Here is a 115343-nt window from a genome sequence, read left to right as displayed (position 1 = left end):
TCCGGCTCCTCCCGGTGGATGCGTTAGGCATGTCGCTCACCTCGGCCAGGCAGCTGATCCCCGAGCAGTCGACGGCGGCGCTCATCGTGCACCATCCGGAGGCCAAGTACTACGCGGTGCGGGGAGAGTGACCGTCGTCACAATTGATGGGTGGCAGCTGGCGGGGGCCAGCGCGCCGACACCACCGTGCGTGCCAGGGCTGCTAGTGGCCCGCAGTGAATCGAGTATGATTCCTGCGCGTGAACAGCCAACCACACGGTGCGAGGAGGCGAGTTTGTTCGATGGCGTGCAGTACCGCTTGCTGCGGCGAATCGCTCCGAGCGAGCCGACATCCATGGACGGAAGTGCGTACGCGGGAAAGAGCAAGTTGCAAGTCCTGCTCGGCAGCGCGCTGCTCGAGGAGGTGCGGGGTCGCTCGGTCATCGACTTCGGATGTGGCGAGGGACATGAAGCGCTCGAACTGGCGAAAGTCGCCGCACACGTCGAGGGCGTCGACATCCAGACAGACCTTCTCGCTCGCGCGCGCGCCCAGGCCGAGGCCGAAGGGCTGTCCTCGAAGTGCCGATTCTCGATTCGAGCGAGTGCACCTGCCGAGTACGTGGTAAGCATCGACTCGTTCGAGCACTTCAACGACCCGAGCGCCGTCCTGGAGGAGATGCACAACTTGCTTGTGCCGAACGGAAAGATCATCGCCAGTTTCGGCCCCACCTGGTTCCACCCATACGGCGCGCACATGCTCTCCGTGTTCCCTTGGGCGCACCTGGTATTCAGTGAGAAGGCGTTGTTGCGCTGGCGCTCCGACCTCAGGTCGGATGGCGCCACGAGGTTTCGCGAGGTCACTGGAGGGCTGAACGGGATGACGATCGCGCGCTTCGAACGGATCGTGGCGCAGTCACGATTCTCGCTCGAGTGGATCGAGACGGTCCCCATCCGCAAACTTCGCTCCGTGCACCGGCGCTGGAACCGGGAGTTCACGACCGCCATCGTTCGGTGTCGCTTGGCAAGACGTAATTAGAAGCCATCTTCCAAATGGTCGCCGGCGCGCCGGCGCCCTGCGCCGACCACGAGCCGTCGACCGTGTGTGAGATGGCCTGTAGTCCGCCCGCTTTCCTGAGTGCCCTGGCATTGACAGCAACGCGCGTTGCTCCTTCCCCGCAGCCCACACCTCCCTTGCAGCGATATCTCGTGGTGGCCGCCTGTTTGCTGGTGGGGTTCTCGTGATCGAGGGCGCACGTTCCGACCGCGCCGCACTTCGCGAGCGCATCACCGACCCCGACGCGGTCCTCGTCTTCGATGGCGCCATGGGGACCATGCTCTACCAGCGTGGCGTCTTCATCAACCAGTGTTACGACGAGCTCTCGTTGCGCGCGCCCGACCTCGTGCGCGGCGTGCACGAGGAGTACGTAAAGGCCGGCGCCGAGGTGCTGGAGACCAACTCGTTCGGCGCCAACCGATTCAAGCTGGCCAACTTCGGGCTCGAGAAGGAGGTAGCGGCGATCAACCGCGCCGCGGCGACCATCGCGCGCGAGGCGGCGCTCGACGCCGTCCTGGTGGCAGGGGCCATTGGCCCGTTAGGCGTGCGGCTGGAGCCGTACGGTCCCACCTCGCTCGAGGAGGCGCGCGCCGCCTTCGAGGAGCAGGTCGCCGCGCTGCGCGATGGCGGAGTGGATTGCCTCATCCTCGAGACGTTCGCCGACCTCGACGAGATCTCGCAGGCGATCCTCGCCGCGCGCTCGGTGGCCCCCGAGCTCCCGCTCATCGCACAGATGACGGTCGACGTCGAGGGCGTCACGATCTTCGGGATGCGGCCCGAGGACATCGCCGAGTCGCTCGACGCCCTGGGCGCCGACGTCATCGGGCTCAATTGCTCCGTGGGGCCGCAGATCATCCTCGAGGCGATCGAGAAGATGGCGGCCAGCACACGTCGCAAGTTGAGCGCGATGCCTAACGCCGGCATGCCGCGCGAGGTGGGCGGGCGCAAGATGTACATGGCGAGCCCCGAGTACATGGCCACCTACGCGCGCCACCTGTTGCAGGCAGGCGCCAAGGTGATCGGCGGGTGCTGCGGGACCACGCCGGCGCACATCCGCGCCATGGTGGAGGGGATCCGTCCGCTGGTGCCGCGATCGCTGAAGCGAAAGGACGGGGGACGGGCGTCGGGGGACGGGAGTGTGCTCGCCGTCGGTGAGCGCGCGGTGAGCAAGCATGCGGGGGTGCATCCGGTGCCGCTGGGAGAGCGGAGCAACTGGGGGCACAAGCTCGCCACACAGCAGTTTGTCTCCTCCGTCGAGATCGTCCCGCCACGCGGGGTGGACGCCTCGCGCATGCTGGAGGACGTGCGCGCGCTGAAGACGGCGGGGGTCGATGCGGTCAACGTACCCGACGGGCCGCGCGCGCAGAGCCGGATGGGGGCGATGATGACGTCGCTCCTCATCGAGCAGCAGGTGGGCATCGAGGCGGTGTGCCACTACGCCTGCCGCGACCGCAACCTGCTGGGGATGCTCTCCGACTTGTTAGGCGGCGCAGCGATGGGACTGCACAACCTCCTCCTCATCACCGGCGACCCGCCCAAGATGGGGCCATACCCCGACGCCACCGCCGTCTTCGACATCGACTCGATCGGCCTCACGAACCTGGTGCGCAACCTCAATCGCGGACTGGACCCGGGCGGCAACCCGATCGGGGCGCCAACGCGCTACACGATCGGCGTGGGCGTCAACCCGGCCGCAATCGACCCCGCACTCGAGCGCCGGCGCTTCGACTACAAGGTGGATGCCGGCGCCGAGTTCGCCATTACGCAACCGGTCTTCGACTCGCGCCAGCTCGAGCGCTTCCTGCGCGAGCTCGGGTCGTCGCATGTCCCGATCGTTGCCGGCATCTGGCCGCTAGTCTCGCTGCGCAACGCGGAGTTCCTCGCCAACGAGGTGCCGGGCGTCGTCGTCCCCGAGGAGATCCTGCACCGCATGCGACGCGCCAACCAGCAGTCGGCCGAACACGCACTGCAGGAAGGAATCGCCATCGCGCGCGAGATGCTCTCGCTCGTGAGGAGCGACGTGCAAGGCGTCCAGGTCTCGGCGCCGTTCGGAAAGGTCTCGCTGGCGCTCGAGGTCCTGCGCTCGTAGTCCTCGCAGCGCTGCGCGACCCCTCCCGGCCGGCCAACGCCCGTTCACTCGTGCATGCGCACCCTTGATGCAGCACTCATCTTGGTTTCATGAAGCTCGGTTAGGATGAAGAGCACGGGTCACCTACTGCCCCGCAATGCACTCCATCGTCGCCGACCGGGGAACCTGAATGCGAGTCCTGTTCGTGGAAGATGATGCGCGTATCGCGGAGCTGGCCGTCGCTTATCTGCGCAAGACCGGCTTCGCCGTCGATCTCGCGCCCACGGGGGAAGACGCGCTTCGACTCGCCGCGATGAACGACTACGACGTCGCCGTGCTCGACATCCGCCTTCCCGGCATCGATGGGCTGGACGTCTGCCGGCGTTTGCGCGCCGCAGGATCGCCCGTCCGGATCCTCATGGCCACGGCCCGCGATACGGTGGAAGATCGCATTGCCGGGTTGGACCTCGGCGCCGACGACTACATCGTGAAGCCGTACGTGCTGGCGGAGCTGGAGGCCCGCGTGCGGGCGGTCCTGCGGCGCCCGGCGGTCTTCGTCCCCACCACGCTGCAGGTCGGTGAACTCTCGCTCGATACGGGGACGCGCGTTGCCGAACGCAACGGGCGCCAGATCTCGCTCACGAGCAAGGAGTTCGCGGTGCTGGAGTACCTCATGCGTCACGCCGGCGAGGTGGTGACGCGCGAGAAGATCAGCGCGCACGCCTGGGACGACAACTACGACCCGGCGAGCAACGTCATCGACGTCTACATCGCCCGGCTGCGCAAGAAGATCGACGAAAGCGACGAAGCGCCGTTGCTCCACACGATTCGCGGCGCCGGCTATCGCCTCGGCGATCCGAGGCAGGGAAGAACCCGTTAGGCATGGCGACGAAGGGAAACCCGCGCATTCGCCGTCGCATGACGGCGTGGTTTGCGGGGAGCGTCTTCGTCCTCCTCCTCGTGTCGATCGTCGCCATGCGCGGCATCGCGCGGCGCGCCCTCGCCGTCCAGCACGAGGACGGCGTGCTGCGCAACATCGAACTCGTGCGCTCGTTCTTCCGCGCCGAGCTGTCCGAGTACCAGCACGTCGAGGTCACGCTGCGCCACATTGCCGGCGAACTGGTCTTTGCCGGCATGGAGTTCGAGTTCCTGCGCCCCGACTCCACCATCTTCGCCTCGGCGCGCCTGCCTAACGCGCAGTCGGGGCCGCGCCCCCCCGTGCGCACGTACATCGTGCCGCTCGAGCGCGACCTGGCCATCGGGTGGAAGTTGCGCCTGCGGGTAAGCGTCGCCGACCTTGCCAACGCCCACCGCCGCATCGACCAGGCCACGCTCATCGCGCTCCCGCTCGCGGTCGCGCTGGCGGCGCTCGCCGGGTGGCTCGTCACCGGGCGTGCGCTGCGCCCAGTTGGGCAGATGGCCGAAGCCGCAGAGCGAATCGACGCGAGCGCACCGTCGGCGCGACTCCCGATCGCCGACGCCAACGACGAACTGGGACGTTTGGGACGGCGTTTCAACGCGCTGCTCGACCGATTGGATGGGGCGCTGGCACAACAGCGACGATTCCTCGCCGACGCGGCGCACGAACTCCGCACGCCCATGGCACGCATGCTCGGCGAAACCGAGACGCGTCTCGCCCAGCCACCCTCGGCAAGCGATGATCGGCAGTCGGTGGAGCGCATCCACGACGACCTGCGGCGTGCCTCGTCGCTCGTCGACGAACTGATGCAGCTGGCCCGCGCCGACGCCGGGAGCGCGCAGGCGGTCCTGCAGCCGGCATTTCTCGACGACGTGGTGAGCGACGCCCTGTCGCCGTGGCACGCGGAGGCCCGCCGCCGCGGCATCTCGCTCGAGATTCCCGTGCTGGACGAATGCCCCGTGTCGTGCGACGCGCGGCTCATCCATCGTCTCGTCGGCGTCCTTCTGCACAACGCCCTGCACTACACGCCGGCCGGTGGGCGAGTGGAGGTGCGGGTGTTGTGTCGCGCCGGCGACGGCGTGCTTGAAGTGGATGACTCGGGGATCGGCATATCGCCCGAGGAGCGCGACCGCATCTTCGAGCGCTTCTATCGTGGAGCGGCGGCGCGGCAACACGCGCCCGAGGGGAGCGGACTCGGACTGGCCATCGCCGCCTGGATCGTACAGAAGCACGGGGCGACGATTCGCGTGGATGAGGGGCACCTGGGAGGGTCGCGCTTCCGCATCCTCTTTCCCCCTCCCGAACGGGCGACGAAGCGACCAGACCCTTCGCCCTCGCCGGAGCCGGGCGCCGGTCAGCGTTAAGACGGAGCGGGGCGTTGTCCTCGCGGCGCTTGTGAAAGCTTAACATCGTTCATAATCGGTTCATTGCCGGGAGCTAGGATGCGAGCCATGAGACTCGCCATTTCGGTGTCCTGCGCTTTCGCTGCCCTCGTCTCGACCGCCCACGGGCAGTCGGCGCAGGGTGGGGGGGCGCTGACCCTTCAGCAAGCCGTCGTGATGGCGCGCGCGCGCGGTCCGTGGAGCGAGGCGGCGCACGCGCGGCGCCTCGTGGCGCAGGGGCGCGCCAGGACCGACGGCGCGTTTCCCAACCCGACGCTCGAGTGGCGGCGCGAGAACATGCAGAGCGTCTTGCAGCCGGACATCTTCGCCACGGTGCAGCTCCCCGTCGACATCACGGGACGACGACTGGCGATCCGCACGGCGGGGACGGCGCTCACCCAGCGCGGGCGCGCCGATTCGGCCGTGGCCGCGCGCGCGATCGACGCGGAGGTGATGCGCGCCTTCTGGCGGGCCGCGCTCGGCGGCGAGCTGCTGCACGTCGCGACCGAGGAGCGGGTGGCACGCGAGCAGATTGCGCAGTTCGACGAGCGGCGCTTTCGCGAGGGAGCGGTCGCCGAGGTGGTCGCCGTTCGCACCAAGCTGGAGGCCGATCGCGCGCGCATGACCGAAGCCACGGCGCGAACCGAGGCAGCGCGCGCACGCGGCGACCTGGCGCGACTCCTGGGAATGGCGGTGGAGTCGTTGCCGCCGCTGGCAGGCTTGGCGTCGGTGGCGTCGGCGCCGACGGTGCCTGACGAGGCGGCGGCGGTCGCGCGCGCGCTGGCGCAGCGCCCGGACCTCGCCGCCTTTCGGCATGCAGCCGACGAGGCATCGCATCGCGCCGCGGCGGAGCGACGCGGCGTCGTGAGCGACCTGCAAGTGGTGACGGGCTACAAGCAGACCGCGGGCTACAACACGAGCCTGCTGGGGATCATCGTCCCGCTGCCGTTGTTTAGCCGGAACGAGGGGCCGCGCGAGCGCACGCACGGCGAGGCGCTGATGGCGAGGGCCGAGTTGCGCGACGCCGAGCTGCGCGTGCGTGGCGAAGTGGCGGCGGCGTTGCAGGGAATGCAGGCGATGCGCGAGGCACTGGCGGCGGGGGCGGCGGGGGTCGATGCGCGCGCCGCTGAAGTGGCACAAATCGCCGAGGGGGCGTACCGCGAGGGCGCCATTTCGTTGATGGAACTGATCGAGGCCCAGCGGGCGCGCGCCGAGTCGCGCGCCGCGGCGCTGCGCTGGACGATGGACGTGAATCTCGCCCAGCTCGAGCTCAATCGCGCCCTTGGGGCGCCGCTCCTGGAGAATCCGTGATGCGTCCCCGTGTTGCCTGGTTGGCTCTCCTCGCGGCCGCGAGTGGCTGCTCCAAATCGAGCGAGGGAGCGAGCATTCCGGCCACGGTGGCCGCCACGCCACCAGCCGATACGGCGCTGCTGACGGCCGCGTCGGTGAAGATCGCTGGCTTCACGACCGCGAAGGTCGTGGGCACGCCATGGCGCGATGCGTGGCGCGCCCCGGGGCGCCTGTCGCTCGACCAGGGCGCGACGGAACCGATCGGTTCGATCGTCGAGGGACGCATCGTGAAGGTGTACGCGATGCCTGGCGATCGCGTGCGGAAGGGGGAGATCCTCGTGGCGATCCATTCGCACGAGATGATGGATGCGCGCGCCGCGCTGTCGCGCGCCAAGGCAGACGTGATGCGTGCCGAATCGGACCTGCGCGTCGCACAGAGCGCGGCCGAGCGCGGCGAGCGACTGTACGGGCTCAAGGCCGTGTCGATGGCCGAGCTGGAGAAGCTGCGGGGGCTGCACACGGATGCCCAGGCGACGCGGGAGAGCGCGACGGCGGAGCTGGTACGCGCCGAGGAGTTCCTCGAGCACCTGCTGGGCGACGGGCCGGAGCAGCCGGGGATGGATCCGCACTGGGTGCTGGTGCGCGCGCCGCTGGATGGCCTGGTCATCTCGCGCGACGTGCAGCCCGGCAACGTGGTGCTGGTGGGGGCGCCGCTGGTGACGGTGAGCCGCACCTCGGCGCTGACGCTGGTGTTGCAGGTGCCGGACGCGGCGGCGGCGGCGGCGCGTGTGGGGGCGCCGGTGAGCTTCACGGTCACGGCTGCCCCCGCGGCGCGCTTCGATGCGACGGTGACGCGCGTCTTCCCCTCGGTCGACACGCTCACGCGCACCATCGAGGTGCATGCGGCGGTGCGCGACACGCGCGGCATCCTCAAGCCGGAGATGTTCGCCAACGCGGAGCTCTCGGGCGCCGCGGGGAGGGTGGTCCCGACGGTTCCGTCAGGTGCCATCCAGGCCTTCGACGGCGACACGGTGGTGGTGGTGTCGGAGCCGCGTGGTGACGGGATGCACCTGACGGCGGTGCGCGTACGTATCGGCCGTCGCACGACGGTCAGCGCCGAGATCCTGGGCGGCGTGGACACCGGCACGGTGGTGATCGTGGGCGGCGCATCGGTGGCAAAGGCCGAGATCCTGAAGCGGCGCGGGGGCTGACGCATGCACCGGCTGATCGAGTTCTCGCTGCGCAACCGGCTGTTTGTCATCGGTGGCGTGCTGACGATCGTGGGGTTGGGGCTGTACGCGCTGATGCGGGTGCCGTTCGATGCGTTTCCCGACCTCACGGGAACGCGTGTCGAGGTGATCACCGTGGCGCCGGGAATGGCGCCCGAGGACGTGGAGCGTCTCGTCACCTATCCGCTGGAATCCTCGTTGATGGGAATCCAGGGAGCGGATGAGGTGCGCTCGGTGTCGAAGTTCGGGCTGTCGCTCATCACGGTCCCGTTCCCCGACAAGATGGACATCTACTTCGCGCGGACGCTGGTGCAGCAGCGGCTGAACGACGCGAAGGGGGCTTTGCCGGCCGGCGTCGAGCCCACGCTGGGCCCCGTCTCGACACCGATGGGCGAGCTGTATCAGTACATCCTCACCAGCGACTCGCTCTCGCTGACGGAGCTCAAGACGCTCCAGGAGTACACGGTCCGGCCGCGGTTGCGCACCGTGCCCGGGGTGTCGGAGGTCAACTCGTGGGGCGGCCTCACCGAGCAGGTGCAAGTCGAGGTCGATCCCACGCGACTCACGGCGCGCCGCCTGACAATCGACGACGTGCACCGCGCCTTGGCCGACAACAACATGTCGTTCGGCGGCTCGTACCTGGAGACGGGTGGCGAGCGCTACACGCTGCGCGGGCTGGGGCGCGTGGAGCGCGCGCGCGACGTCGAGCAGATCGTGATCACGTCGGTCAACGGGATGCCGGTGCGCATCACCGATGTCGGCGTCGTGAAGCTCGGCGCGCTCCCGCGACAGGGAGCGGTAACCAAGGACGGAACGCACGAAGTCGTCAGCGGGATGGTGCTCAAGCTCAAGGGGGCCGACTCGCGACGCGTGATCAAGGCGGTGCGCGAGCGGATGGACGAGATTCGCGCCGCGATTCCGTCCAGCGTCGAGATCATCCCGTTCTACGATCAGACCGACCTCGTGAGCCGGACGACGCATACGCTCACGAAGAACCTGATCGAGGGCGGGCTGCTGGTCATCGCGGTGCTCTTTCTCTTCCTGCGCAACGTGCGGGCCTCGCTGATCGTGGCCTCGGTCATCCCGCTCTCGATGCTCATCGCCTTTGGCGGAATGTATTTCTTCGGCTACTCGGCCAACTTGATGAGCCTCGGCGCCATGGACTTCGGCCTCATCGTCGATGCCTCCGTGGTGATGGTCGAGAACTTCGTGCGCCGGCTCGAGCACGGGCGGGAGAGCGAGCGCTTTTCGCTCTTTCGCTCGGCCGCCGTCGAGGTGGGGCGCCCGATCCTCTTCGGCATCGCCATCATCGTCGCCGTCTACATCCCGATCTTCACGCTGGACGGGATGGAGGGGCGGATGTTCAAGCCGATGGCCTTCGCCGTCGTGACGGCGGTGCTGGGCTCGCTCCTGCTGGCGCTCACTTACGTGCCGTCGATCAGCGGCTGGCTGCTGCACCATCACGTGGAGAAGCCGAGCCCGTTCTTCGAGGGATTGAACCGCCGGTACGAGCGGTCGCTGGAGTGGATCCTGGCGCGGGGCGTGAAGATCGTCGGCGTCTCGGTGGCGCTGGTGGCCATCGCGGTGGCGTCGTTAGGGTGGATCGGGACCGAGTTCATGCCCAAGCTCAACGAGGGGTCGATCCTCATCACCACGCGGCGCCTGCCGTCGGTGTCGCTGGCCGAGGCGACTAAGCTTTCGCTGCAGGCCGAACGGATCGTGAAGGGGTTTCCCGAGGTAGTGACGGTCGTGACCAAGGAGGGGCGTCCGGACCTCGCCACGGAGGCGATGGGGCTCTTCGAGGGCGACATGTACGTCATCCTCAAGCCGCAGGACGAGTGGGTCAATGGCGAGACGGCGGAGGAGCTCGTGGTGGCGCTGGACTCCGCGCTCGCCGTGATCCCCGGGCTCGAGATCTCCTTCACGCAGCCGCTGGCCATGCGACTCGACGAGGCCGAGAGCGGCATCAAGACCGACCTTGGCATCAAGGTCGTGTCCAACGACATCGAGCGGAACCAGGCCATTGCCGACCGGATCCTGCGCATCATCGGCACCGTGCCGGGCAACGCCGATGCGGCGATCGAGGTGAGTGAAGGTTCGGGACAGATCGCCATCCGCATCCGGCGAGACGCGCTGGCGCAGTACGGGCTCTCGGTGGCCGACGTGCAGCGCCCGCTGGAGCTGGCCATGGGTTCGCAGGTGGCGAGCGAACTCGTGGACGGACCGCGGCGTATCGGGCTGGTGGTGCGCTACCCCGATGCACAGCGCAACGACATCGCCGCGCTGGCGCAGCTGACGATCCGCACGCCGTCAGGAGCAATCGTCCCGCTCGACGCCGTGGCCGAGCTGGTCTCGACGACCGGGCCGGAACTCATCGGCCACGAGGACGGACAGCGCCGCGCGCTGGTGCTGAGCAACGTGCGCGGGCGTGACCTGGGCTCGTTCGTGCAGGAAGTGCGCGAGCGCATTGCCCGCGAGGTGCCGCTCCCGCCCGGGACGTTCCTCGAGTGGGGCGGACAATACGAGAACCAGCAGCGGGCCACGGGGCGCCTGGCCGTCGTTGTCCCCGTGGCGTTGCTCCTCATCTATCTCCTGCTCTTTGCCTCGTTCCGGTCAATCACGCAGTCACTGCTCGTCCTGACCAACGTCCCGTTCGCCCTGGTGGGCGGGATCGCGGTGCTGTGGCTGCGGGGACTCAACCTCAACCTGTCGGCGAGCATCGGCTTCATTGCGCTGTTCGGCATCGCGGTGCTCAATGGCGTCGTGCTCGTCACGCACATGAACGCGCTGCGCACGCAAGGGCTCGCGCTCGACCTGGCCGTGCGGCGTGGCGCTTCGGATCGTTTGCGTCCGGTGCTGATGACCGCGCTGGTGGCCTCGCTCGGCTTTGTCCCGATGGCGCTCTCGCACAGCCCGGGGAGCGAGGTGCAGCGCCCGCTGGCCAGCGTCGTGATCGGGGGGCTCATCACCAGCACGATCCTCACGCTCTTCGTCCTCCCCACGCTGTACCTCGCGCTGGAGAAGTGGCGCGCCCGCAACGTCGTCGTGGAAGCGGCGGAGTGGGAGGAGCCGGCCGGTGCCCAGCTCCCCGGCAGCGCCACCGGCGAGTTCAGCACGTAAGCGACGGGCGGCGGCCGCGCGCAGTACATTACGAGGCGTCTCGCCGGCCGCGCCCCCACGCGCGGCCGGCGCGACGGGCCCATTCCTCTCCACACGACCATGACCGCCCCGCTCACGACGCTCTCCGAGGACGAAGTCCTCTTTCGCGACGCCGTCGCCGCCTTCGCCAACGACGAGGTTCGCCCCCTCGTGAGCGAGATGGAGCGCAACGGCAAGGTCGACCCATCCATCGTTGCCAAGGTGTTCGAGCTCGGTCTCATGGGGATCGAGGTCGACGAAGCACATGGCGGCGCCGGTGGCTCGCTGATGATGGTCGCGCTCGCCGTGGAGGAACTCAGCAAGGTCGACGCGTCGGCCGCCATTCTCGTCGACGTGCAGAACACGCTCGTCGAGTACCCGCTGCGCACGTACGCCACCGACGCCCAGAAGGGCGAATACCTCACGGCGCTCACCGCCGCGACCGTCGGTTCGTACGCGCTCTCCGAAGCCGGCTCCGGCTCCGACGCCTTTGCCCTGGCCACGCGCGCCGAGCGTGACGGCGACGATTGGATCCTCAACGGGCGCAAGCTCTGGATCACCAACGGCGCCGAGGCCGGCGTCTACATCGTCTTTGCCAACGCGAACCCCACCGCCGGCTACAAGGGCATCACGGCCTTCATCGTCGAGCGCGACTTCCCGGGCTTCGCCGTGGGCAAGAAGGAGGACAAGCTGGGAATCCGCGCCTCCAGCACGGTGGAGCTGCTCCTGGACAACTGCCGCGTGCCGAACGCCAACGTGCTCGGCGCCGTGGGACAGGGGTACAAGATCGCCATCGATACGCTCAACGTGGGGCGCATCGGGATCGGGGCGCAGATGATCGGCGTTGCGCAGGGCGCGTTAGGCGCGGCCACCGCCTACCTCAAGGAGCGACGCCAGTTTGGCAAGGCGCTCGCCGAGTTCCAGGGGATCCAGTTCCAGGTGGCGCAGGCTGCCACCGAGGTCGAGGCCGCCCGCCTCATGGTGTACAACGCGGCACGCCTCAAGGACGCCGGGCAGGACATCGCCCGCGAGGGGGCCATGGCCAAGCTCTTCTCCTCGCAGGTGTGCGAACGTACGACCTCGCTCTGCGTCGAGCTGCTGGGCGGCTATGGCTACACCAAGGACTACCCGGTCGAGAAGTTCTACCGCGACGCAAAGATCGGGACGATCTACGAAGGGACCTCCAACATGCAGCTGCAGACCATCGCCAAGGCGGTTCTCAAGTAGGGGCGTCGCGTACGGCGCGACTGGCGCGACTGGCGCGACTGGCGCGACTGGCGCGAACGGCGCGACCGCTGAACCGGAGCGGCTATTCCGGTGTAGCTTGAATCGCGGTTTCTTCACGGGCGGCAGCGATTCGTTGCCGCCCGTTCGGCCCCCCCTCCCCCTCCCCCTCCCTTCCTCCCGGGTTCGGATGCTCCACGCCCACGCCCACGCCCTTCGCACGCGGGCCGCAACGCGCGCCATCGCTGCCGCCGCCCTTGTCGCGACCGCCGTCGCACCGCTCATCGCTGGGGCCACGCTCGGCGCGCAGATCCCGCTCGCCGAGTACGCGCAACGTCGCGCCGCGCTCGCTGGGAAGCTGGGAGACGGCGTCTTCGTGGCCAGGGGGGCGGTGTCGCCGGTGCAGGACTACATGTCGTTCTTCCAGTCGCCGGGCTTCCTGTACCTCACGGGGTACCGCGAGGCCGACGCCACGCTCCTCATGACGAAGAGGGGAGGGGAGGCGCGCTGGACGCTCTTCGTGCAGGGGAAGAACCCGGCGCAGGAGGTGTGGAGCGGCAGGCGCAACGGCACCGCCGCGGCCGCCGAGATGACGCAGGTCGCGACGCGCCTGTCGGGCGAGTTCGAGGCGGCGCTCGACTCGCTCCTCCAGGGCGAGGTGAAGCTCAGCCTCCTCGCCGACATCGCCGAGTCGGGCGACACGCTCAACGGCGACGACCGGTTCGTCGATCAACTGCGCCGTCGCTACCCCAAACTCTCGATTGCTGGGGCCAACCAGCAGGTGGCCCGACTGCGCGCCACCAAGAGCGAGGGGGAGCTTGAGATCCTCCGCAAGGCGATCGCCATCTCGATGGACGCGCACCGCGAGGCGATGCTGGCCATCGAGCCGGGGATGAACGAGTTCGAGATCCAGGCGCTGGTCGAGTACATGTTCCGGCGCAACGGCGCCGACCGACCGGCGTACGCATCAATCGTGGGCTCCGGCGAGAACTCGACGACACTGCACTACAACAGGGACGATCGCTTCGTGAAAGCCGGCGACATCGTCGTGATGGACGTCGCCGCCACGTACCAGGGCTACGCGGCCGACCTCACGCGCTCGTTCCCGGTGAGCGGCACCTTCACGCCGGAGCAGCGCGCAGTGTACCAGGTGGTGCGCGAGGCGCAGGCCTCCGCCGAACGCAACGCGCGCCCGGGAACGCCGGCACGCCAGATGAACGACTCGGCGCGCGCCGTCATCGCCAACGGGTTGGCGCGGCTTGGCCTCATCGAGTCGCCGAGCGCAACCTACGACTGCACCGACGGCGCAACGCCGCGGCAGTGCCCGCAGGTGCAACTGTACTACATGCACGGCCTGGGGCACGGGATCGGGCTGGAAGTGCACGATCCGGAGCAGTTCTACTACTCAGGCGTGATTGCCCCGGGAAGCGCCTTCACCATCGAACCGGGGATCTACGTGCGCGGTAACCTGCTGGACATCCTCCCTCGCACGCCGCGCAATGCGCAGTTGGCGGCACGGATCGGCGCGACCGTGAAGCAGTACGCCGACATCGGGGTGCGCATCGAGGACGACTACGTCGTCACCGAACAGGGCGTGGAGTGGGTGTCGTGCGGCCTCCCCCGCGAAATCGACGAGATCGAGGCGCTCATGCGCACGCCGGCACGCGGCGCGCCGCCGCGCGACGCCACGAAGGTGGAGTGGTACAAGTCGGACGGCTCCCGCCCCGCCCCCCGATACCAGAAGCCGACCTCCTGCATCAAGATGTAAGGTGCGGCCGCATAGGCGCCGGCTTCAGGGCGCCCTCCGCCGCGCACGCGTAGCATCCCCCGCAGCACCCCCCGCCCGGCGCGCGCGGTCCACGCGCCCCTGAACGAGCCAACACCATGCGCCCTCGAGTGCACACCCTCGTCCCAGCCATCGCGTTGTCCCTGCTCACGTCGCCGGTGGCGGCGGGGCACGCGCAACAACCGACGCCGGGGCGGCGCCCCATCACCTGGGACGATGTGGCATCGCTGCGCGCGGTTGCCGACCCGCAGCTCTCGCCCGATGGCGCGCACCTGCTCTACACCGTTCGCGTCACCGATGTCGAGGCCAACCGGCGCGTCCCCTCGACATGGATGGTCACGCTCGCCGGTGGTGCCACACGGCGCTGGCCCAACGATTCACTGCAGGTCACCGAGGCGCGCTGGTCGCCCGACGGCAACCAGGTGGCCTACATCGCGCAGGGACAGCTCTGGATTGCCGATGCCGACGGCTCGGCGCCGCGCCAGCTGACGACGCTCAATGGCGGCGCCAGCGGCCCGGTCTGGTCGCCCGCCGGTGACCACATCGCCTTCACGACGACGGTCTACCCCGAGTGTTCGGACAACGCGTGCAACGCGGCGCGCGACCGTGCCCAGGCGGACAGCAAGGTCAAGGCGCGGGTCACCGAGTCGCTGATGTACCGCCACTGGAGCGCCTGGGGCGACGGCACGCGCTCGCACCTGTTCATCGTGGCCACCGACGGCAGCGCAATGAAGGACCTCACCGCCGGCGCACGCTACGACGTACCGCTGCCGCCGTTTGGGGGGAGCGAGGGGTACGCCTTCTCGCCCGACGGACACGAGGTTGCCTACACGGCAAAGGACGCCGGGCGCGAAGAGGCGTGGTCGACCGACGTAAACGTCTACACCGTCCCCGCCGCCGGCGGCGCCCCCACGGTGATCACCGCCAGCAACAAGGGAGCCGACCAGAACCCGGTTTACTCGCCCGACGGACGCTTCATTGCCTTCGCGTCGCAGGCGCGTGCCGGCTTCGAGTCCGATCGCTGGCGCCTGATGCTCCACGATCGCGCGTCGCGCAGCACGCGCGAACTCGTCCCCGCCTGGGACCGCAACGCCGAGTCGTACTTCTTCGCCCCCGACAGTCGCACCCTCTTTGTCGGCACGGGCGACCGCGGGCGGGACAAGCTCTTCCGGATTGCGCTCACGGCGTCGGGGAGCGCGGCCATGCCGCCGACGGCCGAGATCACGGCGAACAACAACACAAGCTTCACCGCGTCGCGCGATGGGCGCACGCTGGCCTGGCTCCGCGACGCGGTGGACCACCCGGCCGAGGTCTGGGTGCGCCCCGACATCCCCACGAGGGAACCGGTGGGGCGCGAGCGGCAGCTCACGCACGAGAACGATGCCGCACTCACCGCGTTCTCGCTCAACCCCGCCGAGGACTTCTGGTTCGCCGGCGCACAGGGCGATTCGGTGCATGGCTTCATCGTCAAGCCGCCCAACTTCGACCCGGCCAGGCGATACCCCGTCGTCTTCCTCATTCACGGCGGGCCGCAAGGCGCGTGGCTCGACAACTGGGGCGGACGTTGGAGCTTCCAATTGTTTGCCTCCATCGGCGCCGCGGTGGTGGCCATCAACCCGCGCGGCTCCACCGGCTACGGGCAGGCCTTCACCGACGGCGTCACGAAGGACTGGGGCGGCAAGGTGTACGAGGACCTCATGCTGGGGCTCGATGCCGCGCTGGCGCGGAACCCGTGGATGGACGGGACTCGCGTTGCGGCTGCCGGCGGCTCGTTCGGCGGCTACATGGTCAACTGGATGGCCGGCCACACCGACCGCTTCAAGGCGCTTGTCTCGCACGCGGGGATCTTCAACCTGGAGAACATGTACGGAGCCACGGAGGAGATCTGGTTCACCGAGTGGGAGTTCGGCGCCCCGTTCTGGCAGCAGAAGGCCATGGACGAGCAGTATCGCCGCTGGTCGCCGCATCTCTCGGCCGGCAACATGAGGACGCCGATGCTCGTCCTGCACGGGGAACAGGACTTCCGCGTCCCGTACTACGAGGGCGTCTCGCTCTTCAGCGCGCTGCAGCGGCAGGGCGTGCCGTCGCGCTTCGTCATCTATCCCGATGAGGGGCACTGGATCCTCAAGCCCCAGAACTCGCGCCTCTGGTACCAGGAGGTGCTGGGCTGGATCAGAAAGTACGTCGGCGACAAGGTCACGTCGTAGCGCGGAGCGATGCGCCAGATGCAACGACGGGGCAGCCACTCGGCTGCCCCGTTTGGGTCATCGGGTCGACGGACGCGCAGGCGTCAGGGGTTCGGGGCCCCGTCCACCCTTCCCGTGAGGATGCCGCGGCGCACGCGGCGTGCCTTGGGCGATGCCGCGGGGTCGATGATGATGCGCTGCTGCACCTGGATCGACATCCGCACCACCATCGTCAGCGTCAGCTCCTTGCCGCCGCGACGCACCGTGAGCGCGATCGACTCGCCCTCGGCGCGCCCGTAGCGGGCGCGGAAGCGCGTCCCGAATCCCTCGCTCACCGGGATCTCGCCCACGCTGATCAATGCGTCGCCGCGCTTCACCCCTGCGGCGTCGGCGGCGCCCCCAGGCTCGACTTCGGTGACGATGACGGCCGTGCTGGTGGAGTCCATCGCCGTGAAGACACCGAGCCGCGGCTCGCGCAACGTGTCCGACTTGAGCTTGAGCCCCGCCAGCGGCAACGCTGCGCCCCACGGGAACGGCTCGCGCCCGTCGATGTACCTGGCGTTGAAGTCGGTGAACGACTTCCCCTTCGCCGCGCGCTGCACCGCCCCCCACCAGTCCTGCGACGTGAAGCCGCGCCCCGCGGCGTGGCTCCTCTGGTACACCTCGCGCATCACCGCATCCAGCCCCGCCGAGTTGTCGCTGGCATCGCGGATGTAGATGTCGAGGAGGAATCCCGCGAGCGATCCCTTGGGATAGTAGAGATAGCCGCTCCCATCGGTGGGGTGGATCCACGTCGACAGCGACGCATCCTCGAGCGCGACCGCGGGGGCCGAAGCGACCTCGTCGATCTTGGCCATCGTCATGCGCAGGAACTCACTCGAATCCACCACGCCGCCGCGCACGAGGGCGAGGTCGGCGTAGTAATCGGTGATCCCCTCGCTCACCCAGAGCCAGGTGGTGGGCTGCGCGCGGTCATAGCGGTACGGGACCATGTCCGCCGGGCGCATCCGCTTCACGTTCCACAGGTGGAAGATCTCGTGCGCGGTGATCGACGGCAGCGCGGTGTTGCCGATGATGAACGGCGTGTAGATCCCCACGTGCGAGTTGGCGTGCTCGAGCGCGCTCCCTCCCATCGACGACGAATCGAAGACCGCGAGGATGCTGTACGTGTCGTACGGGACATCGCCGATCACGTCGATCATCGGGGGAAAGGCGCGTTGCACCTGCTCCCAGAACGTGCGGCGCGCGTCGCCGGAGAGCCCGCCGGCGGGATACGTCGCCAGCCGCACCCACTTGTCGCGCACGAGTTGCGAGTCGACATCGAACGCGCCCACGAAGAAGGGCATGTCGACCAGGTCGTGGTAGTTGCGGGCGCTGTAGGTGCGCGCGCCGGTCGACGCCATCCCCGTCGTCACCTGCCAGTTGGCCTCGGTGGTGACGGTCACGCTGGCGCCGAACGATGCGTCGCGCCCCTCGGGATAGAGGAAGAGGTTGGTCCCGTTGAAGAAGGCGAAGTTGTCGCGCGACCAGGCCATGGCGTTGTCGAGCGAGTCGGCGCGGTAGTCGAACGTCACGGTCACCGCCTTCGCCCCGCCAGTTGCAATGCGCCAGGTGTCGTAGTCGAGCTTGTCCCAGGTGAGCGCCTTGCCGTCACCCGTCGCCGCGAAGTTGAGGACGTTGCGGGCAAAGAACGACAGCTCGTACGCCCCCGGGGTCCACGCCGGAAGCGAGAGCAGCACCGGATCGCGCCCACTCACCGAAAACCGCGTCGTCACCTTCAGCACGCGCTCGGCCGCGGTTGCTCCCGTGAACGACACCTCGTACCGCAGGTCGCTCACCGGCGCCGAGACATCGGAGGCCTTGGCGCCCCCGCGCTGGGCCGCCGCGGGAAGCGCGAAGGCGAGCGAGACGATCGGTACGACCAGCGAGGAAACGGCGCGGAGCGACAGGGAGTGCATGACGTCTGGGATGGAAGTGCGCGAAAGGTAATGGGCCCGGGGTAGGGCGGCCGGGCGGGAGGGATGAGCCGCCGCCGGGGCAGGGTGCGCGTGCTAAAGCGGAGGGGCAGCCCCGGTGTGCAACTTTCCCGACCGCGAACGTCTCCTCTTCCGAGCGACCAAACACCAACCGCTCTTCACTTCCAGCAACCCGGAGACGCACCATGTCCCGCCGCAGTCGCTTCCTTGCCCCGCTGTCGCTCGTCGTGGTCGCCGTCGTTGCAGCCTGCGGTAGCCGCGCCGACTCGGGGCCGCAGGCATCTCTACAGCGCGACGCGAACTACCCCGCCACGCCGCCGGTCGCCGACATCGCGGCCGCCCCCGTTGCCATCGCCCCGAGCGGCTTCGCCCAGGCCAAGGAGGCGGCACCTGGCGGAGCGCAGTCGGCGCTTGCCAGCGGGAGCGCCGCGGCCCAGGGCGCCGGCCGCACGAATACGTCGATGATCATCCGCACCGGGACCGCCTCGGTCCAGGTGGACTCGCTGGAGACCGCCATCGCGGCCGTGCAGCGCATCGCCACCTCGTTAGGGGGGTGGGTCGGCAACACGTCGCTCTCCGCCGGCGAGAACGAGGTGCGCAGCGCCACCATCGAGCTCAAGATCCCCGCGGCGCGCTACGACGAGGCCCTGGCGACCCTTCGCCCCATCGGCAAGGTCGAAAGCGTGACCTCCAATGCCGAAGACGTGGGGGAGGAGTTCGTGGACCTCACGGCGCGCACCGCCAACGCGCGCCGCCTCGAGGACCGCCTGGTAACGCTGCTCGCCACGCGCACCGGGAAGCTCGAGGACGTCCTCAACGTGGAGCGTGAACTGGCGCGGGTGCGCGAGGAGATCGAGCGCTTCGAGGGGCGGCTCAACTACCTCAAGTCGCGCGTGGCCACCAGCACGCTCACCGTGACGGTGCACGAGCGCCTTCCCCTCGTCTCCCCGGGGACCCCGGGCGAGAACGTGATCGGCGAGGCGTTCCTCGATGCCTGGCGCAACTTCGTGCACTTCGTCGCCGCCTTCATTGCCTCGTTAGGGATCGTCATCCCCCTCGCACTCCTGGCGGGACTGGCCGCGCTGGCCTGGCGCCGCTGGCGCCCGCTGCGCCGCACGGCGCGGCCGCAGCCCACCGAAGGGCGGTAGGTCGCGGGCCTGGTCGATGCGACAATGGGGAGGGTCGCGCCACTCGAACCGGGGGCGCGACCCTCCCCGCGTGCGTCGCGCCCCCACAGATTGCGCCATCGCTCCCGCCTCCCACGATCGGTCATGATCCCTCGCCATCGCTCCACCGCCACGCTCGCGCTCGTACGCACGCTCGCGAGCGCCTTCGTCCTCCCGCTCGCGGCCGCCGCGGCGCAGGCGCCCGACCTCATCGTCACCAACGCCCGCATCTACACGGTGGACCAGAACCGCCCCGTGGTCGACGCCATGGCGATTCGCGGCGGGCGCATCGTGGCCACCGGGCCGTCGCGCCTCATCACCGCGATGAAGGGGAGCGAAACGCAATTGGTCGACCTGGGCGGAAAGACGGTCATTCCCGGGATGATCGACGCCCATGTTCACATGATGGGGTTGGGGCAGGCGCTCGCCACGGTCGACCTGCGCGGGTCGACCTCATATGACGAGGTGATTGCACGCGTCGCCGAACGCGCCAAAACCACGCCCGCCGGGCGCTGGATACTCGGCGCGGCCTGGGACCAGAACGACTGGCCCGACACGCGATTCCCCACGCATGAGAAGTTGAGCGCCGCCGTCCCCAACCACCCGGTCTTCCTGCAACGCGTGGACGGGCACGCGGCGCTGCTCAACGCGGCGGCAATCAAGGCGGCCGCGCTCACCCCCGCCACGAAGGACCCGTTTGGCGGGCATATCGAGCGCGCCGCGAACGGCGTCCCCACCGGCGTCCTCGTCGACGCGGCCATGGCGATTGCCGAGAAGGTCATCCCGCCCCCGACGCACGACGAGTTGCGCGCCGCCGCCATCGCCGCCGCGCAGGAGATGAACCGTTGGGGGCTGACGAGCGTGGAGGATGCGGGGGTGGGGAAGGAATCGATCGATGTCTTCGAGGAGCTGGCGAAGGAGGGAAAGCTCTCGGTTCGCAACTACGTGATGGTCGCCGGCGACTCGGCCAACCTGGCGCACTACTTCGCGCGCGGGCCGCAGTCAGCGCTGTACGATGGCCACCTGTGGATCAAGTCGATCAAGATGGTGGCCGACGGTGCGTTAGGCTCGCGGGGGGCGTCGCTGCTCGAACCCTACAGCGATGATGCGCGGACGAGCGGGCTCACGCTCGTCCCGGCGGGCGCGGTGCGCCGTGTGGGCGCGGAGGCGCTGCGGCGCGGCTTCCAGCTCAACGTGCACGCCATCGGCGACCGCGCCAACCGCGTGGTGCTGGACGAGTTCGAGGCGGCGCTCAAGGACGCCCCGTCAAGCGATCATCGCTTCCGCGTCGAGCACGCGCAGATCATCCACCCGGAAGACATTCCGCGCTTCGCGCAGTTAGGCGTGATCCCGTCCATGCAGGCGTCGCACCAGACGAGCGACATGTACTGGGCGGGCAACCGCCTTGGCCCGCAGCGCCTCCTCGGCGCCTACGCCTGGCGCTCGCTCCTCAATTCCGGCGTCATCATTCCCAACGGGAGCGACCTCCCGGTGGAGAAAACCAACCCGCTCCTGTCGTTCCACGCCGCCATCTCGCGCCAGGACGACAACAACTGGCCGGCCGGCGGGTGGTATCCCGAGCAGCGCATGACGCGCGACGAGGCGCTCAAGTCGATGACGATGTGGGCCGCGTGGGCCGCCTTCATGGAACGGGAGGTGGGGTCGCTGGAACCCGGGAAGTACGCCGACTTCGTCGTGCTCGACCAGGACATCATGCAGGTCCCCGCCGAACTGGTGCTGAAGACCAACGTGTTATCGACGTGGGTGGCCGGCAAGGCGGTGTATCGCCGGGAGTCGGGAACGACCATCCACGACTGAGCGATGCCGAATCGCCCGTTCCGCATCCCCGTACGCCCCCCTTCCCTCACCCGCCAACCGCAATGCCGCCCAGGAGCCAGAGCATGAACCCGATGGTGATCATCCGCATTGCGATGCTGTCCGGCGTGCTGATGTTCGGCGCAGTGGTCTGGTTCATTCGCCGCAGCTCCACGCCGGACTTCGACCCGGCCGGCCTCAATACCCTCCTCTGGGGGGCGCGCGCCGTCTGGGGGGCGTCGATGGCGGCCTGCCTCGTGCTGTTCCTCGCCCTCCGCAACGCCCGCCGGGTGCAACAGGTGCGCACCCTGTCGCTCGTAGGCTGGGCCGCCGGCGAGGCGGTCCCGCTCATGGGTGGGGTGATCTGGCTGCTCACCGGCAACTCGCGCTGGTACCTGCTGGGCGTCGTCTACCTGGTCCTCACCCTCCTCGCGTTCCCGACGGCCGGTGAGTGACCAGCATTGGTCACTCCCCTGCGCGACGGCCCGTGCGTGACGGCCCATGCGTGACGGCCCGTGCGTGACGGCCCATGAATGACGACACGGACGGGGCGGCGACCGCAACGGCCGCCAGCCACAACGCCCCGATCGTCTCGCTCCTCCCCGCCGCCACCGAGATCCTCGCCGCACTCGGCGTGTGGGGGCGCGTGGCCGGCGTCACCCACGCCTGCGATGTTCCGGACGCCGCGTTGCGGCTGCCGCACGTCACCGCCAGCCGCATCGACGCCGCGCACGATGCGCTCGACATCGACCGGCAGGTGCATATCGCCGCCGGGAGCGGCCAGGCGCTGTTCACCCTCGACGAGGCCATGCTGCGCGCGCTCCACCCCGCGCTCATCGTCACCCAGGGACTCGGCGAGGTCTGCGCGATCGACGAGCGCGAGATGCACCGCATCGCGTCGACCCTCACCCCGCCGGCGCAGGTTCACACGATTGCCGCCCGTACGTTGGAGGGGGTCCTGGCGTCCATCGAGGGGCTGGCGCTCGTGGTCGGCGCCGAGGACGAGGGGCGCGAGCTGGTGGCCGGGCTGCGCGCACGCATGCGCCGGGTGCACGAGACGCTCAAGGCGGCCGGCGCCCCGCGCCCGCGTGTGGCCGTCATCGAGTGGACCGACCCGGTGTACGCTGCCGGTCATTGGGTCCCCGACATGGTGCGCCGCGCCGGCGGTGTCGACGCCCTGGCCACCGCCGGCGAGCACTCCCGCCCCTGCCCGGCCCCATCAGTCCGAGACGCCGCACCCGACGTGATCGTCTTTGCACCGTGCGGCTTCGCCCTGGAGCGCGCCGACAAGGAAGCGCGAGCCACCCTCGCACGCGACGAGTGGGCGTGGGCACGCTCGAAGCGCGTGGTCGTGATGGACGGCAACGCCTTCACCTCGCGCCCCGGACCACGACTGGTCGAGGGGATCGAGATCATGGCCCGGCTGTTCAACCCGGGATGCTTCACGCCACTGGACTTGGCGCGGGGAGCGATCCTGGTGCCGTAGGATGAGGTGAGAGGGCCCGGCCCGTTCGATCGGCCGCTCCCTTGCTGACCGCAGTAGCTTCCCGCAACTCCCGCCACCACCCGCCCGCCGATGCTCTCCCCCGAATCTGTCGCCTTCCTCAAGCGTCTCCTCGACACCCCGGGGCCATCGGGCTTCGAGGCGGCCCCCGCACGCGTCTGGCGCGAGGAGGCCGCTCCCTTCGCATCCACGTCGGCCGACGTCATGGGGAACAGCATGGCCGAGGTGGCGGGCGGCGGTGAGGTGACCGTGATGCTCGCCGGCCACATCGACGAGATCGGGGTGATCGCGACCTGGATCGACGACGGTGGGCTCGTCTATATCGCGCTGATTGGCGGGTGGGACACGCAGGTCCTCGTTGGGCAGCGCATCCGCTTTGCCGGGCGCAACGGCGATGTAGTGGGCGTGGTCGGGAAGAAGCCGATCCACCTCATGAAGCCCGACGAGCGGGAAAAGGCATCGCGCGTCTCCGATCTCTGGGTCGACATCGGCGCCGCGACCAAGGACGAGGCGCTGGCGCTCGTGGCAATCGGCGACGCTGGGGTGATCGACTCGCGGACGGTCGAACTCCCCAACAATCGCATTGCATCACGGTCGATCGACAACCGGATCGGAGCCTTCGTCGTCCTCGAGGCACTGCGTCGTTATGCGGCCAATCCGGGGCGTGCGCGGGTGGTCGCCGTCGCCACGGCGCAGGAGGAGATCGGGTTGCACGGTGGCGGCGCCCTGGTGGCAGCGGCCCGCATCAACCCGCAGATGGCCATCGCCGTCGACGTCACCTTCGCCACCGACCACCCCGGGCCCGAGAAGAAGGAAGTCGGGGAGCACAAGCTCGGCGGCGGGCCGGTCCTCACGCGCGGGTCGGTCAACTCGCCCGTCGTGTACCGCATCCTGCGCGAATCGGCCGAGCGCCTGACGATGTCCTACTCCGTGCACGCCGCCGGTCGCGACACGAGTACCGACGCCGACTTCATCCACCTCGCGCGCGAGGGAGTGGCGACCGCGCTGGTCTCGGTCCCCAACCGCTACATGCACTCCCCCAACGAGATGGTGTCGCTCGACGACCTGGATCGGACCGCCGACCTGCTGGCGGAGGCCTGCCGCAGCATCTCGGGCGCCACGGACTTCACGGCGCGGTAGCGCGGCGGAGGGACGGCTGCAGGGAGGGGGGCGGTGCTGCGGCGCCGCCCCTCGTGCGTTAGGCCGTGCCGGGCGAAACCGGGGGAGTGGCGGCGCCGTACGGAACGGGCGAGTTTTGTATACAAATCCGGTTGCCTCCCTCCCGTCCTCGGCCAATGCTCATCCACTCCTGCACCTCACGCCGGGCTCGGCGCGCCGCCATCCGGCTCGCCGGCATTGGTCTCGCCGCCGCGCTCCCGCTGGCATCCACGACAGCGTTCGCGCAGGCGCAAGGCGCGCGCCGTGTCGCGCTCACCAAGGCCATCGACTCCATTGCCGGCGCCTTCCTCAAGGAGGGCAAGGGGGCCGGACTTTCGGTGGCCGTGGTGAAGGGGCGCGACACGCTCGCCCTCAAGGGCTACGGCTCCGCCGACCTCGAACTCGGCACCCCCACGCCACCGCGCGCCGTCTACGAGATCGGTTCGGTGACCAAGCAGTTCACCTCCACTGCAATCCTGATGTTGCGCGACGAGGGGAAGCTCTCGCTCGACGACGACTTCACGAAGTACCTCCCCGACTTTCCCACGCAGGGGCACCGCATCACCATCCGTCAGCTGCTCAACCACACCTCGGGGATCAAGGGCTACACCGAGATGCCGCAGTTCGGCCCGATGATGGTGCGCGACCTCCCGAAGGACTCGCTTGTGGCCCTCTTCTCGAAGGAGCCATTCAACTTCGACACGGGCGAACGGGAGATCTACAACAACTCGGCGTTCTTCCTCGCCGGACTCATCATCGAGAAGCTCTCGGGCAAGTCGTACGCCGACTTCGTCAAGGAGCGCATCTTCGACAAGGTCGGGATGAGGGATTCGCACTACTGCTCCGAGTCGGCCATCATCAAGGGGAAGGTGAAGGGATTCGACATGGGCCCCAAGGGGCTGCAGAAGGCCGGCTTCCTGCGTCACACCTACCCATACGCAGCCGGCTCGCTCTGTTCCACGGCGGGCGACCTCCTGGCGTGGAACCGCGCGCTGCACGGCGGCAAGGTGCTCCCGGCCGCATCGTACCAGGAGATGATCACGCCGCAGTCGCTCAACGACGGCACCAGGCTGCGCTACGGGCTCGGCATCAGCATGCACGACGTGAACGGGCACCGCGTCATCGAGCACGGCGGCGGGATCAACGGCTTCCTCTCGGCCTCGGACTACTTCCCCGACGAGGACGCGGTCATCGTCGTCCTCTCGAACTCCACCGGACTCCCCCCCGACCCGGTCGTCGCCGCCATCGCCGATCGCGTGTTCGGGAAGAAGGCGCGCGCCACGCAGCCCTATGCCGGTTCGCTGGGCGACCTGGCGGGAACCTACGTCGGCGTGGGACGCGGCATGGATCTCACCATCAGGATTGCGCCTGACGGCAACAAGCTCATGGCCACCGTGGCGATGGGCCCCAACCCCAAGCCCGGCGAGTTGCACTACCTCGGCAACGACACCTGGGACCAGGACGGGCAGCGCCTCACCTTCGTGCGCACCGGCGACAAGGTGGCGAAGCTCAAGGTCGACATGGTCTACGGCTTCACCATCCTGGACCGCCAGCCCTAGGCGTCGCCCGCACGCGCCGCACACCCGGCGCCCACTTGCCGTGCGCCTGAAGGCGCCCGCATCGCGGGCGCCTTCAGGCACGCATCGCCTCAGCCGCGCGCCCCTCCGGCGGGGGCGAGCACCCCCTGCGCATGGGCCATCAGCGCCCGCGATACCGCCGCGCGCACCTCGCGATCCTTGTCGGCTTGCAGCCGACGGAGCACCGAGAGCGCGGTCAGCGTGGCCGCCTCGCCCAGCGCGTGCACGGCCGCCAGGCGATACGCGGTCGACTTGCGCGTCAGGAGCCCGCCCGGTTGCGCCGCCTGCGACAGGGCGCTCACCGACGCATCGGTGGGGTGCGCGCCTAACGCATGCAGCAGCGCATGCTGCAGCTCGGGGTCCGACTCCTGCTCCAGCGCCGCCAGCAGCGCGGGAACGGAGCGCGACACGCGCGCCGACGATAGCCCGTGCACCGCCTGCAGTCGCACGGCGGCGTTGCTGTCGCCCAACAGCCCCTGCACGGCGTGCACGCCGCGCGCGGTGCCGAGGCGAGCCAGCGCCCCCGCCACGGCCCGGCGAACGCGCGCATCGCTGTGCCTGAGCGCGGCAATGAGCGCCGCATCGGACTCCACCACCCCCATCTCGCCCAACAGCTCGGCAGCGTTGCGCACCACGTACCACCGCGCGTCCTGCAGCAGGTGACGCAGCTGCTCGGTCGCGTCCGGGCACCTGGCGAGCATCGACCGGAAGGCACGGCGCTCGGAGGTGACGTTCGAGGCAACCATCAGCTCGATGAGCACCTCGGCCCCCGTTTCGCCAGCGCGGTTGAAGACCGGCGCCATCTCCTCGCGCAACTCGCGTCGACGCGCGACAAACTGCGCCACGCCACGCAGGACCCCCGGCTTGAAGAGCCGCCGCAGATGGATGACGAAACTGCGCTTCACGTCGGCGTTCGTGACCTCGCCCTCACGCGCCACCATGCGCCGCAGGAGCAACCCCACCCCCTCCCACCGGCCGTCGCGCGCCAGGTCCTCCACGGTGCGCGAATACTCGTCCAGCACCACCGGGGCGCTGCTGGCGTCGAGCGGGGCGTCGAGATGCTGGAGCACCGCGTCGATCAGGCGCGGGCTCGCGTCGCGCGACATGGCCGAGGCCATCATCGCCTCCTCGTCGTCCTGCAATCGCTCGTCGCCGGCCGCGCCACCCGCCGCTCCCCGCGGCGCCCGCGCAACCTCCCGCACGACGCGCGGCGGGGTGCGCTTCCCGCCACCGTCCGCGACTGCGCCCGGCAGGGCGGGGACGGCCCCGATTCCCAGCGGCGGGGTCTGCGCCGGCGGCGTCACGGCAATGCGCCCCGACGATATCGGCGTCGCGCGCCGCAGGAAGCCGACGCGCCCCATGCGGATATCGATCGTCGTGAGTTGAAGCTCCCGGCACCGCGCGTCGAAGTTGGCGCCTTCGTCGCCAGCTACCGGCGGCGATGAGAGCACGCGAGCAACTCCCAGCAGGTCCGCCGCCTTCACCTCCGGGGCAATGTCGAACAGCATCACCGCGTGCCCGGCCATGCGCGCCGACAGCTCGGACAGCCACGGCACCTCGGCGGGGACCGGCTCGAGCTGCGTCGCCGCCGCCAGCGAACGATTCAGCTCGGCCAACGAGAGGACGAGCCCAGCCCCGCGAATGCCGCCGATCGCTTCGCGCAACGTCCGTTTCTGCTCCTCCACCGCCGTGGGGCGATTCGAGAGCAACCAGGTCAGGCGGGCAATGGCGCGGACGGACTCGAAGATTGACGACATGCGGGAGGGGCGTGACGAACGGGGTTCCCTGTGATGAATAGGACGCTCTCGCCCCCAGTGGCGAAACGCGTGCCCACGGTGCTTGCCCCACGCGCTGTCATCCCGTCTCCCGCTGTACCGGCCCGAGTGCCCCCGGTATCCTTGCCCGTACCCTCCCCTGTTCGGGTGCTCCATGTCTCGCGCCACACCCCTGTCCCTGCCTGGAGCGGCTGCGCACGAGCGCGGCTTCCGGCTGCCGGCGTCGCTGCTCGCCGCCCTCTCGTTGACCATTCAGGGCGCCTGCCATGGGGGCGGCGCCCCGTCAGCTGCCTCCCTTCCCGTCGCAACCCCCGACAGCGCGCGCCTCGCAGCGGATGTCGGCTACCTCGCCAGTGACGCCCTCGAAGGGCGGCGGACCGGGACCGCCGGCAACGACAGCGCTCGCGCCTTCATCGCGCGACGATTCGCCGCGCTCCGGTTGCGGGCGGTCGTGTCGCCTCCCACGTGCACCGTCCGCTGCACGCCGGGCTTTGTGCAGCCGTTCGTCGCCCGCTCGGCGGTCGCGCAGCGCGCCGGCCTTCCCCCGGAGATGCCGACCGCCAACGTGGTGGCGATGATCGAGGGGCGCGACCCGGCGCTTCGCCGGCAGGTGATCGTGCTCGGCGCGCACTTCGATCACCTGGGGCGCAGCGGCTTCAATGCACTCGACCCGGAGGCCGGCGACGCCATCCGCAACGGAGCAGACGACAATGCGTCCGGCGTGGCGACCGTGCTCGAACTCGCGCGCCTGCTCGCGGCGCGCCCCACGGCACGCTCCGTCGCGATCGTCGCGTTCAGCGGGGAGGAGCTTGGGCTCCTCGGCTCCGCATGGTTTGTCGATCACGCGCCGTTCCCGCTCGACTCGGTGCAGGCCATGCTCAACTTCGACATGGTGGGGCGCCTGCGCGAGGACAAGCTGATGGTGTACGGAACGGCGACGGCGAAGGAGCTGGCGGCGATCGTCAACGACGCCAACGTCGCCCCTGCGCTCACGCTCATCGCCATCGGCGACGGTGCGGGGCCATCCGACCACGCCTCGTTCTACCTGCGCAACCTTCCCGTCCTGCATTTCTTCACTGACCTGCACGACGACTATCATCGCGCCACCGACGACGCGGCGCGCATCAACGCCGCCGGGATGGCGCGCGTGGCGGCCTTCGCCGAGCGAATCGTGCGCACCCTGGGCAACCGCCCGTCGCGCCTCACGTTCGTGCGCGCGCCGGCGACGGCCACGCAGACCGGGATGCCGACGCGCTCCGGCCCCCAGCCCTACCTGGGCTCGATTCCCGACATGGCGGCCACCGACGTGCGCGGCGTGCGGCTGACGGGAGTGCGCCCGGGGTCGCCGGCCGAGGCGGCGGGACTTCGCGCCGGTGACGTCATCATCTCGATCGGGGGGAAGAGCGTGACCGACCTCTACACCTACACCGATGCACTCTACTCCCACGCACCGCGAGAGCAGGTGGAGCTGGTGGTGCTGCGCGACACCGCCCGACTCACCGTGACGGTGACGCTGACGCGCCGCGCGGGAGGCTGACGCGCGGCAGCGCGGCGCACGCTCAGTGCTTCACCCCAAACTCGGTAATGCGGACGTCCACGTCACGATCCACGTGCAGGCCGAAGATCCCGTCGATCGACTCCAGCTTCCCGGGCCCCAGCAGCAGCGTGCGGGGAAAGGTCGACACCGAGGTGCCGTTGATCACGCAGGCCACGTTGGTCTCGTCGACCAGCCACCCGATCGCGTTGCTCGCCTTGCCACTGGCGTCGGCGGGGCGGATGGCCCCGCTCACTCGGCGCTCGACCAGCGTGTGCAGCTCCCCGCCAAAGCGGTGCTTGATGGAGTACGCGCCGTTGCCATGTACAGCGCAGTAGAGGTAGTTGTACTCCTTCCCGTCCAGCGACGTCCCGCCGATGAACGGGCCGTATCCCCCGGGAGGGGTCGTGGCGCGCGTCTGCGTGAAACTCCCCCACACCATGAAGCGCCCCTCGGCGTGATACGCATTGTTCCACAGCGTAACCGCGGGGCCACCCGCCACGTGCAACGCGAGCGAGTCACCCTCGAGCGTCACCTCCGCCAGGGTCCGACCGCGCTTCTCCTCCTGGGGATCGAGGCGCGCCACCCACCCTTCAGGGAGCGTCGAGGCGGGGGGCGGTGAACTCTTGCGTGCGCGGCGGCCCTGCGCCTGCGCCGGGGGAACGAGCACAACCACCAGACATGCCGCTGCCATTCCCACGCGTAGCGATCGTCGCACGTGCCGGTACTGCTGCATCATCGCCTCCCGACTGCACTCGCGATCCGGGGTCATCGTGCCCTTCCTCTCCGCACGATAGCCGGTAGTCGTGGCGGCGGCCAGCAACCTCGAGGTGAGCCGGCGCTGCCCGAGGCGCGGCCACGGGACCGCCCGTAGCTTTCACCCATGCCGCTCCCCATCCCTGCACCGCGCGCCGAGGGCGCCACCGCGTCCACCGACGTTCCGCTCTACTGGTGCGCCTACGGTGCCGAGTCATCGCCCAGGCTGGTCGTGCTCCACGGCGGTCCCGGCGCCCACCACGAGTACCTGCTCCCGCAGATGCTCGCCCTCGCCGATCGACATGAGCTGCTGTTCTACGACCAGCGAGGCGGCGGCCGCTCGCGCACCGACGCATCGGCGCCGATCACCTGGCGCGTCCACGTGGACGACCTGGGAAAGGTGATCCACGAACTCGGCGCACATCCGCTCACCATCGTCGGCTACTCATGGGGGGCGATGCTCGCCCTCCTGTACTCGCTCGAAGCCACGCGTCGCGACGACCTCACCCCGCCGGCGCGACTCGTCCTCATCGACCCCGCCCCACTGTCACGCACCTGGCGTGAAGCCTTCGAGACCGAGTTCGCGCGCCGGCAATCGGGAGCGGAGATCGCGCGATTGCGCGCCGAGCTGGCGGCGAGCGGACTGCGCGAGCGCGACCCGGCCGCCTACCGGCAACGGACGTTCGAGCTGAGCGTCGCCGGCTACTTCGCGCACCCCGATCGCGCGCGCGACCTCACGCCGTTCCGCGTCACCGCGCGCGTGCAGCAGTCAGTTTGGGAGTCGCTGGGAGATTTCGACCTCATCCCCCTCCTCTCCGCGCTCCGCCTGCCGACACTCATGGTGCATGGCTGGGCCGATCCCATTCCGGCCGACTCGACGCTCGCCGCGGCGCGTGCGATGGGTGCGCGCTGCGTCGTCCTTGAGGGGAGCGGCCATGTACCGTACGTTGAGCGGCCCGATGCGCTCTTCAGCGCGATCGGACAATTCCTCGAGGATACATCCTCCCCGGGCAAGTGAGCACGCCGACCATGACTTCCCCCATCGAGCAGTTGCACGTGACGACCGTCGACATCGAGGGACGACGCTTCAACGTCTCCGTCGCCGTCGAGTTCGATGGCGTCGAACACGTGGGCCACCTCTGGTTCGAGGACGACGAATGGGATGATGACGGCTTTCGCGATCATGGGTCGATCCCGGGCAGCTCCCCCGACGAGGTACTCGCGCACGCCCGCCAGCTCAGCCAGCCCGAGTTGGTCCTGCGCTTCCAGCGCGCGCAGAGCGACAAGCGCCGCTTTCACGGGCTGCGCCGCGCCACCCAGGACGTGCTGAACAACATCCGCTACCTCAACAAGGTCGCGACCTCGATGCGCGCCGGGCTGCTCGACGTGGAGGAAGCGGCCGCCGAGATCGACGAGACGGAGCGAAAGCTGCATGCGATGGTCGGCCAGCTACGGCACTTTGCCGGCGTGACCGCCTGAATCACCGCACGCACGGCTGACGCCGCCGGGAACGGTGACGGTCGCGGGCGTATATTGGCGCCATGCTCTCACCGCGCGACGCCGCACACATCCTCGCCGAGATTGCCACCCTGCTGGAACTGAGGGGCGAGTCGCGCGCCAAGTCACGCAGCTTCGAGTCGGCATCTCGCGCACTGCACGCGCTGGCGATCGACGATCTCACGCCGCTCCTTTCCGCGAGCGGGGAACGGGCGGAGGGAGCGCTCCCCTGGCTCGACCAAACGGTCGTCGACGTCCTGCGCGACGCCGCCGCGCAAGGCGACTCGCAGTACCTCGAGCAGCTGCGCGAGAACACCCCCGAGGGGCTGCTGGAGATGCAACGCGTCCCTGGACTGGGGACGGCGAAGATCCACCGCCTGCACGAAGGACTCGGCATCGAGTCGCTGCACGGACTGGAACAGGCCGCCCGCGACGGACGGCTGGCGTCGCTGCCGGGCTTTGGACAGCGCACCGCCGACAAGGTGTTGCGCGGCATCGCGAACCTGCGAGGAAGCGGTGCGCGCCTCCTGTATCCGCACGCCGCACACGACGCCGAACGCCTCCTCGCCACGCTGCGCGCGCATCCCGACGTCGTGCGCGCCGAGGTGGCCGGGTCGCTGCGGCGTCACCTCGAGACCGTCGGTGACATCGACATCGTCGCCGCGGTTCGCGGCGCGCCGTCGCTCGTGGCGTCGGCCATCGCGCACGGACGCGGCGTGCGCCAGGTGCTGGGCGGCGGGGGGCCGATGGTCACGATTCGCTATGACGACGGCACCAGCCTCGACCTGCGATGCGTGAGTGAGGCGCGCTTTCCGCTCGCGCTCTGGTGGGCCACCGGAAGCGCGACGCACGCCGCCCACGTGGTTCGCGCCGCTGCGGCGCGCGGGATCACGATCGGTAGCGACGAGGTGCGCGACGCCGACGGTCGCCCCATCCGCATCGATGACGAAGCCGCGATCTACGTCGCCGCCGGACTTCCATACATCGCCCCCGAGTTGCGCGAGGGGCTGGGCGAGGTGTCGCACGCCGAGGCCATCCCGACGCTCGTGCAGCTGGCGGACATTCAGGGTGTGCTGCACTGCCACTCCCACCACTCCGATGGCGCGGGGACCATCGCCGAACTCGCCCAGGCGGCCTTTGCGCGCGGCTGGCGCTACCTCGGGGTCAGCGACCACTCGCAGTCGGCATCATACGCCGGCGGACTGTCGCGCGAAGCGATCCTGCGGCAGCACGAGGAGATCGACGGCGTGAATGCCTCCATGTCCGATTTCCGCGTGCTCAAGGGGATCGAGGCCGATATCCTCCCCTGCGGGCGCGTCGACTACGACGACGCGCTCCTCGATCGATTCGACTACGTGATCGCCTCGGTGCACTCACGCTTCGGGATGAACGAGACGCAGATGACAGACCGCGTCCTCAAGGCGATGGACGACCCCCACGTGACCATCGTCGGTCACCCGACCGGCCGCCTCCTCCTCACGCGCGAGCCGTACGCGATCAATGTGTCGGCGATGATCGAGAAGGCGGCCACATCGGGCGTCGCCGTCGAGCTCAACGCAGACCCGCACCGTCTCGACCTCGACTGGCGCTACCTGCGCGAGGCGCACGAGCGCGGGGCGCGAATCGAGATCGGGCCGGACGCGCACTCGATCGCCGGACTGGATCACGTCGCCCTCGGCGTCGGCATCGCGCGCAAGGGATGGCTGTCGCGCCACGACGTCCTGAACGCCGGCGACGTGGACGAGGTCCTCGCCTTCGCCGCGGCTCGGCGCAGCGCGCGCCTTCCCGCTCGCGCCGCCGCGCCTGCCACCGCACCGCGATCCCTTTCCGCCCAAGCTGCAGATGCCAGTTAGTCGAACGGCTCCGGCGGCGAAGGGAAAGGCGAAGGGAAAGGCGAAGGGAGAGGCGAAGGGGAAGGCGAAGGGGAGGGCGAAGGGAGAGGCGAAGCGTCGGCGTACGAGGAAAGCGACGCCCCCGAGGAACGCCACACCGGCCGCCGCCGCGGGGATCTATCGGGAACTGGCCGCGCTCTACCCCGACGCGCACTGCGAACTCAACTTCCAGTCGCCGTACCAACTCCTGGCCGCCACGATCCTCAGTGCGCAGTGCACCGACAAGCGCGTGAACATGGTGACGCCCGAGCTGTTCCGCCGCTTCCCGTCGCCGAGTGCGCTCGCGGCCGCCGAGCCCGCGGAGGTCGAGGCCATCATCCGGACGACGGGCTTCTTCCGCGCCAAGTCGAAATCGCTCATCGGCATGGCACGCGCGATCACCGAGCAGCACGGCGGCGAGGTGCCGTCGACCATGGAAGCGCTCGTCGTGCTTCCCGGCGTTGGGCGCAAGACGGCGAACGTCATCCTCGGCAACGCCTTCGGCATCGATGCCGGCGTGGTCGTGGATACCCACGTGCTGCGCCTGGCCCACAGGATCGGCCTAACGAGCGAGACCGACCCCATCAAGGTCGAGCAGGACCTGATGCGCCTCTTCCCCCGCGACCAGTGGACCATGCTCTCCCACCTCCTCATCTGGCATGGCCGGCGCACCTGCGATGCCCGGAAGCCGCGCTGCGGGGCGTGCGCCCTCGCCGGGAAGTGTCCGTCCGCCGTGATTCCCGCAGGAACAACTGTTACTTTGCAGCAGGCCGCGCGCTGACACGGCGCCTCACGATTCACGACATCTCGTCTTCCATTCATCTATCCATGAAGACTGCAACCATCGTCACCTCGAAGGGGACCTTGACCCTCGAGCTCTACGAGAAGGAAGCCCCCGCCACCGTCGCCAACTTCGAGAAGCTGGCCAACAGCGGCTTCTACGACGGGAGCCGGTTCCATCGCGTCATTCCCGAGTTCGTGGTCCAGGGCGGCGACCCCTATTCCAAGGGCGGGGAGCACGCCAAGGGGCCCGTCGGCACCGGAGGACCTGGCTGGCGCATCAAGTGCGAGACGGCCGGCAACCCGCACAAGCACGAGTTGGGCGCCCTCTCGATGGCGCATGCCGGGAAGGACACCGGCGGCTCGCAGTTCTTCATCGTGCTCAACCCGGACAACTGCGTCCATCTCAATGGCGTGCACACCGTCTTCGGCAAGATCACGGCTGGTCTCGACATCCTGCCGAGCATCAAGCAGAATGATGAGATGATCTCGGCACGCGTCGACTAACTCACTCCTACTCCTCTCCCTCAGATTTCCGCCATGTCCCACGAGCACACGAGCGACAAGGGAGCCGCATTCGCCGGCCTCATCGTTACTACTGTCGCCCTCTGCGTCCTGGTGTTGGGTCTCGTGATGTTCACGAACGCCAAGTACGCCGGCCACGAGGGCGGCAAGGCCGAGGCGACGCAGGCGCACTAGCCCCCACGCGCTAAAGCTTCGGAGGGCGGCGACTATCGTGCGGCGGCGATGGTGCGGCGGCTGGTGGCGCTGAGCTGCTGATGCGCCGGCGCGCTGGGTGGCTGATGCGCTGATCCGCCAGGACGCTGATGCGCTGAGGGTCGTACGAACTGAAGTGGTTGAGTGGCCGCTCCCGGGTGATGGGGCGGCCGCTCGTCGTTTTGGGGGGTGGGTGATGAGGGAGATTGGGGAGCGGTGGGGGAGCGGGAATGGGGGAGGGGTGTTGGGGGGGCGTTTGGGGGAGGGAGTTGCGGGGGGGGAGTTGGGGGAGGGTGTTGGCGAGGGGTTGGCGGGGTGTTGGCGGGGGGTTGGCGGGTGTTGGCGGGGTGTTGGAGGGTTGGGGAGGGCGTTGGGGGGTGTTGGGGTGAGGGGCGTTGGGGGAGGGGTGTTGGGGGAAGGGTGTTGGGGCGAGACGTCTATGTGGGATCTTGGCGGGAGGGCGGTTGTGGTGAGAAGCCCTAGTAACTTACCGTCCAGTCACTAAGTGCCTCACGCACTCCCGCCATCGCTCCCGCTAGTCCGCTCCCGCACTCGGCTCCCGCACTCGGCTCCCGCACTCGGCCCCCGCACTCGGCTCCCGCTCCCGCACTCGGCTCCCGCTCCCGCTCCCGCCCCCTCCCCCCTCCCCCTCCCCCGTGACCCCCGCCGAGTTCCCCCCCGACGCGCCCACGGACGACGACACGATCGAAGGCTCCACACACATCCTCCACGAGCCCCACACCCCACGCTGGCGCCGCCTCCCCGAGGAACGCCCACGACAGATCATCGACGCCGCCTTCCAGGTCTTCTCCGACCAGGGCCTCGAGGGCGCGCGACTCGAGGAAATCGCCCGCCGCGCCGGCGTCTCCAAGGGAACCATCTACCTCTACTTCGCCAGCAAGGAAGAACTCTTCCGCGCCGTCGTCGAGGCGAACGTCATCTCCGTCATCGAGGCCGCCGAGCAGGACGCCGAGCGCCGCTCAACCGACACCCTCACCGCCGACGAAGAACTCCGACGCTACATGTCGCGCCAGTGGGACCACCTGCGCGCCCCCACGTACCTCGCGATGTACCGCCTCGTGCACGCCGAACTCCACCACTTCCCCGACCTCATGCGCTTCTACGGGAATGAGGTCGTCGAACGGTCGTTGCGCCTGACGGCAACGATCATCGCCCGCGGCGTCGCCCGACGCGAGTTCGCCGCCGCCGATCCGCTCGTCACCGCCCGACTCGTCGCCTCCATGCTCCTCACGCACGCCCTCTGGTACTCCCGGCGCACGCTCTACGACTCGAGCATGAGCGACGACGCCGACGCCGTCCGCGACGGCGTGATCGAGTTCGTGTTGCGCTCCCTACGCCCCGCACCGCTCGCCCCGGCGCCAAGGTGACGCGCTCCCCACTCCCAAGCGCCCTCCGCCCCCATCGCGCACCACGTCCGCGCCCGACGTTGTCCCCACGCTGTCATCGCCCCTCCTGATGTCCGCCTTGCATCCGTCCCTGTCCGTTCGCGCCGCGAGCGTAGCTCGTTCCGCCCGCGCCACTCGCTTCGCCCAACGCGTCCGCGTTGTACTCGTCGCGCACGGCGCACTCGCCTCGTTCGCACTCGCCGCGACGGCACGCGCCCAGGCCACTCCCGCCAGCGCTCGTCACCTCTCGCTCGGCGACGTCGTGCGGCTGGCGGCGGAGCGGAACGCCGGCCTCGATGTCGCGCGCGCACGCCTCGCGCAGGCCAACGCGCGCATACGCCAGCGCCGCGCCGACCTCTACCCGACCATCTCTGCTTCGGCGGTCGAGGCCGGGCGCACCTTCAACACCGCCACGTTAGGCTTCGCCTTCAAGGGAGCCGACGGCGCCTCGTTCTTCGACCCCGACGGCGAGGTGCTGGGTCCCGTCATCACGACCGACATCCGCGCCCGCATCACCCAGTCGATCTTCGACCCCGGCGCACGCTCCCGCGTGAAGGACGCACGCACGGCGGCCTCCGCGACTGGCACCGAGTTCGACGTGGCCGCCGAGCAGGCAGCTGGCATTGCCGCCACCGGGTACATTCGCCTCCTGCGCGCGGACGCGCAGGTCGCCGCCCGTCGCGCCGACTCGACGCTGGCCGCCGAACTCCTCTCGATCGCCCAGGACCAGCTCTCCGCGGGGGTGGGCGTCGCCCTCGACGTCACGCGCGCACGCTCGCAGCTGTCGCAGGTGCGCGCGCAGCAGGTGGCCGCCCGCCTCGAACGCGAACGCGCCACGCTCGACCTCGCCCGCGTCCTCTCCCTTGCGCCTGGCGAAACGATCTCCGCCAGCGACTCGCTGGCCGGTCTCGCCCTCACGACCGACGGCTTCGCCGACGCATCGCGCATCGAGCGTGCCGTCGCCCGCCGCCCCGACATCCGCGCCCTCGATGCGCAGCTCACGGTGGCGTCGGAACGCGAGCGCACGATCCGGCGTGAATCGCTCCCGACGCTCTCGGCCTTTGGAGATCGCGGCCCGACGGCCGGCAACGGCACGCCCTTCCTCAGCACCTACAACTGGGGCGTGCAGCTGTCGGTGCCGATCTTCAGCGGCTTCCGCACGCAGGGACGGCTGGAGGAGCAGGCGGCGATGCGCCAGGAACTCGAGGTCCGGCGGCTCGACCTCGCACGCCAGGTCGCGCTCGACGTGCGCGGCGCTCGCGAGGACCTCGCCGCCGCGCGCGACCAGCTCGATGCCGCCAACGACCGTGTGGCGCTCGCCGAGCAGGAACTGGCGCAGGCGCGCGACCGATTCCGCGCCGGCGTCGCCGGCAACGCGGACGTGGTCACGGCCTCGCTCTCGCTGAATGGCGCGCGCACCCTCGTCATCGACGCCCTCACCGCCTGGCACCTCGCCCGCGTCTCGCTGGCCCGCGCGGAAGGCGACGCCCGATCCCTTCGCTGAGTGGCCCGCTGCATCCATCCGTGCGTCGACTCCCTCTGCCGACCCTGTTCTCCCGACCGACATGTCCACCGCCACCCCTCCCGCGCCTAACGCCGGAATGACTCGCCAGCGCATCGTCCTCGGAATCGTCGCCATCGCCGCCGTCATCGGCATCGTCTCGGGCATTCGCGCCTGGACCTTTGGTCGCTCGCACGCTTCAACCGACAACGCCCAGGTCGACGGGCACATCATCCCCGTGGTCTCGCGCGTGGGCGGCTTCGTCGCGGAGGTGCGGGTGCGCGACAATGAACGCGTGAAGGGGGGCGACACGCTGGTCGTGCTGGACGACAGCGAGTTCCGCGTGCGCCTCGCGCAGGCCGATGCCGATCTCGAGGCCGCGCGCGCCGTGGCCGGCGGCAAGGGGATCGCCGGCCAGTCGCAAACGGTGGTACGCAGCGCGACCAACCAGCGCGCAGCGCTCGAGGCGCAGGTGGTCTCGGCGCGCGCCTCGCTGCAGAAGGCGCAGGCCGACCTGGGGCGCCTGCAGGAACTGGTCGCCAAGCAGATCGTCTCCCGCCAGCAGCTCGACGCGGCGGAGCTTGCGGTCAAGGCGGCGAGCGCCAACGTGGACGCCACCGAGAAGCAGCTGGCGGGAGCCTCGGCCGGCGTGGAGAACGCCGAGGTGGGGACGCGGCTCGCGCGCGCCCGGCTCGCCTCCGCGCAGGCGGTGCGCGACAACGCCGCATTGCAGCTGACCTACACGCGCATCATCGCCCCCAGCGCCGGCTACGTCTCACGCAAGCAGGTCGAGTCGGGCCAGCTCGTGCAGCCGGGGCAGCCGGTGCTCACGCTCGTGGACGAGAAGGACACCTGGGTCTCCGCCAACTTCAAGGAGACGCAGCTCGCCACGCTGCGCGTGGGGCAGGGAGCCGAGTTCGAGGTCGACGCCTACGACGGCTGCACCGCCCAGGGGACGGTCGAGTCGCTCAGCGCGGCGACGGGAGCCAAGTTCGCGCTCATCCCACCCGACAACGCGACGGGGAACTTCACCAAGGTGGTGCAGCGCGTCCCCGTGCGCGTCGCGATCACCAAGGGGTGCGGTCCCGACCGCCCGCTGCGCCCGGGAATGTCGGTCACCATCCACGTCGCCACGCGTTAGGCGCATGGCGACGAGCGCCCTCCCCTCCCGCGCGCCTCGCCTCACCACGGCGGAGTACGAGGCCCTCGGCCAGGACAAGTACCGCCACAAGTACAAGATCGCCATCGCCGTCACCCTCGCCGCGGTGCTCGAGCTCATCGACACCTCGATCGTCAACGTCGCCATCCCCCACATGATGGGGAACCTCGGCGCCACCGTCGACGAGATCACCTGGGTCTCGGTTGGCTACATCGTGGCCAACGTGATCATCATCCCCATGTCGGGATGGCTCTCCGGCTACTTCGGGCGCACGCGCTACCTCACGGGTTCGATTCTCCTCTTCGTGGTCTCGTCGTTCTTCTGCGGCGCCTCCACGTCGTTAGGGATGCTCGTGGCGTGGCGCGTGATCCAGGGGATCGGCGGCGGCGCCCTCCTCTCCACCGCACAGTCCACGCTCTTCGAGGCCTTCCCGCCGCACGAAGTTGCCGTGGGACAGGCCATGTTCGGCATCGGCGTCATGGTCGGCCCCACCATTGGCCCCACCCTGGGCGGGTGGATCACCGACAACTACAACTGGCCCTGGATCTTCTACATCAACATCCCGCTCGGCCTCATCGCCGCGGCGATGGTGTGGACGTACGTGAAGGACTCCGAGCACCAGGAACGCGCGTCGACGATCGACGGAACGGGGATCTTCCTCCTCGCCGTATGCATCGGATCGTTGCAGTGGATGCTCGAGCGCGGCGAGCGCTACGACTGGTTCGAGTCGCGCTTCATCACCACGCTGGGGGTGACGTCGCTCATCTCCGGCGCACTCCTCATCTGGCGCGAACTGACGATCGACGAGCCGATCATCAACTTCCGCGTCCTCAAGAGCCGGCAGCTGTCGGCCGGCGTGGCCTTCGCGTCGATGCTCGGGCTCTCGCTTTATGGCGGGATCTTCGTCCTCCCGATCTTCCTCCAGCAGCTGCACGGGCTCTCCGCCTCGCAAACCGGCTTCCTCCTCCTGCCCAGCGCGCTCACCTCCGCCTTCGTGATGGCGACGATGAGCCGCATGCGCGGGAAGATCGATGCGCGCTACACGATCACCATCGGCGCCTTTGGCTTCCTCTGGTCGATGTGGCTCATGTCGCGCCTCACGATCGATAGCGGCTCCAACGACATCTTCTGGCCCCTCATCCTGCGCGGCTTCGCGCTCGGCCTGATCTTCGTCCCGCTCACCAACGCGTCGATGGCCGACCTGCACCCGCGCGACCTCGCGCAGGGGACGGGGATGTTCAACCTCATGCGCCAGCTCGGCGGATCGTTAGGCATCGCCACCATGGCGACGCTGCTGGGGCGCTGGACCACCGCGCAGCGCGCCATCCTCACCGAGCACGTCGGCGCCACCGATCCCGAGACGCTGCACCGCCTGGAGATGCTCACCCGCGGCGCCATGTCGCACGGCGCCACGGCGATCGAGGCCAAGGCGCAGGCGGTGGCGATCCTCTCGCGCCAGATCGGCGTGCAGGCCAGCGTGATCGGCTTCGCCAGGATCTACCTCCTCAACGGCATCCTTCTCGTCAGCGCTCTCCCACTCCTCCTCATCTGGCGCACCGGTCGCGCGCGCGGCGCCGGTGGTCCCCCGGCGCACTAGACACCATCTCGCGAACTCTCACCGCTCCCCGCCAGCAGGCCCGCGCGCAGCCGCCTCGCGACGACAGGGTGCGGTCGACCATTCGTGGGAGGGCCAGTAGAATTCCCGAGCCCTCGCGGCACGCCGCGCCGCGTGCGCCAGCCCGGACCTGTCCCTTCCCTCCCCCGCCCTAACCCGCATCGCCCGATGACGCTCCCCACGCGCGACGAAGCCCTGGCCCTGATGCACGACTTCACCCGGAGCGAGTCGCTCCGCAAGCACATGTACTCGGTGGAGGCCGCCATGCGGGCGTACGCGACGGAGTTCGGCGAGGATGTGGAGCGCTGGGGGCTGGCCGGCCTGATGCACGACTTCGACTACGAGAAGTGGCCCAACGCCGGCCACGCCGCCGACGCCGAACACCCCGCCGAAGGGGTCCGGTTGCTGCGCGAACGGGGATACCCGGACGACGTGCTGCAGGCGATCCTTGGTCATGCGCAGTACACCGGCGTCTCGCGCGAGACGCGCATGGCCAGAACACTTTTCGCCGTCGATGAACTCACCGGGTTGATCACGGCCACGGCGCTGGTCAAGCCGAGCAGGAGCGTGCACGACGTCGACGCGCGCTCGGTTCTCAAGAAGATGAAGGACAAGGCCTTTGCCCGGGGTGTGAGTCGCGAGGATGTGGTTAACGGCGCGGCCGAACTGGGCGTCCAACTCGAGCCGCACATCCAGTTCGTGATCGGCGCCATGCAGGCCAGGGCGGCCGACCTCGGATTGGCGGGAAGTACGCCGTCGGCCGAGGGGCACTGAGCCGAACGAGGAGTTCAACACTGCATCGACACGACGCGTTCTAGGGGAGACCACGCTACGCTGAGACACCGTGACGACCGCGTTCATCCCGACTTCGCTCGCCCCGATCGCCAGCCCGCCGCGCCGGATCATGTCCGAGGCCGAGCAGACTGATCGCGAGCGGGAGCACCTGCTCGTCGTGGCCGCCCAGCGGGGCGAGAACGAGGCGTTTGCCTCGCTCGTGCGGCTGCACCAGCGGCGTGCGTACGCAGTCGCCCGCTCGATCGTCCTCACCCATGAGGACGCCGAAGACGCGGTTCAGGAGGGTTTCCTGCACGCCTACCGGGCGCTGCACCGATTCCTTCCCGACCAGGCCTTCGGCGCCTGGTTGCATCGCATCGTGGCCAACGCAGCACTCGACATCACGCGCCGTCGCAAGGTGCGCGATGCCGACACACTCGCCGATACGATCGCATCGCCCTTCCGCGATCCGGCCGAATCGGACGAACTCAAGCGCCGCCTCTCCGTTGCCCTCGAGACGTTAGGCGACCGGCAACGGAGCGTGATCGTCCTGCACGACGTCGAGGGGTACAAGCACGCAGAGATCGGCCGGATGCTGGGAATCCCCGAGGGGACCGCCCGCTCCGACCTTCATCATGCCCGCGCCAGGTTGCGCCAGGCGCTGGGCGAAATACGGAGTCAGCTATGAAGATCGTACGCGGTGATGACCGCGACTCGATGGACCGGGAACCACGCGACGAGGATCTCACCGCCGCGCTGCGCCAACTCTACGCAGCGCCGGGCGACGATTCCTACTGGAACACGCTCGAGCGCCGCATCATGCAGACGGTGGCCGCCGAGCGCGCGCGCGAGTGGTGGTCCTACTTTCCGGGATGGGTCCGCATCGGCGTGTCGGTGGCCGCGGCCGCCGCGCTGGTCGCCGCCGTGGGGCAGTGGCATACGCGCGCCGCGCAGGAACGCGTGGCGCTGGAGCAGATCATGAACGCGCAGACGGAGATCCCGCTCCTGTCCGAATTCGACCGCGGCGAGCGCGGGCGCGAGCGCGAGGAAACGCTCCGCCACCTCATCCAGCACGACTGATCCCGCGTCCGCATGAAGGACTCGAAGAACCTCGCCCTGATGTTCCTCCTCGGCGCCTTCCTCACGGGGGGCGTCCTGGGCTTCACGGCCAACCGGTACATGAACCGCGACCAGGTCTGCGCGACGCCGCAGTCGTCCAACCTGCTCGCCACGCTCTCCCAGCGGTTGCACCTGACGGTTGACCAGCAGCACACGGTCGACTCCATCCTCGACGACCGACGCCGCCAGTACCAGGCGCTCACCGAGCCGCTGCGCCCGCAGGTCGAGGCGCTCAAGCTCAACTCCCGCGAACAGATCCGACGCATCCTCACCGAGGAACAACGTCGGGAGTTCCAGGCGCTCATCGACGAGCTCAACGACTCTACGAGCACAAAGCGAGACGATTGATGCTACGCAGGCTCCTTGCAGTTGCACTCCTGACTCCGCTGAGTCTTGGTGCCCAGGGCGTCGCCGATGGCGGCGCCCGACCTGTTTCATTGGAAGAGGCCATCAAGCTGGCCCAGCGCAATGCCCCGCAGGTGGTGGCCGCGCGCGGCCAGATGCGATCGACCGACGCCGCCGTGCGCACCGCCATGGGAACGTTCATCCCCACGCTCAACGTCTCGCTCGGCGGGAACTACCAGAAAGGCACCACCTTCGTCCCAACGGGCGGCAGCGGGCGCATCGACACGCCGTGGAACTTCAGCCGCTCGCTCACCTCAAACCTCGAAGTGTTCGACGGCGGCCGCCGCTGGTTCAACGTCCAGAGCGCCCGCGCCAGCCAGCTCACCGCCGAGGCAAACGAGCGCCTGCAGCGCTTCCAGGTCGCCACCGAAGTCAAGCAGCAGTACTTCAACGTCCTCGCCGCCCGCGAGTCGCGCGCCGCCGCCGAAGCGCAGCTGCGACAGAGCGACGAACAGCTCAAGTCCGCCACCGCCCGCGTGCGCGCCGGCGCCGCCACGGTGTCGGACTCGCTCCGCTCGATCATCCAGGTGGGCAACGCGCGCCTCGCCGTGCTCACCGCCGACAACAACCTGCGCGTGGCCAACGCCAACCTCACCCGGTTGGTCGGCACCCCCTTCCAGGTCACCGCCGAAGACGAATCGCTCCTCTCCGTCCCGTCCTCGCCGATTGACAGCGCGACACTGGCGCCGCTGGCCGAGACCGCACCCAGCGTGCAGTCGGCGCGCGCCCAGGTGAACGCCGCCATCGCCACCGAGCGCTCGGCGCGGACGTCGTACCTCCCCATCTTCAGCATTGGCGGGACTTATAGCGCCAATCGCAGCGACGTCGCCTTTGCCCCCAACAGCGGCGACTTCAATTCGCAACGGTCGCTGAGGCTCACGCTGAGCTACCCGCTCTTCAACGGGTTGCAGCGCGAGGAGAACGTCGTGCGCGCCCGCATCTCCGAGGACAATGCCCGGGCGCAGCTTCGCGACGCGCAGTTGACCATTCAGCAGCAGCTTACGCAGTATCTCGGCGTACATCGGTTGGCGCAGGAGCGCGCGGCGATCCAGGTCGCCTCGATTGCCGCGGCGGAGGAGGATCTCAGGGTGCAGAACCAGCGGTATGCTCTGGGCTCGTCCACGCTGCTCGACGTCCTCACGTCGCAGTCGCAGCTCAACTCGGCGCGCTACGCGCTGATCCAGGCGCGCTATGACGCCCGGGTGGCCAAGGCGCAGATCGAAGCCGTCCTCGGCCGCGACATCCAGTAAGCGAGAGGGGCGGCGACCGTGGCCGTGCCGCCCCTAACAATCGTCTCCTCCTCACGTCCAACGCCTGAAGTGGACGCCCCCAACGCGAGAACTCTGGTGAAACGTTCGTCCCTTGCCCTGCTGGCAGTCGCTGTCGCCACCGCGAGCGGCGCGGCCTGCGCGAAAAAGGTGGAGCAGAAGCTCTCCATCCCGACCGCGACCGTGTCGCTCCGCACCATCGTCCTCGACGCTACCGCCTCAGGGTCGGTGGAGCCCATCAACGTCGTCGAGGTCAAGTCGAAGTCGTCGGGGCAGATCACCAAGATGCCGGTGGAGACCGGCTCGCAGGTGGCCCCTGGCGACCTCCTGGTGCAACTCGACACGCGCGACGTGCAGAACCAGTACGACCAGGCCGCCGCCGACCTCAACGCCGCCGAGGCGAAGCTGCAGGTCTCCGAGGCGCAAAAGAAGCGTTCGGACGACCTGTTCCTGCAGCGCATCATTACGGCGCAGGAGAACGAGACGGCCCGGCTGGACTTCGCCAACGCGCAGGCCTCGGTGATTCGTGCGCGCACGTCGCTGGATCTTGCCAAGCAGCGCCTCGAGGATGCCACCGTGCGCGCCCCGGTCGAGGGGACGGTGATCGAGAAGACGGTCTCGCTGGGGCAGGTGATCACCTCGGCCACCAGCGCCTTTGGTGGCGGGACGACGCTGCTCAAGATGGCTGACCTGAGCAAGGTCCGCATGCGCGCGCTCTTCAACGAGACCGACATCGGGAGCGTGCAGCCCGGCCAGCAGGCCACGGTCACGGTCGACGCCTATCCCGAGCGCCCCTTCCGCGGAACGGTGGAGAAGATCGAGCCGCAAGCGGTGGTGCAGCAGAGCGTGACGATGTTCCCGGTGCTGATCAACCTGGCCAACAACGAAGGATTGCTGAAGCCGGGGATGAACGGCGAGGCGTCGGTCCTGGTCGATCGCCGCGAGAACGTGGTGGCCGTCCCCAACGACGCCGTGCGCACGGTGCGCGAGGCGCCGATGCTCGCCAACCAGTTGGGGCTCAACACCGACACGGTGAGCGCGCAGATCCAGGCGCAGATGGCGCAGTTCGGCGGCATGGGTGCAGCGGGGCGCGGCGAGGGCACCCCCGGCGGGCGCATGCAGGTGCCGCGCGAAATGCGGCGCATGATGCCGGGCGAGGTGGACCTCGCGCCCTTCCAGGGGCCGCAGGGCGCCCGCGCGCAGCTCCCCGAGGTGACCGACGCCGATTGCCGGAGGGTGTCGGACGCGATGAAGGCAAAGCCGGAGGTGGCGCAGCAGCTGGCGGGGTTGCGCCAGAAGTTGCAGGGCGGCGAGATCGACTTCGCGACGTTGCGCGCCGAGTCGCAGAAGGCGTACGCCGCGTTAGGCGTGGACGCGCAGGTGGCGCGCGCCTGCCAGGCGCGGTCGGGGGCAAGTGGTGCACCTGGCGGGATGCCGGGCGGGCGCACTGCCGGCGGGGCGACGCCCGCCGGTGGCACACGTGCCGGCGCCGCGGGAGCGGCCATGGCGCAGCAACAGGGAAATGCCGCTGGCGGACGCCGCGCCCAGGGGAGCCAGGGGGGAGCCGCGGTTCCGCAGCCGCGGGGCGAGTTCCCCATGCGCACGCGCTCCCGCCCCGGCGTGGTCTTCGTGAAGAACGGGGCCACGTTCGATGCCAAGGTCGTGCGCCTCGGGCTCGGCAACTTCGACTACACCGAGGTCCTCAGTGGCCTCAAGGATGGGGACGAGGTCGCGCTGCTTGGCGCGGCGGCCATCCAGGTGGCGCGTGACTCGAGCAACGCCCGCTTCCGCCAGATGACCGGCGGCGGCATGCCGGGGATGCAGAAGCAGCAGGGACAACAGGGGCAGCAGGGTGGGGCGCAGGGTGGCGGCGCACCGCCGCGCCAGTAACACGAGGACACCATGCTCTTCGGCGAGATCTTCCGGGTCGCGTTAGGCGCGCTGCGCGCCAACAAGCTGCGCTCGCTCCTCACGATGCTCGGCATCGTGATCGGCGTCGGCTCGGTCATCGCGATGATCGCGCTCGGCACCGGGGCGCAGCAGGCCGTGAAGGACCGCATCTCGGCGCTGGGGACCACGCTGCTGACCGTCTCCCCCGGGCAGATGTTCGGGCGGGGCGGGATCAGTTCGGACGCCGACCGCGCCAAGCTCGTGATGAAGGACGCCGCGGCCCTCGAGGAACGGGGGACCACGTTCCGCGCCGTGCAGCCCGAGATGTCGCGCAACATGCAGGTGCAGTACATGAACAAGAACACCAACACGTCCATCACCGGCACCACGGCCAACTACCTGACCGTGCGCAAGTACGAGCTGTCGGCCGGCCGGATGTTCTCCTCGCAGGAAGACAACGCCAAGGCGCGCGTTGCAGTCGTCGGCCCCGAAGTCGTGAAGAACCTGGGGCTCGAGTCGCCCTACGCCATCCTCGATGAACCGATCCGCATTCGCGGGATCCAGTTCACCGTCATCGGCGTCCTCAAGTCGAAGGGACAGTCGCAGCCGTGGGCAAACCCCGACGACCAGATCCTCGTCCCGCTCAACACGGCGCGCTTTCGCGTCATCGGGAGCGACCGCATCCGGTCAATCTCGGTCCTCGCCAAGACGGAGGAGCAGATCCCGGAGACGATGGCCGAGATCCAGAAGATCCTCCGTCGCGAGCACAAGCTGCGGCAGGGGCGCCCCGACGACTTCGCGATCCGCAACCAGTCCGACTTTCTCTCCACGTTCGCCGAGACGACGGTGGTCTTCACCTACCTGCTCGCCGGCATCGCCGCGGTGTCGCTGGTGGTGGGGGGAATCGGGATCATGAACATCATGCTCGTCTCGGTCACCGAACGCACGCGCGAGATCGGCGTGCGCAAGGCGTTAGGCGCGACGCGCTTCAACATCCTCTTCCAGTTCCTGATCGAGGCGGTCGTGCTCTGCCTCATGGGCGGTTGCATCGGGATCCTGCTGGGCGGAGGAGTGGCCACCTGGCTCAGCGCCGCCTTCCAGTGGAACACGCAGATCTCGTCGACGTCGATCCTGCTCGCCTTCGGCTTCTCGGCGCTGGTCGGGATCCTTTTCGGCGTCTGGCCCGCCCGCCGCGCCGCCAAGCTCGATCCGATCCTGGCGCTCCGCTACGAATAGCGAGCGGCTCCGTTCGAGAAGGGACTTGCGATATATCGTCGCCAAAGATATATCTTGCGATACATCTCACGATATATCGGAGGACGACATGTTCTGGGACTGCGATCCCCCGGGCTCCTTCAGGGGGCGGTGGAGCTTCGGACCTGACGTGTACGGCTTTGTGTGGGGAAACGGAGGAGGGCGCAAGCGCGGCGGTGGGGGGGGGCGTGGCGGGCGCATGTTCGAGCAGGGCGACCTCAAGTACGTCATCCTGCAGCTCCTGGCCGAGAAGCCGAGGCACGGCTACGAGGTCATCAAGGAGCTCGAGGAGAAGTTCGGTGGGCATTACGCCCCGTCGGCCGGCACGGTGTACCCCACTCTCTCCCTTCTCGAGGACCTGGGTTACGCCACCGTCTCGCTGGAGGAGGGGGGGAAGAAGGTCTACACAATCACCGACGAGGGGCGCCGGTACCTCGAGCAGAACCGCTCCGCAGTCGACGACATCTTCGAGCGGATCGCCGAGTTCGGGGCCTCGTTCCTCTCCGACTCCATGGGGGAGATCAACCGTTCCATGGCCGGGGTCGGCCGTGCCGTGTACGGCTCGGCCAACCGTTACTTCCGCGACAAGGAGAAGGCGGCGAAGGTTCGGGAGGTGCTGGAGCGGGCCGCGCGCGAAATCGAAACGATCGTGAGCGGGACAGCGGTCTGAACCGTTCGTGATGGTGCGGTGACGGCGCGGGACGACCCAGGGAGCTATGCTGGAATCTGGGACGACCGACACTAGATTGGACGACGGGTCGCGGTGACTGCCGTGACCCGTTTTTTCGTCGTCTTATCGAGCGGACGGCGAAGACGGAACGATCCCCAGTGTCTCCGGCTCCGGCCGCGATCGACGCACCCACGATGAGCGCAGAATCCGCCCCCGCTTCCAGCGCGGAGGGCGACAGTAAGGAGACCTCCGGCTCACCCGCCACGGCGTCGCTGATGACAACCGGGACGATGACCGGCGAGTCTCCAGTGCCGCTTCACCGGCACCACGCCGAGTCGAATCCCACTGGCAAGCGGCTCGCCATCCTCACCCTGACGGCGCTCGGCGTCGTGTATGGTGACATCGGCACGAGCCCGCTGTACGCGATCAAGGAGACGTTCAAGCCCGAATACGGGCTGCAACCGAACCTCGTGAACGTGTACGGGATTCTCTCCATGATCGTCTGGTCGCTGATCCTCATCGTCAGCGTCAAGTACGTGGGGTTCATCCTGCGTGCCGACAACCGGGGCGAGGGGGGCGTCTTTGCGCTGCTGGCGCTGGTGCTCCAGCTAAGCGACAGCGGGAAGCTCCGCGTGGGGCGCACGTCGCTCATCATGATGGGGCTGTTTGGCGGTGCCTTCCTCTATGGCGACGGCATCATCACTCCGGCCATCTCCGTGCTTGGTGCGGTCGAGGGGTTGGAGATCATCGCTCCGCGGTTCGAGTCGTTCGTCGTCCCCGCGGCGTTCGTGATCATTGCCACGTTGTTCGCGGTGCAGTACCTGGGGACGGCGCGCGTGGGCGGTGCGTTCGGCTGGATCATGCTCGCCTGGTTCTTCAGCATCGCCGCCATCGGAGTGAGCGGGATCGTGCAGCATCCTGAGATCCTGGGTGCCGCCAATCCGATGCATGCGCTGGAGTTCTTCATCAACCACCCGATGCGGTCATTCGTCGTGCTCGGGGCGGTCGTCCTCGTGGTCACCGGTGGCGAGGCGCTGTACGCCGACATGGGGCACTTTGGCCGGAAGCCGATTCGCGTGGCCTGGTTCGGGCTCGTGCTCCCGTCGCTGTTGCTCAACTACTTCGGGCAGGGCGCGCTCCTGATCAAAGAGCCGAAGGCGGTGGAGAACCCGTTCTATATGCTCGCGCCGCAGTGGTTCCTCATCCCGTTGCTGATCGTGGCGACGCTGGCTGCGATCGTGGCGTCGCAGGCGTTGATCTCGGGGGCGTTCTCGCTCACGCAGCAGGCGGTGCAGCTGGGCTACACGCCGCGCGTGACCATCGTGCACACCTCCAAGCAGGAGGCGGGGCAGATCTACATCCCCGAGGTGAACGTCCTGCTGGCGGTAGGCACGTTGCTGCTGGTGGCGACGTTCCGCTCGTCCACCGCGTTAGGCGCCGCGTACGGGGTGGCCGTCACGGGGACGATGGCGATCACCAACATCCTGTTCTTTGCCGTCGCCCGCGGGCAGTGGGAGTGGTCGGCGGCCAAGGCCGGCGCCTTCGTGGCGTTCTTTCTCGCCATCGACCTCGCCTTCTTCTCGTCCAACCTGCTCAAGGTGCCGCATGGCGGCTGGGTCCCGCTCCTCATCGCGGTCGTGACCTTCACCGTGATGACCACGTGGAAGCGCGGGCGCATGCTCCTGCGCACCAAGCTCCTCGATCGCACGCTTCCCATTGCGTCGTTCGTGGAGAGCCTGGGGCACGGCGGCCCGGTACGCGTCCCGGGGACGGCCATCTTCATGACGTCGGAGTCGGAGGGGACGCCCGTCGTCCTGTTGCATCACCTCAAGCACAACAAGGTGCTGCACGAGAAGGTGATCCTCCTGTCGATCCTGGCGCGCGAGGTCCCCGAGGTTCCCGCCAGCGAACGCATCACGGTGGAACCGATGCAGCACGGGATCTACCGGGTGAAGGCCGCCTACGGCTTCATGGAGACGCCGAACGTCGAGGACATTCGCGCCCGCCTGCAGGAGGCCGGGATCAAGACCAAGCGCATGGACACCACGTACTATCTCGGGCGCGAGGAGCTGATCTGCGCCAACGGGGTCGGCATGTCCCGGTGGCGCAAGAAGCTCTTCGCCGTGATGGCGCGCAACGCGAGGTCGGCCACGCAGTACTTCGGGATCCCGGCCAACCGGGTGGTCGAACTGGGGACGCAGATCGAGTTCTGACGGCTGCAGCGGAGGGTTAGCCTCCCACCAGCGCACGCTGGGGGCGACGTGCGTCGCCGGCATCGCGCCTCTCGTCGCGTGCGTCGTGCCGTTTGTCATGGGCGGACGATGCGCACGATGGTGGCGGTCACCAGCGCGAGGGCGAGCGAGAGGCCCGTGCCGATGACGAAGCCGCGGAAGTGAAAGGCATAGTCCTTGTAGGCTCGCATCCCCTCCGTTCCCGGAATCACGAGGAAGCGAGGCGTGAGGGTGCAGACGAGCAGCCAGTCGAGGACGAGCCAGTCGAAGACGTTGAAGGTCGAGGCGACGACGAACGTGTTCACGAACAGCGCGCCGAACGATGCCGCGTGGCCGTCGTGCATCGGCAGCGTCCAGCTGGACCACACCGGGAAGAACAACAGCAGGACCAGGAACGGAATGCCGACCACGAGCGTCATGCGTCGTTCGTCATCGGTCTTGGGGGGGACCACCGACTGAATGGCGTCGGGGTAGTCCTGGAGGAGGAGTCGCGGCCTCAGGAGAAGGCACGCCAGGAGGAAGAGCGACGCCAGGAGCGACAGCGCGCCACCGTGCAGCAGCATGCGGCCGATATCAGGCATGTGACGGACGACGGGTGGAAGGGTTGGCGGGAGGACCCGATGCGTGATCAGAAGGTGACGCGATACAGGAGCGAGACGTTGCGGCCGGCCGCCGGGGCAAAGTCCTTGATGCGGCTGGTGGCGTCGCGGTAGAGCAGGTCCCCCAGGTTCTCGCCGCGCAGGAGGACGGTGTGCACGTTGGCGCCGCCGATGACGCGAACGCCCGCATGCCCTTCGAGGAGCGTGGCACCGCGCACCGCCATCTCGCCAGATGCAACGCGTGGCTGGGCAAAGAGGCGACGGATCGCCCCCCCCACCTGCCAGCGTCCATCGTCCCATCGTGCGCCGCCCCCCAGGCGTGCCGGTGGCATGAAGGGGAGCGCCCCTCCCCGTCGTTCGCCGGCCCACAGGAGGTCGCCGCTGGCGTGCACGACCAGACTCGGCGTCAGCGCTCCCTCGACCGTGGCCTCCGCGCCGCGCAGGCGGGCGTTTCGCTGCGCGATGACATGCAGCGGCAGCGACTTTGTCCCGCCACCCGCTGCGGCGATCGTCGTGTCGCGCCCCGTGGGATACAACCCGATCCACCCATCGATGGCCGACGCCCACCCCGCCAGCTGCACACGAAGCGCCGGCCGCTCGATGCGCACCACGAGGTCGACGCCGCGGCTCCGCTCGGACTCCAGCGCCGGATTGCCGGTCTCGAACGCCCCCGTGCCGGCGTGCCCGGCGCGCGAGTAGAGTTCCTCGGGCGAGGGGACGCGCGTCGCGCGCGCGACGTTCACGGCCAGCGACGCCCCGCGCGCCACGGGAACGGAGACCCCCGCGGACGCCGACACGTTGGAGAAGCGGCGCTCGACCGCGGGGCCAAAGGCTTCGCTGGCGTCGCTGCGCACGGTGGCGCGCTCGAACCGTACCGCGACGGGGAAGCGCGCCCCTTCGCCGTCGCCGAAGGGCGCCACATCCTGGTAGGCGAAGAGGGCGAACGTGCGATTCGCGTTAGGCGGCGTGAGCGCCGCGGGGCCAGCCACGTCGTTGCCCCGGTGCAGGAACGAGGCGCCCAGCGCGCCGTCGCGCAACCAGCCTGCGGGGCGGGTCCGGGCCAGGAGCTGCGCCTGCGTCGAGCGAACTCCGAGCGCCGTGGCCACCACGCCCGCCGCCGTCACCTCGTCGTGCGCATAGGACTGCCGCCCGGCATCCAGGCGCAGGCGTGCGAAGGGGGCGCGCCCCTCGCGCTCGAACCGCGCGCTCGCCTCCTGTCGCGCCCCGCGAAGGCGCACGCCGTCAGCCGCAACGTTGCGCCACGGGAGCCCGTACTCGAAGTCGTAGCCGCGGAGCGCGAGCCCCGCCAGCGACCGCTCCCCCAGGCGCGTGAGCGCAATCGAGGCGTTCCGGTTGCGCATGCTGGTGTTGGCCAGCGCGCCACGCGCGTCACCGCTCCCCACCCCCTGGTCGCCATGACGGCGCCCTCCTCCCTTCACCCGCAGGACAAGCGTCGCCCCCAGGGGTTGCGACACGTCGAGCAGTGCCCCGCCCCCTTCGCTGGCGCTCTGTCCGTTGAACGTGAGGCTCGACAGCCGAGTGCCAGGAACGGTGCGGGCAATGTCGTCCGACAGGACGTTCACCACCCCGCCTAACGCCGCACTCCCGTGCAGCAGCGCCGCGGGCCCGCGCACGATCTCCACTTCGCGCGCTGCCAGCGGGTCGACCGTCACCCCATGGTCGCTCGCGCTCGCCGCGAGGTCGCCCGCGCGCTGCCCATCCTGCAGCACCACGATTCGCTCGCCCGTGAGCCCGCGAATGACGGGCATCGTCGCCGCGGGCCCCTGCGAACGGGCCGTGACGCCGCTCGTCCACGACAGCGTCTGCGTCAGCGTCGCGCCAAGGGAACGCTCGAGGTCGCGCCCGCCCAGTGACGTCACCGGCTGCGCCACCGCCAACGGATCGCGCCCGGCAGCCGTCGCGCTCACCGTCACGCCCGCGAGTTCGATCGCGGTTCGGTGAAGCGCAATCTCGACATGCGTCGTCTCCCCCGGGCGCACCGTGACCGCGAGACGCTGCGGTGCATATCCCATCGCTGTCACCAGCAGTCGGCGCCCACCCGCGCGAAGGTCACCGATGACGAAGCGCCCGCTGGCATTGCTCGACACCGGCTCGCGCGGCGCGTCGATGGCCAGCACCGTGGCACCTCGCAGCGGCAATCCGTCCGAGGATCCAGTCGCCCGTCCCACCGCGCTCCGCACGATCCCCGTGATCACCCCCGTATCTGCAGTCCGGGGGGCGCTCGCGGACAAGGGTGCGCGCGCCGTTCGCTCCTGGGCGTCCACCGCCACCGCGGCGAGCGCAACGTGCAATGCCGTCGCCACCAGGCCCACGCCGACTTGCCCTGCCTCGTTGCTAGCCATCGTCGCCTCACGCCAGTCTTAGCGCCCGCTCGTCTTTCATTTAGGAATACCTAACTTATTGACGAGTCGATGCTAATCAACTACCCGACTGGAGGGGGGCGGCTCAGTGGGCGCATCGGGGGGTGTGAACCTGGGGAACTTGGGGTCAGGGGAACTTGGGGTCAGAGTCACCGAGAATTTGGTTCGGTGACTCTGACCCCAATTGTTCTCAGACTCCGATTGCGCGCTAAGTGGCTGTCCTTATGGAGATTCGCGGGGACACTCTCGACCCAGGAGGAGGGCCCTTTTGGCCGACTTGGTGCCCCATTCTGGTGCCAGCGTCACTTGGGGTCAGAGTCACCGAGAATTTGGTTCGGTGACTCTGACCCCGATTTTTCGGACCCCAGTTTGAGCCGACCCCGACAGGGGCGCCTGGCGCGTTCCCTACCTCACCTCGGCCCTGATCCGCGGCGAGCTGCGCAGGTGAATCGCTCCCTTCCCATCACCCTCAAACCGGTAGAAGCGCGGCGCCCTTGGAGCTACCGGCGCATCCGGTCGGTCCGGTACGTCGGGAGCCATGAGGGCGTGCGGCGAGAGCGGCGAGAGCGGAGGCATGGGAGGGACCGGCGGAACGGTGAAGCTGAACCCGTCCCACCCCGCCCCGTCGCCAATGATGAACCGCCGCTGGGCGCTGCGCTCCAGGTCGCGCGCGGCCGCCGTCTTCACCTTCACCATGCGCGGCTGGCCGCTACGATACACACGCAGTTCCACCTCGTCTCCCGCCTTGAGCTTCTCCATTTCGCGCGTGAGTCGGCGCATCCTGGCGCTGGTCGCCGCCCAGTCGCCCACGTCCTCACGCGCCACGCGCAGGTCGACGCCGTTGATGGCGGCGATGCGGTCACCCTCCTCGATTCCCGCCTGCTCTGCCGGGCCGTCGTTGGCGAGGGACGAGACCAGAATGCCTAACGTGTCGCGCTTGCTGCCGCTGCCTCCGAGGCCAATGCCGAGCGATGCGCGATCGGGGTCGGCGCGACGCATGTCGGCCACGGTGATGGCGCGCGGTTCGAGCTCGCGGGCGGCGACGGTCTTCACCTTGAGTGTAAGCGGCTTTCCGTCGCGCACGACGCGCAGCTCGACGTCGTCGCCGGCGGCGTGCTTCGACAGTTCGCGGGTGAGCCGTCGCTGCGTGATCCCTTGCAGCTCCTCGTCCTCCGCGTCGACGGCGCTGAGTCGCAGGTTGACGCCATTGATCGCGGCGAGGCGGTCGCCCTTCCGGATCCCCGCCTTCTCAGCGGGGCCGCCCTCGGTCACCTCGGCGACGAGGACGCCGAGCGTGTCGCGTGCGCCAGTGGATTCGATGGAGATGCCGAGTCGTGGACGATCGGGATCGCCACTAACGCGACTCATCAGCGTGCGCGCCATGGTGCGCGGCTCGTCGCGCTCCGGGGTCGGGCGCGTGGACTTCGACTGCGCGGCGAGCGTCGACGACGCTCCAACCAGCGCCAGCAGGACGGGGGAGAGGAATCGGGTACGCATGGTCATCCGGGTTGCGTTCACCGGATGGGTCACCCGCGAGCGCACACGGGGTTTACTCCCGTTGCGCGGCGTGGCGGCGCGGGGACGACCCGCAACTCGTGCGGCGCCGTGGCGCGGCGGTCATCGCCCTGCCAGCCGACTCCCCACGAAGGGCGCGGCGATGAAGACCAGGCAGGAGGCGGCAACGAACCAGGCGGGATGCGGAATGTTCATGAAGTTGCGGATTCCGCCAAGCAGGAAGAACGCCCCCACCACCCCCGCGTGCACGAGCGGGCGTGACGGCGCCATCCGCGCCGCAAGCGCGGCGCCTAACGTGGGACCGACGAGGTACGCGAACAGGATGGGGAGGAAGTGCGCCGTCGGCAGCGTGAGCATCGCCGAGCGCACAGCCTCCATGTTCGTGACGTCGAGCCCGGGAGGCGGAGGGACGACGGCGTGCCCCAGTGCCTCGACGCCAAAGGTCGCGATTCCGCCGACGAAGAGGCCGGCGGCGACGGCGATGACGCTACGAACGGGTGGCGGTGTCTTCGAGGCCATGCAGAGTCGCTCGTTCGGGAAACGGTGGACGCGCACGATGCCGGAGGTACGGCGCGCCGTCAAGCGCTCGACGCATCGCCCGCACTCAGTAGACGCCCAGGTCGTGCGCCGAGGCGAGTGGCCCGCGATAACCGGCGCCGCGCACTTCACGCAAGAGGTCGTCGTCGGTGGCGCCCCAGTACAGCTGATGATACAGAACGAGCGACTTTGCGCGCGCCTCGATGGCCAGGCGCGCAAGCTCCACGGTCGATGTGTGCGCGTTGCGGTGGTATTCCTGCCACCGCGCGGGGCGTGTCGCGAAGCGCTCGGTGGAGTACACCTCGTGGACGAGGAGGTCGCAGCCGTTGCACGCGTCCACCACGGCGCGACTCGCCTTGGTATCTCCCGAGATGACGATGACACGATCGGGCGTCTCGAATCGGTAACCAAACGCCTCCTTCCAGTCGCCGTGCGGGACGGCGAACGCCTTCACGGTCACCTTGTCGTCCTTGTAGACGATTCCCGGCGTGACGACCGTGGCGCGCACCTTGTAGCCCTCGCGATTGGCGTGCTCGCGTCCCTCGATGCGGACCGCGATGTCCTCGGCGAATGCGGCGACGAGGTGGTCGGTCATCTCGCGCACACCGCGGGGACCAAACACGCGCAGCGGGCCGGGGCGTTCGAGGACCCACGGCGTGAAGATGAGGTCCGTGAGCCCCACGGTGTGGTCGGAGTGCAGGTGCGAGAGGAAGACGAGATCGAGGCGCTCCGCGGCGAGCGCGCCGGTTCCGGCGCGCGCCGCCGCCGCCGCGCGCCGCACCACGCCCGGACCGGCATCCACGAGGTAGGCACGGTCGTCGACGACGACGGCGACCGCGGGCCCCGATCGCTCCGGGTCGGCGTTGGGGTTCCCCGTTCCCAGGATGACGACGCGAGTGCGCGCCGGCGGCCTGGTCGTGGACCTCCCCTGCGCCGCCAAACTGTCGGGCGCGAGCACAGCCGCCAGCAGCAACACGCACGCGCCCCCCCCGCGTGCGGCGCGCGTCACGATAGCGCCGAGGATCCCTTCCGCACGCCTCATGGCAGCTCGCCTTGCAGCAGCTTCACCACGACGCTGCTGTCGATGTTCCCTCCCGACACAACGGCCACCAATGGGCCGTCGCCCGCCGTTCCGGTGAGCGCCGCCGCGACCGACGCGGCGCCGGCCCCCTCCGCCAGCACACGATTGCGCTCCAGCACGAGGCGCCACGCCGCCGCCACCTGTTCCAGCGACACGACGAGCGATCCGGCGAGGAGGGCCTGCGCCAGCGGCCACATCTCGGCCAGGACGGTGCGACCGCCGATGCCGTCCACGAAGGAGGGGGCATACGCCGTCGGGACCGGTCCGCCAGCCGCAAGCGCCGGCGCCAGCGGTGCCGCGCTCGCCACTTCGGCGGCGTAGACCTTCACGTGCGGGGCGAGATGACGCACCGCCGACGCAATGCCGCAGCTCAGTCCACCGCCCCCATACGGCACGACAATCGCCGAGACGTCGGGCACATCCTCCAGGATCTCGAGGGCAACGGTGGCGTTGCCGGCCATCACCTCGGCATCGGAGACGGGGTGCACGAAGCGCCCCGCGAACTCCGGCGACCCTCGGTCGACGAGGAGCTGCCACCACTCGTTGAAGGGGCGGCGCACGATGCGAGCTCCCAGCCGCTCCACGGCGCGCACCTTGGTCTCGGGGGCGTGGTCGGGAACGACGACGAGGCAGGGGACGCCCATCTCGCGCGCGCACCACGCCACGCCCTGCGCCATGTTCCCCGCGCTGGCCGTCCACACGCCGTCGCCTAACGAACCGCGCGGCATGGCGCGCATGGCGTTGCCGGCACCGCGCAGCTTGAACGAACCGATGGGCTGGAGGTTCTCCAGCTTGAGGCGCACATCGGGGAGCGTCGCATCGTGACGCAGGCGCACGACTGGCGTTCGCACAATGGTGCCTTGCAGCCGCGCGCGCGCCGCCATGATCGCGTCGAGCGGAATGATTGGCGGGAGGTCGACGTCAGCCACCGGCGCGCTCCCCTGCGTCGGGGCGCAGGCCGCCCAGCTCGATCCACATCCCGGTGTTCGACGCCAGGGCGCGCTCGTAGATGAAGCGCGCACTCGCCACGTCTTCCACGGCCAGGCCAAGCGACTTGAAGAGCGTGCGCTGCGCGGGATCGGTGCGACCGGTGACACGTCCCAGGAGGAGCTCGCCGAGCTCGCCGATTATGTGGTCGTTGTCGATCGCGCCTTCCGCGCGCGGAATGAGAAAGTCGCCCGCCTCGTGCATGGCCGACTCGCGACGGTCGACGAAGAGCCGTGACTGCTCGACGCCCTGCGTGTCGACTTCGCGCGACGACGCGATCGACGCGCCCACGGCATTGATGTGCGCTCCCGGCGCGACCCATTGCCCCTCGAGCACCGGCTCGCGCGACGACGTGACGGTGCAGATGATGTCTGCGCTTCGCACGGCCTCCTCGGCGGTGGCGCACGCCTGTACGTGTACCCCACGATGCACGCGCGCCCAGTGCACGAAGCGCTCGCGCCGTTCGGCACTGCGGCTCCACAGCGACACGTGCGACAGGTCGCGCACCGCGCGCATGGCGTCGAGGTGCGTCATGCCCTGCACGCCGGCGCCAAGGATGGCGACGCGCGAGGCACCGGGATTTGCCAAAAGACGGGTAGCAAGCCCGGAGACGGCGGCGGTGCGGATGGCCGTTACCGAACTCGCATCGATGATGGCCAGCAGCCGCCCGTGCGTGTCGTCGAAGTAGAGGATCACGCCGATATGCGACTCGTAAGGCGTCGCGTCGTTGCCGGGGAAGACGGTGATGACCTTGGCGCCGATCGAGCGCCCGAGGACCGCGGGCATCACGGCGAACGCGTCGCGTCCCGAGTGCAGTCGAAGGACCTGTCGCAACGGGAGAAGCGCGTCGCCACGCGCGGTGGCGGCGAGCGCCTCGGCCATCACGTCGATGCACGCCGGCATTGGGAGGAGGCGTTCCACGTCGGCGTGGGGGACAATCAGCGTGCGAGCATCAACCATGGTGGCGTTCGTGGAGTTGGTATGGCGGGCGTCGCGGCGATTCTGCCACGCGGTTCATCCCGGCGATAGGGCGAGTGTCGCCGACGCTTGCCACACACCGTGACGGCACCCAGAATGCACGCGCCGTGACTCCTGTCCGCGTCCCGCGGAATGCGGCCCCCTCCCTCCTGGAGTACTCGCATGCAGCGACCCCTCTCGCTCGCCGTTGCGCTTATCCTGCTCGCCGCCTGTGGCGGCAGCGGACAGCGCGACCAGAACACTCCCGACAGTGCCGCCGATCGAGCGACCAGTTCGGCCGAATCTCCCGCGGCCGCACCTCCCGAGGTGACGATCGTCGCCACTGACTTCGCCTACGAGGCGCCCGACACCATTGCCGGCGGCTTGGTGTCGCTCAGGCTGGTGAACCATGGCACGACACTGCACCACGTACAGTTGGTGCGCCTCCTCGAGGGCAAGACGTACCATGACCTCACCGAGGGGCTCAAGCAGATGAAGCCGGGGAACGCGCCGCCGCCGTGGATCGAGGACGTGGTGGGCCCTAACGCACCGGAGCCGGGCGGGGAGTCGCGCCTGATTCGCGAGCTGGCGCCGGGCAGCTACGCCATCCTCTGCTTCGTCGACTTGCCGGACCGCGTACCACACCTGATGAAGGGGATGATGAAGCCACTCACCGTCACCGCGCCTCCGGCGGCGGTGGCTGCCACGCCGGCCAGCGACATCACCGTGCAGATGACCGACTACGACTGGGCGCTGTCGACGCCGCTCACGGCGGGAAAGCACGTCATTCGCCTGGAGAATCAATCGCAGCAGTCGCACGAGATGTTCATCGCCAGGCTCGACGCCGGGAGGACGAAGGAGGACTTTCTCAAGTGGGGAATGACCTACCAGGGGGCGCCGCCCGGGAAGGCCATCGGCGGCACGACGGGCCAGAAGAAGGGAGACGTGGTCTACCTCCCGGTCGAGCTCGAGCCGGGCAACTATCTCCTGGTCTGCTTCGTTCCCGATGCAAAGGATGGCAAGCCGCACCTGGCGCACGGGATGATCAAGGAGATCGCGGTGAGCTGACGGCGCGTGGTGCGTGAGCCGCCAGACGCAACGCGGGGCCGGGCATCGCTGCCCGGCCCCGCTGCGTCCCGCCTACCCGCGGCTCAGACCACGATGTTGAGCAGGCGCCCCGGCACGAAGACCACCTTCTTCGGCTCACCGGTGACGTGCCTGGCGATCCCCGGCTCGGCCAGCGCAGCCGCATAGGCCTCGCCTTGCTGGATGTCGCGCGCGACGGTGAGTGTCCCGCGCAGCTTCCCGTTGACCTGCACCGCGAGCTGGATCGAGTCCTCGCGCGCGAGGTCGGCGTCGAAGGCCGGCCATCCGCTGTCAAAGACGCTCGTCCCGTGGCCGAAGCGTTCCCACAGCTCCTCGGCCACGTGCGGCGCGAAGGGGGCAATCATCTGGATGACCGGCTCCACCTCGGCGCGGTGCGGCGTGCGCTCGCCTTTTCGCAGCGTGTTCATGTACTCCATCAGCGCCGCGATCGCCGTGTTGTATCCGAGTTTCGGGATGTCTCCCGTCACCTTGGCGATGGCCTGGTGGAGCTTGCGCACCACCATCGCGTCCGGCACGCCGTCGCTTGTCGCCAGCGTGGCCGCCAGCCACAACCGGTCGAGGAAGCGGCGCACGCCGCTGATCCCCGCGTCACGGTAGTCGCCCCCTTCCTCGTATGGCCCGAGGAACATGAGGTACGTGCGGAAGGAGTCGGCCCCCCACTCGTCGATGAGCTGGTCCGGGTTGACGACGTTCCCCTTCGTCTTCGACATCTTGGCCCCTTCACGAATGATGAGGCCGTGCGCGCGGAACCGGGTGAACGGCTCCTCGAAGTGCAGGCACCCCATGTCGTGCAGCACCATGGTGACGAAGCGCGAGTACAGCAGGTGCAACACCGCGTGTTCGTTCCCCCCGATGTACGAGTTGACGGGGAGCCACTTCCTCGTGATCGCGGCGTCGAACGGGACGTCGTCGTGTCCCACGCTCGGGTAGCGCAGGAAGTACCACGCGCTGTCGAGGAAGGTGTCGGAGACGTCGGTCTCGCGGCGTCCGCGCGCGCCGCACTGCGGGCAATCGACGTGATACCACTCCGCATGGCGCGCCAGCGGCGAAATCCCGGAATCGTCGGGGCGGAAGTCGGGGATGTCGGGCAGGATCACCGGGAGGTCGGACTCCGGTACCGGCTGCGCCCCGCACGCGTCGCAATAGATGATCGGGATCGGCGGACCCCAATAGCGCTGGCGCGAGATGCACCAGTCATGCAGGCGGTAGTTGGTCACCGCCTCCCCCATCCCGCGCCCGGCCAGCCACGTGGTGACGATCTTCTTCGCCTCCGCGACCGGCGTGCCGTCGAACTGCCCGGAGTTCACCAGGCGCCCGCCGGCATCATCGGTGTAGGCCCCCTCCAGCGGTGTCCCGGCCTCGCTGTCGGGACCGGCCACCACGCGCACGATGGGGAGCTGGAAGACGGTGGCGAACTCGAAGTCGCGCTCGTCGTGCCCGGGGACCGCCATGATGGCACCCGTCCCGTACTCCATCAGGACGTAGTCGGCAATCCAGACCGGGACCTCCTTCCCCGTCGCCGGGTTGATCGCCGAGGAGCCGGTGAAGACCCCGGTCTTCTCCTTGCTCGTCTTGCGCGAGACGATGTCCTGCTTGGCCGCGCGTTCGCGATAGGCCGCGACCTCGGCGCGCTGCGCCTCGGTTGTGAGGACGTCCACCAGCGGATGCTCCGGCGCGAGCACCATGTAGGTGGCGCCAAACACCGTGTCCGGTCGCGTCGTGAAGACCTCGATGTCGGCGGCGGCGGTCGCGCGGCCGGTGTCACCGGCACCAGCGCCGGCACCAGCGTCGGCACCAGCGCCGGCCACCGGAAAGCGCAGGCGCGCCCCCTCGCTGCGCCCGATCCAGTTGCGCTGCGCCGTCTTGGTGGTGTCGGACCAGTCGATGACGTCGAGGTTGTCGAGCAGCCGCTCGGCGTAGTCGCTGATGCGGAAGAACCACTGCTCCAGCATCCGCTGCTCCACCAGCGTCCCGCAGCGCTCGCAGTGGCCGCCCACCACCTGCTCGTTGGCCAACACCGTCTTGCAGCTGGGACACCAGTTGACGGCTGCCTTCTTCTTATAGGCCACGCCGTGCTTGTACAGCTGCAAGAAGACCCACTGCGTCCACTTGTAGTAGCCGGGGTCGGTGGTGTCGACCGACTTGTCCCAGTCGACCATCAGCCCCGCGCGCTCGAGCTGCCGGCGGAAGTTGGCGATGTTCCGCGGGATGAGACGCATGGGATGCTCACCGACCTTGAGCGCGTAGTTCTCGGAGTGGATCCCGAACGCGTCATAGCCCAGGGGCTCGAAGACCGTGTGCCCCTGCTGCCGGTGAAATCGTCCATAGATGTCGTTCCCCGTGAAGGCGAAGAGGTTGCCCACATGGAGCCCCTCGGCCGACGGGTACGGGAACATCATCAGCGCGTAGAACGGGCGCTCGCCCGTCGCAATGTCGCAGCTATTGGTCCCGCGATCGCGCCACCGCGCCTGCCACTTGGCTTCGACGGCAGCGGGATCGTAAGCGCCGGGGTCGCCGGCGGTGGCGGGTTGGTTCGGATTTGTCATGGTAACTCTATGACAGACGGCGCTTTACGCGGCTTCGTCCAGCGCAGCGGAGTTGGTGTGAGGCAATCTAGCGGGCCACAACAGGCAGACAAGCACGCCGCCGCGGGCGCCGCCGGCACTACCACCGGCACTACCACCGGCACCACCGGCGGCGCCGCGACTGGCGCCGATCACATGGCGCCGGCAGCCGCGCGCACGCCGCGCGGCGCTCCTCTGCGACGCGTCCCACTCGACCTCGCCAACGCCTCGCTCGTCGTTGGGCTCGTGGGTGGGATCATGCTGTCCATCTGCGCCTGGATGCTGCGGCGCGAGTTGGCACGCGCCGGGACGTGGACGCTGCTCGCCCTGGTGGGCGCGGTGGCCGGGGGAGCGCTGGTACTGGCCGCCCTCTTTGTCGCCTCCCTGGCCGCCCCCGCCACCGGCGAGGGGGCGCGCAGCATCGTGGACTCGCTCGACGCCGCCGCGCGCGGCGACTTCGTGAACGCCACCCCTCAACCGATGCCGGGGCTCCTGGCCCCCATCGCGCAGGGAACGCGGCAGGCGTTTTCCCACGTGCGATCGCTCCTGCTCTCGCTCCGCGAACTGGTGCGCGAGGTTGCCGCGCGGGCCGCGGACCTCGCCTCGCAGGTGAGCGCCCTTCCCGGCGCCGCGCAACGCACCTCCGAGCAGCTCTCGCTGGCCGGGCACCGGCTGGCGGCGTTAGGCGATGCGTCGCGCGCCGCGCAAGGCGAGGCGGTGCGCACGCGGGACACCGCCCAGGCGCTGGTGCGCGAGCATCGGACCACGCTGGAGCGCGGGACGCGCGCCGCCGACGGGATTCGCGACAGCGTGGACGACCTGGGCGACAGTGCCGCCCGGGTGCAGGGGGTGGCGGCCGCGATGCAGGGCTCGTTAGGCGACCTGGAGGCGTTGGCGCGCTCGGCCGAGGAGATCCGCGAGTTTGCCGCCCTCGTGCGGAAGATGGCGCGGCAGTCCAAGCTCCTCGCGCTCAACGCGGCCATGGAGGCGGCGCGCGCCGGCGAACAGGGGAGCGGCTTTGCGGTCGTGGCCGGCGAGGTACGACGGCTGGCCAGGAGTTCGACCGAGGCCGCCGAGCGCACGGATGCACTGGTGAACGACGTGCTGGCCCGCGCCGACCGCTCGCGCCTTGGCGCGCTGGAAGGGAGCAACGTCCTGGAGTCGACGCACCAGCGCCTGTCGCGCGTCGCGCTCACGCTGCGCGAACACGAACGCGCCTGGCACGCCGCCCCGGCCTCGGCCGACGACGACGCGCTCCTCGCCGCGCCGCTCGCCGATGCGCTGGCGTCGCGCCTCGATCAGGTGCTGGAGGAGACGACAGCGTTAGGCACGCTGGTGCGCGAGGCGCAGTTGTCAGCCGGGGCGCAGCTGGCGCGCACGCAGGACGTGGCCGCGCTCGCGGGGACGCTCGTGCGCGTGGCGCAGAAGGCAGCGGCCGCCGCCGCTACGCCGCGCCTCGACGCACCGTCGCTCGCCGCCGCCGATGGCTCCGCCCCCGATGCCGCCGCCGCCCCGCCGCCGCGCGAGCCGGCGGCGCCACGCCCGGAACTGCTTCCCGGCACCTGACGCGTCAGGCGTCGTCAGGCACCGCCTTGGGGCGCTCGCTCGACTTGTAGAGGTACGCGCAAGTCTCCAGTCGCGCCCCCTTGTCGTCGCACACGGCAAACGTGCTCCCCTCGTACGCCGACACACCCGCGTAGCGCCCATCCTTCGTGACCGCGTAGAAGTTGAGGTCGAAGTACGGACGTCCGCGCTCGTCGAGGAGGCGACGCTCGGTCATGGCCACCACGCGCTCGCACACCTTGAGCAACGCCGCCTCGGGCGACATGCCGTTGCGCATGAACTCTACGGCGAGAAAGGCGCCGCACACCTTGATGTTCGCCTCGCCGCGCCCCGTGGAGCCGGCTGCTCCCACGGTGTTGTCGCAGTACTGCCCCGCCCCGATGATCGGCGAGTCGCCCACGCGCCCGGGAACCTTGTAGGCCATCCCGCTCGTCGTCGTCACCGAGGAAATGTCGCCCGCGGCGCTCACCGCGTTCATGTTGATGGTGCCGTGCGTGTACTTGATGCGGATGTCGTCGTCGTGATCGAGCCAGAAGTCGCGCTTGTTGAGCCGCGACTTCCACCGCAGCCAGTCCTGCCGGCTCTTCTCCGTGAGCAGATTCTGCGTCCGGAACCCCATGTTGACCGCGAAGCGACGCGCATCCTGCCCCGCCAGCATGATGTGGTCGGTGTAGTCCATCACCGCCTTGGCCACCAGCGATGGCGTGGCGATGTCCTCGAGGCAGGCCACCGAGCCGGCGCGCCGCGTGGGGCCGTGCATGCACGACGCATCGAGCTGCACCACCCCTTCTTCGTTAGGCAGCCCGCCCAACCCCACCGACTGGTCCTCGGGATCGAGCTCCTGGATGTTCACCCCGGCGATGATCGCATCGAGCGTGTCGGTCCCGCCCACGATCTGGTCGTACGCCACTTTCACCCCGCGCAACCCGTTGGCCGAGGAGACGACGATGGGGAGGGCGGACGGGAGACGGGAAAGCTCGCCCCAGCGAACGCTGGGGGAAGACGGGAGTGCGTCGCTGTGCGACGCAGGGATGGCGAGGGCGGCGGCGGTGGTCGCCGTGGTGGCGAGGAAGTCGCGGCGCGAGATGCTCATGAGGGCGGCGGGGGCGAAGGGGTCGGCGGAGAATGTATCCTCGCCCTACGCCAGCGACGAGCGCCCGCGCGCGACGAGCGCCCGCATGCGACGGCCGCCCCAGTTTCGCCGGCGGAGGCTTCTCCTCTTCCGCGGTCAGAACTCCAGTCGCGACAGGTAGTCGAAGTCGGCCTTTGCACTGGCCATCGAGTCCTTCGCTCCCTCCTGCTCCACGAAGAAGGACTTCTGGTCGATGTCGGGAATGGAGGCGAGCAGGCGCTTGAGATCGACGATTCCCTTCCCCAGCTCGGTGTCGCGTGAGCGGTCGGGGACCACATCCTTGAGGTGGAATGACCAGCAGCGGTCGCCGTACTTCGCCAGGAAGGCGAGCGGGTCGCCACCCCCCATCGTCATGTTCCCCACGTCGAGCTGCAGGCGCACATAACGCGGATCGATACGCTCGGCGAAGACCTCGAACGGGACGCGACCGTCGAGCTGGCGCTGGTGACCGGGTTCGTTGTGCATCGCCACCCAGATTCCCGCCGCGCGCGCCACCTGGCCGGCGCGGTTGAAACGGTCGGCCCACTCCTTCCAGTCGTCCAGCGAACGCTCGGTATCGACGGTGAAGCTCGGGCAGATGATGTACTCCTGCCCCAGATAGCGCGCGATCTCGAGCGAGCGCTCCCACCCCACGAGGATCGCGGCGGGGGACACATGGGCCGAGCGGGCGCGAAGTCCGGTGCGCGTCAGGGCGTCGCGCACCTGCTGCGTGGTGCGTCCAAAGTTCCCGAAGCTCCACAGCAACTCGACCTCGGTGTAGCCCATGGCGGCGACCGCTGCGAGCGTCGCGTCCGGGTCGCGCCGCATCGCGTCGCGCACCGAGTAGAGCTCGAGCCCGATGCGCGTGAGTCGCCGAGTAGCGGGTGACGTGGTCGTCGTGGCACCCATCGCGCCGGTTGCGCCCATTGTGCTCGCTGCGCTCGCTGCGCTCTCTGCGCCTGGGGCGAGCTGGAAGGCCCGGGCACCGCCCGTCACCCCGACGGCGGCCGCGGCGCATCGCCCTACGAAGTCGCGTCTATCCATCTGTCGTCAGTCCCGATTCGTTCGTGGCGGAGCGCGCGCCGGCGCCTGGCATAGCACTCTCGCCGCGGCGCGCGTAGTCTCTCGGTCTCCGCTCGCCTCATGCGAGCATGGGCCCGTTGCCCAGACCGTACCACCTTCCTCCCGAGGCCGCAATGCGAATCCTGCGTGCGAGTCGCTCCGCCCGGCGCCTGACGAGCGCTGTCGGGCTGCTCGTCGGCATCATCGCCGCCACGTCGCCGGCGATGGCCCAGCAACGTCCCATGACGCTCGACGACGTGCTCGACCTGCGCAGCGTCGGGAGCGTGCAGCTCTCCCCGGACGGCTCACGTATCGTCTACACGGTGAGCGCGTGGGAGCACCCGGCCGCGCGCGACACCAGCAAGGGCGACCGGCACGACATGCGCTCGCACCTCTGGATGGTGTCGCGCAGCGGTGGCGACCAGCGGCAACTCACCTTTGGGGAGCGCGGCGAGTCGGCACCGCAGTGGTCACCCGACGGCAAGCTGATCGCCTTTGTTGCCGCGCGCGGCACGGCCACCGGCGAGGACGGCCCGCGACCGCAGCTGTGGCTCCTCCCTGCAGCTGGCGGTGAAGCGTGGCAACTCACCAGCGCCCGCGATGGCGTGAGCGGCTATGCCTGGTCGCCCGACGGCTCGCGCATCGCCTACCTCACCACCGACTCGCTCTCGCGCGAGGCCGAGGCCAAGGTGCGCCGCCGCGACGACCCCAAGCCGTTCGAGCAGGACTTCCGCCTGCGGCACGCCTGGGTCATCGACATCGCGTCGAAGAAGGCGAGCAAGATCACGGGGGGCGACTTCACGGTGCAGGGAACGCTCAACTGGTCGCCCGACGGGACGCGCCTCGCGATCCTCACCTCGCCCACGCCGATGATTCGCGACGAGCGTCGCGAGGCGTATATCCTGAACGTCTCGACTAAAGAGAAGGAGCGCGTCAATCCGCCGGCCGGGATGAGCATACAGGGGACGCCCGAGTGGTCGCCCGACGGGAAGACGCTCGCCTATGGTGCGCTCACCGTGCAATGGAAGGGGAACGGCGACGGGATCGCCCCGCGCTCGCTCACCAACACGGTCCTCATGCTGCACGACGTTGCCACCGGAAGCGCGAAGAACGCCTTCGGGACGGCGCTCGACAACTCGGTGGGCGGGGAGCTGCACTGGAGCCCGGATGGGCGCACGATAAACTTCGGCGTGCAGGACCGCGTGTACTCCTCGGTCTATGCCTACGACGTGGCGTCCGGTCGCATCACCGCGCTCACGAAGGAGTCGATGGTGCGCGGCGCATCGTTCTCGAACGATGGGCGCACCGTCGCCTTCGCGATGGAATCGCCCCGCGCCCCGGCCGAGGTGTACGCGGCCGATGCCTCGTTCAGCTCACCCACGCGCCTAACGAATACCAACCCGCAGCTCGCCAACATCACCATGGGCGAGACGGAGGTCGTCACGTGGAAGAGCAGCGACGGCTGGAACGTCGAGGGGATCCTTCTCAAGCCCGTCGGCTTCCAGCCGGGGCAGAAGGTCCCGCTCCTCGTGAGCGTGCACGGCGGCCCCACCGGGGCGCACACCAACGGCTTCAAGGCCAACTGGGGGAACCCGGGGCAGTACTGGGCCGGCAAGGGATGGGCGGTGCTCTATCCCAACCCGCGCGGGTCCACCGGCTACGGCGAGAAGTTCATGCGCGGCAACATCAAGGACTGGGGGGGCGGCGACTACCGCGACATCATGACCGGTGTCGATGAACTCGTCAGGCGCGGCATCGCCGACTCGTCCAAGCTCGCCGTGAGCGGGTGGAGCTACGGCGGCTACATGACCGGCTGGGTCGTTTCGCAGACCGGGCGCTTCAAGGCGGCGATGATGGGGGCCGGGCTCGTCAACATGGAGAGCATGTACGGCACCACCGACATCCCCGGCTACATCGGCACCTTCTACGACGGGATGCCGCAGCTCGACGGGTCGCTCGACAACAAGTCGCTGCGCTTCTTCCGCTCGCGCTCGGCCATCCAATACTCCGACAAGGTGACCACGCCGCTCCTCATGCTCCACGGCAGCGCCGACGAGCGCGTCCCCATCGGGCAGCCCATGGAGTACTTCCGCAACCTCAAGGACCGCGGGAAGACCGTCGAACTCGTCTTCTACCCGCGCGAGGGGCACGGCTTCCAGGAGTACTATCACCAGGCCGACAAGATGAAGCGCGAATTCGAATGGATCGCGCGCCACACGTTGCAGCCGAAGGTCCTGCAGTAAGAGAGGCACGGTCCGGGAGGGGCGCCGCGCACCGATGGGTAGACGGATGCGCGCGCCCCGCCTAGTTCTCTACGCATCCCGTCGCACCGCACTTGCGCCGCGCCCGGATCCCATCGTCGGTGCATCGGTGACGCACGCACGGCGCACGCACCGGCGGTGCACCGAGAGCGCCTTCCATTCCAGACGACCATGCAGATCTCCCGCATTCGCGAACAGCTGCGCGCCCTTCCCTACCTCGAAGGGCTGACCGATACCGCCCTCCACCAACTCGCCCAGCAGGTCACGCTGGAGGAGTTCGCCCCCGACGCCCCGATCTTCTCCGAGGGAGAGTCGAGAGCGCGCATGGCGTTCCTCATCTCCGGGAGCGTGATGATCGAGAAGACGCTCCATGGCAGGCCCACGCGCCTTGCCACGCTGGGCGCCGGGGAGGCGGTGGGCGAAGGGATCCTGCTCGACGAGTCGCCGCACGGGACGTCGGCCAAGTCCATCGAGCAGACGACCGCCTTTGTCCTCACCAAGGCGTCGATCCAGACGATCGTGAAGGACAACCCCACGCTCTACGCCGCCCTCGTGGCGCGCGCCGCGCGCGCCATCTCGCAGCGCCTGGCGGCCACCGACGCCACCATGGTCGGGCGCGGGCGGCGGCTTGGCTTCTCCGGGGCGGCGACGCGCACGGAGAAGGACCTGCTGGGCTCGCGCGAGATTCCCTACGACGCGCTGTACGGCGTCCAGACGCTGCGGGCGATGGAGAACTTCCCCATCACCGGCGTCGTGATCCGCGAGTTCCCCGCCCTCCTCGCCGCCCTGGCCGCGGTGAAGGAGGCGGCCGCCAAGGCCAACACCGAGCTCGGACTCCTGGACCAGGAACGCTGCGACGTCATTGTCCGCGCGGCAACCGAAGTGCGGCAGGGGCGGCACCACGAGCACTTCCTCGTCGACGTGATCCAGGGCGGTGCCGGGACCTCGACCAACATGAACGCGAACGAGGTCATCGCCAACCGCGCGCTCGAACTCCTCGGCGCCAAGCGCGGCGACTACGATCGCCTGCACCCCAACTCGCACGTCAACCTCTCCCAGTCCACCAACGACGTGTATCCCACCGCCGTGCGGCTGGCGCTGCATGGCGAGATCGAGAAGCTGCGCGTCGCCATGCGCGAGCTGGCACTGGCATTCAAGGCCAAGGGCGCGGAGTTCGCCCCGTTGCTCAAGATGGGGCGCACGCAGCTGCAAGACGCCGTCCCCATGACGCTGGGACAGGAGTTCACCGCCTTTGGCCATACCCTGCTCGAGGACGTGGACCGGCTGGGCGAGTCGCTCTCCCTCATCCGCGAGATCAGCATGGGGGCGACGGCGATCGGGACCGGGATCACCGCCCCCGCCGGCTACACCGAGTCGGTGCGCAAGCACCTCTCCGACGTGACCGGGCTGGAGCTGATCACCGCGCCCGACCTCGTCGAGGCCACGTCCGACACCGGAGCCTTTGTGCAGCTGTCCGGGGTGCTCAAGCGCTGCGCCGCCAAGCTCTCCAAGATCTGCAACGACCTGCGCCTCCTGTCGTCGGGGCCGCGCACCGGCTTTGGCGAGATCAACCTTCCGCCCATGCAGCCCGGCTCGTCGATCATGCCGGGCAAGGTGAACCCGGTCATTCCCGAAGTGGTGAACCAGGTCTGCTTCGAGATCATCGGCGGCGACGTGACGGTGACGATGGCCGCGGAAGCGGGGCAGATGCAGCTCAACGCCTTCGAGCCCGTGATTGCGTACCGCCTGCTGCGCGGCATCGACTCGCTGCGCAATGCCTGCGACGTGCTGCGCACGCGATGCGTGCAGGGGATCACGGCCAATCCCGACCGGTTGAAGCGATTCGTGGAGGAGTCGATCGGGATCGTGACGGCGCTGGTCCCGGTGCTTGGATATGCAGTGTCCACCGAGATCGCGAAGGAAGCGCTGGAGAGCGGGCGCGGCGTCTATGACATCGTGCAGGCACGCGGGCTCATGACGCGCGAGCGGCTCGACGAGGTCCTCAACCCGGCCTCGATGATCGGTCGGTAGGGAGGAGCGTGGGGTGGCATCGCAACTGGATGGACCCGGGCAGATCAAGATGCAGACGCTCGACGAGGGGATGCAGCAGCTCCAGCGGCTGCACGCCCTCGTGGAGCGCTACGCCATGGCGGTCAAGACGCAGGGCGACACCGGGCAGTTCCGCCAGCAGTTGACGCGGACCGGCACGCCGATGGTCGGGCTGTTGAAGCCGCAATTCGGCATCATCGCCGACGTGGTGACCGGCGTGCTGCTGATCGCGTCGCGCGGCGGGAGCGACCAGATGAAGGTGCGGGCGCTTCGCGAGGGGGTAGCACAGCTTCGTGCGCAGCTGGAGATCGCGGTGACCAAGGTGAAGGAGAAGCACGCGATCGTCGAGGAGCCGAAGTCGCCGGGGCAGTAGCCGGCCGGGTCGGCTGGGAGGGTCGGCGCTGGGTGTGTTGGCGTTGTGTCCGCGCGGAGTCGGCGGATCGGGGCGCGCATTCGGACCAATGAGTCGTAAGGGAAAATGCCCTAACTCGTTGTGGGGCAAAGCCTCGCAAGGGTGTGAGAGTTCTTGCGACGTCTTTGTAAGGCCGGTAGTTTGTCCGGATTCCACGACCCACCCAGGCGGGTAGGGTTCGCGTCAATCGCCCCACATACCCAGTCCGAATGATCCGGAATCTCCGATCGCGTCGGGGGGCCGCGGTGATGTTGGCCGCAGTGACCCTTTTGGTGTTGGCCGCGTGCTCCGGCGGCAACTATCCAAACTCGACGTTCCTCCCCACGACGGAAAACAACCGCGAGGTCACCGCGCTCTGGAACAGGATGATGTTCTGGGGCACGGCCGTCTTCGTGATCGTGGAAACGATCCTCATCTTCACGATCATCAAGTACCGTCGCCGAGCGGGTGGTCCCGAGCCGCGTCACGTGCACGGCAACACGCTGATGGAGATCACGTGGACGCTTGCACCTGCGCTGATCCTGGTCCTGATCGCCGTGCCCACGGTGCGCACGATCTTCAAGACGCAGGCGGCCGCGCCGGAGAATTCGTTGCAGGTCGAGGTGATCGGACACCAGTGGTGGTGGGAGTTCCGGTACCCGGAGTACGGCATCACGACGGCGAACGAGCTGTATCTCCCGCACGGGCGTCCGGTGAACTTCGCGTTGCGCACGGTGGACGTGCTGCACTCGTTCTGGATCCCGGCGCTGGCCGGCAAGCGCGACCTGATCTCGAACAAGACGAATTACCTGTGGTTCACGCCGGATTCCACGGGTGAGGCGGCGTTCAACGGGAGCTGCAACGAGTACTGCGGTTCGTCGCACGCCAACATGAAGTTCCGGGTGTTCACGGTGGCGGCGGCCGACTTCGAGACGTGGGCAAAGCACAACGCGGCCAACGCGGTCTTCCCGCCGCCGGCGGCACCGGCCGACAGCGCGGCGCCGCTGGTGCGCCAGGCGAGCAACGTGACGGCGCCGGCCGCCGCCCAGCCCGCCCCGCCGGCAGCCGCAACGACGCCCTGGCAGTTCCCGAAGGAGAAGATCCCGGCGCACACGATGCCGCAGACGCCGCTCCCCGCCGGGCTCTCGATTCCCGACGCGGTGATTGCGGCTGGCGACGCGCAGCGCGGCTTCCAGACCTACTCGCGCTCGGCCTGCATCGGGTGCCACAAGATCCGCGGCAACCCCAGCTCGCTCGGCATCGTGGGGCCCGACCTCACGCACGTCGGGTCGCGCTACACCATCGCCGCCGGGCTCTTCCCGAACGACGCCAAGCACCTCGCGCACTGGCTCAAGAACGCCCGCAAGATGAAGCCCGGCTCGTTGATGCAGACGTTAGGCAAGGGCGAGCACGACCCCATCATGAACATGACGGTGCAAGCCGGCGGCCTGACCGATGAACAGATCGCCGACATCACCGCGTATCTCCTGAGCCTCAAGTAGCCGCCCTCCCGTCTCCCGTCCCCCGTCTCCCGTCTGATCTCAATGGCTACTGTCGCTGCAAGCCCGACCTATGCTGCCAGTGCGACGCCGTCGCGCTCGAAGCTGATGAGTTGGCTCACGACCACCGACCACAAGGTGATCGGGACGCTGTACCTGCACTCGTCCCTGTTCTTCTTCGTGCTCGGCGGGCTCGAGGCCATCTTGATGCGCTGGCAGCTCATGCGCCCCAACGGCACCGTGCTCACCGCCGAACAGTTCAACCAGCTGTTCACGATGCACGGCACGACGATGGTGTTCCTCGCCGTCATGCCGCTGTCCGCCGCCTTCTTCAACTACCTCATCCCGCTGCAGATCGGGGCGCGCGACGTCGCCTTCCCGCGACTCAACGCCTTCAGCTACTGGATCTTCCTGCTGGGCGGCATCTTCATCACGCTTCCCATCTTCTTCTGGGTTGCCCCTGACGGCGGCTGGTTCGGCTATGCGCCGCTCTCGGGACGCACCTACTCCCCGGGCCCGAACATGGACTTCTGGGTGCTCGGCATCCAGATCCTCGGCATCTCGTCGCTCGCGGCGTCGTTCAACTTCGCCACCACCGTCATCAACATGCGCGCCCCGGGGATGAACCTGATGCGCATGCCGATGTTCACGTGGATGTCGTTCGTGACGCAGTTCCTGATCATCCTGTCGTTCCCCGTCGTCACGATCGCGCTCGTCTTCCTCCAGTTCGATCGCTTCTTCGGCACCACGTTCTACTCGATGAGCGCCGGCGCCGATCCGCTCCTCTGGCAGCACCTCTTCTGGATCTTCGGTCACCCCGAGGTCTACATCCTCATCCTCCCGGCCTTCGGCCTGGTGAGCGAGGTCCTCCCGACGAACTCGAAAAAGCCGCTGTTCGGCTATCCCGTGATGGCCTACTCCGGGATCCTCATCGGCTTCCTCGGCTTTGGCGTCTGGGCGCATCACATGTTCTCCGTGGGCATGGGCCCCATCGCCGACACGGTCTTCGGCCTGACCACGATGCTCATCGCCATCCCGACCGGGGTGAAGATCTTCAACTGGATCTTCACCATGTGGGGCGGATCGGTGCGATTCACCGCGGCGATGAAGTTCGCCATCGGCCTCATCGCCATGTTCACCATCGGCGGCATTTCGGGCATTACCCATGCCTCACCGCCGTCGGACCTGCAGCAGACCGACACGTACTACATCGTCGCCCACTTCCATTACGTGCTCTTCGGTGGGGCGATCATGGGGATCTTCGCGGGGATCTACCACTACTTCCCCAAGATGTACGGCCGGAAGATGGATGAGGGGCTGGGCACCCTGCACTTCTGGCTCAACCTCATCGCGATGAACCTCACCTTCTTCCCCATGCACTTCTCGGGGATGCTCGGCATGCCGCGACGCATCTACACGTACGATGCCGGCCAGGGGTGGGAAACGTTCAACATGATCTCGAGCATCGGCGCCTTCCTCCTCGCGCCGGCCACCCTCGTCTTCATCTACAACTTCTTCAAGTCGAAGAAGTCGGGCGAACCGTGCGGCGCCAACCCGTGGGATGCCGCCACGCTGGAATGGTCCATCCCGTCCCCGCCGCCCGAGTACAACTTCGCCAAGCTGCCGATGGTCACCTCGCGCTACCCGATGTGGGACCTCACCCACCCGGAGCGCACCTCGCAACTCCCCCACTCCAGGACCGGATGGGACGAGGCGAGCAAGCAGACCGGCGAGCACGACATGTCGCCCATGCACATCGAGACGGAACGGTACACGGCACGGGAACTCGGCATCCCCATGCCCTCCTCCACGATCAAGCCGTTCTTCGTGGCGTTAGGCATCGTCCTCATGTTCTGCGGGCTGCTCTTCCTCCCCAAGCACATGATGGTCCCCGCCTTCGTCCTCATGCTCGGCGGCGCCGCCATGTGGATCGGCTTCCTCTACGCCTGGCTCACCACCCCGCTGGAAGACCACCACTAGCCCTCAAGGACGGGCGTGACCTTCACGCCCGTCCCCCGTCCCCCGTCTCCCGTCTCTTCATCGCATGTCCGCTCACGCTGAAGCAGCGCACGGCCACCACTACACGACCACCGGCCTCGACAACCGGAAAATCGCCATCTGGGCGTTCATCGGGTCGGAGTGCATGCTGTTTGCCTCGCTCATCTCGACCTACCTGATCTACAAGGGGAAGTCGCTCGTCGGCCCCTTCCCCCACACGCCGTGGACCGACCCGTCGTCGGGCAAGGTCTATCCCGCGATCCTCAACATCCCCATCACGTCGGCGTCGACCTTCGTCCTCCTCATGTCGTCGCTGGCGATGGTGCTGGCGCTCTCCGCCGTCGAGAACAAGGGGAAGCCGCTCCCGCCCAACGCCGCGTTCGGCGACAAGCTCCTGGCCTCGTCCAAGCTGTGGCTGTGGATGACGTGCCTCCTCGGCGCCACCTTCCTCGGCTTCCAGGCCTACGAGTTCACGTCGTTCGTCCATGAGGGGCTCACCATTCGCCGCAACCTCTTCGGCTCCTCGTTCTTCACGCTCACCGGCTTCCACGGGGCACACGTCACCGCCGGCGTCATCTGGCTGGGAACGCTCCTCGCCATCGACTACAAGCGCGGATTGCAGCCGTCGGATGCCCTCAACGTCGACATCGCCGCGCTCTACTGGCACTTCGTCGACGTCGTCTGGATCGCGATCTTCACGCTCCTCTACCTCATTCCGGACTGAGCCCCCTCATGTCGCACGAGACCGCACACGCCGAGCATTACCATCCGTCGTGGAAGGAGTACAAGTGGGTCGCCCTCGTCCTGACGCTCATCACGGTCGTCGAGGTCTGGGCGTACTACATCCCCGAGCTCGTCGCCTCCAAGGTGTTCATCCCGGGACTCCTCGTCATGTCGGCGGTGAAGTTCGCGATCGTCGTGATGTTCTACATGCACCTCAAGTATGACCACAAGCTCTTCCGCGCCCTGTTCACCGGGCCGCTCGTGGTCGCAATCCTCACGATCCTCGGACTGCTCCTCCTCTTCTCCAAGCTCGCCATTCGCGTCGCGGGCGGCGGCTGAGCGGCACTGGCGGCGAAGGACCCCGAACGACGAAAGCGGGCGTCTCCGGATGGAGGCGCCCGCTTTCGTCGTTCTGCACCTGACGGCCGTGCAACCGCGCCGGCATGGCGCCCGCGCCCGACGGCGCTCGATCAGATGCCGCCGATGGACATGCCGACGCGGCGCATCACGTGGCGATGCCGGCGAATGAGGTACCCCCCCATCGCGACCGACGCCACGAGGTTGGCGGCCCCGATCTGGTACCAGGCAATCTGGCGCAGCGCCGACGATTCCTCGACCATCACGGTGAGGCCCAGCGAGACGGTCTCGAGGGCGACGAAGAGAATAACGAACCCGGCGAGGATTCCCGGCTCCCGGTGCGCCGCGCTGAATATGGCGGCAAAGACGATCCCGACCCCGATGAACGCCAGGTAGTGGAAGATCGTGTACATCAGGATGGTCGCCGGAATCGACGCCGGCGTCGTCACACCAAAGAACCCTTGCAGGACGGAGCCGAGCGCGTACGGCGTGAAGAACGGGTGCCCCGCCAGGAAGTCGACCACCGTGAACCACGCCACCACTGCGGTGGCGCCAATGAGGCCGACCATCGTCCCTTCGCTGCGAATGCTTCCCTGCTCCATGTGCATACCTCCGAGGGGTCGATGAGGTGACATGTGCGTCCGGCGAGGGCGCAGGACACTGATCGGCGACCGACCTTCGCACCCTCTTTCCGCCGAACGCCTTCTTCAGGGTAGCCGCCGGCACCCGCTTATGCGATAGTACCGGAGAGGGATACGGATGATTCCCACGGCCCAGCCGGCTTGCGCGACGCACGGCCTGTCACCGACCCCCCTCCCTGCCTGACGAGCGATGACCGCGACGATCCCACCTACAGCAGGAACGCCGGAGAGCGAGGGGCACCGCTCGCCGAGTGATGCGGCGGCGACGCGAGCCACGAGCGCGCCGGCCAACGCCTCGCCCCTGGCGACCGAGGGCGCGCGCCGCGATACGGCGCCCCCGCGCGAGCGCCTCCTCTCCCTCGACGTCTTTCGCGGGATGACCGTCGCCGGGATGCTCCTGGTGAACAACCCGGGGACGTGGAGCGCCATCTATCCGCCGTTGGAGCATGCGGCATGGAACGGTTGGACACCAACCGACCTCATCTTCCCGTTCTTCCTCTTCATCGTCGGGATCACGACGCACCTGTCGCTGGAGGCGCGGCGGGCGCGAGGCGACGATGAGGACGCGATCGTGCGGCAGGTGGTCAAGCGCGGCCTCCTGATCGTGCTCTTTGGACTCCTGCTGGCGGCGTTTCCCTTTTTCCCGGTGACGCGTGTCACGGGCATGCGCTTCCCCGGTGTGCTGCAACGCATCGGCGTGGCCTATCTGTGCGGTGCGCTGCTCACGCGGCGGGCTTCACTCACTCAGCAGGTGGCCCTGGTGGCCGCGCTCCTGTTCGGCTACTGGTTCGCGATGACGCTGATCCCGGTCCCCGGTCGCGGGATGGGGGCGCTCCTCCTCGACGATCCCTCGGCATCGCTCGCAGCGTACGTCGATCGCGCCGTCTTCGGATCCCACCTGTGGCGCTCGTCGAGGACATGGGACCCGGAAGGGTTGTTGTCGACCATCCCCGCGATCGGGACGGTGATCCTTGGCGTCATCACCGGGCGCTGGATCGGATCTGGGCGTCCGATCCTCGAGCGGCTCGTCGCGATGCTGGCGGTCGGATCGTTATGCATGGTGCTGGGGCTCATGTGGCACTGGTCGTTCCCGATCAACAAGAGCCTGTGGACCTCGTCGTACGTCCTGTTCACCGCCGGGATGGGCGCCGTGGCCCTCGCCACGTGCATCTGGGTGATCGACGTGTTAGGCATAACGCGATGGACGCGCCCCTTCACCTGGTACGGAATGAATCCCATGATTGCATTCGTGGGTTCGGGAATGATGGCACGCCTGATATATTCCGTGATCACCGTCCCGCATAACGGTGAGCGAGCTCCAATCCAGAAGGTGATCTTCGAGACAGCGTACGCCCCGTGGTTCGAGGACCCGCGCAACGCATCGTTGCTGTTCGCGGTCACCTTCGTCCTCCTCTGGGCCGCGCTTCTGGGGCTGCTCCACCGCAAGCGGATTTTCTTCAAGGTCTGACGGGCTTCGCAGCGGCAGCGTTCGTGGCGCATCCGGGGCGAGGCAGGAGGAGGTCGACTCGAGATGCCAAAGCGCTCCCTGGCACGACTTGCCGTGTTCGCCCGCCGCATGCCCAGCGCGCGCAGTGCCGGCCACCCAACGGTTGAGCCGAGCCTCGCAGGCGCTGCGGGGACCAGGCGTTGGCGCATGGCATCGTTGGGGATCGTCCTCGCGTCGTCGCTCCTCGCGCCACGCGCCCAAGGTGCCGCGCTCGATCCGCTCACCTCGCGCCCCACGTCGCCGCTCATCGACTCACGCGCTGTGGCGGGCTGGCATGAGCGCCGAACGGTCGCCCCGACGCCCCTCACAGAACGAAAGGGGACGCAGCGGAGCAAGCCGTCTGGCACCAAGGCCAAGCGCGCGGCGACAACGAAGAAGCCCGCGCCCAAGGCAACGCGAAAGGGGACCAGGAAGCCGGCGCCGAGTCGCGCGACCGCCGGTGCCAAGACCAGGTCGTCGACGGCGCGATCGTCGACGGCGCGATCGTCGACGGTGCGATCGTCGCGGACCGCTGGTGGACGGCGTCGCACATCGCGCGTGGCGCGGCGTCCGGTGAAGGCGGTCCCGGTCCTTGCCCACACAACGCCCCGCGGCGAGATCGCGCTCTCCAACGACCTGGCCTTCCTCCTCAATGCGCGCACGGTCGAGGGGGTGTGGGGCGTGGTCGTCTCATCGCTCTCGCGCGGCGATACGCTCTTCTCGTATCGCCCCGACGCGCCGATGCTCCCGGCATCCACGTTCAAGCTCTTCACGACCGCACTCGCCTTCGATCGACTGGGGCCGAGCTACCAGATCGGCACCGACATCCTGCGTGACGGTGCCGTCGAGGACGATGGCACGCTGCGCGGCTCGCTCTTCCTGCGCGGCGGCGGCGATCCGTCGATGTCCGCGCGCTACATGCGGGGCGGCCCCGAGGCGGCCATGCGCGCGCTCGCACGCCTCGTGTCCGCGGCCGGGATCAAGCGCGTGAGCGGCGACGTGGTGGGCGACGATGGCGCCTTCGAGCGCAAGCCGATTCCCGACGGATGGCTGTCGCGCTACCTCGATGACTCGTACGCCTCGCGTGTCTCATCGCTCTCGCTCAACGAGAACCTGCTGAACGTGGTCATCGCGCCCGGGCGGTCTGGGCGCGCCGCGGTGGTGACGTTGCAGCCGGCGACCGTCGCCTACAAGGTCATCAACAACACGCGCACCGGAGCCGGGCGCGGCGGGAAGCTCACCGTCTCGCGCACCAGCGACGGCACCGTGGTCGCGCGCGGGACCATCGGCGTGCGCTCGGAGCCCAAGGTCTACCAGGTCGTGGTCGACGACCCGGCTCTCTTCACGACCGGCGCCTTCCGCAAGGCACTCGAACGAGAGGGGATCGCGGTCGACGGTGAGCTGCGCCTCGGTGCCACACCGCCGGCGGCGACCAGGCTCGCCACCTTCCGGTCGCCACCGCTCTGGGCGCTCACGAACGACATGAACCGGGAGAGCGTGAACCACATCGCCGAGTTGCTGCTGCGCAACGCCGCGCGCACCGGTGCACCTGACGGTGTGGGATCGGCGGAGCGCGCCAACACACTCCTGCGCGAGTTCATGGCGCAGAAGGTGGGGGCGCGTCCCGAGTCGGTGAACGCCGCCGATGGCAGCGGCCTCTCCTCCATGGACCGCATCACGCCGCGCTCGCTCGTGCAGCTCCTGGGCTACGCGAACCGGGCGCCGTGGGGGCGCGAGTTCCATGAGTCGCTTCCTGTCGCTGGACAGTCTGAGACGCTACTCCGACGCATGATCGCCACCCCCGCCGCCGGCAACCTGCACGCCAAGACGGGGACCACCAACGAAGTCATCGCACTCGGCGGCTTCGTGACGGCGGCGAACGGGGAACTCCTCGCCTTCTCCTTCCTGTACAACGGGCGCGATCGCTGGCATGCCCGCGAGACCATCGATGCCATGGGCGCCACGCTCGCGGGGTGGAGCCGCTGACGCGCGGCTCGTCAGGCACGTCCCGGGTCACGTAGCGCCAGGCGAGTGGGCCTTCAGGCGGAGAAGATCGCCACGTTGTCGGCGACATACTGCCGAATGGTGCGGGGCGGCTTGCGTAATAGTCGCTCGACGTCGTGAAAGACGTCCCCCGCCGCTCCCATCTCCACCTGTTCGAGCGCACCCACGAGACCCGCCGTCTGCTCGCGCGGCATCCCCGCTGCAACCAGTGCATCGGTGAAGGCGTTGACTGTGGTTGCGCGAAACTCCATGGGTCGCCCCAGCACCTCGGCGAATGCTTGCGCGGTTTCGCTGAACGTCAGCGCATCGCCGCCGGTGCGGAAGTTGTCCATGAACCAGCCGAGCCGGAGAATGACGAAGGGGACGCCAGCGGTCGCCAGGAGACGTTCCGCGCCGAGGTACGGGCTCGCGTGGACATCCCCCGCGGCGCCTCCGTAGCCTTCGACGATGGTCTGAAGAACGATCTTGCACCGGCGTTCCACCGCGTATCGAATGATGCGTTCCTGCATCGCCGTCGCTCCCGCGAAGCCGGTCGGCAACATGACGAACACGCAGTCCACGCCATCGAACGCGGCCGCCCAGGTGGTGGGATCGGCAAAGTCGCACGCAACACCCACAGCGCCCTCGAAGTCGCTCCCTCCACGAGAGGCCGCCTTGACCGGCTCTCCACGGGCAACAAGTTGCCTGATCAACGGCCGCCCGACGTTGCCTGTCGCCGACAGGACGAGGATGACCCGTGACATACCGTCTCCTCCTCGGTTGGGTGATACGTGTGATGCACGGCATGCGTGTTCAGCAGCCCTGCGAGGAATGACGCAGACGGCCCCGCACACCAACGATGGCGTGCGGGGCCGTTGCACCTGCCGAGCCGCGCTGAGCGACGCCCTGCCTTACGAGCGCGACTCCTCCAGCACGACGCCGCGCGCCGCCAGGGCGGCAATGTAGTCGGCGCCCGGCATGCTCTCGTCAGGCGTGAGGACGCCCGCGGCGATGCGACCGCGCCCCTGGAACAACCCGGTGATCGCGAGCGAGTAGCCGGTGGTACGCATCATCGCCGAGATTCCGTGTTGCTCGTCGAAGCGATCGACCAGGTTCCAGGCAATCGTGGCCGGCTTCCCGCCCTTGGTGCCGGTGACGCTCACGCGCAGCGCGACAAGGTCCGGCTTCTTCTTCGTGAGCCGCGGCCCCATCACGGCAACGGCGACGTCGCGCGGCGAGACCGACACGCCCTTCACGTCCACCTTCTCCAGCTCGAGCAGCCCGAGCTCGCGAATCGCTTCCATGATCTTCGCGTGCCCCGGGTAGCGCAGCGTCTTGTATTCCATCGTCGGGATCTTCCCCTCATAGCGGAACGCCATGGTGGAGAGCCCGCCGGCGGTGTGAAAGGCCTCGAGGTCGCCAACCGGTGCCGGGAATGTGACCGTTTCCAGCTCCGAGAGCGCCTTTACCTGCGTGCGCTTGCCGTCGCGCACCACCCAGGAGAGCGTCGTGTAGTAGTCGAGCACACCCTCGAGCGAGTAGACGATCTGGTAGTTGAGCGGCGGCTCGGGGAACTGCGGAAGCCCGCCCACGAAGATCTTCACCGCCTCAACCGAGTCCAATTGCTCGATGCCGTACTCGGCGAGGATGTTCACCATTCCTGGGGCCACGCCGCAGTCCGGAATGATCGAGACTCCTTTCGCCTTGGCGGCGTCGTGGAGCTTCTTCTGGTTGAAGACGATCTCGGTGTTGCCGCCCAGGTCGGAGAAGTGCACCCCGGCCTCGACCGCCAGCGCAGCCAGCGACTCGTTGAAGTAGTACGGGATGGCGCTCATCACGGCGGTCACGCCGTTCATGGCCGCGAGGACAGCGTTCCGATCGCGGACATCGAGCACGGTGGGCACCAGGCGCCCGCCCAGGTAGGGGGTCAGGAACGGGGGGAGGTGGTCGACGTGGAGGTCGGCGATCCGGACTTCCTGGACGTCGGCTTGCTGCAAGAGATCGAAGGCGCAGGCCGAGCCTTGGAGGCCGGCGCCAAGAACGAGCATCCGCATGGGAGGGACCTTCTCGGTTTCGGGACAGGTGAAAGCGTAAGCTAACCGGACCGAGCGTCCGAACGCAGGGATTGCACCTGCCTCTGTCGCGTCTGCGTACGCACGCGTCCCGCGTACGTGCCCCCGTGCGCCGCCCCGTGCGCGCCCGTGCGCGCCCGTGCGCCCGCGCGCGACCCTTCGCTACGGCGACGTCTTGAGGCGCCCCAGGAGCGAGACGTCGGCGTCGAAGGTGATGGACCGCGGGGCCCCGTCGACCGGGAGCGGGACGGGAATCGTGGCGACGCGCGCTGCCGGAATCGTGACGCGCAGGCGGTGCACCTTTCCGCGAACATCGGTCAAGTCCATCGACAGGTTCACGCGATAGGGTGCCGCGATGCCCCCCTGCGACGCGGTGATCAGGAGGCGCTTCTGCGTTGCGTCCCACCGCCAACCCACCGTGAGATCGGCCCAACCCGGGCGGCGCATCCACTGGTCGAAGAACCACGCCAGCTTTGTCCCCGACGCCAACTCCATCTCGCGGGCGAAATCGTCGGTGAGTGCGTTGCCGTGCCGGTAGCGGGCGTAGTACGCGCGGACGCCGCGATAGAACGCGCTGTCGCCTACCTCGCGTCGCAGCATGTGGAGGACGAATCCGGCCTTCTGGTAGACGAGTCCATTGAGGACGTAGCGCAGGTCGCTCAGCGATTCATCGACGACGGGCTTGATGATCGCGAGCGAGTCGTCGAGGACCGACTGCCGCATGCGCCGCATCTCGGCGAGGAAGGCTGAATCGCCGTGGGCGTGCTCGGTCCAGAGTGCGGCGAAGTAGGTTGCGAACCCCTCGGAGAGCCAGACGTGCGGCCACTCTTTCGTGGTGACCGCGTCGCCGAACCACTGGTGCGCCGTCTCGTGGGCGATGAGCCCCTCGGACATGGTGCGCGTACGGTAGATGCGGTCGGCGTAGAAGATGACCGATGCGTTCTCCATCCCGCCGTAGCGCGTCGAGCTCTGGACGTGGGAGAGCTTCTCGTAGGGGAAGGGGCCAACCTGGCGCGAGAAGAGCGCAACGATGTCCCCGGCGCGCGCGAACGCACCCGGCATGGACGGACGCACGTCGGGGGAGAGCCAGACGCTCTGCGAGACGCACCCCGGGAGTTCGCCAAGTCCGCAGGCCGTGCGCCCCAGTTCGTAGTCGGCGAACGGGGCGACGCCGATGACCATCACGGCGGTGTAGAGGGGGCGGAGCGATCGCCAGCGCGTGAGGAGCATTGCCGGGTGTCCGGCAGCGGCCGGCTCCGGGGTCTCTTCCAGCAGCTCGCCGTTGGCGATGACGCGATGCGTGGCGGGCGATCGCACCGTCCAGGCGACGGTGGCCTTGTCCGAGGGGTGATCGACCGTGGGGAGCCAGGCGCGTGCCCGATCGGGAAAGTGGTCGGCGAATGCGGTCCAGGTGCCGGCGGAGTCGCGGCGGATGATGAGGCCGTCGGTGGGGCGACCGATGACGCGAACGGCGACGCGGAGGGTGTCGATCGAGCCGTTGGGGAGGGGGATGCGGAGCGAGGCGGAGTCGCGCCCAAAAGTAACCGACCGGTCATTTACTTCGACTCCCTCCACCCGCATCCCACCCCCAAGGTCCAACCGCAGCGTATCCACCCGCCCAGATCGAAACACCGTCAGCGTGCTCGACACTCGCACCGAATCGTCGAGCCCACGCTCCGAGAAATCGACGCGGAAGTCATAGTGCTGCACATCTATCCCCGGCCGGCTCCCCCCAGTCCGGCTCGGCCGCGACCCCTGCGCGCCCGCAAGCGACGCAGCGAGCGACACGCCAAGCGCGACCGCGGACACCGCCCCTCCCGCCCTCACTGCTGCTCTCGCCGCCGCCCTCGCCACCGCTCCCACCGCCCCGCGCCGCATCAGCGCGTCACCCGGTAGATGATCCCCGTCTGGTCGTCGGAGACGAGCACCGCCCCATCGCGCGCCACGACGACATCCACCGGGCGCCCCCAGCGTCTCCCGTTCGCGTCCTGCCACCCCACCAGGAAGTCCTCGACGCCAACCGGCACGCCATTCGCTATCTTGAGCCGCACGACCTTGGCTCCGGTCGGGACATCGCGGTTCCACGACCCGTGGAACGCCACGAGCGCGTCGCCGCGGTACTCCGCCGGCAGCGCCGTCGCACGGTCGAGGAAGGCAATGCCCAGCGGCGCCGAATGCGCTTGCAGCTTGTAGGCCGGCGGAATCGTCGCATCGCAACGTCGCTGGTCGCCATACTCGGGATTGGGCACGCGATCGCCGTGGCAGTACGGCCAGCCGTACTGCCCGCCATCCTGCAGGATGTTGATCTCCTCGAACGGCAGGTCCTCGTGCGAGGGCTCGAGGTTGTCCCGCTCGTTCTGCGTGACCCAGATCTTCCCCGTCGTCGGGTGCAACGCCATGCCCACCGCGTTGCGCAGCCCGCTGGCATACACGCGCCCGTGTGAGCCATCGGCGTCGAAGCGCATCACGGCAGCCCGATCCGGCGTCCGCTCCTCGCAAATGTTGCACGTCGAACCGATGGAGACGTACATCCCGCCATCCTGCCCGAAGATCACGGTGCGCGTCCAATGCCCGCCGCCGCCGCTGTACCTGGCGACCGTCTCCGGCCGCCCCATCGCCCGCATCCCTGCCGACGCGTCGAGGCGCACGCGCACGACGGCCCCTGTATTCGCGATGTAGAGCCAGCCGTCGCGAAAGGTCAGCCCATGCGGACGGTCCAGCCCGTCCACGACGGTCGCCTGTGTCTCCGCCACGCCATCACCATTGGCGTCGACAAGGCGCACGATCTCGTTGGCCCTGGGGCGCGACACGTAGATCGCGCCGTCCGGCCCAAGCGTCATGGCGCGCACGCCGGCCACGCGGGCAAACTCGCGCACGGAGAAACCAACCGGCGCCCACAGCTTTCCGTCAAACGTCTGCTGCGTCAGGTGCGGAGAGCGCCCTGCCGCGGCGCGCTCGCCAGGCGCACGCGCCTGCGCCCCAGACTCCCCCGCCGCCGAACAGCCGGCGAGCAACACAACCAGTGCGGTGGTTCGGATCTGCCGCATCGCTCCTCCTTCACGCTTGCACTCATGGCGGCATGCGTGCCTGCATTGACGCCTGCACGCTCGCACGCACGCCTGCACGCACGCCTGCACGTCGTGTGACGCCGGGTGATGTTACGTTAGGTCCTGACTCGGTTCCGCCCCTCCGCCTTGGCACGGTACAGCGCCTGGTCCGCCGTGGCCAGCAGGTCCTCGACGCTGTCGAGCCCCGGCGAGGGATAGGTCGCCACGCCGACGCTTGCCGTCAGGCGCAAAACGCTCCCCCCGGCGTGCTGGAACGGATGCGCCTCGATCAACTCACGAATGCGCTCGGCGAAGGCCGTCGCGCCCATCAGCCCCGTTTCGGGGAGCGCGATGACAAACTCCTCGCCGCCGTAGCGCGCCACCACGTCCACCGACCGCACCGCACTCTGGAGCAACGCCCCCACGTCCATCAGGACGTCGTCGCCCACCAGGTGGCCGTAGCTGTCGTTCACGCGCTTGAAGTGATCGATGTCGATCAGGAGCACCGAGACCTGCGACTCGTAGCGCCGCACGCGGTCGAGTTCGGAGGCCAGGCGCTCCGTCAGCGCGCGACGATTGAGCACCGCGGTCAGCGGATCGGTGTGCGCCAGCACCTCGAGGCGCCGGTTGTCGGCCATCGTCGTCTCGAGGACCTTGGCGCGCTGCACCGCCGCCACCGCCGCCTTCACCACCGTGTCGGCGAACTCGATGTCCTCCGGCGTGAGCGGCGGCTCGTTCAGCGCGCGGCGCAGGAAGAAGACCCCCGCCTGCGTCTGGTCGAGCGCGAACGGGAGCGCAATGACCGAGCGCGTCGAGACCATCGTCCCGTCACGCACCCAGCGCTGCCGCACGTCGGCATACAGCGGCGACGTCATCACGTCCTCCACCAGCACCGGGCGCCCGCTGTCCAGCGCGGCGCGGATCTCCGGATAGCGATCCAGGTCCAACTCGAAATTGCGCAGCGACGCCTGCTCGAACGCCGTCGCGACTACACGCGGGCGTTCGCCCACGCGGGCGAGGATCACGGAACAATGCGTGAGGTCGAGCGCGCGCGCCACGCGGCGCGCCAGGAGGTGGTAGATCTCGTCCGACGAGAGATCATCGGTCACGTCGTGCAGGATGTCGACCAGCTTGCGCCGGTTCTCCGCCTCCTCGCGCACGCGTTGCAGCTCGGTCTGCACGTGGCGCAACGTGTCGTTTGCCGAACGCAGGATGGCCCGCATGCGCAGTTGGGCCTGGATGCGCGCCAGGAGCTCCTTCACGCGGAACGGCTTCTTCACGAAATCGGCCGCGCCCAGTCCCAGCGTGCGCACCGCCGCCTCTTCCGGCGGCAACGACGACACCATGAGGACCGGGACGTCACGAAAGCGCTCGTCGCCCTTGATGCGCTCGAGAATCTGGTAGCCGTCGGCGTCCGGGAACATCACGTCGAGCAAGACCAGGTCGGGGGTGCGCTCCTCCATCAGCTCGAGGACGCGCACCCCCTGGTGCGCGGCCGCCACCTCGTAGCCGTGCTCCTTGAGGACCCACGTCATCGTCTGGACGATCGACGTGTCGTCGTCGGCAATCAGGATGCGGGCGCTAGCCATTCCCCAGCAGCTCCAGCAGTCCGTCCCACTCGATGTTCCCCCCGCTCAGCACGCACACGACGCGCTCGCCAGCTGCAAGCTTCACGCGCCCGGCCGCCAGCGCCGCCACCGTGATCGCCCCGCTCGGCTCCGCCACCAGCTTGGCCCGGTCGAGGAGCAGGCGCATCGCGACCAACATCGCGCCGTCGTCCACCGTCACCACGTCATCGATGAACCGGCGGTGGTGCGCGAACGTCGTCGTCCCGATGCGCACCGCCAGCAGCCCGTCGGCGATGCTCCCCGTCTGCGGAAGGACCACCGGCTCGCCGGCCTCGCGCGCCCGCGTGAGCTTTGGCGCCCCCGACGGCTCCACGCCGATCACTCGCGCCGTCGGCACCAGGTACTTGATCGCCGCCGCTACGCCAGCGCTCAACCCGCCCCCTCCCACGGGGACGAGGACCGTCGTCACGTGCGGAAGATCTTCGGCGATCTCGAGCCCCGCCGTCCCCTGCCCGGCGATGATGTTCGCGTCGTCGTAGGGTGGCACCAGCGTCATCCCCTCGTCGGCGACAAGTTCGAGCGCGCGATCCATGCGGTCGCGTGTCGTCGTCCCCGCGAGTTCGATGCGCGCCCCCAATCGCTCGGCGCCGCCACGCTTTGCCTGCGTGACCGTCGTCGGCATCACCACCGTGGCCGGGACACCGAAGAGGCGCGCCGCATACGCCACCGCCTGGGCGTGATTCCCCGAAGACGGTGCAACTACTCCCCGCGCCCTCGCCTCCGGCGACAGCCGAGCGAGGTAGCTGTACGCGCCCCGGAACTTGAAGGCCCCCCCTCGCTGCAGCATTTCCGGCTTGATCCAGACCGAGGCGCCGGTGCGCTCGCTCAGCGCGTCAAACGGCAACAGCGGGGTGCGAACCGCCACTCCGCGCAGAATGCCTGCCGCGGCGCGAAGGTCGTCAAGCGAAACGACAGCGGAGTCGGGAACGCCGAAAGAAGCCACGGAACGCGTCGGATGGAGGTGCAAGGAGCCCTGCGGGGGGGGAGACGCCAATCGGAGTGGTGCGTACGTCGGAGGTCAATCTACCCGGGCGGCTCATCACGTGACACGGGCGATACACCGCCAGGCGCCGGCGCGTCCCCCCCGCCTGAACCACTCGGATACGTCTCGAATGCTGAACGCGCGAAGATGGGCGAATGTGGCAAGGGATGTGCCCGTTACGACGAGACGGGGCGGAACCCGAAGGCCCCGCCCCTCTCGTCGAATCGCATCCCGTTCAGGGATTGCGATCCAGGCACCCTGTGAACTTCGGGTTGTTCTTCTCTGTCTGCGGGATGATGAATTGCACGTCCGTCCCGAGCTGGAGTCCATCCTTGTGGTACGCGCCGGTGGGGTAGGTCTGCGCCGCGGTGCGTCCGTACTGGCGTACGAGGCGGCGAAGGTCGCCCAGGCGGTGGCCGGTCAGGAAGAGGCTGAAGGCACGCTCGCGGAACATCAGGTCCACGCGCGCCGTCGCCGTACCCGGATCAGTGAGGGCGGTCATCCCGAACTGCGCCCGGGCATCGTTCAACTTCTGCACCCAGAGCGTGAAGTTGTTGGCACGAAGCGCCGCCTCGGCCTCGATCAGTCGCGCTTCGACGCCGGTGACGATCGGGACAGGCGAGACGAACGAGTCGTACTTGTTGTAGTAGTAGCGCGGCGTCTGGCCATCGAATCGCGACGGGCCGCCGGTCCCCGAGATCGGAACGCGAGGATCCCCCGCCGTGCCGAAATTGAGTCCATTCGTCCCCTCTCTATCCGACACCAGCAGGCCGTCGTTGTTGAACATGTAGTCGTAGACGCCGTTCTTCTGGTAGTCGGTCGAGAGGCTGTGTAGCGTCGCGTACGAGAAGCTCGTCGGTACCGCTGAGACCGCGGTGGCCGCCTGGTCGAACTGCCCCAGGTTCACGAGGGCGCGCCCGCGCAGTACCGAGGCCAGGTTTCTCGCCCGCGCATCGCTGCTGGCGTCGGTGACTGCTGCCGTCAGTTTGGTGACTGCCGCCGTGAAGACCTGCGTCGACGCCTGCGGATCGGCATTCACGCCCGGCGAGCCGAGCGGAACGCCGGAGCAGAACATCTCTCCGAGCATGATGTGCGCATAGCCCGACATGGCTTCCATCTCGCCGATGCGCGGATCGCCCGGGTTCACGTTCTTGAGCGCCGTCGCTGCACGATCGGACTGACCTCGTAGCATGTGCAGCTGGAGGTAGACCTGCGCCACGAGCGTGTTGGACTCGGGCGCGGAACGCTGATCGATCTGGCGAATCTCTGGGGGTGTCGCACCGAAACGCAGCTCGTCCGACATGAGCCCCGTGGTCGAGACGACGCCTAACGTGGCCGCGTTCGCGTTGGAAAAATCGCCGATGACGCCCGCATACATCGCGCTGACGCCATTCGGGTTGTTGAGGCCCTCCGGATCGATGATGTCCGGACGGTCGACTTTCAGGATCTTGTCGGTCGAGCACCCCACAGACGCAACGAGCATCAGGGCGAGGACTCCGCGACCGATCGTGTGGCCGGTGCTCCGGCGCACACGAGGAAGCATGGTCTGCATGGCAGGCTCCGGTTTCGTGTGGACGGAAGGCATCAGTAGCTCAGGTTGACGCGGAACGTGAGGTAGCGGGGCTGCGCCAGCATCACGAACGAATACGGCGTGGCATCGGTCCCCGACGTCTGCGACTCCGGGTCAGCGCCGGTGAACTCCTTGGTCCACATCCACAGGTTGCGCCCGGAGAGGACGATGCTCGCCTCGCGCGCCTTGGCCAGTGAGGCGAAACGCGACGGGACCGTGTAGGTCGCCGACACCTCACGCAGGCGCACGAAGTCACCCTTTTCCCAGTATGCGCCCAGCGCGGCTCCCGCAATCACGGCGCGCGCCTGCTCGCGCAGCGGTGTCCCCTTCACGTGCGTCGCGGCGCAGTTGTTGGGGCCCAGTGCGCAGGCAAAGCCGTCGGAGATCTGGTGCATGACGTTGCCACCACGATAGTCGAACAGCCCGTTGAGGCGGAGCTTGTTCTTGAGCAACCCGATCGTGTTGTTGAGCGACAGCGTGCGCGTCGGGACGCTGGGGCCACCGTAGACCGATACGCCCGTCGTCGTGACCTCGCTCGCCACGATGACACCGTCACCGTTGGCGTCTTTGAAGCCGGTCATGTTCGGCCAGTAATTGGAGAACAGCGGGCGGCCAGGTGCGTTCTGGTAGCCGAAGCCCCCGAACGGTTCGATCCCGTCAGCCAACGACTCCAGCCGGTTCTTGTTCCACGATCCCTCGACCTGTGCGTCGTACTGGATGAGGTTGTTGTCGAGGAGGCGCGCATTGAGCGAGACCTCGAGCCCCTTGTTGCTGACGACGCCGACGTTGTCGAAGACCGAGGCACCGGCGGTTTGCGACGGGGGAAGGTTACGCTGGACGATGGCGTCTTCGGTGCGCTTGTCGTAGAAGGTCACCTGCAGCGAGATGCGGTTGCGGAGCGTCGTGAAGTCGAACCCGCCCTCGATCTCGCGCGACCGCTCCGGCTTGAGATCATTGTTGCCTAACGCACCAAAGGTCACGGCCGGCGCCTCGCTGTTGAGCAACGTGGCGGTAATGGGACGGAGATAGGTGATCGAGGCGTTGGCATTCGGCTGCTGCCCCGAGACGCCCCACGCGAATCGTGGCCGGAAGTTGTTGATCCACTTGGCCGCGCCGTCATCGCGTATGACCCACGACACCGTTGCCTTCGGATACGTCGCGGCGCCGAAATTCTTGCCGAACGCGGAGTTCAGGTCGCGGCGCACGGCGGCGGTCACGAAGACCTTGTCCTTCCATCCGACTTGCTGCTCGATGTATGCTCCGGCGGTGACAAACTCGGTAGTTTGTTCGGCGGACGACTTCTGCGCCCCGGCGTCGATGGTCGCACCGCCCGGCGGAAGGATCTTCCCGGAGTTGTACGTGGCAAAGCGCCCGTCGCGATTCCACTGCACGCCGATGGACGTCTTGCTGTTGAAGTCGGTCCAGACGTTCTTCGTGGCCGTCGCGCCGGCATCCACGGAGTAGCGCTCGTTACTGTACCGGTTGATCGCGCGAAGCCCCTCCCACTCGATGCCGCAGAAGGTGCACCCTTCGCCGTTGCGGATCTTTGTGGCGTCCTGCCAGTTCATGAAGTCCAGGCCGACAATCGCGCGCGTCGACAGCCAGTCGCGCGGCTTCCAGTTGGCCGAGGCCGAATTAACGAACTGGCGCACGTCACGCGTGGTGCCGCGTGAGAACGCCTGGCGAGGTGAGGCGAAGCCCCACCCCGCCGGGTTGAGCGGGTTGGCAGTGCCGAAGAGCCCGGACCCGATCACGCCATACAGATTGTCGCCCGTCTGCGGGATGAGCGTCGAGGACGAGATGAAACCGCTCGACAGCTGCAAATCTCCGTTCCCCCACACCGGCATACCGAAGTTGCCGCGCAGTGACGACTTGGCGAGCTGATTGGGGAGGCGCTGCCAGCGCGGCACGCTCTCGACGTCGCGCTCGGCCTTGAGAAGCTCCGTTTCCGATGTCGGCATCTGCAGGACGCCGATCTCGTTCTCCCACGTCCCGCTCACGAAGTAGCGAAGCGACTCCGTCCCACCGCTGACTTGCGCGCCATAGTTCTGGCGCACGCCTGTCTTGAACGGCGTGGTCGAGTCGTCCATCAGGAGGTTCCGACGGTACTGCTGCGTGAGCGTGCAGAGCCCGGAGGCCTCGCGGGCAAGCGTGCAGTCGATCTCACCTCCGCCACTCTTGCGCACGCCCTTGTTGTAGTACTGGGCGCCGTAGTCGTAGGTGTTCTCCGACGTGCCGCCGCCACCAAAGAGCTGCCACTTGGGCGCGCTCTGGCGCCCCTTCTTGGTGGTGATGACGATGACGCCGTTGGCCGACTGGGTGCCGTAAAGGGTCGCCGCCGAGGGCCCCTTCACGATCTCCATCGACTCGATCTCCTCAGGATTGAGGTTGTTGAGAAAGTTCGGGCGCCCGCCACCTACATACGTGTCGCCGAAGCCCGCTGCGATGTCAGGGCTCCCCTGCTCAACCCGTACGCCATCGATGATCACCAGCGGGTCGTTGGAGAGCGACGCCGACGACAGGCCGCGAACACGGATGCGCGCGCCGCCTCCCACCGTCCCGCTCGAGGCAATCATCGTGACGCCGGCGGTGCGCCCGTTCAGCACATCCTGCATCGACGTGATGGGCTGCTTCGAGACGAGTTCGGACGCATCGATCTTCGCGATCGAGTTGCCCAGTTCGCGCGTGAGCTGCTGCCCCGTCGCGGTCGTCACGACCGCTTCCAACTGATAGGGGGCGCGCTTGAGCGCGAAGTCGATCGTCGTCGTCTGCCCGGCGGTGACCGTCAGCGGCTTCACGTCGGACAGGTAGCCGATGCGAACCACGCGCAGCTGGTAGGTGCCCGGCTGTACCCGCACCATCGTGAAGCGACCATCGGCGCTGGTCATCGTCCCGATGGGGGAACCATCGATCCGCACCTGCGCTCCTTCGAGCGGAGCACCGCCTTCACTGTCGGTCACCCGACCGGTGATGCGCGTGACGCCACCCTGCTGAGCACCAGCACCTTGTGCCGCGACGGACCACAGTGTCGCAGCGGCGAGAAGCCCTCGAACAAGGGAATTGCTCATGACGCCTCCTGGGGTTGGTGGGGGGGGAGAGGCTGTCCAAGCGAATCCGGATGCGCGGTCGGCGCGGGATGCCACCCCCGGATTCTCGGGCATACCGTTGTGTATACAAAACGGCGGATGGGCGGCGCTATCCTAACGCGCTCCCGGGTTGGCTCGCAATATCCAGCCGCCAATATCGTGCGATTCGCCCTCGTCAGCGCACGGCTGACCCCCCGCATGGACCCCCCATCCCACACGTTCGGGTAGGGCGCACACGCTCGTCACCACTCGCCTCGTGCCCTGCATCGGCCGCGCGCCGTGCGGCACCGACCAGGACCGTGAGGCGCACGCCCGGCCCCGCAGGTTGGCGATAACCGCGGCGCCCAGCGCGTGGGGACACGCTTCGCCGGGACGCCCTGGCGCGCGCGGCCTGAGGCGGGCACGCTGGGAGTTGGGGCGCAGCCCCGAAGTCGCGGCGCGTCGGGACTCGGAGCGCCGGCCGTCCCCTTCAGCTCACTGCGGAAGGCGATACCGCTGGAGGTAGCGCAGGTCGTCCTCGTCCTTCCGCACGCCGTACAACACCCCTTTCCCGAAACCGATCAACGTCACGTTCTTCGGCGTGCGCACGCGGCGCACCAGCTTTCCGTCGGGTGCAATCACGTCGTACTCGCTGATCTCGGTGGCCCCACCGATCGCTCGCACCACCCAGAGCCGGCCGTCGGGCGCTGCGCGAACCGCGGCGAACGGCGGCTTGACCTTGGGCCAGGCCGCCGGCTCCTCGACCTCCATCGCAATCTTCGGCATCTTCTGCCCGCTCGATGCCGCCATCGACGTCCCGAGCTTCATCCCCTGTTCGTACGCGTCCTTCGTGGCCTTCCGGGCGAGCGTCTTGTCGGCTTCGGTGATCGGGAGCGGCGTGAATGGGACGCGACCGGCGACCGTCATGCGACCAGCCGCGTCGTACCACTCGGTGTGATAGTCCGAGGCGCGCGCCACGGCGACGCGCCCGTCGGGGAAGACCGCCCACGAGTCTCGAGTGACGAACGCCTGCATGGGGAGCTTGATCGACAGCCCCGCCTTGGGATCGCCCCCCATCTTTGGCATATCCGTGTGCTCGACCCTCGTGGCGATCGTGTCGCCGCGCACGCCGATGGTCTGCCAGCGCACCAGGGCAATCGTATCACTGAAGGTCGGCATCTTCCCCTGCACGATCGTCATCCCGCGCGACTCGGTGTAGACGCGCCCCTTCCCGTCGACGGCGATCACCGTCCCCAGCTTGACGATCGACATCGCGAGGTCACCGCCGGTCGACAGGCGTTGCGAGCGCAGCGGCGTACCGGAGGCGTCGAGGACGAGAAAGCGCTGCTGCAGCATGTCGACCACGAGGATCGAATCACCGGTGGCGTAGATCCCTGCCGGGAACTGGTACTCGAGCGGCCCGCCCCCCTGCCGCGACACCTGCGTGGCGGTGCCCTTCGCAAAGTCGTAGAGATAGAGGAGCCGGTCCTTCGTGTCGGCGACCAGGACGCGGCCGTCGCGCAACTCGAGAATGGCGCTCGGTTGCGTGAGCGGTTCGGGGTGCTCGGCGAGGGGGGCGGTGAGGGTGAGGGTGGGGGGCGACTGGGCCGATACCGCCGTTGTTCCACAGAGAAGGATCGCTAGCAAAGCCGAGCGCATACATGACCTCCGACAGCCTTCACGAGCAGCCAAGTCCGTCGGGGCTTCGACAGAGCGGCAGGCAGCGAAAAGATACCATCCGCAAGGCTTTGATGAGGAAGGCGAGAATCACCGCGGACAGATTATGGGCGTGGGAACTGCCGCGGACTCCGGAGGCTCGTCCAGGTGACAGCCAGCTGACGCCCTTCCCCAGATTCGGCACCATCATCAGATGCTTCAGCGCGAGTGACTCGCCACCCACGCCGTCGAATAACCCACGCCCGATCCAGGACTCAAATGCGACGTTCCATCCCCATTCTCTCGGCTCGAGTCGCAACACTGTTCGTTTGCGCGTGCGCGCTCGGCTCACTCGGCCTGGGAGCTCAGGAACGTTGCACGTATACGGAATGGACCCCGCCACGGATGGTGAGGAGAACACTGGAAGACTCCGCCGGCCTTCACCCGTTCTTGATGACTGAGAGCGCTGGGCTGCAAGTCGTCACAGGGGAGTTCCCTCCGGCGCTCGGCGGCGGACGAAACCTGGGAGATTCCGTCACACCCATCGCGGTCGTGCGGTACCTCCGTGCGGGGCGTTCACGAGAGGTGAGGAAGCCGCGGGCCGACATGTCCTTCGTCGCTGTTCGCGCCCTGATCGATCGAGACGACGTCGTGCACTTGTTCTGGGGCGAAGTGGCGGGCGAGTCCATCTCCGATACGACCGGCGGCACCGGTGCCACGCAGCTGTGGACGATGAAGGTGACAGAACAGTCGAGCAGCGAGCCGCGACTCCTGTTCGCATCGAAGTTAGTGCGTTGGGATCAGACGACGAGCGAGCAGTTGGTATTCGCGGGCGACAAAGGCACGCTTCACGTTCTCATTCCTGGTAGGCGCCAGCCGACGGAACACCCCTTCGTCCTGATGTCTCTCGCGAACGGGGAATGGACGCACGAGACGGTGTACGCAGGTCGCATCGTCGTGCCGGAATCGGTCAGCGGAATCGCCAGGGACGGTGAGGTGTTTGTGGTTTTCACTTCGCCCGTCACGGGCAACGGATATGCGAAGTTCGGATCAGTCTTCTTTTCCAGGCGGCGCGCCAGCGACGCCCAGTGGACTAATGCAGAACTGCTGCAAGCGCGGATCGGCGGCAGCGCGAAGCAACCTGTCATCTCCGCCGCCCCAAATGGCGATGTGCGGGTGTTCTGGCTCCAGCACATCGACTCGGACGATCTGTTCGAAGTTTCGCGGATTCGTGGCGTCGAGTTGGACCGCGTAGAAGCAAAGGTCCGTCAGCGAATCGAGTTCGCAAGTCCCACCAACCTCTTGTCGATCCGTTCGGTGTGGACCGATCCCTGCGGGCGCACGAACCTGCATCTCGTCACGGGAGACGTTGGCGACCGATCTGGTGCGTACACCTTCTCGTGGGATGGGTCGCGCTGGACAAGTGACGGGCCTTACAGTCACCAGTTCTGGTTCGCTGGGCGATCCAGCATATCGATCGGCGAAGACAATGTCATTCGTCGCCTCTGGTCCGCCGTCTTCTTCGGACCCGGACTTCCTGTCGTCACCTTCTGGTGGGAGTCCACCCGGCGCTTGGTTGTACCTACGCGATAGGTAACCGAACGGCCGTCTTCGGCGGCCGGCGCCAGCTCGTGCAGCCTCTACGAATGCGTAGGCACCGCGCGCGGGCCTGACTGACGTCATTCGATCCCCCCCGCGGGGATACTTCCATGTCATCACACATCACGCGTCCTGCACAGGGTCGCGCGCCTTCTGCGTGCGCACTCTCGGAACTTTCACGCCACGCTCTCCTCCTATTCATTCTCGCTTGCTCGAGTTTCGTTGCCGCCGCCTGCGCAGAGACGAGTACGGGACTCGCTGCAAACTCCACGCGGAGACAGAGCGACTCCGCATCCGAAGCGTCGCGGCCTGGCATCCGGGCCGACCTATCGAGCGTACTCGGCGCCCTCGATGCCGAGGCAGCGACTGCGGGCCAAGCATCGAAGGCTCGCGCGCGCTTGATCCGAAACGGCGATGCAGTCGAAGTCGTGGGTGCCGCCGCTATTCGCGCCGCCCTCGTCGACATGCAGGAATCATCGGTGCGCCGGAATCCTCAAGGCACTCACGCTCTGGTCGACGACCAACAGGAGCGCATTCGAATCACGAACGCCGCTTCGATCGTATTGGTCAACGGCTCGAAGTTCATGTACACGTCGGTCACCTTCACCAACAAGAACACCAACAAGCTGTTCACTTTCTCCGGGCAACGCACTGTGAGTGCTCGCGTAGGTGGGGCAGTCATGCCAATCTGGTCCCAGTCGGGGACCCAGACGTTCGCGGACACCGCATACTCGAAGACGGCCGTGTGGGACGATTTCTCCGTGTCCACCGGATGCCACTTCACTAGCAGCAACTCCACGGATCACGCTGTTGAGTGGCCCTGGGGCCTCTTTGTGCCACCCGGCCTCAAGCAAACCGCCACCGATCACAGTGGCGGATCCAATGAGATCAACCGCAACTGTGCACCAGTCGCTCCCCCACCCGCGCCCCCGCCACCTTCCGGGCCACTCTGCGATGATCCCGATGGCTCAGGATGTAGCGGAGGGGGGACCACCGGCAGTCCCGCCTACGGAGTCGGGGGCGGCGCCAAGGAGGTCGGACGGGGCGGCGGCTACAAAACCGTCTGCGACGTCACCGACTGGTACGAGAACGGCGTCTTCATCGAGACCACCATCGACCGCTGCTGGACCGAGCCGATCTATCGTTAGACCCGAACCTACGCGTCGACCGCTACGCCGCGAAACAACGACGGGCCGGCCTCTCCGAGGCCGGCCCGTCGTACGCAACAAGGCTCCACGAACGCGCCTACTCGTCCTCGCTCTCCAGCTGCAACTCGTTCGCATCCGCCGGAGCCGGCGCCCCCGCGTCACCATTCTCCCCGGTCTCATCCTTGTCGTCCGGAATCACGCGCGCCACCGCCACGACCTGGTCGCTGCCGTCGAGGTTGACCAGCTTGACCCCCTGCGTGTTGCGCCCGGCGACGCGCACCTGCGAGACGGGGGATCGAATGATCATCCCGGTGCGGGTGATGATCATCACCTCGTCCTCCGCCAGCACTTCCATCAGCGCAACGACGTCACCGGTCTTCTCGGTGCGGTTGAGCGTCAGGATCCCCTTGCCACCGCGCTTCTGCACGCGGTACTCGTCGATGTGCGAGCACTTCCCGAGCCCCTTGCTCGTCACGACCATCAGCGTGGCCTCGCGCTTGATGACCACCATGCCGACGACGCGATCGTCCGGCCGCAGCTCGACCCCCTTCACGCCGGTCGTGTCGCGCCCCATCTCGCGCACGTCGCTCTCATGGAATCGGACCGAAAGCCCGTGCCTGGTGGCCAGCACGATGTCGTTTGTCCCGTGCGTGATCTGCACGTCGATCAGTTCGTCGCCGTCCTCGATCTTGATCGCCTTGATCCCGGTCGAGCGCGGGTTGGAGTACTCGCTCAGCGACGTCTTCTTCACCGTCCCGTTCTTGGTGCAGAAGAGGAGGAACTGGTCAGCCGTGAACTCGCGCACGAAGACCATCGACTGGATCTTCGTGTCGGGAGTCGTGTTGATCAGGTTGACGATGGGCTTCCCCTTCGTCGCGCGCCCGGCCTGCGGGATCTCGTAAACCTTGAGCCAGTAGCAACGCCCGTCGTCGGTGAAGATCAGGATGTAGTCGTGCGTGGAGCCGACATACAGGCGCTCGATGAAGTCACCCTCGCGCAGTTCCGCGCCCGACGAGCCGGTGCCGCCGCGGCGCTGCTTGCGATATGTCGAGATCGAGGTGCGCTTGATGTATCCCGAGTGCGACACGGTCACGACCATGTCCTCCTCGGCGATCAGGTCCTCGATGGTGAACTCGCCTTCGTCGCTGGTGATCTCCGTGCGACGTTTGTCGCCGTACTTCTCCACGACCTGCGTGAGCTCCGACTTCATGAGCGCCATGCGACGCTCCTTGGAGCCGAGCAGGAGGCGCAGCTCCGCAATCATCCCGCGCACCTCGGCCAGCTCCTCCTCCAGCTTCTCGATCTCGAGGCCGGTGAGCTTCGCGAGGCGCATGTTGAGGATCGCCTCGGCCTGCCGCTCGGAGAGCCTGAAGCGCGATTGCAGCTCGGCGCTTGCCGACGGCGTATCCTCGGCCGCGCGAATGATCTTGATGACCTCGTCGATGTTGTCGACGGCGATCTTCAACCCCTCGAGGATGTGCTCCCGCTCGAGCGCCTTGTCGAGGTCGTACTGCGTGCGCCGGACAATGACCTCGTGCCGGTGGGCGATGTAGTGCCCCAGCACGTCCCTGAGCGGCATGACCTTCGGCACCAGCTGCCGAGTGTGCGGGTCGGGGACGAGCGCCAGCATGATGACGCCAAACGACGACTGCATCTGCGTGTGCTTGTACAACTGGTTGAGCACCACGCGCGGAATGGCATCGCGCTTGAGCTCGACCACGATGCGCATCCCGTCCTTGTCGGATTCGTTGCGGAGATCGCTGATCCCCTCGAGCTTCTTCTCCTTCACCAGGTCGACGATGTCGTCGATGATCTTCACCGGGTTGACCTGGTACGGCACCTCGGTGATGACGATCTGCGAGCGACCGGTCGATTCCTTCTCCTCGATCATCGCGCGGGCACGCATGACGATCTTGCCGCGCCCGGTCTCCTGGTAGTCCTTGATGCCGGCGCGCCCGTAGATGAAGCCCCCGGTGGGAAAGTCGGGCCCCTTCACGAACTTCCGCAGCTCCGACGCGTCGAGCTCCGGGTTGTCGATGAGCGCGATGGTGGCCTTCACGATCTCGCCCAGATTGTGCGGCGGGATGTTGGTCGCCATCCCGACGGCGATGCCTGACGAGCCGTTGACGAGGAGGTTGGGAAAGGTCGCGGGGAGGACCTTGGGCTCCTGCAGGCGATCATCGAAGTTGGGCGCGAAATCGACGGTGTTCTTGTCGATGTCGGCCAGCATGTCGACGGCGATCTGCGTGAGGCGCGCCTCGGTGTACCGATAGGCGGCCGCCGGGTCTCCCTCGATCGACCCGAAGTTTCCCTGGCCGTCCACCAACGGATAGCGGAGCGAGAACTCCTGCACCATGCGCACGAGCGCATCGTAGACCGAGGAGTCGCCGTGGGGATGGTACTTGCCTAACACGTCACCGACGACGGTCGCCGCCTTCTTGAACGGGCGCCCGGGGGTGAGCCCCAGCTCGTTCATCGCGTAGAGCACGCGCCGGTGCACCGGCTTGAGACCGTCGCGCACGTCGGGAAGTGCACGCGCAACGATGACGCTCATCGAGTAGTTGATGAACGATTCCTTGATCTCTTCGTCGATGAGCCGGGGGACGATCCGCTCGCGTTGGTGGGGCGCAGTCATGAGGCCGAAGTGCGGGGACGGAAGATCGTGAGCGAGAAGCAGCGAAAAGTACCCCGTTGATTCCCCGAAATCAACTCTCGGGCCAATCCGTAACACGTTGCGGCATCACTACTTGCGAAAGCGGTTTGCCCGGTCACTCGTGCCGGAAGCCGATTCGGGGACGGGCGATGCGCTTCGGCGTCTCTTCGCCCCCCGAGTTCGAGCGCGCATTCGTCGCCATGAGCGATCCCGATCCGTACATTCGCACCGTCGCTCGCCGCCCCTGCCGCCCTCGCTCGCACTCGACCGCCCGCGCCGATGACTCGTTCACGCCGCTCCTTCCTCTCCTCGATCGGCGCCGCTGGCGCCGGCGCGCTCGCCTTTCCGCTCACGCTCCCCGCCGCATCGCACGCCACACCGGCGCTGCAATGGCTCACCGCGCGCGGGACCGAAGGGCGCCATGGCGAGCCGAACGCGTTGGGCGCACGGCACTCGAGTGACAGTGCCGCTGACCTCATCCTGCTCAACTCGAATGAGAACCCGTATGGCCCCTCGTCAAACGCAATCGACGCGGTGATGCGGATGTTCGGTGTCGCCGCGCGCTATCCCGACACCCCTGAAGACGAAATGCGCGAGGCGATCGCCGCGCACCACCAAGTCAAGGCAGAGTCGGTGATCCTGGGATGCGGTTCTACCGAGATCCTCGCCTTCATCACACAAGCGCTCACCTCGAAGACTCAGCGACTGTTGACGGTGGCGCCAACCTTCGAGACGCCGCGCGACGTCGCCGTGCGCAACGGGACACCGTTCGAGGAACTCGTGGTCGACGGATCGCTGCGCATCAACCTGCCGGCGATGGTGGACCGGTGCCGCGACGCCGGGCTGATCTTCATCTGCAACCCGAACAATCCGACGGGGACGATGCACGGGATCGCCGACCTCCTGCGCTTCGTGGGACAGGTCAATGCACGCTCACCCGAGTCGACGGTGCTGGTCGACGAGGCGTACTTCGAGTATGTGGACGACCCGGCGTACGGCTCGGCGATCCCCGAGGCGGTGCGGAACCCGCGCCTCCTCGTCAGCCGCACCTTCTCCAAGGTGTACGGGATGGCCGGGATCCGCGCCGGTTACGCCATCGGGCACCCGGAGACGATCCGCCGGCTGCAACCCTGGCGCACGCCAAGCGGGATCAGCGCCTTTGCCGCAGCCGCGGCGATGGCATCGCTCGAGGCACTGGACCACGTGGAGCGCCAGCGTGTGCTCAACACGCAGGTGCGCACCTTCTCGATGAATGCGATGCGGGAGCTTGGCTTCACCGTGGTCCCCTCGCACGCCAACTTCTTCCTCACCGACATCCGGCGCGACCCGATGGCGTTCCGGGCGGCGATGCGCGCGCGCGGCGTTGCGGTGGGGAGAGCCTTCCCGCCGCTCACGACGTACACGCGCCTGTCCGTGGGGACGATGGAAGAGATGCAGAAGGCGATGGCGATCGCCGCCGAGGTGCTCAGGGGGTGAGGGGGTGACGTGGGGTGCGGTGCGGTGAGCTGAGGTGAGGTGAGGTGAGGTGAGGTGACACGGGGTGACCTGCGGAACGCGCCGCCGTGCCGAACCCCTTGCCGAGGCGCTCCGCGTGGCGCCTCTTTAGCCGCTCATGCCCTGCCCCGGAGTCCTGCCGTGAGAATCGTTAGGCCTGGCGCGCCGTGTCGCGCCGTCATCGCCGGTGCCGTCGCCCTGGTGGCCGGCGCAGGTGGCATCGTTGGCCACGCCGCGCCAGCCCTCGCCCAGGATGTGCTCGCGGTGCGCGGCGCCACGGTGCACACCGCCGCCGGCGCCCCCATCGCCAACGCCACCATCGTCGTCCGCGGGGGGAAGATAGCCGCGGTGGGGCGCGACGTGGCGGTGCCGTCAGGAGCAACGATCATCGATGCGTCAGGCAAGGTCATCATCCCGGGGATGATCGACGAGCACTCGCATATCGGCGCGCGCCCCACGGACCTCAACGACCGCCCGATGATCATCGGGCCGCAGCATCGCTTTCTCGATGCGCTCGACCTGGGCGATCCCGACTGGAAAGATGCGGCGAGCGGTGGGGTGACCACCGTGATCACGGGGCCGGGGAGCGGCGAGAATGTTTCGGGCCAGGCGATCGTGATCAAGACGTTCGGTGACGACCTCTCGCGCCGCCTCATCACCGAGAAGGGGGGGATGAAGTTCGCCATGGGCCCCAAGCGAAACGACGCTTATCCGTCGACCGCGATGGGGGTGGCAGCCAACCTGCGCCAGTATCTCATCAAGACGCAGGAGTACACGGCGTCATGGAAGAAGTGGGAGGACGGCGGGAAGCAGGGGAACGCGCCGGCGCGCGACCTGGGCTACGAGGCCATGGCCGAGGTGCTGGCGAAGCGGCTGCGCGTGCGCGCGCACGTGCACGCCGCCACCGACGTGATGACGCTGCTGCGCCTCAAGGACGAATTCGGCTTCGACCTCACCCTGCACCACTCGACCGAGGCCTACAAGGTAGCGCCGGAGATCGCCAAACGCGGCGTGAGCGCGGTGGTGCTCCCGTTAGGCCCGCGCATCGGCGTGACGGACGACGCGATGGCCGGCCCGGTCACGCTGTGGAAGGCCGGGGTGAAGATCGCGCTGCATACCGACCACCCGGTGATCAACCAGAAGTGGCTGCGACTCTGCGCCGCACTGGCCATTCGCTACGGCCTTCCCGAGGACGAGGCGCTCAAGGCCGTCACGCGCAACGTGGCAGAGATCGCCCGCGTGGGCGATCGCGTGGGGAGCATCGAAGTCGGGAAGGACGCCGACTTCGTGGTGATGAACGGCACCTGGTACGAACCATCGACGCGCGTCGACCTGGTGTTCGGCGACGGCAAGGTCATCTACGATCGTTCGCGCGCGGAGGTGAAGTGATGACTCGTTCTCGCATGTGTGGCGCGCTACTCGTCGTTTGTGTGGCGGCCGGCCTCCCCATGGGCTCGCCGCTCGCGGCGCAGGAACGCGCCGTCGCCTTGCGCGGCGGCACGGTGATCCCGGTCGACGGCGCGCCGATTCCCAACGGGACGGTGGTGATGCGCGGCGGGAAGATCGTGGCGGTCGGCGCCAACGTGGCGATCCCCGCGGGCTCCGATGTGGTGGACGTCCGCGGGAAGTACGTCCTCCCGGGGCTGGTGGACGCGATGACGTCGCTGGGGCTGGGCGCGAGTGACCTCAACGAACCATCTGACCCTATCGCCCCGCAGCTGCGGGTCTTCGAGGCGTACAACCCGTTCGGTACGTTCGGCGGAGGGAAGCCGGGACCGCTGGTGAACCATGAGATCCTGGGCGGAGGCGTCACGACGATGTACATCGCCCCCGCCGACGGCGCGCTGATTGGCGGGCAAGGCGCCGTCGTGAAGACGGCAGGTGCAACGCTGTCGGCGCTGGTGGTCCGCGAGCCGGCCTCGATGGACATCACCCTTGGCGAGCCGCCCAAGTCGGCGGCTCGGCAGCGGCAGCGCGACCCGGCCACGCGCATGGCCGAGGTGGCCATGATCCGCCAGGCGCTGATCCGCGCGCAGGAATACGACCGAAACAAGGGCGCCAACTCCGCGCTCGCCCGCGACTTGGGCATGGAGGCGTTAGGCAGGCTGCTCAAGCGCGAGTTCCCGGCGCGCATCCAGGCCACCAGCGCCGTCGACATCCGGAGCGCACTCGCGCTGGCACGCGAGTTCGGCCTGGACCTGGTGCTCGACGGCGCCGCATCGGCGCAGCAATACCTCGACACGCTCGCCGCCCGGAAGATTCCCGTGGTGCTGGGGCAGGTGTCGCACCAGTTCGTGAGCAACGAGGAGATCCCCGACCGCAGCGACTATCCCCCGGTGGACGAGTCGACCGCGGCCAAACTGGTGAAGGGGGGCGTGAAGACGGCGATTGCGTCGTTCTCGCGCGCCTTCGGGACGCTGGCCCCGTCCGGATCGAGCAAGTGGCTCCTCATCGACGCCTCGGTGGCGGCTGGCTACGGTCTGTCGGAGGGCGACGTGCTCCGGACGGTGACGCTGACACCGGCCGAGATCCTGGGGGTCGCCGACCGTGTGGGCTCGCTCACAGTGGGCAAGGACGCCGACGTGATCGTGCTCGACGGCCCGCCGCTCTCGGTGAGGAGCTGGGTGACGCGTGCCTACATTAATGGAGAGCTGGTGCACCAACGGTAGCAACCGGGGCCGTGCCCCACCCGAGGATGACATGACCGTCACGATGATCAAGCCCGACGCCACGAGCGAGTCCGACGATGCGATCCCGTTCGTCCATCACTTCGTCGCGGGGGTGCGCCACCTGCCGGCAGTTGAGCGTTGGGGTGGAGTGTGCGACCCGTCGACCGGAACGCAGTCGGCGGCCGTCCCCTTCGCGACGCCGGGCGACGTGGACGCGGCGGTGCGCAACTCGCTGGCGGCCTTCGCCGAGTGGGGGAGCTGGTCGGCGCTGAGGCGCGCGCGCGTGATGTTCCGCTTCAAGGAGCTGATCGAGCAGCACATCGACGAGCTGGCTCGGCTCATCTCCAGCGAGCACGGCAAGGTCTTCCTGGATGCGAGGGGCGAGGTGCAGCGCGGGCTCGAGGTGGTCGAGTTCTGCTGCGGCGTGCCGCACCTCATGAAGGGCGAGTTCTCGGATACGGTGTCGACGGGGATCGACTCCTACTCGCTGCGCCAGCCGTTAGGCGTGGCCGTGGGCGTCACGCCGTTCAACTTCCCGGTGATGGTCCCGCTCTGGATGCTCGCGCCGGCCATTGCCAGCGGGAACTGCTTCATCCTCAAGCCGTCGGAGAAGGACCCCTCGGCGCCGGTGCGGCTGGCGGAGCTGCTGGTGCAGGCCGGTGCCCCTCCCGGCGTGCTGAATGTCGTACACGGCGACAAGGTGGCGGTGGACGCGCTCATCACGCATCCCGACGTCGCCGCGGTATCGTTCGTTGGGTCGACACCAATTGCGAGGTACATCTACGGCACCGCCGCCGATCACGGGAAGCGCGTGCAGGCCATGGGCGGGGCGAAGAACCACCTGATCGTGATGCCCGACGCCGACCTGGACATGGCGGTGGATGCGCTGATGGGGGCGGCGTACGGCTCTGCGGGCGAGCGGTGCATGGCGATCTCGGTGGCGGTCCCCGTTGGCGCCGCGGTCGCGGAGGCACTCGTCGCGCGGCTGGCGGAGCGCGTGCGGGCGCTCAAGGTGGGCCCCTCGCTTGCCGACGGGATGGAGATGGGGCCGCTGGTGACCGCGGCGCACCACGAGCGCGTGAGCGGCTACATCGCGTTAGGGGTCGAGGAAGGGGCGTCGCTGGTGGTGGACGGGCGCGACTTCCGCGTGCACGACGGTGCCCATGACGGCGGCTACTTCCTGGGTGGGTGCCTCTTCGACCAGGTGACACCGTCGATGCGCATCTACCGGGAAGAGATCTTCGGGCCGGTCCTGTGCGTGGTACGCAGCGAGTCGTTCGAGGAGGCGCTGGGGCTCGCCAACTCGCATGAATTCGGCAACGGCGTCTCGATCTACACACGAGATGGCGACACCGCGCGCGAGTTCGTGAACCGCGTGCAGGTCGGGATGGTGGGAGTGAACATCCCGATCCCCGTCCCGCTGGCGTACTACTCGTTTGGCGGGTGGAAGGCGTCGGCGTTCGGCGACCACAACCAGCACGGGATGGATGGCATCCGCTTCTACACGAAGGTGAAGACGGTCACGAGCCGCTGGCCGAAAGGGATTCGCGCCGGGTCGGAGTTCGTGATGCCGACACTGAAGTAGAGGACGAGAAGACGAGAAGACGAGAAGACGAGGTTGATCGGTGGCGCGGGGGTACTCAACTCGACGTACGCAGTTCCGCTACCGCGCGCCAGGCCTCATCGATCGCTGAGTCGGTGTAGGCGTAGGCGCCGGCGTCCGAGTTGGCAATCGTTATGCGACCCACCGGTTGGCGGCCGATCTCGCACGGCGACTCACCGGTGGGCCAGACGGGATCCCAGAGCGAGTTGTACTCGTAGGCGTAGCCGTGCGACCAGCGGTTCACGGTGATCGCGGCGATGTCGCGCGCGGGGTCGAAGCCGGCGGGGCCGAGCATGCGGGCGAGCTGCTCACGTACCTGACGCTCGTACGTCGCGTATGGCGTGGCGAGAAGTTCGCCGCGACCGGCGCGCTGCTGGTCGCGCACCGGGAGGCCGGGAACGCACGAGGCGCGGTGCATCGTCACCACCACGGGCTCGGCCGACGACTGCGCATAGTGGTAGCCGCCGATGCTCACGGGAAAGTCCAACGACGTGTCGAAGTAGTAGGCGGCCGGGGCAAAGATCGAGTGGACCTTGGCCTTCTCCAGCGCCGTCCAGTTGCGCAGCGCGACGTTAGTGTAGAGGAGCGGCACCTTGGACCCGTACTTGAGTGCCGCCGCCTGCCGCGTCCCGACCTCGGGGAGGATGTGCGGGATGACGCCGTTCCAGCAGGCCATGACGCAGCGCCCTCCTTTCACCCGCTCGGCGCGACCGTTGCGCACGTAGGTGACCTCGACGCCCGCTGCGGCGTTGCGCGCGTGCACGACGGTCGAGGAGAGCCGGATGCGCACCCTGGCGGTGGGGCGGTCGAGCGTGGCGTAGTTGGCGCGCGCCCCAACGACGTCGAACATGGTACGCCCGGGGAGGCTGCCCGGCACGAGCGCACGGACGAGGAGGCGCGCGATGGTGGCGTTGCCGTCGGGGAAGTGGAAGATGTACGGCTCGTCGCTCGCGTGGAGGATCGCCGAGCGTCCCATCCCGGGCCCGGGCGTGTCATCGAGCCCTAACGCGGCAAAGCCGGGCAGGTCGAGCGGGACGCAATCGCCCGCCGGCACGGCGTCGATGCCGACGCCGAACAGGTCGTAGGTGAAACCCTGGAAGTAGGCGAGCGCCCCCTGGGACAGGTGACAGTGGCGCGTGAGGTAGTCGGCATAGCTCGTGCGGGCGAGGAGCGCCTTCTTCTCCGCGATCGTGCGCCCGGTGAGGTAGTCCCTGGGCGCCACGAAGAGCTGCGCGATCTCCTTCTTGACCGCGTCGGTGAGCGGCGTGCGCGCGAAATACGCCGTGATGGGCTCTCCCTCGTGGCGCGACACCAGCACATCGCGCCCGAACTTCTCCTTGTTGAAGAAGACCGCCTCGCCCATCCCACGCTTCTGGAAGAACTCCTGGTCGTACGCCTTGTAGAAGGCTTGCGTATCGATGCCGAGGTCGCGGAGGAGCTTGCCTGCGACGGGCGAGTACTTCGAGGGCGTATCGATCGATTGCGTCCCGGCGTAGGAGAGCAACGTCCTGCCGTCGACGGTGAACTCGTTGCGACGCGCATGGCCGCCAAAGTCATCGTGATTGTCGAGAATGAGGATGCGCGAAGCGTTCCCATGCTTCTGGCGATAGAACCACGCCGCGCTCAGCCCCGAGATCCCGGCGCCGACGACGATGAGGTCGTACGTCTCCTTGAGGACGCTTGGGGTCGCCCACTCGCTGGGGGCCATACCGTCGCGCACGCGGTGTGCGTTCTCGAAGGCACCGTCGTGCGAGCCACGCAGCCCGGTCCTGGCCGGCGGGTAGTCGTCAGCAGCAACGGTCGCCGCGGCGCGCTGGCCAAGTGTTCCCTGTGCCAGGAGGTCGCGCGGCGACAGCGCGTGCAACGCCCCGAGCCCGATCGCGACTCCGTTGAGGAAGTCGCGTCGGTCGATCGCCCGGTCGAGCCCCAGGTCGCGATCGTCGCCAGTCGTTCCGGATTCAGGGTCGGCCTCCATGCACACCTCCGGCAGCCGCAATCGGGGACGAGCGATTGGCCGGCGCGCGCGCCGGCGTCTCCCGCCCCTGTTACTTCATCCGCCCGTACTTCCGCATCGCCGAGAGCATCCGGTCCACCGGCATGGCGTAGACGCGCAAGTCGTTCGCACCGGTCGTCGTCTCCGCCGCCAGCAGCGCGTTGGTGATGGCCGCCTCGGTGGCCTGTGCGGTGGCCTGGAAGAGCGGGGAGATGCGGTCGTTCGTGAGCATGGTGAGCGTCGTCGTGCTGTCCGACGACCAGCTCCGCGGATTGGCGGTCGAGAAGGCGATGAAGATGTCGCCCGAACCGTTGCCGCCAAACCCGCCCTGACGCCCGATCCCTAACGAGACGCGCGTCACGATGCGCTTGAGCTGGTGCGGCATCACGGGAGCATCGGTGGCGACCACGACGATGATCGATCCCTGCTCGGGCGCGGCGGCCGCGTCGTCGTTGCGCGAGTCGGGGTCGCTGCAACGGCGACGCGGGCCGCCCTCATTGATGGGCGTGTCGGGGCCAACCGCGAGGCACGCCGTGAGGTCGGGGATCTCCTCGCCCACCGGAACGCCGGCGATACGCAGGTCGCGACGCGAGCCGTAGTTGCACTGGACCAGGACCCCCACGGTGTAGCCGCCCTGGTTGGCCGGCAGGACGCGCGAAGCCGTCCCGATGCCGCCCTTGAAGCCATGACAGACCATCCCCGTCCCGCCGCCGACGACCCCTTCCCTGGGCAACCCGCTCGTGGCGTTGTCGAGCGCGGCAAAGACGTGCTCATCCTTCACGTGGAAGCCGTTGATGTCGTTCAACCCGCCATCGTACGTCTCGGCGACGACCGGGAGCCACCACGGCTGCAACGCGTTCTTGCGCGAGACTTCCCAACGGATGATTGCATCGCGCACCGTGCCGACCGAGTGCGTGTTGGTAATGGCGACCGGTCCCTCGAGGTAACCGCTCTCCTGCACCCAGGTGGTCCCCGTCATCTCGCCGTTGCCGTTGAGCGTGAACCAGGCGGCGAAGACGGGATCGTGGTTCTCCTTTCCGCGCGGGTGGACGACGGTGACGCCGGTACGCACGGGTCCCTTGCCGACCACCAACGGTCCGCTGCCGGACACCAGGGTCGTATGCCCCACCTCGACGCCCTTGACGTCGGTGATGGCATCGAGCGCGCCGGGGGTCCCGCCGATGGGGAGGGCAAGGTCGCGTTCGCGCGGCTTGCCCTGCGCGCCGGCGAGGGACGGCGTGGCGATGACGAGGGCAGCGGCCAGCGCGAGGCGGCGCGTTGCAGGTGACGGGATGCGACAGGTCATGGCTGGGCCCGGGAAAGGAAATCGCCGGGGAACATCGTCCCCGGCGATAGGTCCCGCCAGAGGGGCGGAACGGGTGCAGCGCGGGCGCCTGATGAGGCGCTCCGCGAGCTTTCCTGAGACGCGGCGCTATGCCAGGCGGTCGAGCGCCTTCCCCAGCTTGTCGACGATCTCGTCCACCTGCGACTGCTCGATGATGAGCGGCGGCGAGAGGGCGATGATGTCGGCCGTCGTGCGAATCAGAAGGCCGTTTCTGAAGCAATCGATGTGGCAGTCCATTGCCCGCGCCCCCACCGCGCCGGGGCGCGACTCCAGCTCGATGCCCGCGACCAACCCGAGGTTGCGAATGTCGATGACGCGCGGCTTCCCCCGAAGCGAGTGGATGGCCTGTTCCCAATACGGGGCGAGGTCGGCCGCGCGCTGGAAGAGCCCTTCCTCCTGGTAGATGTCGAGCGTGGCGAGGGCGGCGGCACAGGCCAGCGGATGCCCCGAGTAGGTGTACCCGTGGAAGAACTCGATGCCGGCGGCCGAGGCGTTGATGACGGTGTCGTAGATCGCGTGGCGGACGAAGACAGCCCCCATGGGGACGCTGCCGTTGGTGATCCCCTTGGCCACGGTCATGAGGTCGGGGATGACGCCGAAGTAGTCGGCGGCGAACGGGGCACCTAACCGCCCGAAGCCGGTGATGACCTCGTCGAAGATGAGCAGGATCCCGTGCTTGTCACAAATCGCGCGCAGCCGCTCGAGGTAGCCGATGGGCGGGACGAGCACGCCGGTCGACCCGGCCACCGGCTCGACGATCACCGCGGCGATCGTGTCGCCGCCGTGCTGCGCCGCGAGGTCCTCCAGGGCATCGGCGAGGTTGGCGCCGAGTGACGGCTGCCCCCGGCTGAAGAAGTTCTCGGCGATGCCGTGCGTATGCGGGAGGTGATCGACGTTAGGCAGCAGGTGATTGAGGTACGCCTGCCGGTTGGGGGCAATGCCGCCCACGGAGATCCCGCCAAAGCCCACGCCGTGATAGCCACGCTGCCGCCCCACCAGGCGCACGCGCTTGGTATCGCCTCGCGACTGGTGATAGGCAATGGCGATCTTGAGCGCCGAGTCGACCGCCTCGGAACCGGAGTTGGTGAAGAAGACGTGGTCGAGATCCCCGGGCAGATGTTCCGCCAGCCGCGTCGCCAGCTGGAACTGGAGCGGATGCCCGAGGTTGAAGCCCGGCGCGTAGTCGAGCGTGCGCGCGGTCTGCGCAATCGCCTCGACTATCTTCTCCCGGCCATGTCCCGCATTCACGCACCACAACCCGGCGGTTCCATCGAGGATGACGTTGCCATCGACGTCGGTGTAGTGCATCCCCTTGGACTGGGCCATGAGGCGCGGTGCCTTCTTGAACGCCTTGTTGGCGGTGAAGGGCATCCAGAGTTCGTCGAGGGAGAGGGCAGCGGAAGTCATGGGAGCAGAAGACGAGAAGACGAGAAGACGAGAGGACGAGGGTGTGTGAGGCACGGGGTTGAAGGTGCGGCGTGTGGAGCGCGCACGCTAGCGGGGGGAGATGCCTGATGGGCTCTCGCATCCAATGGTTGCGGTCCGCGCCCTCAGACCTGAGCTTCCCCACCACCACCGCCACTCTCGTCTTCTCGTCTTCTCGTCCTCTCGTCTTCTCGCCATGCGTCGTCGCTCCTTCCTCCTCGCCGCTGCCGCGGCAGCCGCCACCACCCGCCTCGGTGCGCAGCCGTCGGCCGCCGTCCCTCAACGCCGTCTGACGCGCGATGCGCGCCAGCAGCGGCGCGATACGCTGGTGATAGACGCCATGGGGGAGCTGAGGCCGGAGTACACGGACGAGATCCTGCGCGCGATGCTGCGAAGCGGGATGGACGCTATCACCATCACGCTCTGCGATCCCAAGCCGGAGGGCGATGAGGCGCTCGCTCTCGCGCTCGACTCGCTGGTCGAGACCGACAGGTACCTCGCCTCCCGCCCCGACCTCTTCATCAAGGCCACCACGGTCGCCGACATGGATCGCGCGCGGCGCTCAGGCAAGCTGGCGGTCTTCTATCTCTACCAGAACACGGTCCAGTTCGGGACGTCGCTCGACCGCATCGACCTCTTCCACCGGCTGGGGCTCCGCTCCTGCCAGATGACGTACAACACGAAGAATCACGTCGGTGTCGGCTGCTGGGAGCCGGGCGGGATCACGCCGTTCGGGCGACAGTCGGTGGCGCGCATGAACGAGCGACGCATGCTGATCGACCTCTCGCACGCCAACGCGCAGACGATGCGCGAGACGATTGCCGAGTCGAGGCAACCGGTGATCATCTCGCACACGGCGTGCATGGCGGTGCACGAGAACCGGCGGAACACGCCGGACGACGTGCTCAAGCAGCTGGCGGAACGCGGCGGGGTGGTGGGGATCTGCCAGATGCGCCCATTCCTCACGTCGAAGCGCGGGAAGGAGGCGCTCCCGACGTACTTCGACCACATCATGCACGCCATCGAGGTGGCGGGGGCCGAGCACGTGGGGATCGGGAGCGATCGCGACCATCGTGTCATCACGCTCTCACCCGAGTACGTGGCCGAGCTCAAGAAGGAGGAAGGCTCGCAGGTGCAAGACAACGAGCTTCCCTACTTCATCGACGAACTCAACGGCCCCTCGCGCATGGAGGTCGTGTGGGACGGCCTGGTGAAGCGGGGGCTCCCCGCTCGCGACGTGGAACGGGTGATGGGAGGGAACGTCTACCGCCTCTATCGCGACGTGATCGGCTAGGCGCCATCACGCCGCGCACTCGGCAGCCCCGCAGCGCGTCGCCGAGCGGGCGTCGCCGAGCGGGCGGCGCCGAGCGGGCGGCGCCGACCTGACGCACGCCTAACGCGGCGCCGACTGCGGGATGCCGGAGGTCGGCATCTCTTCCGTGCGGTCCTCGGCGAGCATCTCCGCGTCTTCCTGCTCCTCGCGCTTGACGACCTCGCGCTCGATCGCGTCGCGCTCGGCGCGGTAGCGCGCATACCACTCGCGCGTCACCTCGCCGGCCAGTTCGCGGTTGCCGAGCCCGAATGCCAAGGCCAGCGCGAGGGCCACGGCGCCAAAGAGGATCGCGAAGGCCGTGGTGACGATGTCGCTGGCGATGCCGAGTTCCTGCAGCGCCATGAAGACGGCCAGGACCACGACCATCCAACGCCCGATGCGCGCCAGCGTGGGGCCGCCCTGCACCGCTCCAGCAGACGCGAGGATGAGTCCGCCCGTGAACCGACCGAGGACGATGCCGACGATCAGGATGACGATCGCCGACATCAGCGACGGGATGTAGCCCACCAGCTCGGCGAAGACCGAGGCGAGCGACTCCATGCCTAACGCATTGGCCGCGACCATCAGGACCGCGAACATCACGAACCAGAAGAGCACCTTCCCCACCACGCGCGTGGGGTTGAAGTGCGTTCCGGTGCGCTCAACGGCATCCAGCACTCCGCCACGCTCGAGCCACTGGTTGAGGTGCAGCTTGCGGAGTAGACGCTCACTCCCCTTCTCCACCAGCTTCGCCACCAGGTAGCCGGCGAACAGGATGACCAGCGCCCCGGCGAGTGCAGGGACGATCTCGGCCAGCTGAGCGAACGAGTCCTGCAGGCGTTCGAGGAACGTCACGGAAGGGAGGCGGGAAGGTGCAGCTTTGTCGTGCGGGAGGCGGACTCGCCGACTCCGGCGACGGGCAATCTAACGCAACCGTTCGGAGCGTGGCGGCGCGGGCGCTGAGGGGCGCCCGTTTCGCCGCGAGCAGCCATCAGGCGGTTTCTAGGCCTTCTTCTCGCCGATGACAAAGCGGCAGCGCGGGCGCTCGCCGTGGTCGCAGCATTGCCGCGTCGGCTCTCCCGTCACATCGGCCACGAACGCCTCGACGGCGGTACAGACCTCCGGACGACTGGAAACCGCGCTGGCGAGCGGACATCCGTAGCCCTGGATGGTGAGGGCGCCGGGCGACGGCACGACTTCGACATCGCCTCCCATCGAGACCAGCGCCGACGCCGCGGCCTCAACGCGTTGCTCCCGAGTGCCGCGCGCCTCCCCGCCAGCCGCGCGCGCGAGGCGCTCGCCCACCGCCTTGAGGAGCGCCTGCGACGCGTTCGCCGGCAACGTGTCGACGAGCACCTCCACCAGCGCCACCAGCACCGCGGGATACGCCTTGGACAGGGCGACATCCGCCGCGGGATCCACGCCGTAGAGGACCGCCGGCTTCCCCGCTCCGGGGCTGCGGCGCCTCCCCTCGACCCGCACGAGCCCGTCGCGTTCGAGCGTCGCCAGGTGCGACCGAACGGAGTTGTCCGTGGTGCCGACCGCAGCCGCCAGTTCATCGACCGTGCGGTTTCCGCGTCGGAGCTGCGCCAGGATCATTCCGCGTGTTCCGCCTGCCATCGTCAAGCCTCAAGTCGTTGCGGTTGCTGTCTTTCGCTCCAGCGGGACGGGCAGTGTCGCGCTACGCGGAATATCGTCGACCGAGACAATTTGTCAAATAAGTCAAATAAATCATTGACTTATTGGTGTTCACGCTGAAGGTTCAGCGCACACTGATCGTTCGGCGATCGCACATCCTTTATCCCCCTCGCGTCGGAGAAGCCCCATGCTCATTCAATCCATTGCACTGGCCGCCACCGTCCTTCTGGCTCCCGCTGCACCACACTCGGTCACGCCCCCGCTCGACGACGCCACTATCGTGGCCATCTTCGACGCCGCCAACACCGCCGATATCGAGACCGGCAAGCTCGCCGCCGAGCGAGGGGCGTCGAAGGAGGTCCGCGCCTTTGGCGCAATGCTGGTGCACGATCACGAGCAGGTACGGCAGATGGGGCGCGACCTGGCCAGGAAGCTAGGCGTGACGCCGACCCCGCCGGCCGATGACACGGCTGCGCGTGCCCACGCAGCGGCCATGACCACACTGCGCGCGCTTCACGGGGCCGAATTCGATCGGGCCTTCCTTGCGCACGAGGAGTCGTTCCACGCCGGGGTGATCGCCGCGGTCAATTCGACGCTCCTTCCGGCCATCCAGAACGCGGAGTTGAAGGCGCTGGTGATCAAGGTGGCGCCGGCCTTCGAGGCACACCGGCGCGCGGCCGACGACATGGCCAAGCAGCTGGCGAGCAAGGCGGGGCAATGATCACCTGAGGTCCGAGCGTCGCACCGTTGCGGCTGACGGAAGCGGCATGCGCGGGCGACGGATGCCTCGTCCGTCGCCCCAACGCGCGCGGTTACTCCTCGCGGCGCACGCTCTGCAACGCCCCCGACGGACAGCGCGCCACCTGCGCGGCGATTGCCTCGGCCGAGTCGGCATCGACGTCGATCCACTTCTTGCGACGCACGTCAAAGACCGCCGGCAGTCCGCGCACGCAAATGCCGGTATGCCGGCAGATCGTCGGGTCGAAAGTGACGGTGATTCCCGGGCCGTCGTAGGTCTGTAGGCGAGTCCCCATGATCGACTCCTGTGGTTGCGCCGAGCCCAGCCGAGGGCGCGCATCGTGCGGATGTTCGCGACCTCGTGCCTCGTTCCTTGCCAACGTAACGGCGGGTCAATCGGCGCACCAGAATCGGCGGCGTAGGCCGAGCGCGGATGCGTTCGGCGCGGACCAACGTGGGCGACGTCGTGTGCCGTGCTCGCTACGGCCGCTGCAATTGCACGCGCGCGTCGACCGCCACCGCTCCCTGCGGCAGCGCGAGGAGGGGATTCACGTCCAACTCCTCGATCTCGGGGAAGTCGGCGGCGAGCTGACCCAGGCGGACAATCGCCTCGACGAGGGCCGCTTCGTCTGCCGGCGGCGCCCCACGCATCCCTTGCAGCACGCGCGCGGCGCGGATCCCGCGCACCATGTCCAGCGCCTGCGCATCGTCGACCGGGGCGACGCGGAAGACCACGTCCTGCATCGCCTCGACGAAGACACCGCCCAGTCCAAACATGAGGAGCGGCCCGAAGCGCGGGTCGCGCGTGATGCCCAGGATGGTTTCGCGGCCACCGCCAATCATCCGCTGCAGCACCACGCCCGCGACGCGGGCGTCAGGTGCAAGGGCGCGCGCGCGCGCGAGCATTTCCTGGTGCGCGGCGCGCAGCTCGTCGACATCGCCAATTCCCACGCGAACGCCGCCGACGTCGGTCTTGTGGGTGATGTCGGGCGAGTCGAGTTTCATGACGAGCGGATAGCCCACGCTCGCCGCCGCGTCGCCGAGGTCACCGTCGAGCGGGACGTGCCTAACGTGTGCCACCGGGATGCCGTACGTGTCGAGGAGGGCGATGGCCTCGTCCTGCGTGAGCGCCGTGCGTCGCTCCTCGCGCGCGCGCTGGACCAGCGACCGCGCTGCCTCGCGATTCACGCTCCGAAGCCGCGCCTGCGCGGCGGGACGTTCCTCCCATTCACGCTGGCGATCGAGGGCGTTGAGGGCGCGCGCTGCACTCTCGGGGAAGATGTAGGCCGGGATCCCCGCCGCGTGCAACTCGGCGCGACCCTGCGGCAGGCCCTTGAGTCCCATGAGGACGGCGAACATCGACTTTTCGGGATGCGTGGCCTGCGCGCTGACGATGGCTTCGGCCACATCTTCCTGCTTGACGCCGAACGGCGGGACGAAGATCGGGACGACGGCGTCGATGTTCGGGTCATCGAGAAATGCGGTGAGCGCCGCCTTGTAGCCGGCGGGGGTCGCCGACGCGATCATGTCGAGTGGATTGCGGATCGATGCTTCCGGCGGAAAGAGCGGGCGCAGCGCCGCCACGGTGGCCGGGCTGAGGTCGACGAGTTCGAGCCCCTGGTGCTCGAGCGCATCGGCGGCGAGGATCCCCGGGCCGCCGGCGTTGGTCAATACGGCGGTGCGGCGTGAGCGTGGGCGCAGCCGGGTACCGAAGGCCATCGCCATGTCGAAGAGGTCCTCGATCGAGTTGGCGCGCAGGACGCCGGCCTGTGTCAGCATGGCGTCGACGGCGGAGTCGCTCGCGGCGAGCGCCCCGGTGTGCGACGACGCGGCGCGTGCGCCGGCGTTGGAGCGCCCCGACTTCACGACGATGATCGGCTTGGACTTGGTGATGCGCGACGCCGTGGCGAGGAAGCGACGCGGATCGCCGAAGTTCTCCACGTACATCAGGATCACGCGAACGGCGGGGTCGTGCTCCCACTGCTCCAGGAGGTCGGTGCTGCCGATATCGGGCGAGTTGCCGATCGACACAAACTGTGATATGCCGATGCCGTACTCGCGGGCGTAGTCGAGGACGCTCATCCCCAGGGCGCCGGACTGCGAGACGAAGGCGGAGTGCCCGAACGGGGGCATGATGGGGGCGAAGGTCGCGTTCATCGCCACGGCGGGGTCGGCGTTGACCACCCCCATGCAGTTGGGGCCGATCATCCGCATCCCGTGGCGCCGCACGGTGGCCATGAGATCGCGCTCGAGCGCCACCCCGCTCCCCCCTACCTCGCGAAAGCCGGCGGTGATCACGATCAGCCCCTTCACCCCCGCGGCGCCACACTGCTCCGCCACCGCCAACGCCTGCTCCTTGGGGACCACGACGATCGCGGTGTCGACCGGTTCGGGGACATCGGCAATGGTCGGGTAGGCACGCACGGCTCGGATGGCGTGCGCCGTGGGATTCACCGGATAGACGGTGCCCGCGAAGCCGAAGTCGAGCAGGTTGGAGAGGATCTGGTGCCCCATGTTGCTCACGCGCGGCGAGGCGCCGATGACGGCGATGGTGCGTGGGGCGAGGAGCGGGGCGAGGTTGGCGCTGCGCGCGCGGTCCGGAGCGGTCATGTCGGAAGATACGAGTCGGGTGCGCGGGGAAGCTCGCTGCGGGGCGTGCACATCGGCATCGTGGAACTCCCGACATGGGAGACGTCGCGAGGCGACGGGAGACGTCGCGAGGCGACGGGAGACGTCGCGAGGCGACGCGAGGTGCCCGCCGCCGCTCGCTACTAACGGCGGCGCGTGGCGCGCTTGGTCGCGACAGCGGGGGAACGCGTCCTCGCCGGCGACTCCCCCTGCGCGAGCAGTTCCTTCGGCGCCATGCAGCGCCACGCCTCCTGCAGCAGGATACGCAAGTCGGCCGCTGTGACCTTCTCCAGCCTGACGAGGATTGCGGGGTAGCCGTTGTAGTGCGGTTCGGTGAAGAACTTCACGGGCTCGGCGGCGAGCAGGGTCTCCTTCTGCGCGAGGTTGGCGACGCGCACGGCGAGGACGCGCGGATTGGGGACACGCGCCTTCCTGGGATCGACGCGCTCGAGCCAGTCCCACGCGAAGCCCTTGGCCTTTCCCTTCACCATCACGGAGAACGCGAAGCGCCCCTCCCCTTCCGAGGCGCCCGGGAGCTTGAGCGCGATGCGAC

General features: G+C 68.3%; 88 protein-coding genes (2 of these 88 running past the window's edge). 56 read left to right on the top strand and 32 right to left on the bottom strand.

The annotated features are described in order from the left end of the window. From metH to IT359_02660, 11 genes are all read left to right on the top strand, one after another. Positions 1-131 carry the end of a methionine synthase gene (gene metH, locus IT359_02710; GenBank protein MCC6927881.1) on the top strand. The gene continues 3445 nt to the left of window position 1, outside the view, so only the last 131 of its 3576 coding nucleotides appear in the window; its start codon lies beyond the left edge, outside the window; its stop codon occupies positions 129-131. After that, entirely contained in the window at positions 128-1015 is an 888-nt protein-coding gene (locus tag IT359_02705) for a class I SAM-dependent methyltransferase (protein ID MCC6927880.1), read from the top strand. The genes metH and IT359_02705 overlap by 4 nt, the downstream gene beginning before the upstream one ends. A 286-nt stretch (positions 1016-1301) precedes the next feature. Continuing rightward, positions 1302-3122 carry a bifunctional homocysteine S-methyltransferase/methylenetetrahydrofolate reductase gene (locus IT359_02700; GenBank protein MCC6927879.1) on the top strand — a complete coding sequence of 607 codons (1821 nt, stop codon included), beginning with the start codon at positions 1302-1304 and terminating at the stop codon, positions 3120-3122. A 169-nt stretch (positions 3123-3291) separates the two neighbouring features. Beyond that, the gene (locus tag IT359_02695) at positions 3292-3981 is read left to right on the top strand and encodes a response regulator transcription factor (GenBank protein MCC6927878.1); all 690 of its coding nucleotides are present in this window, start codon (positions 3292-3294) and stop codon (positions 3979-3981) included. Positions 3982-3983: 2 nt separating this feature from the next. Further along, a complete protein-coding gene (locus IT359_02690; protein MCC6927877.1) occupies positions 3984-5384 on the top strand; it encodes a HAMP domain-containing protein in 1401 nt (466 codons plus the stop codon). 87 nt (positions 5385-5471) lie between these two features. Next, entirely contained in the window at positions 5472-6713 is a 1242-nt protein-coding gene (locus IT359_02685; protein ID MCC6927876.1) for a TolC family protein, read from the top strand. After that, positions 6710-7903 carry an efflux RND transporter periplasmic adaptor subunit gene (locus IT359_02680; GenBank protein ID MCC6927875.1) on the top strand — a complete coding sequence of 398 codons (1194 nt, stop codon included), beginning with the start codon at positions 6710-6712 and terminating at the stop codon, positions 7901-7903. The genes IT359_02685 and IT359_02680 overlap by 4 nt, the downstream gene beginning before the upstream one ends. Before the next feature lie 3 nt (positions 7904-7906). Beyond that, a complete protein-coding gene (locus IT359_02675) occupies positions 7907-11041 on the top strand; it encodes an efflux RND transporter permease subunit (protein ID MCC6927874.1) in 3135 nt (1044 codons plus the stop codon). A 99-nt stretch (positions 11042-11140) separates the two neighbouring features. After that, complete coding sequence (locus tag IT359_02670; GenBank protein MCC6927873.1) at positions 11141-12286, top strand: acyl-CoA dehydrogenase; 1146 nt, start codon at positions 11141-11143, stop codon at positions 12284-12286. Between the two features lie 187 nt (positions 12287-12473). Next, positions 12474-14051 (top strand): aminopeptidase P N-terminal domain-containing protein, encoded by a 1578-nt coding sequence (locus IT359_02665; protein ID MCC6927872.1) that lies wholly within the window; start codon positions 12474-12476, stop codon positions 14049-14051. A 116-nt stretch (positions 14052-14167) separates the two neighbouring features. After that, positions 14168-16276, top strand: coding sequence for a S9 family peptidase (locus tag IT359_02660; GenBank protein MCC6927871.1), 2109 nt, complete (start codon positions 14168-14170; stop codon positions 16274-16276). An 83-nt stretch (positions 16277-16359) separates the two neighbouring features. Here IT359_02660 and IT359_02655 read toward each other — a convergent pair whose 3' ends face one another. Continuing rightward, the gene (locus IT359_02655; protein ID MCC6927870.1) at positions 16360-18213 is read right to left on the bottom strand and encodes a M61 family metallopeptidase; all 1854 of its coding nucleotides are present in this window, start codon (positions 18211-18213) and stop codon (positions 16360-16362) included. 203 nt (positions 18214-18416) lie between these two features. Here IT359_02655 and IT359_02650 point away from each other — a divergent pair, with 203 nt between their 5' ends. From IT359_02650 to IT359_02625, 6 genes are all read left to right on the top strand, one after another. Beyond that, positions 18417-19379, top strand: a complete 963-nt coding sequence (locus IT359_02650) for a DUF4349 domain-containing protein (protein ID MCC6927869.1) — start codon at positions 18417-18419, stop codon at positions 19377-19379. A gap of 123 nt (positions 19380-19502) precedes the next feature. Beyond that, positions 19503-21215 (top strand): amidohydrolase, encoded by a 1713-nt coding sequence (locus IT359_02645; protein ID MCC6927868.1) that lies wholly within the window; start codon positions 19503-19505, stop codon positions 21213-21215. 62 nt (positions 21216-21277) lie between these two features. Then, entirely contained in the window at positions 21278-21667 is a 390-nt protein-coding gene (locus IT359_02640; GenBank protein MCC6927867.1) for a hypothetical protein, read from the top strand. 74 nt (positions 21668-21741) lie between these two features. Further along, positions 21742-22698 carry an ABC transporter substrate-binding protein gene (locus tag IT359_02635; GenBank protein MCC6927866.1) on the top strand — a complete coding sequence of 319 codons (957 nt, stop codon included), beginning with the start codon at positions 21742-21744 and terminating at the stop codon, positions 22696-22698. Between the two features lie 90 nt (positions 22699-22788). After that, positions 22789-23856 carry a M42 family metallopeptidase gene (locus IT359_02630; protein MCC6927865.1) on the top strand — a complete coding sequence of 356 codons (1068 nt, stop codon included), beginning with the start codon at positions 22789-22791 and terminating at the stop codon, positions 23854-23856. Between the two features lie 155 nt (positions 23857-24011). Further along, positions 24012-25433 carry a beta-lactamase family protein gene (locus tag IT359_02625; protein MCC6927864.1) on the top strand — a complete coding sequence of 474 codons (1422 nt, stop codon included), beginning with the start codon at positions 24012-24014 and terminating at the stop codon, positions 25431-25433. Between the two features lie 89 nt (positions 25434-25522). Here the strand turns inward: IT359_02625 and IT359_02620 are convergent, their stop codons facing one another. Further along, positions 25523-27208 (bottom strand): HEAT repeat domain-containing protein, encoded by a 1686-nt coding sequence (locus IT359_02620; GenBank protein MCC6927863.1) that lies wholly within the window; start codon positions 27206-27208, stop codon positions 25523-25525. A 172-nt stretch (positions 27209-27380) separates the two neighbouring features. Here IT359_02620 and IT359_02615 point away from each other — a divergent pair, with 172 nt between their 5' ends. After that, the gene (locus tag IT359_02615; protein MCC6927862.1) at positions 27381-28763 is read left to right on the top strand and encodes a M28 family peptidase; all 1383 of its coding nucleotides are present in this window, start codon (positions 27381-27383) and stop codon (positions 28761-28763) included. A 22-nt stretch (positions 28764-28785) separates the two neighbouring features. On the opposite strand, the gene IT359_02610 is transcribed toward IT359_02615, so the two are convergent. Next, the gene (locus IT359_02610; GenBank protein ID MCC6927861.1) at positions 28786-29532 is read right to left on the bottom strand and encodes a hypothetical protein; all 747 of its coding nucleotides are present in this window, start codon (positions 29530-29532) and stop codon (positions 28786-28788) included. 111 nt (positions 29533-29643) lie between these two features. On the opposite strand from IT359_02610, the gene IT359_02605 reads away from it, so the two are divergent. The 19 genes from IT359_02605 (at position 29644) to IT359_02515 (ending at position 49655) form a co-directional block, all read left to right on the top strand. Next, positions 29644-30534, top strand: a complete 891-nt coding sequence (locus IT359_02605) for an alpha/beta fold hydrolase (GenBank protein MCC6927860.1) — start codon at positions 29644-29646, stop codon at positions 30532-30534. 11 nt (positions 30535-30545) lie between these two features. Beyond that, positions 30546-30995: a hypothetical protein gene (locus tag IT359_02600; protein ID MCC6927859.1), complete on the top strand. Its 450-nt coding sequence runs from the start codon at positions 30546-30548 to the stop codon at positions 30993-30995. A 62-nt stretch (positions 30996-31057) separates the two neighbouring features. Then, positions 31058-32866, top strand: coding sequence for a DNA polymerase/3'-5' exonuclease PolX (gene polX, locus IT359_02595; protein MCC6927858.1), 1809 nt, complete (start codon positions 31058-31060; stop codon positions 32864-32866). Beyond that, positions 32856-33665 (top strand): endonuclease III, encoded by an 810-nt coding sequence (nth, locus tag IT359_02590; protein MCC6927857.1) that lies wholly within the window; start codon positions 32856-32858, stop codon positions 33663-33665. The genes polX and nth overlap by 11 nt, the downstream gene beginning before the upstream one ends. A gap of 47 nt (positions 33666-33712) precedes the next feature. Then, the gene (locus IT359_02585; protein MCC6927856.1) at positions 33713-34171 is read left to right on the top strand and encodes a peptidylprolyl isomerase; all 459 of its coding nucleotides are present in this window, start codon (positions 33713-33715) and stop codon (positions 34169-34171) included. A 33-nt stretch (positions 34172-34204) separates the two neighbouring features. After that, entirely contained in the window at positions 34205-34363 is a 159-nt protein-coding gene (locus tag IT359_02580) for a hypothetical protein (GenBank protein MCC6927855.1), read from the top strand. 674 nt (positions 34364-35037) lie between these two features. Beyond that, positions 35038-35769, top strand: coding sequence for a TetR/AcrR family transcriptional regulator (locus IT359_02575; protein MCC6927854.1), 732 nt, complete (start codon positions 35038-35040; stop codon positions 35767-35769). Between the two features lie 88 nt (positions 35770-35857). Beyond that, the gene (locus tag IT359_02570) at positions 35858-37291 is read left to right on the top strand and encodes a TolC family protein (GenBank protein MCC6927853.1); all 1434 of its coding nucleotides are present in this window, start codon (positions 35858-35860) and stop codon (positions 37289-37291) included. Positions 37292-37352: 61 nt separating this feature from the next. After that, positions 37353-38429 (top strand): HlyD family secretion protein, encoded by a 1077-nt coding sequence (locus tag IT359_02565; protein MCC6927852.1) that lies wholly within the window; start codon positions 37353-37355, stop codon positions 38427-38429. 4 nt (positions 38430-38433) lie between these two features. Further along, positions 38434-40044, top strand: coding sequence for a DHA2 family efflux MFS transporter permease subunit (locus IT359_02560; GenBank protein ID MCC6927851.1), 1611 nt, complete (start codon positions 38434-38436; stop codon positions 40042-40044). A 186-nt stretch (positions 40045-40230) separates the two neighbouring features. Then, positions 40231-40836, top strand: coding sequence for an HDIG domain-containing protein (locus IT359_02555; protein ID MCC6927850.1), 606 nt, complete (start codon positions 40231-40233; stop codon positions 40834-40836). 70 nt (positions 40837-40906) lie between these two features. Next, positions 40907-41524 (top strand): sigma-70 family RNA polymerase sigma factor, encoded by a 618-nt coding sequence (locus IT359_02550; protein MCC6927849.1) that lies wholly within the window; start codon positions 40907-40909, stop codon positions 41522-41524. After that, positions 41521-41916 (top strand): hypothetical protein, encoded by a 396-nt coding sequence (locus IT359_02545; protein MCC6927848.1) that lies wholly within the window; start codon positions 41521-41523, stop codon positions 41914-41916. The genes IT359_02550 and IT359_02545 overlap by 4 nt, the downstream gene beginning before the upstream one ends. A 12-nt stretch (positions 41917-41928) precedes the next feature. After that, positions 41929-42303: a hypothetical protein gene (locus IT359_02540; GenBank protein ID MCC6927847.1), complete on the top strand. Its 375-nt coding sequence runs from the start codon at positions 41929-41931 to the stop codon at positions 42301-42303. Positions 42304-42392: 89 nt separating this feature from the next. Next, positions 42393-43610, top strand: a complete 1218-nt coding sequence (locus IT359_02535; GenBank protein MCC6927846.1) for a TolC family protein — start codon at positions 42393-42395, stop codon at positions 43608-43610. A gap of 96 nt (positions 43611-43706) precedes the next feature. Then, positions 43707-45518, top strand: coding sequence for an efflux RND transporter periplasmic adaptor subunit (locus IT359_02530; GenBank protein ID MCC6927845.1), 1812 nt, complete (start codon positions 43707-43709; stop codon positions 45516-45518). Between the two features lie 12 nt (positions 45519-45530). Then, on the top strand, positions 45531-46754 hold the full coding sequence (locus IT359_02525) for an ABC transporter permease (GenBank protein ID MCC6927844.1): 1224 nt from the start codon (positions 45531-45533) through the stop codon (positions 46752-46754). An 88-nt stretch (positions 46755-46842) separates the two neighbouring features. Continuing rightward, on the top strand, positions 46843-47442 hold the full coding sequence (locus IT359_02520; protein ID MCC6927843.1) for a PadR family transcriptional regulator: 600 nt from the start codon (positions 46843-46845) through the stop codon (positions 47440-47442). A 290-nt stretch (positions 47443-47732) separates the two neighbouring features. Next, complete coding sequence (locus tag IT359_02515) at positions 47733-49655, top strand: potassium transporter Kup (GenBank protein MCC6927842.1); 1923 nt, start codon at positions 47733-47735, stop codon at positions 49653-49655. Positions 49656-49750: 95 nt separating this feature from the next. Here IT359_02515 and IT359_02510 read toward each other — a convergent pair whose 3' ends face one another. From IT359_02510 to IT359_02480, 7 genes are all read right to left on the bottom strand, one after another. After that, positions 49751-50254 (bottom strand): hypothetical protein, encoded by a 504-nt coding sequence (locus IT359_02510; protein ID MCC6927841.1) that lies wholly within the window; start codon positions 50252-50254, stop codon positions 49751-49753. A 47-nt stretch (positions 50255-50301) separates the two neighbouring features. Next, on the bottom strand, positions 50302-52635 hold the full coding sequence (locus IT359_02505; protein ID MCC6927840.1) for a TonB-dependent receptor: 2334 nt from the start codon (positions 52633-52635) through the stop codon (positions 50302-50304). 423 nt (positions 52636-53058) lie between these two features. After that, entirely contained in the window at positions 53059-54150 is a 1092-nt protein-coding gene (locus tag IT359_02500) for a PDZ domain-containing protein (GenBank protein MCC6927839.1), read from the bottom strand. Positions 54151-54270: 120 nt separating this feature from the next. Further along, a complete protein-coding gene (locus IT359_02495) occupies positions 54271-54687 on the bottom strand; it encodes a hypothetical protein (GenBank protein MCC6927838.1) in 417 nt (138 codons plus the stop codon). 85 nt (positions 54688-54772) lie between these two features. Continuing rightward, a complete protein-coding gene (locus IT359_02490) occupies positions 54773-55747 on the bottom strand; it encodes an MBL fold metallo-hydrolase (GenBank protein MCC6927837.1) in 975 nt (324 codons plus the stop codon). Beyond that, positions 55744-56715, bottom strand: coding sequence for a pyridoxal-phosphate dependent enzyme (locus IT359_02485; protein MCC6927836.1), 972 nt, complete (start codon positions 56713-56715; stop codon positions 55744-55746). Before IT359_02485 ends, IT359_02490 begins: the two co-directional genes overlap by 4 nt. Further along, entirely contained in the window at positions 56708-57733 is a 1026-nt protein-coding gene (locus tag IT359_02480; protein MCC6927835.1) for an ornithine cyclodeaminase family protein, read from the bottom strand. The genes IT359_02485 and IT359_02480 overlap by 8 nt, the downstream gene beginning before the upstream one ends. Before the next feature lie 180 nt (positions 57734-57913). Here IT359_02480 and IT359_02475 point away from each other — a divergent pair, with 180 nt between their 5' ends. Beyond that, positions 57914-58798 carry a hypothetical protein gene (locus IT359_02475; protein MCC6927834.1) on the top strand — a complete coding sequence of 295 codons (885 nt, stop codon included), beginning with the start codon at positions 57914-57916 and terminating at the stop codon, positions 58796-58798. A gap of 83 nt (positions 58799-58881) precedes the next feature. On the opposite strand, the gene IT359_02470 is transcribed toward IT359_02475, so the two are convergent. Next, positions 58882-61383, bottom strand: coding sequence for a leucine--tRNA ligase (locus IT359_02470; protein ID MCC6927833.1), 2502 nt, complete (start codon positions 61381-61383; stop codon positions 58882-58884). A gap of 57 nt (positions 61384-61440) precedes the next feature. Between IT359_02470 and IT359_02465 the strand changes: the two genes are divergently transcribed. Beyond that, complete coding sequence (locus IT359_02465) at positions 61441-62967, top strand: hypothetical protein (protein MCC6927832.1); 1527 nt, start codon at positions 61441-61443, stop codon at positions 62965-62967. Positions 62968-62971: 4 nt separating this feature from the next. Here IT359_02465 and IT359_02460 read toward each other — a convergent pair whose 3' ends face one another. Continuing rightward, positions 62972-64057 (bottom strand): N(4)-(beta-N-acetylglucosaminyl)-L-asparaginase, encoded by a 1086-nt coding sequence (locus tag IT359_02460; GenBank protein MCC6927831.1) that lies wholly within the window; start codon positions 64055-64057, stop codon positions 62972-62974. Positions 64058-64192: 135 nt separating this feature from the next. Continuing rightward, on the bottom strand, positions 64193-64984 hold the full coding sequence (locus IT359_02455) for a sugar phosphate isomerase/epimerase (protein ID MCC6927830.1): 792 nt from the start codon (positions 64982-64984) through the stop codon (positions 64193-64195). A 287-nt stretch (positions 64985-65271) separates the two neighbouring features. Between IT359_02455 and IT359_02450 the strand changes: the two genes are divergently transcribed. From IT359_02450 to IT359_02420, 7 genes are all read left to right on the top strand, one after another. Continuing rightward, the gene (locus IT359_02450) at positions 65272-67380 is read left to right on the top strand and encodes a S9 family peptidase (GenBank protein ID MCC6927829.1); all 2109 of its coding nucleotides are present in this window, start codon (positions 65272-65274) and stop codon (positions 67378-67380) included. A gap of 369 nt (positions 67381-67749) precedes the next feature. After that, on the top strand, positions 67750-69429 hold the full coding sequence (locus tag IT359_02445; GenBank protein MCC6927828.1) for an aspartate ammonia-lyase: 1680 nt from the start codon (positions 67750-67752) through the stop codon (positions 69427-69429). 13 nt (positions 69430-69442) lie between these two features. After that, positions 69443-69820: a hypothetical protein gene (locus IT359_02440; GenBank protein MCC6927827.1), complete on the top strand. Its 378-nt coding sequence runs from the start codon at positions 69443-69445 to the stop codon at positions 69818-69820. A gap of 299 nt (positions 69821-70119) precedes the next feature. Beyond that, positions 70120-71340, top strand: a complete 1221-nt coding sequence (gene coxB / locus IT359_02435) for a cytochrome c oxidase subunit II (protein MCC6927826.1) — start codon at positions 70120-70122, stop codon at positions 71338-71340. Between the two features lie 42 nt (positions 71341-71382). Then, positions 71383-73317 (top strand): cytochrome c oxidase subunit I, encoded by a 1935-nt coding sequence (ctaD, locus tag IT359_02430; protein MCC6927825.1) that lies wholly within the window; start codon positions 71383-71385, stop codon positions 73315-73317. Between the two features lie 64 nt (positions 73318-73381). Further along, a complete protein-coding gene (locus tag IT359_02425; GenBank protein ID MCC6927824.1) occupies positions 73382-74059 on the top strand; it encodes a cytochrome c oxidase subunit 3 in 678 nt (225 codons plus the stop codon). A gap of 8 nt (positions 74060-74067) precedes the next feature. Beyond that, positions 74068-74397 (top strand): cytochrome C oxidase subunit IV family protein, encoded by a 330-nt coding sequence (locus IT359_02420; GenBank protein ID MCC6927823.1) that lies wholly within the window; start codon positions 74068-74070, stop codon positions 74395-74397. Positions 74398-74528: 131 nt separating this feature from the next. On the opposite strand, the gene IT359_02415 is transcribed toward IT359_02420, so the two are convergent. Further along, positions 74529-75017, bottom strand: a complete 489-nt coding sequence (locus IT359_02415; GenBank protein MCC6927822.1) for a hypothetical protein — start codon at positions 75015-75017, stop codon at positions 74529-74531. Positions 75018-75246: 229 nt separating this feature from the next. Here IT359_02415 and IT359_02410 point away from each other — a divergent pair, with 229 nt between their 5' ends. Together IT359_02410 and dacB are read left to right on the top strand one after the other, a co-directional pair. Beyond that, positions 75247-76524 (top strand): DUF5009 domain-containing protein, encoded by a 1278-nt coding sequence (locus IT359_02410; protein ID MCC6927821.1) that lies wholly within the window; start codon positions 75247-75249, stop codon positions 76522-76524. Between the two features lie 186 nt (positions 76525-76710). Then, a complete protein-coding gene (dacB, locus tag IT359_02405) occupies positions 76711-78528 on the top strand; it encodes a D-alanyl-D-alanine carboxypeptidase/D-alanyl-D-alanine-endopeptidase (protein ID MCC6927820.1) in 1818 nt (605 codons plus the stop codon). Positions 78529-78581: 53 nt separating this feature from the next. Here dacB and IT359_02400 read toward each other — a convergent pair whose 3' ends face one another. The 9 genes from IT359_02400 to IT359_02360 all read right to left on the bottom strand — a co-directional run bounded on the left by IT359_02400 (position 78582) and on the right by IT359_02360 (position 92548). Further along, complete coding sequence (locus IT359_02400; GenBank protein ID MCC6927819.1) at positions 78582-79289, bottom strand: NAD(P)H-binding protein; 708 nt, start codon at positions 79287-79289, stop codon at positions 78582-78584. A gap of 147 nt (positions 79290-79436) precedes the next feature. Further along, positions 79437-80579 (bottom strand): saccharopine dehydrogenase NADP-binding domain-containing protein, encoded by a 1143-nt coding sequence (locus IT359_02395; GenBank protein MCC6927818.1) that lies wholly within the window; start codon positions 80577-80579, stop codon positions 79437-79439. 180 nt (positions 80580-80759) lie between these two features. Further along, entirely contained in the window at positions 80760-82406 is a 1647-nt protein-coding gene (locus IT359_02390; protein MCC6927817.1) for a M1 family metallopeptidase, read from the bottom strand. 68 nt (positions 82407-82474) lie between these two features. Then, a complete protein-coding gene (locus IT359_02385) occupies positions 82475-83644 on the bottom strand; it encodes a sorbosone dehydrogenase family protein (GenBank protein ID MCC6927816.1) in 1170 nt (389 codons plus the stop codon). 116 nt (positions 83645-83760) lie between these two features. Beyond that, positions 83761-85233 (bottom strand): diguanylate cyclase, encoded by a 1473-nt coding sequence (locus tag IT359_02380; GenBank protein ID MCC6927815.1) that lies wholly within the window; start codon positions 85231-85233, stop codon positions 83761-83763. Beyond that, on the bottom strand, positions 85226-86137 hold the full coding sequence (locus IT359_02375) for a threonine/serine dehydratase (protein MCC6927814.1): 912 nt from the start codon (positions 86135-86137) through the stop codon (positions 85226-85228). The genes IT359_02380 and IT359_02375 overlap by 8 nt, the downstream gene beginning before the upstream one ends. Before the next feature lie 352 nt (positions 86138-86489). After that, on the bottom strand, positions 86490-87806 hold the full coding sequence (locus IT359_02370) for a hypothetical protein (GenBank protein MCC6927813.1): 1317 nt from the start codon (positions 87804-87806) through the stop codon (positions 86490-86492). Between the two features lie 32 nt (positions 87807-87838). After that, positions 87839-90892: a SusC/RagA family TonB-linked outer membrane protein gene (locus tag IT359_02365; protein ID MCC6927812.1), complete on the bottom strand. Its 3054-nt coding sequence runs from the start codon at positions 90890-90892 to the stop codon at positions 87839-87841. 492 nt (positions 90893-91384) lie between these two features. Continuing rightward, positions 91385-92548 (bottom strand): hypothetical protein, encoded by a 1164-nt coding sequence (locus tag IT359_02360; GenBank protein MCC6927811.1) that lies wholly within the window; start codon positions 92546-92548, stop codon positions 91385-91387. Between the two features lie 603 nt (positions 92549-93151). Here IT359_02360 and IT359_02355 point away from each other — a divergent pair. Next, on the top strand, positions 93152-94138 hold the full coding sequence (locus IT359_02355; protein MCC6927810.1) for a hypothetical protein: 987 nt from the start codon (positions 93152-93154) through the stop codon (positions 94136-94138). Positions 94139-94542: 404 nt separating this feature from the next. After that, complete coding sequence (locus IT359_02350; protein ID MCC6927809.1) at positions 94543-95292, top strand: hypothetical protein; 750 nt, start codon at positions 94543-94545, stop codon at positions 95290-95292. Between the two features lie 97 nt (positions 95293-95389). Here the strand turns inward: IT359_02350 and gyrA are convergent, their stop codons facing one another. After that, the gene (gene gyrA / locus IT359_02345; GenBank protein MCC6927808.1) at positions 95390-97927 is read right to left on the bottom strand and encodes a DNA gyrase subunit A; all 2538 of its coding nucleotides are present in this window, start codon (positions 97925-97927) and stop codon (positions 95390-95392) included. Between the two features lie 297 nt (positions 97928-98224). Here gyrA and IT359_02340 point away from each other — a divergent pair, with 297 nt between their 5' ends. The 4 genes from IT359_02340 to IT359_02325 all read left to right on the top strand — a co-directional run bounded on the left by IT359_02340 (position 98225) and on the right by IT359_02325 (position 103693). Further along, positions 98225-99421 (top strand): histidinol-phosphate aminotransferase family protein, encoded by a 1197-nt coding sequence (locus IT359_02340; protein MCC6927807.1) that lies wholly within the window; start codon positions 98225-98227, stop codon positions 99419-99421. Positions 99422-99580: 159 nt separating this feature from the next. Continuing rightward, positions 99581-100828 carry an amidohydrolase family protein gene (locus IT359_02335; protein MCC6927806.1) on the top strand — a complete coding sequence of 416 codons (1248 nt, stop codon included), beginning with the start codon at positions 99581-99583 and terminating at the stop codon, positions 100826-100828. Then, a complete protein-coding gene (locus IT359_02330) occupies positions 100828-102108 on the top strand; it encodes an amidohydrolase family protein (GenBank protein MCC6927805.1) in 1281 nt (426 codons plus the stop codon). Before IT359_02335 ends, IT359_02330 begins: the two co-directional genes overlap by 1 nt. Before the next feature lie 43 nt (positions 102109-102151). Continuing rightward, positions 102152-103693, top strand: a complete 1542-nt coding sequence (locus IT359_02325; GenBank protein ID MCC6927804.1) for a CoA-acylating methylmalonate-semialdehyde dehydrogenase — start codon at positions 102152-102154, stop codon at positions 103691-103693. Positions 103694-103748: 55 nt separating this feature from the next. Here the strand turns inward: IT359_02325 and IT359_02320 are convergent, their stop codons facing one another. The 3 genes from IT359_02320 to IT359_02310 form a co-directional block, all read right to left on the bottom strand. Then, positions 103749-105686 carry an NAD(P)-binding protein gene (locus tag IT359_02320; GenBank protein ID MCC6927803.1) on the bottom strand — a complete coding sequence of 646 codons (1938 nt, stop codon included), beginning with the start codon at positions 105684-105686 and terminating at the stop codon, positions 103749-103751. A 70-nt stretch (positions 105687-105756) separates the two neighbouring features. Continuing rightward, a complete protein-coding gene (locus IT359_02315) occupies positions 105757-107010 on the bottom strand; it encodes a P1 family peptidase (protein MCC6927802.1) in 1254 nt (417 codons plus the stop codon). A 126-nt stretch (positions 107011-107136) separates the two neighbouring features. Next, positions 107137-108456, bottom strand: coding sequence for an aspartate aminotransferase family protein (locus tag IT359_02310; protein MCC6927801.1), 1320 nt, complete (start codon positions 108454-108456; stop codon positions 107137-107139). Between the two features lie 214 nt (positions 108457-108670). Between IT359_02310 and IT359_02305 the strand changes: the two genes are divergently transcribed. Beyond that, complete coding sequence (locus IT359_02305; GenBank protein MCC6927800.1) at positions 108671-109768, top strand: membrane dipeptidase; 1098 nt, start codon at positions 108671-108673, stop codon at positions 109766-109768. A 99-nt stretch (positions 109769-109867) separates the two neighbouring features. Here IT359_02305 and IT359_02300 read toward each other — a convergent pair whose 3' ends face one another. After that, positions 109868-110641, bottom strand: a complete 774-nt coding sequence (locus IT359_02300; protein MCC6927799.1) for a hypothetical protein — start codon at positions 110639-110641, stop codon at positions 109868-109870. Between the two features lie 147 nt (positions 110642-110788). Further along, positions 110789-111406, bottom strand: coding sequence for a helix-turn-helix domain-containing protein (locus tag IT359_02295; protein MCC6927798.1), 618 nt, complete (start codon positions 111404-111406; stop codon positions 110789-110791). A gap of 205 nt (positions 111407-111611) precedes the next feature. Between IT359_02295 and IT359_02290 the strand changes: the two genes are divergently transcribed. Next, entirely contained in the window at positions 111612-112145 is a 534-nt protein-coding gene (locus IT359_02290) for a DUF4142 domain-containing protein (GenBank protein MCC6927797.1), read from the top strand. A gap of 91 nt (positions 112146-112236) precedes the next feature. On the opposite strand, the gene IT359_02285 is transcribed toward IT359_02290, so the two are convergent. The 3 genes from IT359_02285 to IT359_02275 all read right to left on the bottom strand — a co-directional run. Then, positions 112237-112458, bottom strand: a complete 222-nt coding sequence (locus IT359_02285) for a (4Fe-4S)-binding protein (GenBank protein ID MCC6927796.1) — start codon at positions 112456-112458, stop codon at positions 112237-112239. Between the two features lie 184 nt (positions 112459-112642). Further along, positions 112643-114772, bottom strand: coding sequence for an acetate--CoA ligase family protein (locus IT359_02280; GenBank protein ID MCC6927795.1), 2130 nt, complete (start codon positions 114770-114772; stop codon positions 112643-112645). A 161-nt stretch (positions 114773-114933) separates the two neighbouring features. Then, positions 114934-115343, bottom strand: partial view of a hypothetical protein gene (locus IT359_02275; protein ID MCC6927794.1) — the 3' portion only. Its footprint extends 22 nt past the window's final position; 410 of the gene's 432 nt are visible here — the last part of the coding sequence; its start codon lies beyond the right edge, outside the window — the gene reads right to left on this strand; the stop codon is at positions 114934-114936.

Source organism: Gemmatimonadaceae bacterium, assembly GCA_020852815.1.
Taxonomy (GTDB): Bacteria; Gemmatimonadota; Gemmatimonadetes; order Gemmatimonadales; family Gemmatimonadaceae; genus SCN-70-22.
The sequence above is the reverse complement of the archived record's forward strand: the minus strand, read 5'-3'. Positions and strand labels throughout refer to the sequence as shown.

What these genes read in the sequence shown, in the direction of transcription:
- IT359_02655 (MCC6927870.1), bottom strand. Translation starts at nt 18,213, where the DNA reads ATGCACTCCCTGTCGCTCCGCGCCGTTTCCTCGCTGGTCGTACCGATC.
- IT359_02515 (MCC6927842.1), top strand. Translation starts at nt 47,733, where the DNA reads ATGACCGGCGAGTCTCCAGTGCCGCTTCACCGGCACCACGCCGAGTCG.
- IT359_02310 (MCC6927801.1), bottom strand. Translation starts at nt 108,456, where the DNA reads ATGACTTCCGCTGCCCTCTCCCTCGACGAACTCTGGATGCCCTTCACC.
- IT359_02580 (MCC6927855.1), top strand. Translation starts at nt 34,205, where the DNA reads ATGTCCCACGAGCACACGAGCGACAAGGGAGCCGCATTCGCCGGCCTC.
- IT359_02645 (MCC6927868.1), top strand. Translation starts at nt 19,503, where the DNA reads ATGATCCCTCGCCATCGCTCCACCGCCACGCTCGCGCTCGTACGCACG.
- IT359_02410 (MCC6927821.1), top strand. Translation starts at nt 75,247, where the DNA reads ATGACCGCGACGATCCCACCTACAGCAGGAACGCCGGAGAGCGAGGGG.
- IT359_02495 (MCC6927838.1), bottom strand. Translation starts at nt 54,687, where the DNA reads ATGGCCTCGAAGACACCGCCACCCGTTCGTAGCGTCATCGCCGTCGCC.
- IT359_02700 (MCC6927879.1), top strand. Translation starts at nt 1,302, where the DNA reads ATGGGGACCATGCTCTACCAGCGTGGCGTCTTCATCAACCAGTGTTAC.
- IT359_02315 (MCC6927802.1), bottom strand. Translation starts at nt 107,010, where the DNA reads ATGACCTGTCGCATCCCGTCACCTGCAACGCGCCGCCTCGCGCTGGCC.
- IT359_02330 (MCC6927805.1), top strand. Translation starts at nt 100,828, where the DNA reads ATGACTCGTTCTCGCATGTGTGGCGCGCTACTCGTCGTTTGTGTGGCG.
- IT359_02630 (MCC6927865.1), top strand. Translation starts at nt 22,789, where the DNA reads ATGCTCTCCCCCGAATCTGTCGCCTTCCTCAAGCGTCTCCTCGACACC.
- IT359_02355 (MCC6927810.1), top strand. Translation starts at nt 93,152, where the DNA reads ATGTCCTTCGTCGCTGTTCGCGCCCTGATCGATCGAGACGACGTCGTG.
- IT359_02320 (MCC6927803.1), bottom strand. Translation starts at nt 105,686, where the DNA reads ATGGAGGCCGACCCTGAATCCGGAACGACTGGCGACGATCGCGACCTG.
- IT359_02325 (MCC6927804.1), top strand. Translation starts at nt 102,152, where the DNA reads ATGATCAAGCCCGACGCCACGAGCGAGTCCGACGATGCGATCCCGTTC.
- IT359_02380 (MCC6927815.1), bottom strand. Translation starts at nt 85,233, where the DNA reads ATGGCTAGCGCCCGCATCCTGATTGCCGACGACGACACGTCGATCGTC.
- IT359_02510 (MCC6927841.1), bottom strand. Translation starts at nt 50,254, where the DNA reads ATGCCTGATATCGGCCGCATGCTGCTGCACGGTGGCGCGCTGTCGCTC.
- IT359_02525 (MCC6927844.1), top strand. Translation starts at nt 45,531, where the DNA reads ATGCTCTTCGGCGAGATCTTCCGGGTCGCGTTAGGCGCGCTGCGCGCC.
- IT359_02520 (MCC6927843.1), top strand. Translation starts at nt 46,843, where the DNA reads ATGTTCTGGGACTGCGATCCCCCGGGCTCCTTCAGGGGGCGGTGGAGC.
- IT359_02615 (MCC6927862.1), top strand. Translation starts at nt 27,381, where the DNA reads ATGTCTCGCGCCACACCCCTGTCCCTGCCTGGAGCGGCTGCGCACGAG.
- IT359_02540 (MCC6927847.1), top strand. Translation starts at nt 41,929, where the DNA reads ATGAAGGACTCGAAGAACCTCGCCCTGATGTTCCTCCTCGGCGCCTTC.
- IT359_02475 (MCC6927834.1), top strand. Translation starts at nt 57,914, where the DNA reads ATGCAGCGACCCCTCTCGCTCGCCGTTGCGCTTATCCTGCTCGCCGCC.
- IT359_02455 (MCC6927830.1), bottom strand. Translation starts at nt 64,984, where the DNA reads ATGGGTGCCACGACGACCACGTCACCCGCTACTCGGCGACTCACGCGC.
- IT359_02665 (MCC6927872.1), top strand. Translation starts at nt 12,474, where the DNA reads ATGCTCCACGCCCACGCCCACGCCCTTCGCACGCGGGCCGCAACGCGC.
- IT359_02285 (MCC6927796.1), bottom strand. Translation starts at nt 112,458, where the DNA reads ATGGGGACTCGCCTACAGACCTACGACGGCCCGGGAATCACCGTCACT.
- IT359_02445 (MCC6927828.1), top strand. Translation starts at nt 67,750, where the DNA reads ATGATCGAGAAGACGCTCCATGGCAGGCCCACGCGCCTTGCCACGCTG.
- IT359_02620 (MCC6927863.1), bottom strand. Translation starts at nt 27,208, where the DNA reads ATGTCGTCAATCTTCGAGTCCGTCCGCGCCATTGCCCGCCTGACCTGG.
- IT359_02555 (MCC6927850.1), top strand. Translation starts at nt 40,231, where the DNA reads ATGACGCTCCCCACGCGCGACGAAGCCCTGGCCCTGATGCACGACTTC.
- IT359_02425 (MCC6927824.1), top strand. Translation starts at nt 73,382, where the DNA reads ATGTCCGCTCACGCTGAAGCAGCGCACGGCCACCACTACACGACCACC.
- IT359_02685 (MCC6927876.1), top strand. Translation starts at nt 5,472, where the DNA reads ATGAGACTCGCCATTTCGGTGTCCTGCGCTTTCGCTGCCCTCGTCTCG.
- IT359_02490 (MCC6927837.1), bottom strand. Translation starts at nt 55,747, where the DNA reads ATGAGGCGTGCGGAAGGGATCCTCGGCGCTATCGTGACGCGCGCCGCA.
- IT359_02480 (MCC6927835.1), bottom strand. Translation starts at nt 57,733, where the DNA reads ATGGTTGATGCTCGCACGCTGATTGTCCCCCACGCCGACGTGGAACGC.
- gyrA (MCC6927808.1), bottom strand. Translation starts at nt 97,927, where the DNA reads ATGACTGCGCCCCACCAACGCGAGCGGATCGTCCCCCGGCTCATCGAC.
- IT359_02670 (MCC6927873.1), top strand. Translation starts at nt 11,141, where the DNA reads ATGACCGCCCCGCTCACGACGCTCTCCGAGGACGAAGTCCTCTTTCGC.
- IT359_02470 (MCC6927833.1), bottom strand. Translation starts at nt 61,383, where the DNA reads ATGACAAATCCGAACCAACCCGCCACCGCCGGCGACCCCGGCGCTTAC.
- IT359_02695 (MCC6927878.1), top strand. Translation starts at nt 3,292, where the DNA reads ATGCGAGTCCTGTTCGTGGAAGATGATGCGCGTATCGCGGAGCTGGCC.
- IT359_02305 (MCC6927800.1), top strand. Translation starts at nt 108,671, where the DNA reads ATGCGTCGTCGCTCCTTCCTCCTCGCCGCTGCCGCGGCAGCCGCCACC.
- IT359_02690 (MCC6927877.1), top strand. Translation starts at nt 3,984, where the DNA reads ATGGCGACGAAGGGAAACCCGCGCATTCGCCGTCGCATGACGGCGTGG.
- IT359_02650 (MCC6927869.1), top strand. Translation starts at nt 18,417, where the DNA reads ATGTCCCGCCGCAGTCGCTTCCTTGCCCCGCTGTCGCTCGTCGTGGTC.
- IT359_02610 (MCC6927861.1), bottom strand. Translation starts at nt 29,532, where the DNA reads ATGACCCCGGATCGCGAGTGCAGTCGGGAGGCGATGATGCAGCAGTAC.
- IT359_02365 (MCC6927812.1), bottom strand. Translation starts at nt 90,892, where the DNA reads ATGAGCAATTCCCTTGTTCGAGGGCTTCTCGCCGCTGCGACACTGTGG.
- IT359_02370 (MCC6927813.1), bottom strand. Translation starts at nt 87,806, where the DNA reads ATGCAGACCATGCTTCCTCGTGTGCGCCGGAGCACCGGCCACACGATC.
- IT359_02605 (MCC6927860.1), top strand. Translation starts at nt 29,644, where the DNA reads ATGCCGCTCCCCATCCCTGCACCGCGCGCCGAGGGCGCCACCGCGTCC.
- IT359_02420 (MCC6927823.1), top strand. Translation starts at nt 74,068, where the DNA reads ATGTCGCACGAGACCGCACACGCCGAGCATTACCATCCGTCGTGGAAG.
- IT359_02570 (MCC6927853.1), top strand. Translation starts at nt 35,858, where the DNA reads ATGTCCGCCTTGCATCCGTCCCTGTCCGTTCGCGCCGCGAGCGTAGCT.
- IT359_02500 (MCC6927839.1), bottom strand. Translation starts at nt 54,150, where the DNA reads ATGCGTACCCGATTCCTCTCCCCCGTCCTGCTGGCGCTGGTTGGAGCG.
- dacB (MCC6927820.1), top strand. Translation starts at nt 76,711, where the DNA reads ATGGCATCGTTGGGGATCGTCCTCGCGTCGTCGCTCCTCGCGCCACGC.
- IT359_02450 (MCC6927829.1), top strand. Translation starts at nt 65,272, where the DNA reads ATGCGAATCCTGCGTGCGAGTCGCTCCGCCCGGCGCCTGACGAGCGCT.
- polX (MCC6927858.1), top strand. Translation starts at nt 31,058, where the DNA reads ATGCTCTCACCGCGCGACGCCGCACACATCCTCGCCGAGATTGCCACC.
- IT359_02385 (MCC6927816.1), bottom strand. Translation starts at nt 83,644, where the DNA reads ATGCGGCAGATCCGAACCACCGCACTGGTTGTGTTGCTCGCCGGCTGT.
- IT359_02460 (MCC6927831.1), bottom strand. Translation starts at nt 64,057, where the DNA reads ATGAGCATCTCGCGCCGCGACTTCCTCGCCACCACGGCGACCACCGCC.
- ctaD (MCC6927825.1), top strand. Translation starts at nt 71,383, where the DNA reads ATGGCTACTGTCGCTGCAAGCCCGACCTATGCTGCCAGTGCGACGCCG.
- IT359_02545 (MCC6927848.1), top strand. Translation starts at nt 41,521, where the DNA reads ATGAAGATCGTACGCGGTGATGACCGCGACTCGATGGACCGGGAACCA.
- IT359_02585 (MCC6927856.1), top strand. Translation starts at nt 33,713, where the DNA reads ATGAAGACTGCAACCATCGTCACCTCGAAGGGGACCTTGACCCTCGAG.
- nth (MCC6927857.1), top strand. Translation starts at nt 32,856, where the DNA reads ATGCCAGTTAGTCGAACGGCTCCGGCGGCGAAGGGAAAGGCGAAGGGA.
- IT359_02395 (MCC6927818.1), bottom strand. Translation starts at nt 80,579, where the DNA reads ATGCGGATGCTCGTTCTTGGCGCCGGCCTCCAAGGCTCGGCCTGCGCC.
- IT359_02295 (MCC6927798.1), bottom strand. Translation starts at nt 111,406, where the DNA reads ATGGCAGGCGGAACACGCGGAATGATCCTGGCGCAGCTCCGACGCGGA.
- IT359_02415 (MCC6927822.1), bottom strand. Translation starts at nt 75,017, where the DNA reads ATGGAGCAGGGAAGCATTCGCAGCGAAGGGACGATGGTCGGCCTCATT.
- IT359_02675 (MCC6927874.1), top strand. Translation starts at nt 7,907, where the DNA reads ATGCACCGGCTGATCGAGTTCTCGCTGCGCAACCGGCTGTTTGTCATC.
- IT359_02640 (MCC6927867.1), top strand. Translation starts at nt 21,278, where the DNA reads ATGCCGCCCAGGAGCCAGAGCATGAACCCGATGGTGATCATCCGCATT.
- IT359_02565 (MCC6927852.1), top strand. Translation starts at nt 37,353, where the DNA reads ATGTCCACCGCCACCCCTCCCGCGCCTAACGCCGGAATGACTCGCCAG.
- IT359_02600 (MCC6927859.1), top strand. Translation starts at nt 30,546, where the DNA reads ATGACTTCCCCCATCGAGCAGTTGCACGTGACGACCGTCGACATCGAG.
- IT359_02280 (MCC6927795.1), bottom strand. Translation starts at nt 114,772, where the DNA reads ATGACCGCTCCGGACCGCGCGCGCAGCGCCAACCTCGCCCCGCTCCTC.
- IT359_02625 (MCC6927864.1), top strand. Translation starts at nt 24,012, where the DNA reads ATGCTCATCCACTCCTGCACCTCACGCCGGGCTCGGCGCGCCGCCATC.
- IT359_02400 (MCC6927819.1), bottom strand. Translation starts at nt 79,289, where the DNA reads ATGTCACGGGTCATCCTCGTCCTGTCGGCGACAGGCAACGTCGGGCGG.
- IT359_02360 (MCC6927811.1), bottom strand. Translation starts at nt 92,548, where the DNA reads ATGCGCTCGGCTTTGCTAGCGATCCTTCTCTGTGGAACAACGGCGGTA.
- IT359_02290 (MCC6927797.1), top strand. Translation starts at nt 111,612, where the DNA reads ATGCTCATTCAATCCATTGCACTGGCCGCCACCGTCCTTCTGGCTCCC.
- IT359_02560 (MCC6927851.1), top strand. Translation starts at nt 38,434, where the DNA reads ATGGCGACGAGCGCCCTCCCCTCCCGCGCGCCTCGCCTCACCACGGCG.
- IT359_02635 (MCC6927866.1), top strand. Translation starts at nt 21,742, where the DNA reads ATGAATGACGACACGGACGGGGCGGCGACCGCAACGGCCGCCAGCCAC.
- IT359_02505 (MCC6927840.1), bottom strand. Translation starts at nt 52,635, where the DNA reads ATGGCTAGCAACGAGGCAGGGCAAGTCGGCGTGGGCCTGGTGGCGACG.
- IT359_02340 (MCC6927807.1), top strand. Translation starts at nt 98,225, where the DNA reads ATGACTCGTTCACGCCGCTCCTTCCTCTCCTCGATCGGCGCCGCTGGC.
- IT359_02660 (MCC6927871.1), top strand. Translation starts at nt 14,168, where the DNA reads ATGCGCCCTCGAGTGCACACCCTCGTCCCAGCCATCGCGTTGTCCCTG.